Here is a 114,353-nt window from a genome sequence, read left to right as displayed (position 1 = left end):
TACTTACATCATTTATCAATGATTATCATATAAGCATGTATTTATACTATTTTTCATTTCTACTGTAAACAAATAAACCCCCTTATCTCATAAGAGATAAGGGGGTTTATTTTTAATGCTTAAAACCTATACGCTAAAACGGAATATCATCATCCATATCCGAGAAATTCGGTGCCGGGCGTGAGGCTGGGGCCTGGCGTTGCTGCTGTGGGGCTGCCTGCTGGCGTGGGGCTGGTGCTCCGCCGCCACCTCCACCACCGTAGCCGCCATCATCCATGCCTGCGCCGCCGCCCATGCCCTGGCGGCTGCCCAGCATTTGCATGCTGTCGGCCTTGATGTCGGTTGCGTATTTCTCTACGCCGTCTTTGTCGGTGTACTTGCGGGTGCGCAGGCTGCCTTCAACGTAGACTTGCGAACCTTTCTTCAGGTATTGACCGGCGATTTCTGCCAGTTTGCCGAAGAAGGTAATACGATGCCATTCTGTCTGTTCTTTCTTTTCACCGCTGGATTTGTCTTTCCAGCTATCGGTGGTTGCCACGGTGATGCTGGTCATTGCATCGCCTGATGGCATGTAACGGGTTTCCGGGTCTCTCCCAAGGTTGCCGACGATAATGACCTTGTTCACTGATGCCATGTAATTCTCCTCATTTTCCTGATACAAATTAATTTATGCCTTGACCACAACCGCAGTTTTGCTGCGCTTGGGGATGTTGGGCATATTGATAGCGATTATAAGCCACGCTGCTGTAAGCACAGAACTAACAACAAAAACTGATGATGGATTGAAACTTTGTTTGAGCCATCCCCCCAGCAAACCGCCGCAGAACAGGCCCAGGGCCTGCAAGGTGTTGTACACACCCAGTGCCGCACCTTTGGCGGCTGGCGGGGCGATGCGCGATACCAGGGATGGCTGGCATGCCTCAAGGATATTGAAGGCAATAAAAAATGCAAACAGCAAGCCTACCAGCATGGCTGGGGATTGCAAGTATTGCCACAGACCAAGCTCAACCACCAGCAAGAGGGCGATTGCGGCAACAAAGACCTGTTTCATCTTGCCAAATTTTTCACCGATGAAAATTGCTGGCAACATGGCGATGAAAGAGGCGAACATCACTGGCAAATAGACTTTCCAGTGTGCAGCAACTGGCAGGTCAGCATATTGCACCAGTGCCGCAGGCACGACGACAAACATGGCCATCTGCGTCAGGTGCAGGGCAAATACGCCGTAATTGAGGCGCATGAGTTCGGTATTTTTCAAGACCACGGACAGGGGTACGGGTTTATGGCGTATGGCGGGTGCTTCTGGCGTGATGAATAAGACAACCACGATACCCACCAGTGACAAGACGCCGGTCATGGCAAAGATGCCACTCATGCCTATGCTTTGATACAGCAAGGGTGCGGCCACCAGTGAAAACGCAAAGGTCAGGCCGATGGAGCCGCCTACCATGGCCATGGCCTTGGTGCGATGTTCTTCTCTGGTGGTATCGGCAATCAGGGCGGTGATGGCGGCTGAGATCGCGCCTGCACCCTGTATGCCACGACCGATGATGACACCAACCACTGTGGTTGCGGATGCGGCAACAAAAGCGCCAATCGCGAATAACAACAAACCGATGACGATAATGCGCTTGCGGCCAAATTTGTCAGAAGCGATGCCAAACGGGATTTGCCCGAACGCCTGACTCAGGCCATACATGCCCATGGCAAGACCAACCAGACTGGCATTATTACCATCAGGCAGGGTTTTGGCATGAATCGCAAATACCGGCAGGATGAGGAACAGACCCAGCATGCGCAAGGCAAAGATGGAAGCAAGGGAGGCGCTGGAGCTGATTTCCTCGCGGCTCATGCCAGCAGGCTCTTGCTCACTCAGGGCGGATGCGTCGGAAGATGTTGCAATAGTCATATTCAAAAAACTCGTCTGATGTGTTTAGTTTGCGCAAAGCAAAGACGAGCCCGCGGTAATTTTCAAAACCCGTTATAGTATCAGGTTGCACGCCTACTTCCTCCAATTCGGCCCAAATTCAGCACAGAGACTATGACGACACGCACAAAAGCAGCAAAAGCGCCCAAACCGGCAGAAATCGAATTTGATGCCAGTGATGTTCAATTGGCACAAAAACGTGAATTGATACGCGTACGCGGCGCCCGTACCCATAACCTGAAAAATATCAGCATAGACTTGCCGCGCAATAAGCTGGTGGTGATCACTGGCCTGTCTGGTTCGGGCAAGTCTTCGCTGGCGTTTGATACCCTGTATGCAGAAGGCCAGCGCCGCTATGTAGAGTCACTGTCAGCCTATGCGCGCCAGTTTTTGCAGTTGATGGAAAAACCGGATGTCGATCTGATCGAGGGTTTGTCACCGGCCATCTCCATAGAGCAAAAAGCCACTTCACATAATCCGCGCTCTACCGTTGGCACGGTCACCGAGATCCATGATTATCTGCGTCTGTTGTATGCACGCGTGGGTACGCCGTATTGCCCGGATCATCCTGAAAACCCGCTGGCTGCACAATCTGTATCGCAAATGGTGGATGCCGTGCTGGCCATGCCGGAAGATACCAAGCTCATGATACTCGCGCCTGTGGTCGCCAATCGCAAGGGTGAGCACATGGATTTGTTTGAACAGATGCAGGCGCAGGGCTTTATACGTTTTCGCGTACAGAGCGGCACGCATGAGGCAAAGATTTATGAAGTCGATAATCTGCCCAAGCTGAAGAAGACCGAGAAGCATACGATAGATGTGGTCATAGACCGCGTCAAGGTCAAGGCAGATATCAAACAGCGCCTGGCAGAATCATTTGAGACTTGCTTGCGCCTGGCGAATGGTCGCGCCCTGATTGTGGATATGGACAGCAATCATGAGCAATTATTCTCGAACAAATTTGCCTGCCCTATTTGCGGTTATTCATTGCAGGAGCTGGAACCGCGTCTGTTCTCTTTCAATAATCCCATGGGGGCCTGCCCTGAATGTGATGGTCTGGGGCATATAGAATTCTTTGATCCTAAACGTATCGTCGCCTTCCCTAATTTGTCATTGGCAAGTGGTGCGGTCAAGGGCTGGGACAGGCGTAATCAATTCTACTTCCAGATGTTGTCCAACCTGGCGGCTTACTATGAATTTGATATTGATACGCCTTACGAGCAATTACCAGAGTCAGCTCAGCAAATCATTTTGTATGGTTCAGGCAAACAGCAAATACCGTTTACCTATATCAATGAAAAAGGTCGTACCGTCATCAAGGAACATAGTTTTGAAGGCGTGGTCACGAACTTGCAACGCCGTTATCGCGAAACTGATTCCATGGCCGTCAAGGAAGAGCTGGCCAAGTTCATCAATGAAAAGCAATGCCCATCTTGCGATGGCGCACGCCTGCGTATAGAAGCGCGTTATGTCAAGGTCGGTACAGGCAAACAGGAGAAGGCGATTTACGATATCAGCGCCATGCCTTTGCGCGAAACCCTGCATTTCTTCGAACACCTGAAGCTGACCGGTTCCAAGCGCGATATCGCTGACCGCATCATCAAGGAAATCACAGCGCGCCTGACTTTCCTGAATAACGTCGGCCTCGATTATCTGTCGCTGGAACGCAGTGCCGATACCCTCTCTGGTGGCGAGGCCCAGCGTATACGCCTGGCATCGCAAATTGGTTCTGGCCTGACTGGCGTCATGTACGTACTCGATGAACCGTCTATCGGCCTCCATCAGCGTGACAATGACAGACTCATCGACACGCTCAAGCATTTGCGCGATATCGGTAATAGTGTGCTGGTGGTAGAACATGATGAAGATGCCATACGTTGCGCCGACTTTGTGGTCGATATGGGTATAGGTGCAGGTGTACATGGTGGTGAAATTATCGCCCAGGGTACGCTGGCAGATATCATGGGCAACAAGCGTTCGCTGACTGCGCAATACCTGAGTGGTGCGCTGGAAATTGCAGTCCCCAAAAAACGTACCAAGGCTGACCCTGCCAAGCAATTGCTGATTGCTGGTGCGCGTGGCAATAACCTGAAAAAAGTCTCGATGAAATTGCCGGTGGGCTTGCTGACTTGCGTGACGGGTGTATCCGGCTCAGGCAAATCCACGCTGGTGAATGACACGCTCTATCATGTCGCTGCGCGTCACCTGTATGGTTCACAAACCGAGCCAGCAACATTTGACCATGTCACTGGCCTTGAGCATTTTGACAAAGTGATTTCTGTCGACCAGGCACCGATAGGTCGTACCCCACGTTCCAACCCCGCGACGTACACTGGCTTGTTCACGCCTATACGTGACTTGTTTGCTACCGTGCCAACTGCAAAAGAACGGGGCTATAGCGCAGGCCGTTTCTCTTTCAACGTCAAGGGTGGCCGTTGTGAAGCTTGCCAGGGCGATGGCGTCATCAAGGTGGAGATGCATTTCTTGCCTGACGTGTATGTGCCTTGCGATGTCTGCCATGGCAAGCGTTATAACCGTGAAACCCTGGAAGTGCATTACAAGGGCAAGAACATCAATGAAGTGCTGGGCATGACGGTGGAAGATGCCCATGAATTCTTCAAGGTCGTGCCTATCATCGCGCGCAAACTGCAAACCCTGCTGGATGTGGGCCTGGGTTACATACGCCTGGGGCAAAGTGCGACTACCCTCTCGGGTGGTGAAGCGCAACGCGTCAAGCTGTCGCTGGAATTATCCAAGCGTGATACTGGCCGCACCCTGTACATCCTCGATGAACCGACCACTGGCCTGCACTTCCATGATATCGCTTTGTTGTTGAAGGTGATACACAGGCTGCGTGACCAAGGTAATACCGTGGTCATCATTGAGCATAATCTGGATGTCATCAAGACGGCTGACTGGCTCATTGATCTTGGCCCTGAAGGTGGTGCTGGCGGCGGCAAGATTATCGCGACAGGTACGCCGGAAGAAGTGGCGGATAATCCTGAGAGTGTGACGGGTAAATATTTGTTGCCGTTGTTGAAAAAATCCAAATAAGTTTTTGACATGCATTTGTAGCGCTGTTCCTGTGATGGGGACAGCGCTTTTTTATTTGGCCAGCCGTGTCCGCAAATGAACAATTGAACTTGTCCATTTTCGGACAATGTCACAAAAAATATACTGTAGATACTGGTTTTCAGGGGCACAAACATGACATCTCTCCCTGGCATGGGCTTTGCAATAGGCATGGCGAGACAGCAAAAAAATCCAGAGATGAACAAGCCAAATGTACGCCCTGCCATCACCGGTGTGGCGATGGACAAAGTGATACCCAGAAAGTGCGGCCAGCGCTGGCTACAGGCTTGCTTTGCACTATTACTGCTAGTCGGTTTAGCCACTCTGGCCTGGTATATGCTGCCGCAAGGCTTGCTGGTGTCAGCAACTGAGCTGCGTATTGCCAGTGTAGAGCAAGGGATATATCTGGATGACCTGATGTTGCGTGCTACCGCAGAACCGCTCAATTCTGTGGTGCTCGATACTGTTGAATCTGGTCGTGTGGAAGAAGTGTTTGCCCAGGATGGCAGCATGGTCAAACAGGGGCAATTATTGTTCCGCCTGTCCAATCCCCAGCGCAACCTGGAATTGCTGGCACGCCAGGCAGAACATACGCAACAGATATCCAATCTCGCGAATTTGCGTGTGAACTTCCAGTTGGGTAATACCGATCACCAGCGCCGTTTGTCAGCACTGGAATTTGAACTGGCGCAAACAAAAAAGCAACATGCCAGAAATGAAAAACTGGCAGAACAAAGTTTTATCTCTTTGGTGGCACTAGAAGAATCAGCAGATAAACTGGCACGTGCGCAATTTGCTGTCGATGAAGAAAAGACCAGTCGCGATGCAGAACTGAAAGTGAAGCATGATGCGCAATTGCAGATGGAAAATGGCATCCGGGGCTTGCAGTCAGGCTTGCAACTGGTGAATGCGACGGTGGCAGCACTGGCAGTGCGCGCGCCAGTGGCAGGCAGGTTGACAGACTTTCATTTGCAAGTCGGCGAAACCATGATAGCGGGAAAACGCATAGGCCGCATTGATGACCCCAGGTTGGTAAAACTGGGGGCGCAGATCGATGAATATTATTTGAACCGCATTGCCAGTGGACGAAGTGGAGTCGCACATCTGGGTGATAAAACCCTGACCATCGTGGTAGGCAAGGTCTTTCCGCAAATCAAGGACGGTCGCTTCAAGGTAGAACTGGAGTTTGCGCAAGGACAGGATTATGCGATCAGCCCTGGGCAAAGCCTGGAAGCCAATATCACTTTGGGTGAGCCGGGGCAAGCCATGTTGCTTCCCAATACCAGCTTTATCACTGACACCGGCGGCAACTGGGTATTTGTTCTCAAACCCGATGGGACACAAGCCCTAAGGCGTGAAATAAAAATCGGCAGACGCAATAATCGCCAGATAGAAGTCTTGTCAGGTCTGGCAAAAGGAGACAAAGTGATCGTATCGGGCTATGCCAATTTTCTTAACGCAAAACGCTTACAGATTAATAATTAAAACGGGAGACATAAGATGATAAAACTCAAAGCTGTCAGCAAAATCCATATCACAGGCGAAGTGCAAACCACGGCACTGGACCAGATAGACCTGGATATTGATGCGGGTGAATATGTGGCCATCACCGGGCCATCTGGCTGCGGCAAATCCACCTTGCTGGGCTTGCTGGGCCTGTTGGATATACCTACCCATGGAAGCTATGTATTTGAAGGCCAGGACATCTCCAACTGGAGTGAAAACAAACTCAATCAATTGCGTCGTGGCCGTATAGGTTTCATCTTCCAGAGCTTTAATCTGATAGAAGAATTGACTGTGGCCGAGAACGTGGAACTGGCACTGGAATATACCGCCACCCCGACAAAAGAAAGACGCGCGCGTGTTGCTGCCATGCTGGAAAAACTGGGCATCAGCCACAGGGCCAATCACCGGCCCTCACAACTGTCTGGCGGCCAGCAGCAACGCGTTGCCATTGCCCGCGCCCTGATCGCCAATCCTGCAGTCTTGCTGGCTGACGAACCTACTGGCAACCTGGACAGTGCCCATGGTGATGAAGTCATGCGTTTGCTGCGCACCATCAATGCAGAAGGTACGACCGTGGTCATGGTCACGCATTCGCCTTCGCATGCGGCACAGGCTTCACGCACCCTGCACTTGCTTGATGGCCGCATCGTGGTCGATGCCCTGCAAGCTGCCTGAGCGGGAGATCAAGATGAAAATAAGAGATTTCCGCATAGGCTGGCGCGTGCTGGCGCAAGAACCAGGATATTCAGCTACCAGCATTGTGATACTGGGCATAGGTATGGCTTTTTGCCTGCTGATGCTGGGCTTTGTGCGTTATGCCTATGAATATGATAGCCAGATCCCGCATGCCGACGAAGTATATGTCATCAAGCACAAATACAATGTCGATCCGGCAGAAGCCAGGTTTGACCAGGCCCCCGCCCTGTTGCGCCTGCCTGGCAAGAAGATCCCTGGTGTCATTGATATCAGCGGTTATTTTCAAAAACCGGAAGCCACTATTCGCATAGCTGACAATCTCAGCAAGCTCAAGATTCTTCCCACCTTGCCAGGCTTTGCAGAAATGCTGGGCTTGCAGGCAATTGACGGAGATCTCAAGTTAGCACTGGAACGCCCTGAAAATCTGGCAATGACCGAAAGTGCTGCCAGAAAAATATTTGGACTATCTCCCGCGCTTGGTCAATCCATAAAAATTGCGGAAAAAAGTCTGCGCGTAGCTGCCATCTTGCGTGACCCGGCAGACAATACCACGATACCCTTTGCCGCCCTGGTTGGCATCAATTCTGTACTGATACCTGATGATGCACGCGCCGAGGCATTGACGGGTGCCGATGGCGCAAATGCCAAACTGTTCATACGCATACAGCGAGGCAGTTCACTGACTGCGATCACTGCCGCCCTGCAAGATATCGTCGATCATGCTGGCAGCGTGCAAAACAATATGCTGCCCGATGCCAAGGCGCGCCTGGGTACACGCAAGGCCATGGATCTCAGTCTCCTGCCTTTGCGGGATGCCTATTTTGACCAGGAAATCGCAAAGAATCCCATTACCATGCCTGGCGATCGTGGCGATCCAGCCATCATCAAAGGCTTGACTGCCATCGCCATCCTGATCCTGGTGCTGGCTGCCATCAATTATGTCAATCTGGCGACCGTGCGTACTCTGCGCAGGCAACGCGAGATAGGCATGCGCAAGGTGCTCGGTGCCAGCATTCCCCAAATCATCCTGCAATTCCTGGCTGAATCTTTATTGGTCTCCATGCTGGCAACCGGGCTGGGTTTATTGCTGGCTTACCTGGCCTTGCCACTGTTTGCAGAATTAATGAACCGCAAGCTTGATAGCATAGTCTCCTGTGCCAATATTGCTGCCGCCATAGGCTTAGGCATGTTTCTGGCTGTGTTGACAGCCATCTACCCCGCCTGGATTGCCATTCGCACCCGCCCTACCCAGGTATTGGCAGGCCGCCCGGATAGCGAATCGACGCAAGGCAGGCAATTGCGCAGGCTGATGACAGTCTTGCAGATCGCTACTGCCATGGGTCTGGCCAGTGTCACCCTGGCGATTGCCTGGCAAGCTGAATTTGCGATTAAAGCTTCACCTGGTTTTGACGCAGCGCCACTACTGGTCGTCGATTTGCCCGAGCCTGCCAGTGAAAGCAAGAATGCCCTGGGCCTGATGGCTGCGCTATCAAAAAATCCAGGGGTTGCCAGCATGGCGATTTCCACCGATGCAATAGGGCGCTATATCAATCCCTGGCTGATGGATGTCAAACTACCGGGTGGCGCATCTATCGCCCCCGACATGAAATCTGTCAGTGTCAATTTTTTTAATACCTACCAGATCAAGCCTGTCGCAGGACGTTTGTTCGATGCCAAACTGGACAAGGAAGGCGATGCCGAACCCATGGTATTGAATGCAGTGGCAGCACGCCAGTTGGGCTTTGCCTCTCCAGAAGCAGCGCTAGGAAAAGTCCTGGTGTATACGCAATTCGACGGCAAGCAGGCCAGCAAGCGCATCATAGGCATAGCCCCGGAATTGCGCTTCCATTCCCTGCATGAAGCACCACGTGCCATTGCTTATGAACTCTGGGTCGCAGGCACAGCACTCAGCATACGCAGCCGTGATTCAGTTGCAGCAACGGCCAGCACCCTGCAAAGCCTGTGGCCGGTCTACTTCCCTGGCAAACTGCTGGAAATGCATAGCGCCCAGCAAATTCTCGATGCCAATTATGAAGAGGACCAAAGACTGAGTCGTTTACTCTCCATCTCCACCCTCATCGCTCTCGCCATCGCTGCATTTGGCACTTATGCCTTGTCAGCTTATACCGTACAAAGAAGAGAAAAAGAAATCGCCCTGCGCAAGCTCTATGGCGCCGAAAAACGCCATATCGCTACACTGGTGATGCGAGAGATAGGCTTACTGACTTTACTGTCTGCCGCCATCGCCCTGCCGGTCGCTGGCATCACCATAGAACGCTACCTGGCCAGCTATATAGAACGCGCACCCATCGCCTGGTGGACCCTGGCATTCTCCCTGCTCTGGTCCGGTCTCATCGCCTTCATCGCCGTCGCCCTGCAAGCAAGAAAGGCAAGCCGCCAGCGGCTTGCGCTGTCCTTGCATGCCTGATTAAAGTCCGTGCCTTTCGGATCTAAGTTCGTGAGACATGGAAAAAACAGACCTACCCAACCCTCTTTGTCCCGTGCACCCAAAACTGCGTGTTCTTTGAATATGCAGGCACGGGAGTTTTTTTGAACAGGCCGTTCAATTATTCGCTGATAAAAATATGAATAAAGGTCGTGTTGCCTTTGCCTTTGCCTTTGCCTTTGCCTTTGCTTTTGCTTTTGCTTTTGCTTTTCCGCAGTCCCCATGTGTCGACGCCGTTTGTGCAGTACAGAAAATGGAAAAAGAAGGACCGCTGTCTGAGCCGCAGGCGAGTTTCGGGCCTTCCCATTTTTTGTACTGCACAAACGGGAACCCCCTTTAGGGGGCGACGATGCCTGGGTCGCCTTTTTGGCACAACTTTTTGGCGAAGCAAAAAGGTGTGTAGCCGCCGGTCTACCACCGGCCAGCGATCGGAAATTATGTGCACAGGTTCTTAAAAACAGATACGCAAAATAATAAAAATCTGAAATTAATGCACTTCACGATATGCCACGACCGCCGCTGGAGCGCCAGCCCGGTGGATTCCTGCCAAAAACACGCAGGAATGACATTAATAAGATTGCTCGGGATTGAGCGCCGAGCATATACGTGAAATGACAGGCAAGCAACAGCCCCCAATGCTCTTCTCACGACCCCGCTTTCGCTTTAATACCTTAGCGCATTGAGCTTAGTTATAATACCCCTCATTCCCACAGGACAGCAGTCCTGCAATAACAAGATACCAACTTAGCAATGACCATACGCCTGATCGTCGGCCTGGGTAACCCCGGCCCTGAATATGAACAAACCCGCCACAATGCCGGCTTCTGGCTGGTGGACCAATTGCCAGCCAGCCTGCAAAGAGACAAGAACTTCAATGCCCTGGTGGGCAAGACTCGCATTGCCAATCAAGAGGTATGGCTGCTGGAGCCGCAAACTTTCATGAACCGTTCCGGGCAGTCGGTAGGTGCTATCTGCCGCTTCTACAAGATCACGCCTGACCAGGTGCTGGTGGTGCATGATGAACTGGATATCATGCCTGGTATTGCCAAGCTCAAACTGGGTGGCTCATCTGGCGGGCATAATGGCCTGAAAGATATTACGGCAGCCCTGGGCACCCAGGATTACTGGCGTTTGCGCATAGGCATAGGCCACCCGCGTAGCCTGAATTTGACGCAGGGTGTGGCCGACTTTGTCTTGCACAGGCCACGCAAGGAAGAACAGGGGCCGATAGATGAAGCCATCGCCAATAGCCTGGCCGTGTTACCCTTGCTGGTTGAAGGTAAATTTCCTGAAGCGATGATGCAGCTCCATACGACAAAATGAGTTCAGCCATACAAATCCATGCCGGTCGCAAAGCCTACGCGCATCTGCGTGAGCATGGCTTGCGTGCGCAGGACGTTGCCATTATTCCGGCAGCGGCTGGCGGCCCCAAGGGTTTGATATTGCAGGCTTTGGATCAATGGCTATTTGGTACATGGTTACCAACAGCACCGCGTGAACGCACGCTGATCGGTGCGTCTATCGGTGCCTGGCGCATGGCAGCAGCCAGCCATGCTGATCCGGTGGCGGCTTTCCAGCGCCTGGGTGATTTGTATTGCGAACAGCGTTATCCTGAAAAACCTTCTGCTCAGTATGTAACGCGGGAAATCCAGAATCTCTTGCATGACTTCATCGGTGGACATGAAGCAGAAATCGTCAACCAGCCTTTGCACAGGTTGCATTTACTGGCCGTGCGTGGCCGCGGTTTGTTGAGCGCACCCAGATCGGTGAACAAAGCCAAGGCTGGCTTTGTGGCGGCGACCTTTGCCAACCTGGCTTCGCGCTCACAACTGGCCAGGCATATGGACCGCGTGATTGTAGGCGATACGCGCGACCCGCTATTCTGGCTGAAAGCCAAGTTCGATGGTTTTGATACGCATTTCTGCCCGCTGAAAACAGATAACCTGGGCTGGTCGCTACTGGCATCCGGCACCTTGCCGCTGATCATGGAGCCAGTCGCGCATATCCCGCATGCGCCAGCTGGCACTTACTGGGATGGTGGCATCATCGATTATCACCTGGCCCTGCCTTATTCCCGCGTGGCAGGCAGCAAGGATGGCGACCTGGTGCTCTACCCGCATTTTACCGATCACATCGTGCCCGGCTGGCTGGATAAACCCTTGCCCTGGCGCAGGGCTGGCATGGGTGCCAATCGCCAATGGCTGGATAATGTGATCATGGTGTCACCGTCGCCGTCTTTCCTGAAGAGGCTGACGCGTAGCAAGCTGCCAGACCGCAAGGACTTTTTCTATTACGGCACGAACCATGATTTCCGCATCCAGAACTGGAAACTGGCGATCAGCGAAAGCGCACGCATGCGGGATGACTTTGCAGCCTTTGTCGATAAGCCAAATCTGGACCTGGTACAGGCCTTGAATTTCTAATTTGACTGAGATTGCATTTGCCCGCGCTGCGCAGTGACATACTGTCTAAGCTCGGGGAAAAATTCCTGAAAACCTTTGCTTAATGCATCGTAGTTGCTTTGCAAATCATCCAGACCTGCACGCAACAAATCACCATTCTTTGACAGTCTTTGCGAAGTGCGTTCTACCGCGATTCTGACACCGTCAAATTCATGATAAGACCCCAGCCAGTCCTGACTCAGCATACGCGGCAAGGCGGCCTGCAGGTTGTCGGGCAAGATTATTTTTGACTGCGCTTGCAAGGCGGCATAAAAGCCTTGTATCAGTTCCTGGCGTGGAGCAGGGCTGTCTTGTGGCCAATGCTGGCTCAGCACATGGTCATAAAAAATATCAAGCAAAATGCCGGAATAGCGGCGGTGCTGATCCTGGAATAAGGCTTTGGCCTGCAAGACGATGGGGTGGCTGTCGGTATAGCTATCGACCAGCCTGTGCATCTGGATATCGGCCTGGATCTCAGGGTGATAAAGCACGGTGTCTTTCAGTTTGACAAAGTCACCGAGCAAGGCACCCAGCATGGCGTGATCGCTATGCTGGGCCAGGTAAATGTGGGCGAGATAATTCATAGATGAGGCCAGTATAACGGGCTTTGTGCTTACCTGCTGCCAGCCTTAATCTCTTCAGCTTTGCTCGTCTGGCAGATTGTCATCTTTACCTTCGGCATCTGTCACTGCCTTTGCCGAAGGTATATGTCGTCCTTGCTGTTTCAAGGCCTGCCTGAGCAGGTATTCAACCTGGGCATTGGCACTGCGCAGCTCTTGTGCCGCCATGCGCTCGATCTCGTTCCACAACAGGGGATCGATGCGCAGGGGGAAGGATTTTTTTCCTGGGCTAGCCATTATCTGGCAGTCAAACGAGGTGTCAGATAACTGAGCAGGCGCTGTGGATCCTGGGTGCCGAGGCGTATGCTTCTGCCATTGCGCAAAACCACCAGTATCGCTGCCTTGCCAGCGGCGTTATAGAGCATGCCCTTGCTGGTGAAGCGGATACCGTAACCATCCATCATGCTGGTCGTGGTGGCTTCTACCGAGGCAATATCTGACAAGGCAATTTTCCAGGAAGGAAAACCAACGAGGCCAAAATACCAGCGTAAGTGGCTGGCATCCACCACGGTCGTCAGGCACCCTAAAAATACCAAGGTCAACACACTGACCAGGGGCAATGCCAGTTTGATCGCTATCAGGCCCTGGCCCAGATATTTCATTTGCACCGCGAATAAGAGCACGGTGCTGACAGGCAAAATAATCCACAATAACTTCAGCCATTGCTTTTCTATGTAGACAGGATTAGACATGATGCGTCTCCGTTTTTAATTGTATAAAGTGCCAGTATTGATGACGGGCTGGGTCTCTTTATCCGAGCACAGCACTACCAGCAAATTGCTGACCATGGCAGCTTTTCTTTCATCATCGAGTTCGCATATCTTGCGTTCGGACAAACCCTGCAAGGCAGCTTCGACCATGCTGACCGCACCATGCACGATTTTCTTGCGGGCGCTGATGATGGCTTCTGCCTGCTGACGGCGCAACATGACCTGGGCAATTTCTGGCGCATAAGCCAGGTGGGTGAGTTTGGCGTCTTCTACATCTATACCGGCTGCCGTGAAGCGATTATGCAATTCATCACGCATGGCACTGGCAACTACATCCATGCCTGCACGCAGCGTAGTCTCGCCTTCAGCCAGGTCTTCACCATCGTCATAGGCATACTGGGTGGCCAGGTGGCGTATGGCAGCTTCTGCCTGTATGTGAACGAAGCGTTCAAAGTCATCGACATTGTAAATCGCCAGCGCGGTATCTTGCACACGCCAGACTATGGCAGCGCCAATTTCCACGGGATTGCCACGCTTGTCATTGACTTTCAAAGCTGCAGTATTGAGGGTGCGGGCACGCAGGCTGAGTTTGCGTTTGGCATAAAAAGGATTGACCCAGCGCAGGCCTTCACTGCGGTCCGTACCCTTGTATTGTCCAAACAATGACAATAAAGCCGCTTCATTCGGTTGCAGCATGTACAGGCCAGTGAGGGTAAAAATACCCACCACCACCACAGCCAGGCGCGCCAATACTCCTGGAATATAAGGGTCGCCACTGTGACTGAGCAGGTCGATAAAGCTATACACACCACCTGCCACCAGCAGCAGGCCAACAATAATCATGAAATAACCGTCTAGCGATGGGCGGGAACGCTCTTGTATTAATTTTTTTGCATTCGCTGACACTGAGGTAGTACTCATACTTTCTCCTGATAGATGGCACTTTGAAATCAAAGTGATATCACTTTAGGGCGCAAATATGGAAATGTCAAGGAAATTGCATATGCACGGAATATGCAAAAACCGAAAAGGAAAAAGGCTGCCCTTTAGGGGCAGCCTAATAAAGACACTAGAGACACAAGAAAGAAATGGAACTCAGGACAAGGGAAACAATTTCTTGATGCGATTCCCGGCGAGCTGCTGACTAGCCGTCAGAACAGGAGAACTGGCCTGCGGCTTGCTGGCTTCTGGCAGCACTTCCGGCATGGCTGCTATTGTGGACATAGGCTCTTCCACAATTTGAGCAGGTTTGCCTGCTTTGCCAGCTTGACTATGAGTTCCGGCAAAATACATCAATACCCCCAGCAAGGCTGCTGAGATCAACACCCAGAACATCACGTCGCTGTGAAAATGCGCCAGCAAGAAACCGCAGACGACGGGATTCAGAGCAGCACCAAACATGGCCAGGCTTTGTGCTCCATAGTAACTGCCACGCTTGTCGGCAGGCGCTATCATGTCTATGAACATGTATTCACAGGGGATGACTATCACTTCCCCCACCGTGAAAACCAGGGTAGCCACTACCCAGCTCATTGCTGTGCTGGCATGCATGAAACCGAACAGGCCCACGGCATATAAAGTGGCACCCAGGCTCACCCAGCGAAACAGGTATTTTTGCTGCATGAGTTTGCCCACGGGATACTGCAAGAGCACCACTGTCACCGCATTGCTAATGAGGATAAAGGGCAGCAATTGTGCTGCGGCCTGCGCGCCCTGGCTGACGATCAGGTATTGCGATAAATAGCCCGAGACAAAGCGGCCAAAAACAAACGACGTGAGCACACTGCCCATGCTGAACAAGACCAGGCGGCGGTCACTTCGCAATACCCGCATGGTCGCTTTAAAACCTGCTGGGCTGGATTTAATTTCTGCACTGACCTTGTTGGTCACGGCTGGCTTGCCGAGTACCTGCGATGCCAGCAGCGAGAAGCCTGCCGCCAGCCACAAGGGGCCAGTCAGCTTGATGGCAAACAACCATGCTCCCAGCAATGGTCCCAATGAAAATGCCACATTGATGAGCATGTAATTAAACGAAAATGCCTTCGCCCTTTGTTCTGGCGGCAACAGGTCGGCCAAGGTGGCTTTCAGCGAAATGCCGCGCAAGGTCAGTGCTGACTCTATACACATCAGGGCCAGCAAGACTGTCCAGGCATTCGGTGCGACTGTCAATGAAACCGTGCAAATGGCAACCACGACACCCGCTGTTTTCATCAGAAAATTTTTACTGAGCCGGTCTGCCAGATAGCCAGCATACAAACTGAACAAGGTAGAAAAGAAAATACTGCCGCCCAGGATCCAGCCTATGACTTGCTGGTTCAATGCCAGATGCTCGGTCAGGTACAAGGCCATGAAAGGCAATGCCACCGCACGCCCCATGACAAACACAAATGAGCTGCATAAAAGCCGTATCACGGCATTGGGAAAGCGGACCATCATCTTCCTTTTTCGAGCATTCAATAACAGGGCTTACTGATGTTGGACAGTATGTTTAAAAAAGCAGAAAGGAAAAATGGATATAATAAAAAAAGTTTTTTCCCCTTTTATGAAGCTGATGTTCACCTGGTCTAAGCCTGCATGAAATTACTGGATCAATATCGCAAGCTGCACATTTTTTTGCAGCAGCATGAGCAACAACCCGGCCTGCCCGCTCTGGCATTGGCCATGCATTGCAGTGAGCGCAATATGCGTAACCTACTGGCGAAGATGCAAGCACAAGGCTGGCTGAGCTGGCAAGCCGGACGTGGACGTGGCCATCACTCGCAACTGCAGCTTTTGCAAAGTCCGGATAGTCTGGCGCTGGATCATTTGTCGCACTTGCTGGCCCGCGGCGACCTTGAGCAAGCCTTTGCCAGCCTGGACGGCAACCAGCGTCAGCAACTGGCCAGCCGCCTGCCTGATTACCTGGGCATGCCGGACAGCGCCAGTCGCAGTTTGCGCATGCCCTTATTTCGCAGCGTAGAAAGCCTGGATCCTCTGAAAGTTCATGGCCGCCTCGAGGCCCACCTGGCACGGCAAATTTTTTCGCGGCTAATGACTTTTGATCACCAGCAAAATGCCTTGCGCCCTGCGATTGCCCATCATTGGGAAAGCGAGAAAAACGCAACGGTCTGGCATTTCTGGTTACGTCCCGGTCTGAGTTTTCATGATGGCCGCGAACTGGGCGTAGAAGATGTCAAGGCCAGTATTTTGCGCCTGCGCGACGAGCCCGCAATTTACCAACGCCTGTATCACCATTTGCTGCATATAGAAACCGGGCCCAGCCTGCGTGTCAGTTTTTACCTGGCACATGCGGATCATTTATGGCCACATTGCCTGGCCACGGCCAATTCCTCCATCGTGCCACGCCAGCGCGCGGCAGATTTTGACCGCTTCCCGGTAGGCAGCGGTGCTTTTCGCATCATACGCAATAATCCCTACCAGCTGACCCTGCAGGCTTTCAAGGACTATTATCGCGAACGCCCTCTGCTTGATGAAATTGATTTATGGATGCTGCCTCCGCCATCCGGCCCATCGGGATTTGATTTGCAGTTTGGTCATGCCCATCAAGACAGTACAAAGAAACACAGCATAGTCGGTGCAGAATCTGGCTGCACTTATATCATCTGCAATTCTGCCCGCAGTCTTTTCAAGACTGCAGAACAAAGACTGGCCCTGGCAGACTGGCTGGCACCGGAGACCCTGTTTGACCCGGAGGAGCGCAGTAGAAAACCGGCATCGGGCTTGCTCGCAATCTGGAAACATCGCGTCGCCAAAAAACCCAGGTGCAGCAGCTTCAAGGCTGGCCACAAATTACGCATGGTCAGTGGCCAGACCCAGGAAATACTGAGCCTGGCGCAAGCCGTCAAGCAAAGACTGGAAGCCGCTGGCTTCATCGTCAATTGGACCAGCCTGCCCTTTGACCAATTAATGGCCCGCGAATGGGTGAAGGACGCCGATCTGGTGGTGGCCCGTGAAGTTATGCATGATGACCAGGATTTTGGTTGCTTTGAATGGTTTTCTGCCGACAGCGTCTTTCGCCGCTGGATGCCTGCAGCCGCATTGAAATCCCTGAATGCTGATTTAATGAAAATCAAGGCACAGGCGGATAGTAAACGCCGCATGACAGCCTATGCCCGCATAGGAAAACGCCTGGTACAAGAAGCTTGGATGATCCCGATTTCGCATGAAAACCAATTGGTCAGCATCGCCCCCCATGTGGCGGGTGTCAGGATGACGCCATTTGGTTTTGTGTCATTCAACGAGCTATGGCTAAGACATTAAAATAAGGCGCTGGAATCCACCTAGGGAAATCCTGAAGAAAGTAAGGAATTTGCTTTCTACGGTAAGATGCTGGTCCCATTCCTCTTTGTTTGCCCTGCATGAAAACCCGCATCCGTACTGAAGCCGCCGCCCTCTGGACCATCGCCTGGCCTGTCTTGATAGGACAACTTGCCACGGTAGGCATGAGTGTGGCCGACGTGGCCATGACCGGCCATCTCAGTGCAAATGACCTTGCCGCAGTGTCACTGGGTGCGAATGTCTGGGTAATCATCCTGGTCAGCGTGATGGGCATCATGATGGCGGTAAATACTGTCATCGCCCATGAAGTCGGTGCAGAAAACCATGAGCGTGTGCCACACATGGTGCGCCAGGCCTTGTGGCTGGGCCTGGGTGTAGGCCTGATCGGTTGTGTACTTTTGAATATCGCCACCCTGGTCTTCAATTATCTGCAACTCGACCCCGCCATCAATGCCAAGGCTTCGCAATTCGTGCATGTCATCAGCCTGGGCATGCCCGCCTTTGCCATGTACCGTGCCCTGTATGGCTACACCACCAGTCTGAACCAGACCAAGCCTGTCATGATGATCGCGCTGGGTGGCCTGACTTTTAATATCGTCATGAACTGGTTATTTATTTATGGCCATCTGGGGTTCCCCAAACTGGGTTCCACTGGCTGCGCGCTGGCAACCGGCACAGGCCTGTGGTTGATGCTGGCTGCCATGATATTCTGGATGCGTCGTGCCGCTGCCTATAAAGAGACCTTCCCCTTCAGCCATTATGAAGCGCCGAACTGGGCAGAAATCCGTTCTACCCTGCGCCTGGGCTTGCCTATAGGCGTCACTTATTTTGCTGAAGTCTCAGCCTTTGGCGCGGTCGGCTTGCTGATCGCCCGCTTTGGTGTGGTGCCGGTATCGGCCAACCAGATTGCCCTGAATTTCTCATCCCTGGTATTCATGGTGCCACTGAGCCTGGGCATCGCCCTGACCACCCGGGTAGGGCAAACCCTGGGTGAGGGCGACCCGGAACGGGCGCGCTTTATCTCCTGGACAGGTTATGCACTGTCAACCAGCTTTGCCGTCATATCGGCGCTGGGCATCATGCTCTTCCGCGACCTGGTCGCGGCTGCCTATACCTCTGACCCGGCGGTGCAGGCCCTGGCATCTGAGCTGCTGTTGTATGCAGCGATCTTCCAGTTATCAGATGCTGCCCAGGTCACGGCATCCTGCGCCATACGCGGCTACAAAGTTACACGCACACCCATGCTGATACACCTGATGGCCTTTTATGGCTTTGCCCTGCCTATAGGCTGCCTGCTGGGTCTGGCACCGGCATGGCTGCCCTGGCATCCCGAACAGCCGATGGCAGCACGCGGCTTCTGGATAGGACTGGTATTGGGCCTGACCATCGCCGGTATTATGCTGACATCCTTGCTGCACCAACTCAGCAAACGCAGGATCAGGCAAGCTACAGGCTTGAGCAATGCCCTTGCCTGAGTCAGGCAAGTCTTAAAAAATCTCATAAACTGAAGATGGCAATATCAAATTTGCTACTGAATATCTATTATTTTGTGATTACCTGCTGCATTTATCAGCAAGATTTACTGCAATTCAGGCCAGAATCAGTCTGGAGGGCAGGCTTTCCGGTAAAATAGCGGGTTAATCAAATCCAACTGGCAAAACATCATGAGTCTCAAATGCGGCATCGTCGGCCTGCCTAACGTCGGCAAATCCACACTGTTCAATGCACTGACCAAGGCAGGCATACCGGCAGAAAACTATCCTTTCTGCACTATCGAGCCTAACGTCGGTGTGGTTGAGGTACCGGATCCACGCCTGAAACAATTGTCTGACATCGTCAAGCCTGAGCGCATTCAGAATGCCATTGTTGAATTTGTCGATATCGCCGGCCTGGTGGCTGGTGCCTCCAAAGGTGAAGGCCTGGGTAACCAGTTCCTCGCCCACATCCGCGAAACTGATGCTATCGTCAACGTCGTGCGTTGTTTTGAAGATGACAATGTCATCCACGTCGCTGGCAAGGTCAGCCCGCTGGACGATATCGAAGTCATCCAGACCGAGTTGGCCCTGGCCGACATGGGCACAGTAGAAAAAGCCATCCACCGCGAAAACAAAAAAGCCCGTTCAGGCGATAAAGATGCGTTGAAGCTGGTGACTGTGCTGGAACGCATCATGCCTGCGCTGAACGATGCCAAGCCTGTACGCGCCCTGGGTCTGGATGCAGAAGAAATGCTGCTCATCAAGCCACTGTGCCTGATTACTGCCAAACCTGCCATGTATGTTGCCAATGTCTCTGACAGCGGCTTCACCAATAACCCATTGCTGGATCAATTGACGGCCTATGCAAATTCACAAAATGCCCCTATCGTGGCAATTTGTGCTTCCATAGAATCTGAAATCGCTGACCTCGACGATGCCGACAAAGCCGAGTTCCTGGCCGACATGGGCATGGAAGAACCCGGCCTCGACCGCCTGATACGCGCTGGTTTCAAACTGCTGGGCCTGCAAACTTACTTCACCGCCGGCGTCAAGGAAGTACGCGCCTGGACTATCCACGTAGGCGACACCGCCCCGCAAGCAGCCGGCGTCATCCACACCGACTTCGAACGCGGCTTCATCCGCGCCCAGACCATAGCATTTGATGACTATATCAACTTCAAGGGTGAATCCGGTGCCAAGGAAGCAGGCAAGATGCGCGCCGAGGGTAAGGAATACGTAGTCAAGGATGGCGATGTGTTGAATTTCTTATTTAACGTTTAAATTGCTATTTTTGTTTCAGCGGATTTCTTAGCGTTACAAAAAATCCTTCAGAGCATGAATTCTCTCTATGAAAGCCGCGAAATATCGCGGCTTTTTTGTTTTTGCAATTAATGTGAAATGTTGTGATAATTTGCATAAGTCCCAAATTGGGACTACACTTAAGTACATGAGAATATTTTCTAAAAATCAGCTTATCACCTTCTGGACGACTCACCCCGATGTCGAACAGCCATTGAAGGCATGGCACGCAGAAGCTGAAAAAGCCTCTTGGAAAACACCACAAGATATCAAGAATCAATATGCGAGTGCTAGTTTTTTGAGTAATGATCGCGTCGTATTTAATATCAAGGGGAATTCCTATCGATTGATTACTGCCGTCGCGTATCAATTTGGTGCCGTCTACATTAAGTTCATTGGCACACATGCGGAATACGATAAAGTCAATGCCGCTAATATAGAAATGAAGGTGTGATATGGAACTTAAAATAATCAGAACCGTTGCAGAATACAATACTGCGCTAAGCGAAGTTTCCGCATATTTTGATGAGCAGCCAGTTCCAGGTACTCCTGATGGCGATCGCTTCGAAATTCTCATGATGCTTGTTGAGCGTTATGAACAGGAACACTATCCAATTCCACCACCGGATCCTATTGAAGCCATTAAATTCAGAATGGAGCAACAGGGGAAAACCCCAAAAGATTTAGCTCCTATGATTGGCAATACAAGTCGGGTTTATGAAGTCATGTCGCGTAGTAGAGCATTAACTTTACGCATGATTCGAAACTTGAACGTTGGTATGAATATCCCTGCGGATGTATTGATTCGAGATACAGGTGTAAAAGCGAAAGCTTCACTTCATCCAGCAAGGCCTAAAAAAAGCACCGCTACCAAGAAAGAAACTCTGTTATGAAAATGAAATAAGTATTCCGGAATTGGATCAGGCAAGCAACAAAAGCATAGCGATATGCTGATCTACAGTTGGATAAAGTTGTGAAAAGCATTAGCTTGCAAAAGCTCCCGCCCGCAGCAATGTAGTAAAAAAACCGACGCATAGAGCGCTAAGTAGTAGCGCCAATGGTCAAGGCCTTTGCCTACGCTATAATCATTTGCACTTCAGCAGCATTCCATCCCGCCTCACCCGCACCTACTTCGTGGAGAGCATTTGCCTGACCTACCTCCTTCCCTTGTCACCCATGCGAGCCAGACATGAAACTTGATGTCCGCACGATTATGCTGATGCTGAGCGGGATTAATCTGCTGGGTGCGGGCATGATGGCGCTTATCAGTTTTCATGCTGACAACATCAGAGGGGCGCGCCAGTGGGCGCTGGGGCATTGCTGTATGTGCCTGGGTATTTTTACCAGTACCCAGATGTCTCCTGAATGGCCGGTATGGATCATCAGCGCCGTTCCTTTTGTCATGGGTTGTGGCATAGGCTTTATCTACAATGGTATTGAAGCTTTCCAGGGCAAGCGCTGTCATTACTGGGTGACGGCATGGCTAGGTGTGCAAATGATGCTGCAAAGCCTGTGGCTGGGCATGCTGCGTGATGACATACGCATGCTGGTGATTGCCAACTCCCTGTTATTCACGCTTGTTTTTGGTGCCTGTGCCGTGAGGCTGATGGTCAAAGCTGCGCAGCCATTGAAAACTGCCTACAACCTGGCTGCGGCTTCTTTTTCTTTCATTGCGTTGATGAGTTTGTTGCGGGCCTTGAATATGCTGTCAAAGCCTGCGGAGGGTGTCACGCTGTTTGCGCAAGGCGATATCAATCCTGTGTTTCTGGTTCTTGGCGGCCTGTCGCAATTGTCCATTTCCTTGTCGCTGGTGCTGTTGATCACTTTTCGCCTGGTCAGCGATTTGCGTGAACAAGCTACGCATGACAGTTTGACTGGTGCATTGAATCGCCGCAGCTTTGAAGACGAATCACGGCGCTTGCTGGCGCGTGCCATCCGCACAGGGGACGCCATGTCCGTCATCATGATAGACGTGGATTTCTTTAAACGTATCAATGACATGCATGGTCACCAGGCTGGTGATGAAGTACTGCGTCGTCTCGCAGTATTATTACAGGCCGTCATCCGTAGCGAAGATTGCCTGGCGCGCTATGGTGGTGAAGAGTTTTGTATTTTGCTGGCAGGTATCAATGAGCAAGGTGCGGCCCTGCTGGCCGAGAGGGTGCGCCTGCTATATGCAGACCTGCGTGTGCCCTGGAAAGGCGATAGCCTGCAATGCACACTCAGTGCTGGCGTGGCAGATTCATTGCTGGTGGGGACGGACTTATCGACCCTGGTCGACGCAGCTGACCAGGCACTCTACCGCGCAAAAAATGCAGGGCGCAATTGCATAGCCCTGCATTCTGATCCAATCTGATCAGGCAGCCTTGCGCTGGCGCCCTGCCAGATGTGATTCCAATACATTGCTGACTGGCAGTGCCACGCCATCCCTGACTGCGGCCAACCAGTTATCGGTGGTAGCAACAGCGGCGAAATTGGAATGAAAGACCACGCTATAGGCACGATGAATTTCTTCTGCGCTGACATAGCCAGCGGCATTGGCATACGGCAGTGAGCCTGTGGCGTCACTCAGGGTTTCTACCTGATAGCCATTATGCGCAGCTTCATAGATAGTGCTGGCATTGCAGTTATGCGTCATATAACCAACGATGCTGAGGGTATTGATTTCATTTTTTTGCAACCAGGCAGCAGCATCCGTGCCTGTGAAGACGCTGGCCATGTTTTTTTCTATATGGTGATCGGCATGGCGGCTGGCGACCACATCATGCAATTCCCAGGTTTTGGAACCACGGGCGAAGATGGGTGAGCTTTCTGATGCTGAATGCTGGACCACCAACACAGGTATGCCTGCGGCTTTTGCCGCATCCATGGCGCGACCTATATTGTGCAGGGATACTTTTGGGTCAGGGTATTCAATCAGCATATTGCCGGTGAAGTATTCGTTTTGTACATCGATGACGATCAGGGCGCGTTTGACATTGTCGTTGGTAGTGTTGCTCATGGTAGCTTCCTTTTGTGTGGATGATTGAATCAATAGTTTGAATCAGCTTTTGCTCTGTTCATGGACTGTATGATGGGCCATAGAGCGTTGAAATATAAGTGACCCGATTGCCAATATTCGATACAATCAGGCCATGCAGATATCCCTACCTGAAAAGACTGTAAATATTGCGGTGCTGGCCTTTGATGGCATCAGCCCCTTCCATTTGTCCGTACCTTGCATGGTGTTTGGTGAGCACCATGGCGGGATGGCCATGCCAGCCTTCGATCTCAAGGTTTGCCTTGATAGCACTGGGCGCACGCAGCATGAGGTGCAGACCAATGCGGGTTTTGCCATACGTGTGCGACATGGTTTGGCTACGCTTGCCAAGGCTGATATGGTGGTGGTGCCATCCTGGCATGATGACTTGCGCCCTGCCCCGCCTGCCTTACTGAAAGCCTTGCGCCAGGCGCACCAGCGTGGCGCGCGCCTGATAGGTTTATGCCTGGGTGCCTTTGTACTGGCAGAGGCTGGTTTGCTGGATGGGCGCAGTGCCACTACCCACTGGGCATTGGCCAAGGCATTTTCTGAGCGTTATCCGCACATAAGCCTGGACCCGAATGTCTTGTATGTCGACCATGGCGACGTGATTACCTCGGCGGGTACGGCTGCAGGCATAGATTGCTGCCTGCATGTCTTGCGCACCAGTTATGGCGCAGATATCGCCGCCCATGTTGCCCGTCGTCTGGTGGTAGCACCACACAGACAGGGTGGGCAGGCGCAATATATACAACAGCCGTTGCCTGTGCTGGCAACCGATGACAGGCTGGCCAAGGTGCTGGAATGGATGCTGGCACACCTGGCCCAGCCGCAGCAACTGGATCAACTGGCGCAAAGAGCACTGATGAGCAGGCGCAGCTTTACCCGCCATTTCCAGCAGCAAACCGGCACCACGGTTGGTAAATGGCTCTTGAACCAGCGCCTGGCGCTGGCCCAGCGGCAACTGGAAACCAGCAAGCGTGGCATTGATGATATTGCTGCCGATACCGGTTTTGGCACGGGTTTATTGCTGCGGCGTTACTTCGCCCGTGAATTTGGCATTTCACCATCCGCCTATCGCCGCGAATTCCAGGGAAATGCCTGAAAGCCCAGCGTGAATGCCTATTAGCCATTAAAATAGCCGATACTGAATTTGCTCACTCACTTCGCACTATGCCCAGCATACTCTCTCTCACTATTTACCCCATCAAGTCCTGTGCCGGTATCGCTCTGGATGCGGCTACCCTGAATGAAACTGGCCTGAGTTTTGAAGGCATACATGACAGGGAGTGGATGCTGGTAGATCAGCAGGGTCTGTTCCTGACGCAAAGAGAGTTTCCCAGGATGGCGCTGATACGCCCCGAGATACGCAGCGATGGCCTGTACATCCACGCCCCCGGCATGCCTGTACTGTCCTTGAATCCGCAAGAAGATAGCAGCACCGCCAGTGTTACCATCTGGGAAGAAAGTTTCAGTGCCATGGATTGTGGGCAAGCCATGGCAGACTGGTTCAGCAAAGCGCTGGACACCCCTTGCCGACTGGTGCGCAGCACAGCGCAGACTCAACGTTATGCCAGCCAGAAATGGACAGGTGACAAACTGGTGGCTACGCGTTTTTCTGATGGCTACCCGATATTGCTGACAGCATCTGCCTCGCTCGATGACCTCAACCAGCGTCTGGAAAAACAGGGCCGCGCTGCCTTGCCCATGAACCGCTTCCGGCCGAATATCGTGCTGGATGGCATAGAAGCTTTTGAAGAAGACTATGCCGAGAATTTTGAGATGGGCAGCAAAATACAATTGCGCCCTGTAAAGCCTTGTCCGCGCTGCCCCATGCCTTCAATAGATCAGAGTACTGGCGAGTTTGGCCCCGACCCTATGGATATCTTGCAAACCTATCGCGCCAATCCCCTGGTGGATGGTGGCATTACCTTTGGCATGAATGTCATCGTTGAACAAGGTGCAGGGCAGTTATTGCGCGTAGGTGATGTCATGAATATGAATATTGCTTTTTAATGCAGAAACCAACTTAGACAGATATCAATAAAATGGAAAGCATGATGCCAGCACCATTGGATGAAGAGCCAGACCAGGCTCAATCTGCGTTGCTGGCATTGCAAAGCGAAAACCAGGCTTTACGAGCCAGGCTCGATAGCTTGCTGGAACTGGCTCACCGCAATCAAAATATCATGGCGCGTCACCAGAGTTTTGATTTGAAGATTATTGGTGCCAATAGTTTTCGCGAACTGATCACGAATATCTTCAGCGCCCTGGCGGTCACTTCTGAGCTGGATGTAGTGTCACTCGTACTATTCGACAAGCTGGGTGACTTGCAACAAATGCTGACTGACCTGAAGATAGATTTGCAAGAATTCCCGCACCTGATTTTCTTGCGACACGAAGTTGAACTCAGCCAGCCTGAGACTGCCTTGCGCAAACCCCAGCTGGGTTTATATCAAAGCCTGGCGTATGCATCTTACTTCAGCAGTTTCAATAAAAAACCAGCCAGCATAGCCATCATCCCCATGCGCAGGCAAGGCCGCCTGATCGGTTGCCTGAACCTGGGGAGCTTCAAGGCAGACCGTTTTCAGCCCAATATGGCGACGGATTTTATTGAACGCCTGGGTTCCATCATTGCGATCTGCCTGGAAAACGTCATCAATAATGAGCGCCTGACCTATATAGGCCTGACTGACCCTTTGACCAATGTCAGCAACCGCCGCTATGTAGAACAACGCATGCTGGAAGAAATCGCCCGTGCACGCAGGCAGAGATACAGCATTGCCTGCATGTATCTGGATATCGATTTTTTCAAGCAAATCAATGACCGTTATGGTCATCAGGGTGGCGACGATGTACTCAAGGAAGTAGCAAAAAGGATCAAGGATGAGTTGCGTCTCAGTGATACCCTGGGCCGTTTTGGTGGAGAAGAATTTGTGGTGGTGCTGGTCAACACCAATTTGCATGATGCAATACAGGTGGCTGAACGCATACGCAAAAGCATCGCAGGCCGGGAATTTGTCTTGAGTGAGTCAGGCACTTGCCAGGCAACGATATCAATAGGTCTGACGACCATAGACGAGAATACCAATTATGACGATGCCAGCAGCCTGGCACGTGACCTGGTGTTGCGCGCCGACCGGGCTTTGTACCAGGCCAAAAATGGTGGGCGTAACCAGGTACGCTGTTTTTAGACGTGGCTTATTGTTGCACAGGCTTTTTGTCTGCCTGCAATTGCTCATACTTGGCGTTTAACTGTTCTTGCGTTTCGCGCCATTCAGGATTAAAAGGAATGCAACTGACAGGGCAAACCTGCTGGCATTGCGGCTCCTTGTAATGACCCACGCACTCCGTACATTTATGCGGGTCTATCTCATAAATTTCCGGCCCCATGTAAATCGCATCATTGGGGCATTCAGGTTCGCAGACATCGCAATTGATGCAATCGTCTGTAATCATCAGGGCCATGTTGTCACTTCGCTTTCATGTACTACTTGATTCAGTACTTACTTTAAGACTTGCTCTCGGCCAGCAATGCGACCTTTTTCTTCAGCCAGCGGTCGACTGAAGGGAATACAAATTTTGATACATCGCCACCAAACATGGCGATCTCACGCACTATTGTGCCCGAAATGAATTGATATTGGTCAGATGGTGTCAGGAACAGGGTTTCTACATCTGGCAACAGATAACGGTTCATGCCCGCCATCTGGAATTCATATTCAAAGTCAGACACGGCACGCAAACCACGCACGATGACGCGCGCATCATTTTTACGCACAAAATCCTTCAGCAAACCTGAAAAGCTTTCTACTTTGACATTCGGATAATGTCCCAGCACTTCATTGGCAATTTCCAGGCGTTCATCCAGGGAGAAAAATGGATTCTTGCTTTTGCTATCCGCCACACCCACCACCAAAGTATCAAAAAGACCGGATGCGCGACGCACCAGATCTTCATGACCGCGTGTCAGCGGATCAAATGTTCCCGGATAAACGGCTGTGACCATCTTCACTCCCTTTTTTCGCAATCTGCATAAGGATATGCACCAAGTTGAGCAGGCATTATGCCTGATTTTCGTGCGCCTCATGCGGCAAAATGTTGCGTTGCAGTATATGGAAGTAGACGCTGCCTGCTTTATCAGCGCGGATAAGATGCCAGCCGCTTAATAATTTAGCTAGTTTTTCATCTGTCGCTTCATCTCCCGTTGCTTCAGCCAGGGGAAACTCGGATTCGACGTAGATACAGCCTTTAGGACTGAGCAAGCTCGCGCATGCCGGCAAGATACGATCCAGCCAATCTTGCTCAAAAGGAGGGTCCAGGAAGATCACATCCATTTTTTGTGGCTGCCTTGCCATGCTCTCCACTGCCTTGAGTGCATCTGCCCTGATTAGTTTGCATTGGCTGGCTTGCAATTTATCGCGGACTTGTTCCAGTTGTTTGTATGCAGGCGTGTGCGCCTCGACCATGATGACTTGCGCCGCACCGCGGCTGGCGGCTTCAAAGCCCAGGGCACCACTACCGGCGAACAGGTCCAGGCAATGTACGCCAGTCCAATTACTGTGCAGCAAATGATTCAGCCAGTTGAACAGGGTTTCGCGTACGCGGTCTGGCGTAGGGCGCAAACCCTCGGCATCGACCACGCTGAGCAGGCTGCGTTTCCAGACGCCGCCTATGATGCGAACCTGGTGGTTTTGACGTTTTACCGGCGCGGCTTTTGTGGTCGCGTTTTTTGTTTTTTTGTTACTATTTGTTTTCATTGCATGCTTGCTGCGGCTAAATCAGTTTATCTTGCGCTGTCTGTTAAAATGGCAGCATTCTAATATCAGGGCTGGCTTTTTTTGCCGCCCGCACTCCAAAATATCCCGATGTTTAGTTTTTTCAAAAAGAAGCCCAAAGAAGAGGCACCAGTTGTTGTGGCTGATCCGGCACCAGTTATTACTGCGCCAGCCAGCCCTGCACCTGTTACTTCTGCCAGTGACTCAGCTACTGTTGTAGCCACAGCCGCCACCTCTCCTGTCACAGAAATAGCCCCCCCCAAGCCAGCGGAGCCCGAGCAAAAACGCTCATGGTTGAGCCGCCTGAAGGCAGGATTGGCTAAAACTTCCTCGAATCTTACCACCCTCTTCATCGGTGCCCGCATAGATGATGATTTGTATGAAGAACTCGAAGCCGCCCTGCTGACTTCGGATGCCGGTGTGGAAGCCACCCAGTTCCTGCTCGATGGCTTGAAGAAAAAGGTCAAGGAAGAGAAGCTGACAGAGGCCGAGCAGGTCAAGGCCGCCCTGAAGGTCTTGCTGCTGGAATTGTTGACACCTTTGCAAAAACCGCTGGAACTGGGCCGCTATCAACCCCTGGTCATGATGATCACCGGCGTGAATGGTGCGGGCAAGACCACCACCATAGGCAAGCTGGCCAAGCATATGCAAAGTCACCAGCAATCGGTGTTGCTGGCAGCGGGCGACACCTTCCGTGCTGCGGCACGCGAGCAATTGACGATCTGGGGTGAGCGTAATAATGTCACCGTTATCTCCCAGGAATCCGGCGACCCTGCAGCAGTGGCCTTTGATGCAGTCGCCTCGGCCCGCGCCCGTGGTACCGATGTGGTCATGGTAGATACGGCTGGCCGCCTGCCTACCCAATTGCATCTGATGGAAGAATTGAAGAAGATCAAGCGTGTCATCGCCAAAGGCATGGATGGCGCACCACAAGAAGTCTTGCTCATTATTGATGGCAATACCGGCCAGAATGCGCTGGCCCAGGTCAAGGCCTTTGATGATGCCCTGCAGTTGACGGGGTTGGTCATCACTAAGCTCGATGGTACAGCCAAGGGTGGCGTGCTGGCAGCGATAGCCAAGAACCGTCCTGTGCCTGTGTATTTCATAGGCATAGGCGAACAGATAGAAGACTTGCAACCATTTAATGCCCAGGAATTTGTTGACGCCCTGCTCAGCTAAATGCGGCTGAGGGCGGCGCATATTAGCCCACAAAGAAGCTCAAGAAGACCATACGCGACCATGATTGAATTTGAACACGTCAGCAAACAATATTCGCAAGATGCCTATGCGCTTAAAGATGTTTCCTTGTCGATTGCCGATGGCGAACTGATCTTCCTGGCCGGGCCCTCGGGCGCAGGCAAGTCTACCCTGTTGAAAATGATCGCCGGCATAGAAAAACCGACTTCCGGCATGGTCAGGGTAAATGGCCAGGATATCAGTAAACTGAAAGCCAGCAGCCTGCCCTATCTGCGCCGCAGATTAGGGCTTATCTTGCAGGATCAAAAACTATTGACTGACCGCCATGTGCTGGCCAATGTCATGCTCCCCATCATCGTCACTGGTGCCTCCCATGGCGAGGCTGAAACACGTGCCCGCATCGCCCTGGAGAAAGTGGGCTTGCCGGACAAGGCTTACTCCATGCCACTGGCTCTATCAGGTGGTGAACAACAAAGGGTGGCGATCGCCCGTGCCATCGTCAACCGGCCACAGATCATCCTGGCGGATGAACCTACCGCCTTCCTCGACCGTGACAATGCCAACAAGGTATTAAATGCGCTGAAAGCTTTCCAGAGTGCTGGTGTGACTTGCATTATTTCCAGCCACGATGAGCAGTTTCTGGATCAGGCCAGCCGCGTGATTTATTTGAGCCAGGGCCGGGTAGTCGATACCTGGAAATCCTCGCTGGCCGCTTGATATTGCATGACAGAATAATAAGGATGAATTCATGACCAACTGGTTACGCCAACACTGGTTTGCCATCAAGAGTGCTTTTGCCCATTTGCGCGGCAGCCCTGGCAATTTCCTGTTCAATGTTCTGGTGGTGGTGATTGCCCTGGCCTTGCCCATCGCAGGCCTGACGTTAATAGAAAATATACGGCCAATTTCTTCGCAATTGTCGATAGAACCGGAAATCAGTATCTTTGTCAGCCCGGATACACCGAGGGCAACGGCCACCGCCTTGTCGATACCGCTGAAGAAATTGCTGAAAGAGAAAAACATCACGGCAAATCTGAACTTCATCCCCAAGGACAAGGCGCTCGCCAGCCTTGAGCAGTCATCCAATCTGGCAGAAGTCCTGTCCACCCTGGGTGGCAACCCCTTGCCGGATGCCTATGTCTTGTCCATGTCAAATAATGAGGCAGGCAAGATAGAAGCGCTGGTGGAAGAAATCAAGCAAATGCCGGATGTCGATGTAGTGCAACTCGATTCTGCCTGGGTCAAGCGTCTGGCTGCCTTGGTGCAAATCATGCAACTGGGCTTATTATTCCTGGCCGCCACGCTGGGTGTGGTTGTCGTGGTTGTGGTATTTAATGCTACCCGCCTGCAAGTGATTTCACACAGGGCAGAAATTGCCGTGACCCGCTTGCTGGGCGCCACCAATAGTTTCATTCACAAACCCTATTACTATACCGGTGCCTTGCTGGGTCTATTGGCGGGGTCGCTGGCGCTGGGCATGATTGCGGCATCTTTACAACCCTTGAACAAGGCAATTGCCGAATTCGCCAAATTATATGCCTCAGAATTCCACCTGGCTCCGTTAGGTATCGTACAGAGTGCCATACTCCTGGCTGTTAGCATGTTGCTTGGACTGGTAGGGGTTTTTCTGTCTGTCAGAAGGCAGTTGGCGCGCACAAGTTAAATTCTTCGCACTTGTTGCACAATAAATCTGCTCCTGTTTCGTCTTCATGCATAGCGCTGACACGGCTGCTTGCCACTCTTAGATCGTGGTACAGCCTGAGCATCCTGATTTTGCAACAGCCTCTTACAATTTACGTCGAATTGATTGCAACTTTCAGCCTCAGCCTATATCTAAGAATTATAAATGCTACAAATGAATGCTCGTTTTCTAATAGATTTATTTGATGAAGTTCATAGAATCTGAGTATTAGCACTCTTCTCAAGAGAGTGCTAATATAGGAACTTGAAAGTGCCGAAAGGAGTAATTGATACTCTTAAGGCTGCAATAAGGAGGAAAAATGGCAACTACATCGACACAATTGATCCCTGCAACTGACAGTACTGCACTGGCCTTAGGCTTTAGTGGCACGCTGGGTAATATTGATGCCTATATCTCTGCAGTCAATCGTCTCCCCATGCTCACGCATCAGGAAGAGATAGACTATGCAAACAAATTGCGTAATGACAATGACCTGGCTGCTGCGCAGCAACTGGTTATGTCGCATCTGCGCCTGGTAGTGTCTATCGCCCGCGGTTATCTCGGTTATGGCTTGCCCCACGCTGACTTGATCCAGGAAGGCAATATCGGCCTGATGAAAGCCGTCAAACGTTTTGATCCTGACCAGGGTGTGCGCCTGGTGTCCTATGCCATGCACTGGATCAAGGCTGAAATGCATGAGTACATTTTGAAAAACTGGCGCCTGGTCAAAGTAGCAACGACCAAGGCACAGCGCAAACTGTTCTTTAACCTGCGCAGCCACAAAGAAGGCCTGGACGCGATGACACCCAAGCAAATTGATGCCCTGGCCTCAACGCTGGATGTCAAACGCGAAGAAGTCATAGAAATGGAAATGCGTTTGTCCGGCCACGATATCGCCCTGGATGCACCGACGGATGATGACGATGAGAAGTTTGCTCCTATCGCTTATCTGAAAACCGAGTCCGACGAGCCTACCCGTGTGTTGGAAACTCGTCAGTATGATCGTCTGCAAAGCGAAGGACTGGAATCTGCCCTGTCCAAACTGGATGCACGCTCACGCCACATCATAGAATCACGCTGGTTGAAAAATGATGACGGTACAGGCGCTACCCTGCATGAATTGGCGGACGAATATGGCGTTTCTGCAGAACGCATACGCCAGATCGAAAGTGCAGCCCTGAAGAAAATGAAGGGCAGCCTAAGCAGTTTTGCCTGATCAAAACATGCTGTAGCAATCACAAAGGCACTCGCAAGAGTGCCTTTTGTTTTATGTACTTATTTATGTACTCACTTATGCAATTAGTCAGCCCCTGATAATCCAAAGCATGTTGCCAACTAGAAAGATACAAATCGCATTTACTTTACCAATTAAATTGCCGTAAATAAATAGTGTCACTTAACTAATTTCTTTGGCGATGCTACATTCACTCTTAAGCAGCTAGACATGCTATTTCCGGCTGAAACTGGAAATATCATCACACTGCGCCTCTCCCCGACCAAGCAAGACTCATACAAGCCTAACTTAGCAGCTGATTTTGCAAAAATTGAGAACCTGGTCACTGAATGGATTACCTATACTCACCAAAGAGAAAATTTATGCTGACAATCAAACAATTTTTAACACCAGCAAAAGTGTTGAACAAGAAAACATCCGCTTTGCTTATCACTGCACTCGTGTCGCTTAACTGCAACGCCCAAGTAAAGCCACTTCCTGCCAATGTGAGCTTTATAGGTGACTGGAATGCCAAGACGGAACGACCCGGTCCCGGGGTATGGCGTGATTTACAAACTTGGGAAAAAGATCGCATTGCACCACGTGATAATGAACGTTTTTCACCCAATATTGCGGTTGCAGAAATTCTGGTCAAACCTGGTGATCAAGTGGGTGGATGGTCAGGTGAGCGGGCTGAAGTGTCAACCATGCAGTCGCTCAATTCCACGCCACTATCAGTTAACACTGGTTCCGGACATGAGTTCTATGGAATCTCCGTCAAATTGCCAGCCGACTGGAAACCTCCTGTTGCCACCTCGCTGGATCCCTATCCCTGGGGCATTATTTTTCAATTGCATGGCCCGGACGCATTGGGGACCAACCCTGCATTTGCTCTCTGTGCGGAAGAAGACTTTCATGTTAACTTGCAAACAGGAGACGTTCTCGAAGGTGGCACTCGCACAAAACCAAAAAATGCAACGCGTGTCCAATTGAGCGATGGACAACTGAGCAAGGGTAAATGGGTCAAGTTCATGATAGAAGTCACTTGGGCAACAGATACCAATGGTTATCTGGCGATATCCAGACTTGATGAGGGGCCATCTGCACAGTGGACTAGAGTCTACGAAGGCAAGAATATGCCTACGCTACAATATTCCAATGTCCAACCAGTGAGTGATCACTATTGGAAAAGTGGCTACTATCGCAACCGTGGCCTGCCATTTACCAGCAGCCTCTTGTTAGGCCCAGTGGTGCGTGGAACAACTTTTACCGATGTGGCGAAAGCAGCTTTCGGCAGTTAACACCGGTTCAGGCCAGAAGTCTCGGTATTCATTATCTGGTCTGGGTATGCTACTCAGACCAGAGTCTGTATTTACTTCAATAAAATCTTCAGGTCATGCGCAACCGGCTCAGGGCCCTGACCATGACGTAGAAATAGGCGTATGCGTCCCTGAGGATCATAGACATAGCTGCCAGCCGTATGGTCCATGGTATAGCTGCCTGGGGTTTTGCCTTCTACCTTTTGATAAAACACCTTGAATTCCTTGGCGACTTTGGCAGTCGCAGCGGCATCACCATACAGGCCCAGGAAGCGCTGGTCGAAGTTGGGGACATAGCTGGCTAATAAGGCCTGGGTATCACGCTCAGGGTCCAGGGTCACGAACAGGACTTGCACCTTGTCGGCATCCGGGCCCAGCAATTTCATGACCCCCGCCATCTCAGCCATAGTGGTCGGGCAAACGTCGGGGCACTGGGTATAGCCGAAAAAGATGACCACGGCCTTGCCTTTGAAATCTGCCAGGGTACGAGCCTTGCCATTGTGATCTGTCAGCGCAAAGTCCCTGGCGTAATCCAGGCCAGTCAGATCAGTATTATTAAATTTTTCCGGTGCTTCAGTACAAGCCAGCAAGGCCAGTGCCATCAGCATACTGACCAGATGCTTGAGAATTTTCATAGCTTGATATAGTGATCAATCAACAAGGCTGCAAACAGCAGGGACAGGTAGATGATGGAATAGGTAAAGGTCTTGCGTGCCAGTACATCATCATAATGCTTGTAAATACGCCATGCATACCAAAGGAAGATCAGACCCAGAATAATCGCGCTGACCAGGTAAATCAGGCCGCTCATGTGCACCGCATAGGGCAGCATGGTGGTGGCAAACAGGGCGATGGTGTACAACCAGATATGGAAACGGGTAAATTCCATGCCATGGGTAATCGGCAACATGGGCAGGCCGGAGCGGGCATAGTCATCACGCCGGTACATGGCCAGCGCCCAGAAATGCGGTGGCGTCCAGACAAAGATGATCAACACCAGCAACCATGCCTGCATAGGCACATCATTGGCCACAGCAGCCCAGCCCAGGGCGGGCGGCATGGCACCAGACAAACCACCGATGACGATGTTTTGCGGTGTCGCTGGTTTCAGTATGATGGTGTAAATAACAGCATAACCGACAAAGGTGATAAAAGTCAGCCACATGGTCAGGGGATTGACCATGGTGTACAAAACCCACATGCCCATGCCTCCAATAACGCCAGAGAATACCAGGGTCTGCGGCACGGTGATTTCGCCCTGGGCTGTGGCGCGACGCGCGGTCCTTGCCATGCGGGAATCAATTTCTTTTTCTACCAGGCAATTCACGGCAAAAGCCGCTCCTGCCAGCAACCAGATGCCTATAGTGGCAGCCACTACGACACGCCAGTCAGGCAAGTCCGGGGTTGCCAGGAACATGCCTATCACAGCACAAAATACGGCGAGCTGGGTCACACGGGGCTTGGTCAAAGCCCAGTACTGAGCCAGTCGGTTGGAAGGCAAACTTAAAGTGGTCATGATCTATCTTTGGCAGCGGCAAGGCTCACATGCCTTATGCGGTAGTTTAACATGGTCAGCAAAAGCACGAGCATGGCGGCCATCCCATTATGCAAAACTGCCAGTAACAAAGGCCAGGAAAAAAAGACGGTAGAGATGCCTATGATGAATTGGGCAAGAATCGCCAGCAAGAGATTGCTGCCCAGCTTTTCCAACCCGGCTATCTTACGTGCCCTCAGCGCAGCCCACAGGCAGACAGCAGCTACCAGCAAAGCAAAATTCCTATGTACCCAGTGTATGGCAACCAGGGCATTGAAGGGCAGGTAATCGCCACCCATGGTTAGCCCTAGCTGACGCCAGAGGCTGAAACCGTGCTCAAAGTCCATCGCAGGTAGCGCCTGACCATTGCACATGGGATAATCATGACAAGCCAGGGCAGCATAGTTAGTACTCACCCAGCCACCCAGTGCGATTTGTACAAAGACCAGTATTAGGGCCAGGCTGGCAGGCCATAGCATACGCCTGCCATCTGCGGCAGCGATGCTGGCACTGCTCAGGGAAGAGCTTTGCTGCTCTAGGCTGGCACTGAGCAGCGCCAGCAAACCCATACCCAATATCAAGTGAGTGGTCACTATAATGGGTTGCAGCTTCAAGGTGACAGTCCAGGCACCAAAAGCACCTTGCAGGCAAACAAAAAACAGCAGGAAGGTCGATAACCAGGGACTGGAATCGAGTTGGCGGCGGCGTGCCCAGGCAATGGCCATCTGAGCCATGATCAGGATACCCACACTCATGGCCAGATAGCGATGCACCATTTCTATCCAGGCTTTTTGCAAAGTTACAGGGCCGGTAGGCATGGCAATTTCCGCTGCCTTGATGGCTGCATGGGATTGCAGAGGATTCGCCTGGCCATAGCAGCCCGGCCAGTCCGGACACCCCAGGCCGGAATCCGTCAGACGCGTAAATGCCCCGAACATGATGAGTTCAAAAGTAAGGGTGACGGTTACCGCGATGAGTTTGCGGTATTTATTCTTTTCTTTGGACAAGAAAATCATGGTCGCTGGTATCACGGCTACCATGAGTGCTGTCAATGCGATCTGCAACCACATGATTGTTGTTTACCCTATCGTTTAACCTATCGCCGACGCACGCAATAATTTGCTGAGGTCTTTTTTAATCTTGTTGGCATCGGCATTTTTTGGATAACGCATCATCAGATTGCCGCGCGGATCTATCAGGTAAATATGGTCACTGATTTGAGTATCGCTCTCAGTCGGCAGCCAGGCTTTAAGAGCTGCAGCATCGACCTTCAACATGCGTGCGCCATCATGCTGGCGTATCAACATGGTGTCGATGGGAGCATCGTCGGTGATCAGCCAGACGCGTTCTATCCTGTCCATTTCCTTGCCCTGGGCCGTGCGCAACTGGCGGATGTCATACATTCTCTTTTGACAAGCTTCAGCACAGGCGCCGCTATCCACCTGCAGCATCAGCCACTTGCCTTGATAGGTCTCCAGGCCTATCGCTGCATCTGACGCCGCTGCTCCCAGCAAATGCCCGGCCAGTTTGGGCATGGGATAATTGCGTGGGTCGAGTATGGCGCCGTAATTGGTGCGGCCTTCAGGCTTGATGACATAGTAGGTCAGATAAGAAAAAATCATGGGGGCAGCACAGACTGCCAGTACCAGGATTAATTTCCAGCGACCATGCGAAACTTGCTTTTCAGTTTTTTCCACGACGAAATCCAGTAACAACAAAAAATAAGAAGGCCATCAAAGCCAATGCATACCATTGAAAGGCATAAGCCCTATGCTTGTCAGCGCCAGCCGAGGGCATGGGCCAGTCACGCGACAAGCCATCATTCACTAGCGTAGTCTGTTCCAGCACAAAGGGATAAAAATCCCAGCCTGTCTGTTTTTCCAGGACATCGACATCGATGTTTTGCAAGAGGCTGCCAGGTTTGACTACTTCGGCCTGACCGAGTTGCATGACCCTATCCAGCTTTTCCCTGAGCATGCCTTCCAGGACGACAGGGCCGCTGGCGACAGGAATATCCGGCACATGCATCCTGTCACGCGCATCACGCGGGTGCCAGCCACGGGCGACTAATACATATTTGTTGCTGCCTGCCAGCTTGAAAGGCGACAGCACATATAAACCCGCCTTGCCCTGCAAGGGGCGGTTATCCAGGTAGAGCGGCCATTCGCGTATGAATTGCCCGTTGACTTGCAGCTTGCGAAAAGCCTGCAATTGCCCAGGCGGTGTTTGCGCATTCAATACCAGGGCTGGCAGATGCTGGCGTTCTGTCATCTGTGTCGCCAGGTTTTCTTTTTCCTGCGCCCTGTGCGTTTGCCATTGTGCCAAAGCGATACCCATGCTGGCCAGCAGCAGGCAGGCGATGAATGGGATCAGGCGGAAGCGGAAGGAAATAGGCATTCAGGTAGTAAGGTATTACAATGCAGGAGTCGATCAATTAAAGCACCAACAATAACCCAGTATGAAAATTCTTGTCGCCATCGCTTTTTTCCTTATTCTGTTCAGCCTGGGGTCTGCCCTGGTTTATCTGATGAAAGACAAGGGGAAAAGCAATCGCACGGTCAAGGCACTGGCCTTCAGGGTGGGATTTTCCATTACCCTGTTTTTGCTGATCTTGCTGGCAAATCATTTTGGCTTGATACAGCCGACTGGCATCAGGTAAGCACTGCTTCAGCGTCAGCAGTACCTACTATTCCCATAATTTTGGCGATCCCATCTATGTAAAAAAGCCGCACTAACTGTGCGGCTTTTTTGTGCGACTATAACTTGTATTACAGCCAGTAGACTACAACGTAGAGACCCAGCCAAACCACGTCAACAAAATGCCAGTACCAGGCAGCACCTTCAAATGCGAAGTGGTGCTCAGGTGTGAAATGGCCTTTCATGACACGGTACAAAACCACCGACAACATGATCGCACCCATGGTCACGTGGAAACCGTGGAAACCGGTCAGCATGAAGAAGGTGGAACCATAGATACCGGAAGTCAGTTTCAGGTTCAGCTCGCTGTACGCATGCATGTATTCGTAAGCCTGGAAGCCCATGAAAACTGCACCCAGCAAGACTGTAGCAAACAACCAGATGGCTGTCTTGGCACGATGACCTTCACGCAAGGCGTGATGCGCAATAGTCAGCGTCACGCCTGAAGTCAGCAGCAAGGCCGTATTGATGGTAGGGATAGGGAAAGGCCCCATGGTCTTGAAGGCTTCGACTGTACCAGCCGGGCCTACATTACCCCAGTTGGCAGCAAAATCAGGCCACAGGACTTTGTGATCCAGATCCGCCAGCCAGGGCATGGAGATAGTACGTGCATAGAACAGGGCGCCAAAGAAAGCAGCAAAGAACATCACTTCAGAAAAGATGAACCAGCTCATGCTCCAGCGGAAAGAGACGTCGATACGGGCGCTGTATTTACCGCCTTCGGATTCAGCAATCGCTTCGCCAAACCAGTTATACAAGACCACCAGTGTCAGGATGATGCCGGCGAAGTTCAGGTAAGAACCCCAGGCCAGGCCATTGACCCAGGCCGAAGCACCTATCATGGTCAGCAATAAGGTCGTGCCACCCAATACCGGCCATTTGGATGGGCCAGGTACAAAATAATAGGGCGCATTAGCGTGTTGAGAACTCATTTCCATCTCCCGATGCAATTTAATGTACTACTTGAATTGTTATTTTGCGACTACATGTTTGACTATTGCGATCAGCACTGAAATAAAGATCAGTGCGCCTATGATACCGGCAATAATCACGTGAACAGGATTCAACTGCGCTGCATCCTGCTCATAATCAGTTTTCTTGCGTATTCCCAGAAATGACCAGAATACGGCTTTCATTGTTGCCAAAAACGAAGCCTTACGCTTGCTTGCTTCTTTTAACTCTGTCATGTCTTGCCCTGACCTTCGCTAGCGGCAGCTTGTGGCTTGCCACCAACTTCAAAAAAAGTATATGACAAGGTAATTGTCTTTACTTCTTTCGGCAAGGCTGGGTCTATATAAAACACCACAGGCATTTGCCGCGCTTCATTCGGACCCAGGGTTTGCTGCTTGAAACAAAAACATTCCATCTTCTTGAAGTAGTTAGCAGCCTGTTGTGGAGCGTAGCTGGGTATTGCCTGCGCATCCATCTTGTAAGACTGCTTGTTGACTACCTCATAAACAATTTGCGTCATTTCACCCGGGTGCACTTTCATGCTAGCCACGGTAGGACGGAAACGCCACGGGCCCTGCGTATTTGCATCAAACTCCACCGTCACTTCACGGCTTCTGTCAATCTGGGAGTTGGATATCTCTTTGACCGAAATATCCTTGGGAGTCAATATATTCACTCCCGTCAATTCACAAATCTGCTTGTAGATGGGCACCAGGGCATAACCAAATCCAAACATCAGCCCCGCAATCACCAGCAACTTGCCGAGCATTTTTGCATTCAGCTTATTCTTGCCTGCAACGCCGGATTCTTCTTGTGACATGAAGCTATCCTATCAGCGTAGCCAGGTTTGTTTAATGAAGACCGCAACAAAAAACATCAGCGCCACAGAAAACAAAAGAATGGCTGTACGCAAATTATTCGGTTTTTTTCGATTACTCATTTTTTGTCTTGCTCCGGCAGAACCGGAGCAAGCCTAAGCCGTATGACGATTATTTGAATTCTGGCGGTTCTTCAAAAGTATGGAAAGGTGCAGGGCTAGGCACTGTCCATTCCAGACCTTCAGCACCATCCCATGGCTTTGCTGCCGCTGGAATGCCACCCTTGATGGATGGGATCACCACAGCCAGGATGAAATACACCTGCATCAAACCAAAACCAAAGGCACCAATCGTAGCAATCTGGTTGAAATCAGTGAACTGCGCAGGGTAGTCAGCATAGCGACGTGGCATACCGGCCAGACCCAGGAAGTGCATAGGGAAGAAGGTCACGTTAAACAAAATCAACGAACCCCAGAAGTGGATCTTGCCGCGTGTTTCGTTGTACATGAAACCTGTCCACTTTGGACCCCAGTAGTAATAACCAGCGAACAGGGCAAACAAAGAACCCGCTACCAATACATAGTGGAAGTGGGCAACCACGTAGTAAGTATCTTGCAACTGGATATCAATCGGTGTCACCGCCAGGATCAGGCCTGTGAAACCACCCATGGTGAACACGAAGATAAAGCCGACTGCAAACAACATAGGCGTCTCGAAAGTCATCGAGCCTTTCCACATAGTCGCAACCCAGTTAAATACTTTCACGCCGGTAGGTACCGAGATCAGCATGGTGGCATACATGAAGAACAACTGTGCCGTGACTGGCATACCGGTTGTAAACATGTGATGCGCCCAGACGATGAAGGACAAGATCGCGATGGATGCTGTTGCATACACCATCGATGCATAACCAAACAAAGGCTTACGGGCAAATGCAGGAACGATCTGGGAGACGATACCGAAGGCTGGCAAAATCATGATGTACACCTCTGGATGTCCGAAGAACCAGAAGATGTGCTGATACATGACAGGGTCACCACCGCCGGCAGCATTAAAGAAGGATGTACCGAAATGACGGTCAGTCAGCGTCATGGTGATCGCACCGGCCAGAACTGGCATCACAGCGATCAGCAGGTAGGCAGTAATCAGCCAGGTCCAGCAAAACATCGGCATCTTCATCAATGTCATGCCAGGAGCGCGCATGTTCAGGATGGTGGTGATAATGTTGATGGAACCCATGATGGAAGACGCACCCATGATGTGGACAGCGAAAATCGCCATGTCCATACCAGGGCCCATTTGTGTGGACAATGGTGCATACAGCGTCCAGCCAGCAGCAGTTGCGCCGCCAGGTACCAGGAAAGAACCCATCAGCAACAAGGCTGCAGGAGGCATGAGCCAGAACGAGAAGTTGTTCATACGGGCAAATGCCATATCGGACGCACCGATTTGCAGAGGGATCATCCAGTTAGCAAAACCAACGAAAGCTGGCATGATCGCGCCGAACACCATGACCAGGCCGTGCATGGTGGTCAACTGGTTGAAAAACTCCGGTTGCATGAGTTGCAAGCCAGGTTGGAACAACTCACTGCGTATGCCCAGGGCCATGACGCCACCAGCCAGTAACATGGTGAAAGCGAACCACAGATACAGGCTACCGATATCTTTATGGTTGGTGGCAAACAACCAGCGCTGCCAACCATGAGGATGGTCATGCGCGTGGTCGTGAGAGTGATCGTGAGCGTGATCAACTGTAGTAGTGCTCATCTTTTCTCCTGTTCTTCCTGTTTATTACTTACGCGCAGCCAAAACTTCAGCTGGTTGGACGATGTTTTCTGCAGCCTTGTTAGACCAGTTATTACGTGTGTAAGTGATTACAGCAGCAATTTCTGTATCCGACAAAGTGGATTTCCAGGCTGGCATGGCAGCCTTACCACCCATGACTATTGCCAATTGGGCTGCTTTGGGGCCAGCCACAACAGCAGAGCCATCCAGTGCAGGGAATGCACCTGGCACACCTTTACCTGTGGCTTGGTGGCAAACTACACAGTTAGCTGCATAGACTTTTTCGCCGCGCTGCTTCAGCTCATCAACAGTCCAGACTTTGCTTGGATCATCTGCCTTGGCAGCCATTTCTTTTTTCTTGCCATCTACCCATTTTTTATAGTCATCTTCAGAGACCACATTAACGACGATGGGCATGAAGGCGTGTTCTTTACCGCACAGCTCTACGCACTGACCACGGTAAGTACCGATTTTCTCAGCCTTGAACCAGGTATCACGGACAAAACCAGGAATCGCATCTTGCTTGACGCCAAAAGCGGGGATAGTCCAGGAGTGAATAACATCATTCGCCGTGGTGATGATGCGTACCTTCTTGTTGACCGGTACCACGACTTCATTATCAACTTCGATGAGGTAGTTATCACCACGTTTTTCAGTTGGTTCTACGCCAGGCGCGCCAACCTGGGTACGTGGAGTAGACAGGGTAGACAGGAAAGCAATGCCTTCGCCTTCGCCCTTGAGATAGTCATAGCCCCATTTCCATTGCATGCCCGTGGCTTTAATGGTGATGTCGGCATTCGAGGTGTCTTTCATTGCCACAACCGTTTTTGTTGCAGGCAAAGCCATGACGATAACAATGATGAAAGGCACGACAGTCCAGGCGATTTCAACTGCGGTACTTTCATGGAAAGTCGCAGCCTTATGACCCACAGATTTACGATGCTTCAGTATAGAGTAAAACATCACCCCAAACACTGCCACAAATATAACCAGGCAAATAACCAGCATCAGGTTATGGATGTTGTAAATTTGCTCCGCAATTTGCGTAACAGGTGGCTGCAGATTTAACTGCTTGACTGCCGGACCGCCCTTCATATCTACCGCCGGACCATTGACTACCGCCCAAGTTGGCAAGCTTGCAGCCAAGAGCGAAGCACCCAGCATGAACGACTTTAATCGCTTAGCATGTTTCATGAATATCCCCAAAACCCAATTAGAATTCTTTTTAACAGAGCGCCAGGGACACCGATACAAAAAATGTCAAATACGTACTGGCAACTTCCACAACTGCAAGAGTATAAGGTGTAAAGCTGACTGATATCAAGCAGAATACATGCGCGCCATCTATGATATCGCTCAAATGTCACAAAGGTTTATGACGAAATTTTACGGTTTTTGAGTATTTCTTGATTTGGATTAAATTGGTTTTTTAGGCAAGTCAAAACGGACTATGGCTTCCCCTGCCGCTGTTTTGCGATTTACCGGGCGAAAGGCATGACCGTATACCACTTCCAACGTCAATGTGATGCGGCCATCGGCATTTTTTTGCCTGTCCAGTGCGGCCAGTAAACGTGCATAGGCCTTGCGTCCCAACAAGCCCTGTCTGCGCGTCATCAGGGGATTGCCGCCCAGTGCACGCACATCTTCCAGTAATTTTTCCGCATTGCCATAGGTCAGGGTAATTTTTTCCATATCCATGACAGGCGTGGAAAATCCTGCATTCACCAGCATGTCACCAAAATCATGCATATCAACAAAGGGCAAGACATGCGGTACTTCATCGACTTCAGCAAAGGCCTGGCGTAATTCTGTCAGGGTATCCGGGCCAAAACAGGAAAACATCAGCAAACCCTCGGTACGCAAGACGCGTCTCCACTCAGCAAATACCAGGTCGGGCTGAGGATGCCAGTGCAAGGCCAGATTGGACCAGATCAGGTCTACGCTGGCATTGGCGATGGGTAAGCGGGCAAAATCAGCACACAACAAGTGCTGACCAGCATCCTGGCGCAAGGCAGCTGGTGTCCATTTTGCCAATAGACGACCCATGGCACTTTTAGCCGCCAGTTGCCTGAGCTTGCCCGACGCCAGCATAGGCAGAGAGGCATCGACACCATAGGCTAATGCCGCAGGATAAACTTTTTGCAACTCCGCAATATCATCAGCCTCACCACAACCTGCATCCAAAAAGGCTGAAGGCGTGATTTTGACCAACTCCAGTTTTTCGCGCATACGTGTGGCAATTTCGCGACGCAAAAAGTCGGAAGCATGGATTTTTTCTGCATCGGCAAACAGGCGACGTACCAGTTGCAGATTGATGGGAGCGCTTAGCATAGGTAAAATTGCAAGAAACTGCGTTTTTAAGTTAAGCTGGCAGTTTACACGTTTGTAACCATGCTTGTACCCACGCTTTTATTCATGTTCACAGACAAACTCAAGCTGGCCTGGCAAAATGGCATTGCCGCCTTGATCCCCAATTCTTGCGCGCTATGCCGCCTTGATAGTGCCGAGGTAGTTTGTTCATCTTGTCACGCGGCTTATTTCCAGCCTGGACCTCAGCGCTGCGTCCAATGCGCCCTGCCCTTGCCACCTGGTAGTGCCAGCCCGCGCTGTGGCGATTGCCTCAGCAATCCTCCAGCGTTTGACAAGACCTTGACTGTCTGCGACTACGCCGCCCCGCAAGATCAATTACTCCTGTCGCTGAAATTCGCCCATCAATTGGCGCTGGCTCCCTGGTTTGCCCGTATGCTGAGAGATAGTATCCTGCGACAAGCAGGCAATGAGTTACCGGATGTGCTCTGTGCCGTCCCTTTGGGAAAAGCCAGACTGGCAGAGCGCGGCTTTAATCAGGCCTGGGAAATCACCCGTCCCCTGTCTAAACACCTGGGAATACCCGCCGATGCGCATCTCCTGCAACGCAGTCGGGAAACCGCCATGCAAAGCGGCCTGCCAACCGCGGATCGGGCCAGCAATGTTAAACATGCATTTTGTCTTGATGAAAATCATCTGGACAATGTCAGGGGTTTACATCTGGGCATTATTGACGATGTCATGACTACTGGCATGACCCTGCATGAAATCGCTACAATGCTGAAGCGCCATGGTGCGGCCAAAATCACAGCCTATGTCTTTGCCCGTACCCTCCCTCATATTCATTGAATCACTACGTCATTAAGGAATCACCTTGTTTCATGTCGTCCTGGTAGAACCAGAAATACCGCCAAATACTGGCAATATCATCCGTCTGTGTGCCAACACGGGTGTACAACTGCATTTGATAGAACCGCTGGGCTTCCCTCTGGATGACAGCAAGATGAAGCGCGCCGGTCTGGATTATCATGATTATGCGACCATGAAAGTACATAAAGACTGGGCAGCATTTTGTGCCAGCGAACAACCCGACACCAGAAGGATGTTTGCCATGACCACGCATGGCTCCACGCCTTTCGCAAATATGGCTTTCCAGCCTGGTGACTATTTTGTATTTGGCGCAGAAACCCGCGGCCTGGCACCTGAATTGCGTGAATCCTTCCCCACCAGCCAGCGCATACGCCTGCCCATGCGACCAGATAACCGTAGTCTGAATTTGTCGAATACAGTGGCCGTTGTAGTTTATGAAGCCTGGCGGCAGAACGGTTTTGCTGGTGGTAGTTGAGCTTTACTGGAAGGCAATTTAATTTCCACACATCAATTATCTAAATTACCACACAGTATTTGAAAATTTACTGCATTTCCTGAAAAATCCTTTAGCATGCTTGCAGGAGCTTAGATTTCAAGGCCAGGGCGAGATAGTGCAAAATCCGGTAAGCGAGCAATTTGAAGACAACCTTCAGCAACTGCGGCATCTGATCGATGCCCTGCCTATCTGCATTTCTTATGTGGATGCAAATTATCGCTATCAATTCATCAACCAGGTGTATATAGACTGGTTTGACATACCCCGCTCGGCAGTCATCAATAAACACATGGCCGAAGTCATCGGTGAAAATGCCTTTGCCCATGTGCGGCCTTATGTAGAACAGGCCCTGGCAGGTAACTATATTGCGTATGAAACCACAGTGCCTTACTTGCATGGCGGCACCCGCACTATTTCTGCCCAGATTCTTCCTGTGTTTGAGCATGATGGCAAGGTCAGGGGTTGTTATGCCATGATTACTGATATCAGTCAGCGCAAGCAAAGTGAAGAGCAATTACATCTGCATGAAGAACGCTGGCAACTGGCCCTGGAGGGATCTGGTGACGGCGTCTGGGACTGGTATCCACAAACCGGCATAGAAATACTGTCTGATCGCCTGCGTGAAATCTATGGCTATGAAAAAGATGAGATAGATGACCTGTCCGAAGAACTGGACAAACGCACTCATCCTGACGACCTGAAGCAGATGTATCAGGACAGGCAAGATCACTTTGATGGCAAGACGCCGATTTATATCAACGAACATCGTGTCCAGTGCAAGGATGGCAGCTGGAAATGGATACTGACACGCGGCACGGTGATACAACGCGACGTTCAGGGCAGGCCCACCCGTATGGTGGGTACCCATACTGATATTTCAGAAAGAAAACAGGCTGAAGTTGCTTTACGCGAAAGTGAAGAGCGCCTGCGTATGGCGCTGTCCGCCACGCATCAGGGTTTATATGATTTGAATGTACGCACTGGCGACGCCATCGTCAGCCCCGAATATGCACTCATGCTGGGTTATGCGCATGCCAGTTTTCAAGAAAATAAAAAGAACTGGGCAGCCAGAGTACATCCAGAAGATTTTTCTGTTGCTGCCCGTGCCTTTCGGGAGCATCTGGAAGGCAAGACCGAGGAATACCGCGTTGAATTCCGGCAAAAGAAAGCCAGTGGAGAATGGGGCTGGATACTCTCGGTCGGTGCCGTGGTGGAATGGGACAGGGAGGGACGCCCGCAACGCATGCTGGGCACAGTTCTCGACATCACAGAAAAGAAGAAAACCGAGGCCCTGGTCTGGCAGCAGGCAAACATCGATACACTGACCGGCCTGCCTAACCGTCGCATGTTTTACGACAGGCTGGATCACGATATCAAACTCAGCAAACGCCATAAGCTGAGTCTGGCGGTCTTGTTCATTGACCTGGATTTTTTCAAGGAAGTGAATGACACCCTGGGCCATGCCACTGGCGACGCCCTGCTGATAGAAGCCGCCCACCGTCTGCGTACCTGCGTCAGGGAGAGTGATACCGTGGCGCGCCTGGGTGGGGATGAATTCACCGTTTCACTGCCCGAGATGCATGAACCCAACCGGGCAGAAACAATAGCGCAAAACATCATACGCTGCATGTCCACGCCCTTCTTGCTCGCCGGTGAGGAAATCTATCTGTCTGCCAGTGTGGGCATTACCATGTACCCGCGCGACGCCGATAATCTCGATGATCTCATCAAGCATGCAGATCAGGCCATGTATGCTGCCAAGGCCCAGGGCCGTAACCGCTTCAGCTATTTCACCCCCAGCCTGCAAACTGCGGCACTGGCACGCCTGCGCATGACGACGGATTTGCGGGCAGCGATCGCCGACCGTGGCCTGTGTGTGTATTTCCAGCCCATCATCGATATCCATACTGGTCTGATACAAAAAGCCGAAGCCCTGGTGCGCTGGCCCCATGCGCAACTGGGCTTTATCAGCCCCATGGAATTCATCCCCATTGCCGAGACAAGTGGCTTGATCGTCGCTATTGGTGACCTGGTGTTTTATGAAGCCCTGCGCTGGGTGAAGAAGTGGCGTGAACTATATCAGCCAGACTTCCAGATCAGTATCAATCAATCGCCCATGGAGTTCCAGGGTGACCAGGAACGCTATGTCAACTGGATACACGATCTGGCTGCGCAAAACTTGCCTGGCCAGGCGATTTCCGTGGAAATCACCGAAGGCCTGTTGCTTGATGCCAGCCAGAAAATTACCAGCAAACTCTTGCAATTTCGCGATGCCGGCATACAAGTCGCGCTGGATGATTTTGGGACTGGCTATTCATCACTGTCCTACCTGAAGAAATTTGACATCGACTATCTCAAGATAGATCAATCCTTCATCCGCAACCTGGCAGCAGATACCAGTGATATTGCCTTGTCAGAAGCTATCATCATGATGGCCCACAAGCTGGATTTGAAAGTGGTGGCCGAAGGCGTGGAAACACAGCAGCAACATGACTTGCTGAAGCAGGCCGGTTGCGACTTTGCCCAGGGTTATCTATTCTCAAAACCGCTGCCGCCAGAAGAATTTGAAATCCTGCTACAACGACAAAAAACCTTAAATGCCTGAGCGCACCCTGGCCAGTAATTTGCTGGTCGAACGGTCATGTTCAAAATCGATGGCCGCCACTGCGCCGCCATAAGCCAGCACTGCCTGGCCTTCCGGTATGGCCGTCATGTCATAGTCGCCACCCTTGACATACATATCCGGGTGCGCCGCCAGCACCGCTTGCAAAGCAGTATCTTCATCAAATTCCACCACTAGGCTGACTGCCTCCAGCGCCGCCAATACCGCCATGCGGTCTTCACAGGAATTGACAGGCCGGTCATCCCCCTTGCCCAGACGCTTGACCGAGGCATCCGTGTTCACGGCAACCACCAACGAAGCACCCAAGGCGCGTGCATCGGCAAGATAGCTGACATGGCCACGATGCAGGATGTCGAACACGCCATTGGTCATGACGACGGGTTTGGGTAAAGCACGCACACGCTCGCTCAGTTCGTCGCGTGTAGAGAGTTTTTTTTCGAATTCGGGCATAGGAAACTTTGTGGGATTTTTACGAAAACCGCTCACCACAGAGGCACGGAGACACAGAGAAAAGCATAGAGAAAACCGAAATCGTATTTTATTGTAGGTTGGGCTACGGTTTACCAGCCCAACACTGTGCCCTTGATAAACTTATACGTTATTTATATGCCGAGTGTTGGGCTGATGAAGCGTAGCCCAACCTACGAGTCGCAATCGTTCGCTTGCACTTTCTCTCTTTTACTTCTCTGTGCCCCTCTGTGCCACCTCTGTGTCTCTGTGTTGAACGGTCTTGAATTTATAAACAAAAACGCCGCTAATGATTAGCGGCGATTGTACAGGCTCACACCAGGTTTATGCAGCGCTAGGCAAGCTGCCAGGCAAAATAAGCAGTCTTTGCGCGACTTCCTTGCGATAGCGGTTCAAGTCTTGCACGGTTTCAAAAGTACGCTCGAACAGCAGCGACATATTGTGCAAAATACGGTCGACGACTTTCTTTTCCCAGACGCCATCGAACTTGATCTGGCCATCCAGCCAGCGTTCCAGCCAGTCTGGGTCTGGCAGGCGTGATTGTATGGTGTCGTTCGGGAACAGTGCCTGATTGACATGCAAGTTAGTAGGATGCAAAGGCTTTTCCGTGCGTCTGGCCGATGCCATCAGGACGCCGATCTTGGAAAACGCAGCACGTGCCACATCACCCGCTTCTGCCAGGGATTTTTTCATATAGCGCAAATAGGCACCACCATGGCGAGCCTCATCCTGGCTGATGATTTTGTAGATATGCTTGATGACAGGTTCGGTATGCCAGTCAGACGCACAGCGATACCAATGGTTCAAACGGATTTCACCGCAGAAATGCAGCATCAGAGTTTCCAGCGGTGGTGCTGGATCAAACTCGAAACGTACATTGTCGAGTTCTTTCTCTGTCGGCACCAGCTCAGGGTGGAAACGACGCAGGTATTCCATCAAGACCAGGGAATGCTTTTGTTCTTCAAAAAACCAGACCGACATGAAGGCACAAAAATCACTGTCACCCCGGTTGTCACGCAAGAACATTTCTGTCGCTGGCAAGGCAGACCATTCAGTGATGGCATTCATCTTGATGGTTTGTGCCTGCTCAGGCGTCAGCTTGCTGGCGTCATACTTATCCCAGGGGATGTCTGACTCCATATTCCAGCGCACTTGCTCCAAAGACTTAAACAATTCAGGGTAAAGCATGGTCAACCTCTGATAAAAATTGCGGAAATTAGAATAATTTGCCTAATTTTACCAGAGAGATGTGACGCCTTCACGACAGCGCCTGATTTGCCTAAAATTAAGGCAAATTCAGGTAATAAAGCAACAAGCCGCGGATATCTGGGTTAACACCACAGGCTTTACAGGGTTTCTGCATCGCTAATGGCTTGTCTGACTTCATCCCTGTCCAGATTGGGCGCGAATTGTTGTATGAATTCATAGGTATAGGCGCGCAGATAGGCACCGCGACGCACGGCCAGGCGGGTAACATTGGAAGCAAACAAGTGGCTGGCAGAAATCGTCCTCAGGCCATGCGCTCGCTGTACTTCTATCGCCATCGATGCTACCAGGCCCACACCCAGGCCCAAAGCCACATATTGCTGGATAACGTCAGAATCCATGGCTGTCAGGACGATATCGGTACGCAAACCCGCCAGGCGGAAAGCATCATCAATATGGCCGCGGCCGGTAAAACCAACATCATAAGTAATCAATGGATAATTCGACAAATCTTCCAGCGTCAGTTCTTCTTTGTTCAAGAGTGGATGGCCTTCTGGTACGACGACGACGTGATTCCATTCATAGCAGGCGAAAGAAGCCAGGTCCTTGAACTGCGACAGGCCTTCGGTAGCAATACCAATATCCGCCTTGCCAGACAATACCCATTCAGCAATATGCTCAGGCGAACTTTGTTGCAAGGCGATGCGCACATCCGGGAAAGCCTGGCGGAAACCTTGTACTACCTTGGGCAAGACATAACGGGCCTGGGTATGGGTAGTGGCTATCGTCAGCGTACCCTTGGACTGGTCAGAATAGTCCTCGCCAGCCTGGCGCAGGTTTTCTGCTTCCAGTAACAGTCTTTCTATGATGGGTAAAATATCCTTGCCTGGCTCAGTCAGGCCAGTCAGGCGTTTGCCATTGCGTTCGAAAATATCGACGCCCAGTTCTTCTTCAAGTTCACGGATCTGGCGGCTGACACCAGGCTGGGAAGTGAACAAGACATTTGCCACTTCAGTCAGGTTATAACCGCGGCGAGAAGCTTCACGGATGGAGCGTAATTGCTGGAAATTCATAGGGCACCTTATTTTTTAATTATTGAGTATCGACGAAGACATGGAGACGCTTAGGGCGTACCACTAAAGCTTCACCGACTTTGAGTTTCAGTTGTTCATAGCGTTCTGTCGAAATCATGGCTTCGACCAGTGCGCCGTTATCGTCCCTTTCCAGTTCCAGCTGGGCCAGCGGGCCTATGCTGTGGACACGCCGTAATTGCACATTCAGACCTGCTGCACCTGGAGAATAACGGTCTATCTCCAGTTCATGGGGACGTACATATCCAGTGCCAAATGCATCGCGGGTATCGGCATGGCCTGGGGCTTCAAAAGGCACACCATCGGCGTCGAGTATGCCTTCATGGATGCGGCCACGAAACAGATTCACATTCCCCAAAAAGCCATACACAAAAGGCGTAGCTGGATGATGGTAGACCTCAGCCGGCGCACCGACTTGTTCAACCTTGCCGTGATTCATGAGCACGATCTTGTCAGCCACTTCCAGCGCTTCTTCCTGATCATGCGTGACAAAGATACTGGTGACATGCAATTCATCATGCAGGCGGCGCAACCAGCGGCGCAATTCCTTGCGCACCTTGGCATCGAGCGCACCGAAAGGTTCGTCCAGCAAGAGTACGCGCGGCTCCACTGCCAAAGCACGGGCAAGGGCGATACGCTGACGCTGGCCACCTGACAATTGCGGTGGATAACGATCCGCCAGCCAGTCCAGTTGCACCAGTTCCAGTAACTTGGTGACCTTCTCCTTGATTTCGCTTTCTGAAGGACGCAGATGGCGCGGTTTGACGCGCAAGCCAAAAGCGATGTTTTCAAATATCGTCATATGCTTGAACAAGGCATAGTGCTGGAACACAAAGCCAACCTGGCGTTCACGTACATGCTGGGCCGAGGCATCCTGGCCATCCAGCAAAACCTGGCCGCTGTCGGCATATTCCAGGCCAGCGATGATGCGCAGCAAGGTGGTCTTGCCACAGCCTGATGGTCCCAGCAATGCCGTCAACTCCCCGTTAGGGAAATCCAGCGAGACATTGTCCAGAGCAGTGAAACTACCAAAGCGTTTTTGTAATTGATTGACAGCGATACTCACGGTGAACCCCTTCTCTTTTATTCCTGAGGCAATTGGCGGTTTTCATTGGTGCGCCATTCGACTAATGTTTTCAGTGCGAGTGTCAGCAAGGCCAGCAGGGTCAGCAATGAAGCGACAGCAAAGGCAGCAGTGAAGTTGTACTCGTTATATAAAATCTCGACTTGCAGGGGCATGGTATTGGTCTCGCCGCGGATATGGCCAGAGACCACCGATACCGCACCAAACTCACCCATGGCACGCGCATTACAGAGGATCACGCCATACAACAAACCCCATTTGATATTCGGCAAAGTCACGTACCAGAAGGTCTTCCAGCCGGATGCACCCAGTACCAGAGCAGCCTCTTCTTCTTCACTGCCCTGCGCCTGCATCAGTGGTATCAGTTCACGCGCGACAAAAGGAAAGGTGACAAAGATGGTGGCCAGCACAATACCTGGCACGGCAAACAGGATCTTGATTTCATGCTCGCGCAACCACTCGCCAAACCAGCCTTGCGCGCCGAACAACAAGACATAGATCAGGCCAGAAATCACGGGCGATACCGAGAATGGTAAATCGATCAGGGTCAGCAAAACATTCTTGCCGCGGAATTCAAACTTGGCGATAGTCCAGGCTGCAGCCACGCCAAAAACCAGGTTCAAAGGCACGGCTATGCCCGCTGCGATCAGCGTCAGTTTAATGGCTGACAAGGCATCGGCTTCGACGATGGCAGCCAGATAAACTTCCCAGCCTTTTTTCAGTGCCTCGGCAAAAACCGCTGCCAGCGGGATGAATAAAAACAGGGTCAGGAAAGCCAGTGCCAGCACAGATAAAACGATACGTACCCACAGCGGTTCCATGGTTGCTGCTGGTGTAATCACAGGCTCATGTCGGCGCACAGCCAGTGGTGGGGTGAGAGTTGCAGCAGTCATTAATCTCTCCCTGCATTTTGACGGCTGCGTGTCCAGGCTTGCAGGGCATTAATCGCCAGCAAGAGACTGAATGACAGCAAGAGCATGACTACGGCAATCGCGGTTGCCCCGGCATAATCGTATTGTTCGAGTTTGGTAATCATGAATAGCGGTGTAATTTCAGAAATCATGGGCATGTTGCCAGCGATAAAAATCACCGAGCCATATTCACCAGTGGCGCGCGCAAAAGCCAGCGCAAAACCAGTCAGCAAGGCTGGCAAAATACTCGGCAAGATCACGCGCAAGAAAGTTTGCAAATGGTTGGCACCCAGGCTGGCTGCGGCTTCTTCCAGTTCTTTTTCTGCTTCTTCAAGCACGGGCTGTACGGTACGTACAACAAAAGGCAAGCCTATGAAAGTCAGGGCCACCAGGATGCCCAGTGGCGTATAGGCAACCTTGATACCCAGTGGTGTCAGCAGTTTTCCTATCCAGCCATTTGGCGCATACAGGGTCGCCAGGGTGATGCCTGCCACTGCTGTAGGCAGGGCAAAGGGTAAATCCACCAGCGCATCGATGAGGCGCTTGCCAGGAAACTTGTAGCGCACCAGCACCCAGGCAACGATGCCACCAAAGAAAACATTGATCAGCGCCCCCAGCAAAGAAGCACCAAAAGTCAGGCGGTAAGATGCCATGACACGATCAGAAGTGACCGTGTTCCAAAATGCTTCCCAGCTCATGGTGAAAGTTTTCAGGAAGACAGCAGAAAGAGGTATCAGGACGATCAAGCCCAGATAAAACAGGGTAAAACCCAGGGAAAGATGAAAACCGGGTATCACCCGTCTCGCCCTTTTATTTGATCCTAGAAACTGCGCCATGCTCAGCCTTTATTACGGATTTGACTATCGATGAGCAATCTTCTCAGCATTTTGTTATATAGAAAACGAATTTTTTATCATTCCTAAATGCATTTTTCATATATAGATCGCTATCCTGGAGGAAAATATAGGTAAAAATTATTGAAGCAACAATGCATTTGTGATTAATTTGCTCATTTTTATCAAACTTTGTAAGTAAACAGCATCTAGCCCCTTATGCAGAATCAGCATAAGGGGCCAAATACATAAATCGTTTTTTTTCAGTCTGGCCAGGCCAGCCAAAAACTCAGGCCAGCTTAAATTCTTCCTGATAGTCGAATACCAGGTAAGCTTCATCGCGGCTCAACAAGGCGGCCTTGGGTAAATCAAACAAAAAACCCTGCAACAGATACGGGCTGGCCGTCTGGTTCCCTGCACGTAGCGCTTGCAGGCGTTTCTGGTTTTCTATACGCCTGAAGATGATATGGCATTGACCACGATCGGCCTGTTCCAGCAAGCGCACCTGGGCTTGCTCATCATTAGCCAGACTGATGTCGACCTTGATGGAAGCCGGACGTATGCGCTCCAGCAAGTCTGTCGCCTGCTCCAGGCTGCTGGCATGCAAGCCTATGCGAAAACCATTGCGCCTGTAATTCTCTGCCACATGGGTCAGGACCCAGCGCTGGCTAGGCGTGATCAAGGGTAATTGCAAGACGATGTCCTGGTGAGGCAATTCCAGCACATCGAGGATGCGGCGAAATGCCATGCCATGATTGCCTTCCACCGCCGCCAGCAGGCGACTGTGCACACTGAGGTATAAATCCAGCTTGGCACTTTCTGGCTGCCGGTAAAAATTCAGGGTATGCAAGAGCCGGCACAAGCGGTCCAGTTCCACTGATTCATCATCATTGGCGGCATTTTCCAGCAACTTCCAGATATTCAAGCCCTGGTCATCACTGGCATAACTGCGGGCATACGCCTCATAGGCAACAATACGCCCATCATCACCAGCGCGTATGGCCTGGAAGGCGCTGGTCAGAGTGGAATTAAAATAACGTCCGCGTGCCCGCCCTTGTTCATCCAGCCATAAATTGGTGGTAGCCAGCGTACTTTGCAGACGACTCAGGTAGTTTTGCAATGCAAGAGAATGCATGTCTGCCTCAGTTTAAAAATTCTATCTATAACTTGGCGATAGAAACTTCTGTCGCTTTCACCAGCGCCACAACTTCTGAACCTATGACCAGGTTCAAGTCCTTGATGGAACGTGTAGTGATGACAGAAGTCACTATGCCTGCGGGTGTCTCGACATCGACTTCAGACACCACAGATCCTTCGATGATGGCCTTGATTTTGCCGCGAAATTGATTTCGGACGTTGATAGCTTGTATGCTCATGATAATTCCTTAAATTAGTTAAACAATCAGATTGCCCATGCAACCTGGCTGACAGTCCTCAGCAGCGACTGTTCGGTGTCTGGTGCTGCTGAAGGTTTTTGTAAAACACGCTGCAAGATACGCTCTTCCAGCTCGGCAAATCTTGGATTGCCACGCGCCCGTGGTCGCGGCAAGGCTATACGTGTGTCCAGTGTGATCTGGCCATCCTCTATCAGGATCACTCTATCCGCCAGGGCAATGGCTTCCTGCACATCGTGGGTCACCAGTACGGCAGTGAAACCACGCTGCTGCCACAGGTTTTCGATCAGGTTTTGCATTTCTATGCGGGTCAGTGCATCGAGTGCGCCCAAAGGTTCATCGAGTAATAACAAGGCTGGCTCGTGCACCAGTGCCCTTGCCAGCGCAACACGCTGGCGCTGGCCACCAGACAATACCGATGGCCACTCGTCAGCGCGCTCTGCCAGCGCGACTTTTTCCAGGGCCTGACGGGCCGGGGCTTGCCCCCCCGTCAAACCCAGGGCCACATTGGCGATGACGGTTTTCCAGGGCAGTAAACGTGAGTCTTGAAACATCACCCGTGTATCCGGTTTTTGCCTGGAATTTCCTGTACCAAATTCCAGCTTGCCCCTGTCTGCCTGCTCGAGACCGGCAATCAATCTGAGCAAAGTACTTTTACCGCAACCACTGCGACCAATGACAGCCACAAACTCACCTGCCGCCACTTGCAGATTCAAGGACTTGAGTACCTGGCGGCCCTGATAGGATTTTTGTATGCCACGCAAATTCAGAGCCGTGCCACGACTCTCCTGTTTCTCAGCTATACCCCAGCCATCTATGGACGTCTGCGCCCAGTCGCCATCTAGCTCTTCACGCAAGGCAATGATGTCTTGCACAGCACTGATGGGAAATTCTGGAAATTGACGCATCATGCAGCCCTCCCCTGGTAAGCAGGATGCCAGCGCAGGAAATACTGTTCCACCAGCTTGGACAAGACATCCGCCAGCTTGCCCAGCAAGGCATATAAGAGTATGCCTACCAGCACCACATCCGTTTGCAGAAATTCACGCGCATTCATGGTCATATAACCTATGCCAGCCTGGGCAGAAATGGTCTCAGCTACGATCAGCAAGACCCACACCAGACCCAGGGAAAAACGCACACCTACCAGTATCGAAGGCAGGGCACCCGGCAAGATCACATCGCGATACAAGGCCCAGCCAGACAGGCCATAGCTTTGCGCCATTTCTATCAAGCCTTTATCGACGGTGCGTATGCCATGAAAAGTATTCAGATAAACCGGGAAGAACACGCCTACCGATACCAGAAATAATTTTGCTGCCTCATCAATGCCAAACCATAAGATCACCAGCGGTATCAGGGCCAGGGCAGGAATATTCCTGATCATTTGCAGGGTAGTATCCAGCAAGGTTTCAGCAAAACGGAAACTGCCAGTCAGCAAACCCAGCAAAAGACCCAGCCCACAACCCACAGCAAAACCCGAAATCGCGCGCCATAAACTGGTCTTCGCATGCACCCAGATTTCACCTGAGACCGTCAGTGTCCAGAACGCTTTCAATACCGCCAGTGGTTCGGGCAAAATGCGGCTGGATAACCAGCCTGACTGTGCTGCCACTTGCCAGATCATTATCAAGGTGACCGGCACCAGCCAGGGCAGACCACGCTTCAGCAGGCGCACACTGGCCTGGCGAAAGACATCTGGTTTGCCAGCGGCAAACTGTGCCTCATAGGCAGAACCGCCCTGCGCATAAGTGGCGGCGAATTCGCTGACTTCTGTAATCATGGGTCCCATACTGCCTCCCTAGCTTTGCGATACCTTGGGGACGATGCCATTGGCCATGACTTCACCAAACGGGCCGGTCAGGCTGCTGGCAACACCGGGCACTTCCTTGCCTATCAGGGGGAAGACCAATTCAGAAAAACGGTAAGACTCTTCCAGATGCGGATAACCAGAAAAGATAAAGGTATCTATGCCCAGTGCCTGGTATTCCTTGATGCGTGCCGCCACAGTTTCAGGGTCACCCACCAGGGCCGTACCAGCACCACCACGCACCAGGCCGACACCAGCCCACAAATTGGGAGACACTTCCAGCTTGTCGCGTTTGCCACCATGCAGGGCGATCATGCGTTGCTGGCCGACTGAATCCATTTTCGCAAAGGCTTTTTGCGCGCGGGCGATGACTTCATCATCGACATAGCGGATCAGGTCTTCTGCCGCTTTCCAGGCTTCCTCATTGGTTTCGCGCACGATGACATGCAGGCGTATGCCAAAGCGCAAAGTCCGGCCATGTTTGGCTGCACGTTCGCGCATGTCAGCGATCTTGGCGGCCACGGCTGCTGGTGGCTCACCCCAGGTCAGGTAGACATCCACCTGCTCTGCCGCCAGCTCATGTGCGGGTTCAGAAGATCCACCAAAATACAAGGGCGGATAGGGTTTTTGTATAGCTGGATACAGGGTCTTGGCACCCTTGACGCTGATATGCTTGCCTTCAAAATCATAACCGGCGTCGCCACCTTCGCCTGCCAGCGAAGCGCGCCAGACACGTAAGAATTCATCGGTGATTTCATAGCGTTTTTCATGATCGGCAAATACACCGTCGGCTTCCAGTTCACCCTGGTCACCACCGGTAACGATATTGATCAGCAAACGTCCCTTGGACAGACGGTCAAATGTCGCGGCCATGCGCACTGCCAGACCTGGGCTGCTCAAGCCAGGTCGTATCGCCACCAGGAATTTTAACTTGCTGGTGGCACCGATGAGACTGGAGGCAACCACCCAGGCATCTTCGCATGAGCGACCTGTAGGCAAGAGCACACCGTCATAGCCCTGGGTATCGGCAGCAACTGCAATCTGCTTCAGGTAATCGTAATTGACCTGGCGTGCACCTTGTGTAGTCCCGAGGTAGCGGCTGTCACCATGGGTAGGGATGAACCAGAATATATTCAAACTCATTTTTTGCTCCTGTGTTTTTTGCAGTGTCACACTTACAATTTCGTGCCTGGTGGTAGCCATACTGCGTCACGTACTTTAACCGCCTTGGGTATCAGTTTCTGCTGATAAAAATTATCAGCGACTCTTTGCTGTTCATCGACAATGTTCTGGGTCAGATAAACCACGGGTGAACGCGGCCTGCGTTCCAGGAAACTGGCGATAGTTGGCTTATCCAGGCCTGTACTGGCAGCAATGATGGCTACCGCTTCATCACGGTTCTTTTGTACGAAGGTATCGCTGCGCGTCAATTCTTCAAACAGCACTTGTATGACTTTGGGGTATTTGTCAGCAAAGCTGCGTGCTGACAAATAGTGCGAAAGATTGTTGACCAAGCCTTTGCCTGTTACCAGTATTCTTGGTGCTGCGCTTTGTTCAATCGCCGCCCAGTATGGGTCCCAGATGGCCCAGACATCGACACTGCCGCGCTCGAATGCAGCGCGAGCATCGGCCGGTGCCAGATACACGGGCGTGATGTCCGACCATTGCAGGCCAGCTTGTTGTACTGCGCGCAAGACATGGTAATGGGCGCTAGAGCCTTTTTGTATGGCGATCTTCTTGCCCTTCAAATCTGCCAGCGTGCGTATAGGCGAGTCCTGCTTGACCAGGATCGCGCTGACACCAGGCTTGGCCGGTTCGGCACCGACATACACCAGGTTGCTACCGGCAGCCTGGGCAAATATCGGTGGCGGTTCACCGGTAGTGGCGAAGTCTATGCTGCCTACTGACAAGGCTTCCAGCATTTGCGGGCCTGCAGTAAATTCAAACCAGGTAACTTTGACGCCTTTCAATTGCTGTTCCAGCGCCTGCCTGTGTTTCAGCAAAGTCAGGTTGACTGAACTTTTTTGGAAACCTATGCGTAATTCCTTAGGCAAGTCTTTGGACAAGTCAGCGCTTGCAGCAAGGCTGGCTACAGACAATATGCTCAAAGAAAATGCCAGTAACAGGCGGCGTATGGAAAACAATCTCATCATGCGCCTCAGGTCTTGGCCGCAAATACGGCATCACGGATATTGATACGCTTGGGTATCAGTTTCAAATCAGCAAAGGTGTCGGCGATGCTTTGCTGTTCCTTGATGACTTGTTCTGTCAGTGGCTTGACGCCAAAGCCAAAACGGGAAGTCGACAATTCCACGATGCTGGTTTCCAGCCCGGTTTGCGTTGCCAGTATGCTGGCGACTTCCTTGTGATTTTTTGCACCCCATTCATCAAGCTTGGCTAGTTCTTCCAGAACGATGCGCAAGACTTCCGGGCTTTTTTGCGCATAGGGCCGTGCTGCCAGATAGAACTGATGATTGCTGACGGCACCTTTACCATCCACCAGTATCCTGGCACCCAATTGCTTTTCAGCCGCCGCCAGGAAAGGGTCCCAGATCGCCCAGGCATCCACGCTGCCACGCTCAAATGCCGCACGGGCATCAGCAGGCGGCAAGAAAATAACTTCGACATCCTTGTAATTCAGGCCTGCTTTTTCCAGCACTTTGACTAAGAGATAATGGACGTTGGAACCCTTGTTCAAAACGATTTTTTTGCCCTTGAGGTCTGCTGCTGATTTCAAGGGAGAATTCTTGGGTACGATGACGGCTTCACCGCCGGGGGCTGGTGGCTCATTGCCTACATACAGCAAATCTGCACCGGCAGCCTGGGCAAAGATAGGAGGCGCTTCACCCGTTGTACCAAAATCGATACTGCCTACATTCAAGCCTTCCAGCAATTGCGGGCCAGCAGGAAACTCTGTCCATTTAACATCCACACCCAAGCCTGCCAAACGCTTATCCAGCGCCCCTGTCCCCTTGAGCACGGTCAGGGTTCCATATTTCTGATAGCCTATGCGCAAACTGCTCTTGTTCTGCGCAAAGGCTTTCGGCAAGACCACGCTCAGTGCGGCGGCTGTCAATGCCGACAAGCGGCTCAGAGTAAGACGTTTTTCCTTGCTGGAGATCTGAAATTTGCGGCTCATCTTTTGCTTTCATATTTTGGACAAGACTTCCCCCTGCCAGGCTTGGTCTGCCAGCACAAGAAAAATGCAAGTAAGGTTTATATATCTGTTTAGTGTGTCAGCAAGGCAGCACTAGCTCGGGTATGGCATGCAAGGGATTACGTAAAATACTTAAGCTATCGAGCAAGAGTTGTACGCCATCTTCAACCCGTTCTTGTATCGTCGCATCGAGTTGCAAACCTTGCAAATCAGACCAGGTGACTTGCGCATCCGTAGCATAAATACTGGGCAGGATATGACGAGCCGACAAGGATGCCAGCACCGGGCGCAAGCCATAATCAAGTGCCAGCATGTGTGACTGACTGCCACCGGTTGCCAGCGGCAACACCAGCTTGCCAGCAAGACCATCTTGCGGCAGGATATCCAGAAAGCTTTTCAGCAAACCACTGTAAGCTGCTTTGTAGATGGGCGTTGCAATCACGATGGCTTCGGCTTTCGCCAGCAGGCTTTTGGCAGCCGCCAGTTCAGGATCAGAAAAATCGGCATGCATCAAAGCCTGGGCAGGCAAGTCTCTGACATGCAGGCTGCTGGTACGCTGCCCCAGGGCATTGAGCTGATTACCCACGTGGTGCAGCAGGCGGGCTGAGCGTGAAGGGGAAGACGGGCTTCCCGACAGCAGTAAGATGCGCATATTCTTGCCTCCGGTTTTCCTGAATACTGAAAATTACTTTTTACCTGGTTGATAAATTTGGTCGAAAATCCCGCCGTCTGCAAAATGCTCTTTTTGCGCCTTGGTCCAGCCACCGAAAGTGTCATCGATGGTGAACAGTTTCACTTTAGGGAATTGCGCTGCATATTTTTTTGAAGCTTTTTCTGTGGTCGGACGATAGTAGTGCTTGGCGATGGTGTCCTGGCCTTCGTCGGTGTACAGATAGTTCAGATAGGCTTCCGCCACTTTGCGGGTACCACGACGGTCAACCACTTTATCAACCACAGCAATTGAAGGTTCAGCCAAAATGCTAGTGGATGGGGCGACAATTTCCACCTTGTCCGGGCCCAGTTCCTTGATGGCCAGCAGGGCTTCATTTTCCCAGGCCAGCAAAACATCGCCTATGCCGCGTTCAACAAAGGTCGTGGTGGCACCGCGCGCGCCAGAGTCGAGTACCGGTACGTTTTTATACAGCTTGGACAAAAACTCTTTTGCTGTGGCTTCGCTACCGCCTGGCAATTTCAGGGCATAGCCCCAGGCTGCCAAGTGGTTCCAGCGTGCGCCACCCGAAGTCTTTGGATTCGGTGTAATGACTGCCACACCAGGCTTGACGATGTCAGCCCAGTCCTTGATACCCTTGGGGTTACCCTTGCGCACCAGGAAGACGATGGTAGAAGAATAAGGCGAAGCATTGTGAGGCAAGCGTTTTTGCCAGGCTTTGTCGAGCAAGCCTTTTTCGGCCAGGGCATCAGTGTCATAGGCCAGCGCCAGGGTGACTACATCAGCATCGAGGCCATCAATCACGGCACGCGCCTGCTTGCCAGAACCACCGTGGGATTGCTTGATGGTGACATTGTCACCGGTCTTGGCTTTCCATTGTTTGGCAAACGCCTGGTTCACATCCTGGTATAACTCACGGGTAGGGTCATAGGACACATTGAGCAGATTGATATCTGCCGCCAATGCAGCAGTGGTAAATACAGTGGCAAAGCTGACTGCCAGGCTAGCTGTAAGGCTTATCTTTTTAATCGTCATCTCTAGGTCCGGGTAATAATAATTTTTATGAGGAGTACAGGATAAAACGGCTCTATATAAATTAAAACGAAGTGTTTCGATGTTTTATATGCGATTTAGTCATATACGAAATTGAATGACTTAAAGTCAAAATCTCACCACAGAGGCGCAGAAATGTTCGATGTCAATATCGTACGATTTTCGTTGTGCTGTCTGTTTAAGAGAGATGCTGGCTGTTAGCACCTCAACTTAAACACTTGGTCTTCAATCTACATATTTGCCTAATACTGCGCTAAGATGACATTCTCTTCTTCAGGAGTTAACCATGTTGCGACGCACACCAATTCAAGTTGCTGTTTTTCTGGGTTTGATCAGTGGCTCTATGGGGGCATGGGCAGATACCGCAGATGCTTGCCCGGCTGTGCTGGACCACAAATTCAAGCGCCTGCAAGACGAAGCACCACAGGATCTTTGCCAATATAAAGGCAAGGTAGCGCTGGTCGTGAATACAGCCAGTTATTGTGGTTTTACCAAGCAATATGTAGGTCTGGAAGCCATGTATGCCAAATATGCGGAGAAAGGCTTGGTAGTGCTGGGTTTTCCATCGAATGATTTTGGCAAGCAGGAACCTGGCAATGACAAGCAAATTGCCGATTTTTGCTTCAACACTTATGGCGTGAAATTCCCCATGTTCACCAAGTCTGCCGTCATGGGCAAAGATGTCAATCCCATGTATGCCCAGATGATCAAGGCAACAGGCACAACGCCGAAGTGGAATTTTTACAAATACCTGATAGACCGCAAAGGCAATGTGCTTGCCGCCTATTCCAGCGTGACGACACCGGATGACAAAAAACTGGTGGCTGATGTAGAAAAGGCGCTGGCAGAGCAATAAACCTGACTGGCTATTTGGGCATATAGCCCAGTTGATGCGACAAGTAACTGGCGCTGGCACGCAAAGCCATTGCCAGCTCACCATCCCATGTGGTATCAAAACTACCCTTGGGGCCAGTGGCGGTAATCACCAGACTCAGAGCCTGGGCATGATTGAATACCGGCGCACTGAGGGCGTTGATCCCGGGTATGGGCAAACCCTGCGCCCTGGCCAAGCCTTGCGTCCTCACCTCTGTCAGTACGCTGGCGATATCCTGAGTTGTCATTTGCACCCCGGCTTGCCCTATCACCAATTCATCTTTGAGCTCCCTGGCAATCACCTTCTCAACCAGGGCTTGCGGCAAAAAAGCAGAAAACACCAGCCCTGTGGCAGTACCCAGCATGGACATGACCGAGCCCGCATGCATATTCACATGGATAGGGCGACTCGATTCTGCAATATACACCACGGTAGGACCATGGCTACCCCACACTGCCAGTGCCAGGGTTTGATCTGTCATGGTGGCCAGACGGGTAATCTCAGGTATTGCCAGCTTTACCGGTGACATTTGCTGCAGGCTAACCAGCCCCATTTGCAAGGCAAAGGGGCCAAGCTGATAGGCTCCAGTTGCCGCATCCTGCTCCACCAGCCCCAGCTTGCCAAAGCTGACCAGATAGGCATGCGCCTTGGAAGCAGGCATGCCACTCTCACGCGCCAAGTCACCCAGGGACATGGCGCGGCCAGAAGCGACCAGAGCATTCAGGATCAGGCCACCGACTTCTATCGCGCCTATGCCGCGTCTTTGCTTGTTTTTCTCTGTCATACCGGTCTCTCGTTTAAGCTGAATTCATTTTACTATTAACAAATGCATTTACAAATAACGAATTAATGCTTATTCTTGTTTTCTGTCGCATGCTTCATTTTTAAGCATGCCCGCAACGATCAAAGGATGTAGTCATGAGCACCAAGCAATTTGCCTCCCACGCTGACCTGGAAGAAAAGAAAGTCAGCTTCCAGCAATTATCCGAACATGCTTATGCCTATACGGCTGAAGGTGACCCAAATACCGGCATCATCATCGGTGATGATGCCGTCATGGTCATTGATACCCAGGCCACGCCCATCATGGCGCAGGATGTGGTGCGCCGCATCCGTGAAGTCACTGACAAGCCCATCAAATATGTCGTGATGTCGCATTACCATGCGGTGCGCGTACTTGGTGCCAGCGGCTATGTCGCCGAGGGACTGGAGCATATCATCGCCAGTCGCGATACTTATGACCTCATCGTCGAACGTGGTGATGCTGACATGAAGAGCGAAATAGGTCGCTTCCCGCGCCTGTTCCGCAATGTTGAAAGCGTACCCGGCCTGACCTGGCCTACGATTACCTTCAAAGGTGAAATGTCGATCTGGCTGGGCAAGCTAGAAGTGAAGCTCATGCAGGTAGGCCGTGGCCATACCAAGGGCGACACCATCGTCTGGCTGCCGCAAGAAAAAGTCTTGTTCTCTGGTGACCTGGTGGAGTTTGGTGCGACACCCTATGCGGGAGATGCCTATTATTCAGACTGGCCGCAAACCCTCTCCAATCTGGAAGCGATGAAAGCCGAGAAACTAGTGCCTGGCCGCGGTGCTGCCCTGACTACCCCAGAACTGGTGGCAGCGGGGCTCAGCGAAACCCGCTCCTTTATCAGCGATTTATTCACTAGCGTGAAGGCCGGGCAACAGCAGCAACATGACCTCAATACCATCTACAAAAATACTTATGCCGCTTTGAAACCCAAGTATGGCCACTGGGTGATTTTTGATCATTGCCTGCCATTTGATGTGACGCGGGCTTTTGATGAAGCATCGGGACATGTTGATCCGCGAGTGTGGACGGCGGAGCGGGATGTGGAGATGTGGAAGAGTTTGGAGGGATAAGCTTAAGATCTGTCTGTACAGAGAAACTTTCGAATCAGCGCTTCCTGAATTTTGTAGGAGCGGCTTTAGCCGCGAAAATTTTGCCATACCGGTCATTCGCGGCTAAAGCCGCTCCTACGGTGTATAGGTGATCGAAGTTTCCTTAGCTTTAATGTCGTCACTGGAGCCGCATTTTGCTTAGCACCTATCAATATCAAAAATTCCCTTTTGTAACTCCAGCGGAGTTGCGGATAAGGGAAGTCACGCGCCGCAAAGTTGTCATCGTCGGTGCTGGTCCTGTGGGTCTGGCGGCGGCGATAGATTGCCAATTGCAGGGCCTGGATGTGCTGGTGCTGGATGATGACGATACGGTGTCAGTAGGTTCCCGCGGGCTATGCTATGCCAAGCGTACGCTGGAGATACTTGACAGGCTGGGTGTGGCAGCGGCAGTGCGTGACAAGGGTGTGGAGTGGAATGTAGGGCGCACTTTTTTTCGCAAGCATGAAGTATTCAATTTCAATCTCTTGCCTGCGCCTGACCACAAGCACCCTGGCATGGTGAATTTGCAGCAATATTATCTGGAAGATTTTCTGGTCCAGCGAGCTATGGAGCTGGGCGTAGAATTGCGCTGGAAAAGCCGTGTCACTGCCATTGAACAGGGCGAAGCATTTTCCACCTTGCAGATAGCCACACCAGAAGGTGATTACAGCCTGCAAGCAGAATGGCTGATCGCCTGCGATGGTGCGCGCAGCCCTCTGCGCCAGATGCTGGGTCTGGAAGTCGAAGGCAAGGTGTTCATGGATAGATTCCTGATTGCCGATGTCGTCATGAAAGCGGACTTTCCGGCAGAGCGCTGGTTCTGGTTTGACCCGCCTTTTCATCCCAATCAATCGGTGCTGCTGCACCGCGAAGCCGACAATGTCTGGCGCATCGATTTTCAACTGGGCTGGGATGCCGACCCGGTGGAAGAACGCAAACCCGAAAACGTCATCCCGCGCATCAAGGCCATGCTGGGCGATGACAGGGAATTTGAACTCGAATGGGTCAGCGTGTATACCTTCCAGTGTCGTCGCATGGAAAAATTCCGCCATGCCCGTGTACTGTTTGCTGGCGATGCCGCGCATCAGGTGTCACCCTTTGGTGCACGCGGTGCGAATTCCGGAATACAGGATTCGGATAACCTTGTGTGGAAACTCAAGCTGGTCGTTGATGGAAAAGCACCAGACAGCTTGCTCGATACGTATTCCAATGAACGCGTATTTGCAGCAGATGAAAACTTGTTGAATTCCACGCGCTCTACTGATTTCATCACACCCAAGAGTGCCATCAGCAAATGCTTTCGCAACGCCGTATTGAGCCTGGCACAGGAACATGTGTTTGCGCGCAAGCTAGTCAATTCTGGTCGTTTGTCAGTACCGAGTATTTTGTCTGATTCCACTTTGAATACACTGGACGATGGCAGCTTTGATACGGCTTTGCAAATTGGCGCGCCGTTTGAAGATGGACCTGTTTGTTGTCATGGTAAAGCGGGATTCCTGATTGATTATTTGCAGCCAGTTTTTTATGGCCTGTATTTCTGCGATGCTGTAGCAGACATTCCTGATGCTCATCTGGCGGCGATGAAAGCTTTGGAACAGGATGCAATTCAGGTAATCACGCTCATCATCAACAAACAGGAAGACTTACTTGATGGCTATCTGGTCCTGACTGACATCAAGGGCCTGCTACACCAACGTTATTGTGCAGGCAATGGCAGCTATCACTTGCTCAGGCCTGATCAACACCTGACTGCACGCTGGCAACAATTTGAACTTAATCGGGTACGCCACGCAGTACAAACTGCCTGCGGCAATTCATCAGGAGCGGCATGATGCCTTTGAACCTGCAAGCCAATTTCCATTACCCAGACAAATCAACACAACGTGATTACAGTGCGGGCGATGATTTTTATCAGCTATTGATAGACAGTCACCGCGACCTCAGCGATGACGTCAGCGCTGCACTGAATGCCAGGCTGATCTTGCTGCTGGCAAATCACATCGGTGATATCAGCATCTTGCAGCAAGCCCTTCACCTGGCTGGTGGAAATAAAGATACAGCCTAAGTCTCTCAAGAAACCAAGGGCATTGATTTTGCAGGAACGGCTTTAGCCGCGAACAGCTGGCCGTGTCAATCAGTCCAGTTGTTTTGGCATTCGCGGCTGAAGCCGCTCCTACAAGGCAAGCACAGACTCATTTGGTACTTGCTTCAACTTTCCTCGCCTCATTTGACAAAAACCCACCTATGGTCGCATGCACCATGGCGTCGACTATCTGCTCATGCGTCAAACGTTTATCACGCAATAAAAATTCCATGGTCGGATCGCAGGCGCGTGAATACAGGGTGTAGACCAGCACATCATCCGGCACCAGCGGTGTCAAAGCGCCCTGCTCTCTGGCTTGCGCCACCAGCGCATAGAAACGCTTGTTGACGCGCAAGGCCACCATCACATAATCGAGATTCAACATCAAACTGCGCTGCAAGGCCAGGCTGGTCGATGGCAGATGCGGCACGCCGCCCTGCAGGCGCAAGCGCAAAGACCAGGCCAGGATATGCCTGATCCTATCTATGGCTGGCATGTCCGCTGCCTGGGTATCGAGTTCAGCCTGGGTCGCCTTCAAGAGCCGCGTCATGGCTGCGCCTGCCAGTTTTTCCTTGGAAGAGAAATGCTTGTACAAGCTGCCCTTGGCGATGCCCACCGCTTCGGCGACATCATCCATTGTCATTAAGTCATAACCTTTTTCTGATAAAAGACGGTTGACGGCATCAATGATGGCAACTTCACGCGCATCAAACTGTTGTTTTTTAAAAGGAATCCGGATTTCCATTATTTTTCTGCAGAAGTAAAAACTTTGTAGTATATTTTGTGACCAACCAGTCACAAAATGAAATTAATGGTCATATTTTAACTCAAAGCAGCTTTTTTTATCAGAGTAATTATCGATCATGCCTGTATCCAAGACTTCTGAATCCAAAAGCCTGCAGCCTGCGTAAGTAGAGATATGAAGACCTTCTCCCTGGCAATTTTCAGACTGGATCAAGGTTGTGCCTTAAAAATGCATTTTTCACCATTTCCTGAGAAAAATCAGACTATGAAAATCGCTGTCATCGGTTCCGGCATCTCCGGCTTGTCTTGCGCCTATGAGCTTTCTAAAGCAGGCTATGAAATCAGCCTGTTTGAAGCCAATAACTATTTTGGTGGGCATACACATACGGTAGATGTCAGTCTGGAGGGCCAGACCTATGGCGTTGACACAGGTTTCCTGGTGTTTAACCACAAGACTTATCCTCATCTGGTCAGGCTGCTTCAAGAGCTGGATATCGCCACCGTTGCGACCGATATGTCTTTCTCCGTCAAAATACCGAGAGATAAAGCCAGTGGACGCATGCTGGAATGGGCAGGTGCCAATCTGGACACGGTTTTCGCCCAGCGCCGCAATATCCTGAACCCGGCTTTCCTGCGCATGTTGCGCGATATCTTGCGCTTCAATAAACAGACCACGGCGCTGGCAACCACACGAGAGCATAAAGATTTCCAGCAGCCCTTGGGCGACTTCCTGGCCCAACATGCTTATAGCAAGGAATTCCGTCAGTGGTATTTGCTACCCATGGCAGCCTGCATCTGGTCTTGTCCAACTGAGACCATGCTGGCTTTTCCCTTATCTTCCTTCGTGAATTTTTGCCATAACCATGGCTTGCTACAAGTCAATGACAGACCGCAATGGCAAACCGTTAAAGGTGGCGCCAGGCAATATGTAGAAAAAATCCTGCCACTGATTGCCCATCAGCATCTGCAGACCCCAGTCTTGAGCGTGCGCGAAAAAGCGCCAGGTGCCATAGCTGTACAAACTAAGCATGGCACACAAATATTTGACCATGTAGTTATCGCCAGTCATAGCGATCAAAGCCTGAAACTGCTGGCAGATGCTGACTTGGCAGAGCGCCAGATCTTGTCATCGGTTAAATACCAGGCAAATCGCGCAGTGCTACATACGGATGCCAGTGTCTTGCCACAAAATAAAAAAGCCTGGTCGGCCTGGAATTACCAAAGCGAAAGCGGCAGCGAGCCGCGTGTCTGTGTGCACTACCTGATTAATCAATTACAGCCTCTGCCTTTCCAGACACCGGTCATCGTCACGTTGAATCCTGTCGAGGAGCCAGCCGCGGCCAGTATCATCAATAGCTTTGATTATTCCCATCCAGTATTTGATGCAACGGCAATCAGGGCGCAAAGTCAGTTGGGAAATATTCAGGGCAGGAGAAATATCTGGTTTGCCGGTGCCTGGACAGGCTATGGTTTTCATGAAGATGGCTTGAAATCTGGCCTGCGCGTCGCGGAAACCATACTGGCCCGCGCAGAAGCAGCCCACGAACACCTGATACGTGCAGCCTGAAGCGATGAATACCCCCCTCCTGAAAACTGCTGTCGTCTTATGCACTGGCGAAGTCATGCATAAGCGCCTGCGTCCTGTTAAAAATGCCTTTCGCTATGGCGTGTTTTTTATACGTGTGCCTGTACGCGACATCCATCGCGTAAGCATGCCAGCCTTGTTTTCAGTAAATCGCTTTAATGCGCTGTCTTTCCATGAGAGAGACCATGGCGATAGCAAGCAGCCGCTGGCTCACTGGATAGATGGCGTGTTGAAAAGCCAGGGCATTGCAGATGCTGATGGCGAGGTCTGGTTGCAGTGCTTTCCGCGCGTGTTTGGCTATGTCTTTAATCCTGTGTCTTTCTGGTTTTGCCATCGCCAGGACGGCAGCTTGCGCGCCATTATTTGCGAAGTACGTAATACCTTTGGCGAGAAGCACTTATACCTGCTGGAAAAAAGCGGCAAGCTGGCCAATGGCGAAGAATTGCAAGCCAGGAAAATCTTCCACGTCTCGCCCTTCTGCAAGGTTGAAGGTAGCTATCGCTTCCGCTTCATACAAGCACAGCAAGAGATGCCCGGACAAACCACAGAGCACACGCAAAAAAAATACCTGGCCCGCATTGACTATGCAGATGCAGAAGGCCCACTACTGCTGACCAGTGTTTCTGGCCGTGAACAAACGATGAGCAATATGCGCATAGCCAGCGTGATGCTGCGCTACCCCTTCATGACTGTGGGTGTGGTACTACGCATCCATATACAAGCCCTGCGCCTGTGGATCAAGCGCGTACCTTTTATTTCCAAACCTATTCCTCCTACTGAAGAGTTAAGCCGATGAGCAGCCTACATCCCACCTTTGCCTCTGGCACTGCAAGCACTGATAAGAATGTCGCAGCAAGTACCCAACTGAATAGCACGCATTTCCCAGCGCAAGCCAGATTTGTATTGAGTCTGCTCAATAAACTTGAACATGGTTGCCTGACTATACAATTTCCGGATGGACAAACAGCCAGCTTTGGCCGCGCCTATGAAGGCTGGCAACATGTCAGCCTTCATTTAAAGGACTGGGAGTTATGTCGCGCCGTCCTCAAGTCTGGTGATATAGGTTTTGCCGAAAGTTATATAGCGGGCCACTGGACCACCAGCAGCCTGACCGGTTTGATAGAACTGATTTCTCATAATCGCCGACAACTGGAAAGTGTGATTTATGGCAGTTGGTGGGGTAATCTCATCTACAGACTCAGGCACCTGCTGAACCGCAATTCCCGCACAGGCAGCAAAAAAAATATTCATGCCCACTATGATATAGGCAATGAATTTTACAAGCTGTGGCTGGACCCATCAATGACTTATTCCAGCGCGATTTATTCCAGTGAACAAGAACAGTCACTGGAAGAAGCCCAGCAAGAAAAATACCGCCGCATATTGTATCAACTGGCATTGCCGGAAAACGCCAAGGTGCTGGAAATAGGTTGTGGCTGGGGCGGCTTTGCCGAGATGGCGATACGGGATGCAGGAGCACACGTGACTGGCTTGACGCTATCTACCGAGCAATTGCAATACGCCCTTGAACGTCTGCACCATGCAGGTTTGCAAGCACGCAGTGATTTGAAGATTGAAGATTATCGCGATGCAACGGGCAGCTATGATGCTATCGCTTCCATAGAAATGTTTGAGGCCGTAGGTGAAGCTTACTGGCCGGGCTATTTTGAATGCCTGCAACGCAATCTGAAGCAGGGTGGCCGCGCCTGCGTGCAAAGCATAGTCATTGCAGATGAATTATTTGAGCGCTATCGCAAGGGGACCGACTTTATTCAGCAATACATTTTCCCTGGCGGCATGCTGCCATCGATAGAAAAATTCCATGCCATGGCTGCTAGCTACGGCATGGAAATATTGGATACCTATAACTTTGGCCTGGACTATGCACGCACCCTGCTGCATTGGCGCCATGCTTTCATGGAAAAACTGGCACAGGTCAAAACCCAGGGTTTTGATGATGAATTCTTGCGTACCTGGGAATTTTACCTGGCTTATTGCGAGGCGGGTTTCCGCGCTGGCAGCATCAATGTCACGCAATTCACATTAAGGAAAATATGACAATTTCATTCTCCAGGCGTGCGCTATGCACATCACTGCTGATTGCAGTGACTGCGATGACTGCCCATGCGGACGACAAAGTCGCAAACTCAGTACCCGCACATATCAGCGAAGAAATCCCGCAAGCCAGCCTGCAGGGTACAGGTAGTTTTCGCTGGTTTGGCCTGCATATTTATGATGCGAGCTTATGGTCTGCGCCTGAGGGATATCAGCCCAGTAGTGACAAGCCACAAAAGTTTGCGCTGGATCTGGCTTATGCGCGCACCTTATATGGCAGCAAGATCGCCGATGCCAGCATAGAAGAAATTGAAAAACTCAAACTGGGTACAGTAGAAAAACGTGAACACTGGCTGGCGCAGATGAAGCATCTCTTTCCCGATGTGAAGCAAGGCATGCACATCACCGGCATCCATATACCGAATGAAGCAGCCAGGTTTTACCTGAATGGAAAATTGCTGGGCGAGATCCGTGACGCAGAATTTGCCCATGCCTTCTTTGCAATATGGCTGGACAAGAAAACCACAGCCCAAAGTTTGCGCACCAGGCTGCTGGGTAGCAAAGCCGCCGGCGGCTGAGCTCACCATCAAAAGAGCACTCTCACCAGGAAAGCACATGTACAAGCACACCTACCGATTATTTTTTTGCAGCCTGATCTTCATGCTGACCTCCTGTGCCAGCCAATATGAGCCTGGCCGCTACCGGAATGAAAATCCCAGACTGAATATGCAAAGCTACTTCAATGGCAAGCTCGATGCCTGGGGCATGTTCCAGGACAGATCTGGTGCGATTGTCAAACGCTTTACCGTGGTCATGGATTGCCAGTGGTCAGGTGATACAGGCACATTCAATGAAGATTTCAGCTATTCAGATGGCAGCAAGCAAAAACGTATCTGGACCTTGAAAAAAACAGGCGATGATCAATTTACCGGTACTGCAGCTGATGTCATAGGCGAAGCCAGAGGACAGGTATCTGGCAATACCCTGCACTGGAATTATGTACTGGCCCTGCCCGTCGATGGCAGTGTCTACAATGTAGACTTTGACGACACCATGGTCTTGATGGACGACAAGATCATGCTCAATCGCGCCATCATGCGCAAGTTTGGTGTTGAGCTGGGCAGCGTCACTTTATCCTTCACCAAACGCAGTAACACCACATCATGAATCCCACCATTCGTGACTGGCGGGGAAAACGCATCTGGATCATAGGAGCATCCAGTGGCATAGGTGAAGAAACTGCCAGGTTATTGTTGAAGCTGGGGGCCAGGGTGGCACTGTCCGCCCGCAAACTGGCGCAACTGGAAAAAATCGCCGCCGGCTATCCCATGGCCGAGGCGATGGTTGTTGATATCTGCGATCATGCCAGCATCATCGCCTGCCATGCCAGTCTCATACAAAAATGGGGAGCCATAGATCTGGTGCTGATTGTGGCAGGTAGCTACAATGAAATGCGGGCAGACAGTATTGATATGGTGGCGATCAACCGCTTGATCGATATTAATTTGCGTGGCGTCTATCAATGCCTGGATGTGATCTCGCCTGCACTGCTGCAACAAGGTAGCGGTGGCATAGGCATTGTTGGCTCAGTTGCCGGTCTGTCTGGTTTACCCAAGGCCCTGATTTATGGCCCGACCAAGGCCGCGCTCATCAATTTATGTGAATCCCTGTACCTGGATGTGCGTCCTAAAAACATTGCGGTGTATATGATCAATCCCGGTTTTGTAGAAACACCGATGACGCATGGGAATAGTTTCAAGATGCCCGCTCTGATCAGTGCACCTGAAGCAGCACAGTCCATCGTCAAGGGCATGCAAAGGGGGGATTTTCATATTCACTTCCCCCATCGTTTTACGAACTGGCTAAGGCTGGCGCGCCTGCTGCCTTACCGTAGTTATTTTTATCTGGTTCATAAAGTCACAGGTTTATAAATGTCCGACATTCAAATGCCAGCAACGATTGATCACCAGACCAGCCTGGACAGGCTTATCGCCTTCTTTGAAAGCATTTCACTTGGAGCCTGTCAGGACATGTCCGGCATCTATACCGAAGATGCTTATTTCAAAGACCCGTTCAATGAGCTGCGTGGCCTGCCTGCAATTAATCAGGTATTCCAGCACATGTTTGTGCAAGTCCATGAACCGCGCTTTCGCATTACTTCATCAGTCTTGCAAGGCGACACGGCTTTTCTGGTCTGGGATTTTTTATTTTCCATGAAAAACTTCAATGCAGCGCCGCAGTGCATACGCGGTACCACGCATATACGCTTTGCTGAAGATGGCAGGGTGAATTTTCACAGAGACTACTGGGATGCGGCTGAGGAATTGTATGAAAAGCTGCCCGTGCTGGGCAGCTTCATGCGCTTTTTGAAAAATCAGGCGCGTAAGTAATATTATTTGGTCGCTTTATAGGCTGGCAGGTACTGCGCCAGCCTTGTCCCCATTTCCTGCCCCAGCGCCTGCAAGCCACTCATGGGTCTGACCATGACTTCAAAATCGACTATCTTGCCATCGGCGTCGAAGCGTATCATGTCTATGCCCTTGAGTTGCTTGTCGCCGACATTGGCACTGAATTCCAGCACGACGTTGAGACCATCATCCGACGACAACTCGCGGTGATAAGTGAAATTCTCGAACACCTGGACCACCGTACTCAGTATCAGCACGACCGCCTGGGCACTGGCATAGGGCTGATGCGCCATGGGTGAACGAAATACGGCATCGGCGTGCACGATGGAAGGCAAGGCACTCAAGTCTTTATTGGCAATCATGGCATGCCAGGTTTGCAGGGAGGTGGCGACTGCTGTTGGTACATTATTCATCATCATCCTTTCAGGGGCGGTTTTGCTGATTCCGTTCAAAACTTTTTGGTGTAAGCCAGGGTGTAGTGATCTTTGTGTTCGCGTGTCATTTCATCTTTTTCCAGACGTATGGTGACAAACATATAGACGTTCAGTGTGCGGTCATCCAGCTCTACGATGATGGTAGGTGCGCTTCCATACACTGGCTCGGGTTTGTAGAAACGCGCCTGGTCTTCGGTATGCAAGACTTTGCGGTCTTTGAATACTTCATCCAGGTCCAGGGCATAGCTCAGCTCAGTGCCATCCTGCGACTTCCAGGCGATGTCGACTGGCCCGGCAAATGTGATATAGGTGCCAGAACCAGAGCCGGGGAAGCGCTTTTCATCTGCTGCAGTTTTAGCACGCATGAGCTTGCCAGCACTGAGTCTATGCGGTGAGCCCGCATACACAATATTGACATCACTGACGCTGAAAATATTGATGCTGAGTGTATGCTTGTTGAACGTCAAGCCTTGCGTATCTGCCATCGCGCTCTACCTTGTCTGCAATTGCAACATGCCTGCAATGAATTATCCAGAATAGTGTCGCCTGGAGTGTTCATTGCTGGCACATGGTGAATCAAAAGCTTGGCTTTATATAGTCGCTGCCAGACGAGTACCCTGATTGATAGCACGTTTGGCATCCAGCTCAGCCGCCACATCTGCACCACCGATCAGATGCACAGGCTTGCCTGCGGCTTCCAGCATGGCTTGCAAGTCACGCCTTGGTTCCTGGCCAGCGCACAGGATGACATTATCGACAGGCAGCAGTTTTTGCTCGCCACCTATGGTGACATGCAAACCTGCATCATCAATCTTGTCATAGCTGACGCCAGCTATCATTTGCACTTCACGGTTTTTGAGACCTGTGCGGTGTATCCAGCCTGTAGTTTTACCGAGGCCATCACCTACCTTGGAAGTCTTGCGCTGTAACAGGAAAATTTGACGTGCTGGTTTTTCCACCTCAGCGGCGCGCAAGCCACCGACGTTTTTATAGTCAGTATCGATACCCCATTCTGCATAGAATTTTTCTGGGTCCAGACTGGGGCTGGTGCCGCTATGGCTCAGGTATTCGGCAACGTCAAATCCTATGCCACCGGCGCCTATGATGGCGACAGATTTTCCAACAGCTTTCTTGTCACGCAAAACATCCAGATAACTGAGGACTTTGGCATGCTCTATACCATCAATAGGAGGAACACGTGGAGTGATGCCAGTCGCCAGCACCACTTCATCAAAATCTGCCAGGTCTGTTGCATCGACCTTGGTATTGAGTTTGAGTGTGACGCCAGTCAGTTCGATTTGCTTACCGAAATAGCGCAAGGTTTCATAAAACTCTTCCTTGCCTGGCACTTGCTTGGCGATGTTGAACTGACCGCCAATTTCAGAACCAGCATCAAACAGGGTGACAGCATGCCCGCGATTGGCTGCTGTCGTGGCAAAGCTCAGACCGGCTGGGCCAGCGCCAACTACCGCAATGCGTTTGGCTTTTGCCAGCGGTGCATCAAGCAGTTCAGTTTCGTGGCAGGCACGTGGATTGACGAGGCAGGAGGTGACCTTGCCGCCAAAAGTGTGATCTAGGCAAGCCTGGTTGCAACCTATGCAGGTATTGATTTCATCTGCCCTGCCCTGTTCTGCCTTGCGCATGAATAGTGGATCTGCCAGTAGCGGGCGTGCCATCGAGACCATGTCGCAATAGTCTTCTGCCAGCAATTGCTCGGCAATCTCAGGAGTATTGATACGGTTAGTCGCAATCAGGGGGATATTCACCTGACCTTTGAGTTTCTTGGTAACCCAGGCAAACGCAGCGCGTGGCACCTTGGTGGCAATGGTAGGGATACGTGCCTCATGCCAGCCTATGCCGGTATTGATAATTGTCGCACCAGCCGCTTCTATGGCTTTTGCCAGTTGCGTGACTTCTTCCAGGGTAGAACCACCGTCAACCAGATCCAGCATGGAGAGGCGGTAAATGATGATGAAATTGCTGCCTACCTTTTCGCGTATGCGGCGCACGATTTCTATAGGGAAGCGTATGCGGTTTTCATAAGCGCCACCCCATTCATCATCGCGCTGATTGGTGCAGGCGGCGATGAATTCATTGAGCAGATAACCTTCCGAACCCATGACTTCGACACCATCATAACCAGCTGATTGCGCCAGCGAAGCACAGCGGACGAAATCGGAAATTGTTTCTTCCACTTCTTCAGTCGTCAATGCATGCGGTTTGAAAGGGTTGATCGGTGCCTTGATGGCACTCGGTGCAACCAGGGTAGGCTGGTAAGAATAACGGCCAAAATGCAAAATCTGCATGGCGATCTTGCCACCGGCATCATGCACGGCCTTGGTGACTATCTTATGGTGTTCTGCTTCTGCTTCTGTGGTGAGCATGGCACCGCCATGCATGGGGCGTGCTCTTTCATTCGGGGCGATGCCGCCGGTCACGATGAGGCCTACACCGCCACGGGCGCGCTCTGCATAAAATGCCGCCATGCGCTCAAAGCCATGATCGACTTCTTCCAGCCCCACGTGCATGGACCCCATCAAGAGGCGATTTGGCAAGGTAGTGAAACCCAGATCGAGTGGCTTTGTCAGGTGAGGATAAAAAGACATGGCGTATTCCTAAATATAAAGGGTTCAATCAAGCCGCAGATGCCTAAAATACATACTATGCAACTGAGTGCATAAGAATATAACGAAACTGCTTTATTTATGCAACCAGTTGCATATAAAATGTCTGAAAACCACATCGACTAATCACTCTAAAACATGTCTCTGCCTCACGCCCTGCTGACCTCAATCGCTGAAAAACCGAGTTCCGGTTATGAGCTGGCACGACGTTTTGACAAATCCATAGGCTATTTCTGGCATGCAACTCACCAGCAGATTTACAGGGAGCTGGCGCGTATGGAAGAGCAAGGCTGGGTAGAGTCAAGCGAAGTGGAAGGAGGTCGGGCAGGTAAGAAGCAGTTCAAGGTACTCCCCAACGGCACGGAAGAATTGCGTCGCTGGGCCAGGGAAAGTAGCGAACCCAATCGACAGCGTGACGAGATGATGGTCAAATTGCGCGCCGATGCTGCCATAGGTCCATTGGGCCTGGTAGCAGAATTCGAGCGCCGCCTGCAATTGCATGAGCAAGAACTACAGACCTATCGTGATATAGAAAAACGCGACTTCAGTTCATCCTTGTTATCGCGTGAAGACAAATTGCGCTACCTGATACTGAAGGCAGGCATCACCTTCGAAGAAAGCAAGATACAGTGGACCAGGGAGGCCCTGCAAATTTTGCGTGAGTGAATGGGCCTGGGATGACAGCCAGTTTCCCTGAAAATGCCGGACTACGATAATCGTCGGGATGATTTTGCAGCAAATCTAGCGCTTACTGGTAAGCAAGGCCTGACATGGCTTAGCCACTCAAAAGTCAACATGCGCAACATGACCAGCATCCGGCCCGTGATCACGCATGCCTACCCAGGTCCAACTGGTACACCCTGGGTCACCATCCAGACTTTGCCCCTCGCTAGCCGGAATAAGACGAAACAAACTGTCTTTCCAGAAAAAACTGAAATTCTTGTGCGAAGGCTGTTCGCGTTCATACCTCATATAACGCAAGTAAATAGGCGTTCGCGATCTATTGCCCACCTGGCAGCCACTGCCATTGGGAATTGCTGGTCAATTTCGCGCAGTCCCTAGCTGGCAATATCGTACTCAGGAATTCTTTCATATACAAAAACCAAAGCTGTCACTCCTGAATATCCATACTGTCAGCAATCATTTTATCAATGCAATGCACTACCAAAGTCTGATCCCCAGCACAAGCCTGCTTACACATTGTTGCCCATTCATATAAAACACACAATTACTTGATTGACATGCTTAGCCTCCTCATGCAAGATCGAATGACATTAATGCATCATCTTTCATTGTCGTCGCTGGAGATACGTCTTGCTTTCGGCAGGCCCCACTCACTTTCACCATAGCATCCATGAAAAAATCAACACTTCTTACCTTCCCCAGCCTGTTACCCTTGTGTCTGGCCATGTCCAGCCTGATTGCCAGCGCCCATGCTGCTGACTACAGCCCCTACCCTTTACCAGGCGTGTATGAAGCCAGTGACAGCAAGTTCGAGCGTTTGCTGACGATCAAGGCAAATGGCAAATTTCTGCTTGAAGTCGAAGAAAAAGGCAAACCAGGCAATCTGCATACCGGTGCTGGCGAAGGCCAGTTCAGCGATGCGCCTGGTGGCTGGACGTATACAGAAGGCCGCTGCACCGTCAGTCTGAAACGCGCAGTTGCTGGCATGAAATTGCAGGCAGAAACCTGCGCCAGCGCCTGGGGCGATGTCCCCTTCGACGGTGTCTACAAAAAATCCAGCGAACCGGTAGCAGCGATGCCAGCTGCCAAGCCTGCAGTACCAACAGCGGCAGCACCGGCGGCTCAGGCAATGCAAGCGGCAAAAGCCGCAACACCAACAGCGGCCATGCCTGTACCGGTTGCTCCACAGGCAGGTCTGCCATCGCGTAAGGAATTACGGCAAGGCTGGGGCACAGTGTCAACCGGCAAGGCCGGTGGCAAACTGATGGCGGTGATGACCAAATTCACAGGCAGAGAAGCGCAAGAGATGACGGAGAGCCGTCCAGCAGCGGCAGCATTTATCATCGACAGCAACCTCTATTACAACGAGATGTCACCTGCCGAACTGGCCAAATCGCCATTGAAAATGGTGGACATACCTTTGCCGCCGCCCGTCCCCAAGCAAGGTATATCATTGGATGGTAACTGTATTTTTGGTAAACAAAACAATCTGGCGGTCGTGAATGCCGTCACGCTAGGTAAAGGCAACCGCATAATAGAAAAGCCAGTCAGCGCCTGGGCACTGGATGCCAATATGCAGGCAGTAGAGATCAAGCCGGCAAACAAGGTCAAATGTTCGAAAGAAGATACCGGGATTTGATTGCTGAGTAAAATCCAGCAAAATTCAACGAAGTAAAACATGACACCCTGGGGTACCATGTTTTTTATTACTGCCTGGGTTTGGCTATTTTGTCGTCTTACCTGGTTTGCTAGTGGTTTTCGTCACCGGCTTGGCTGGTGATTTGCTGGCTGGCTTGCCGGTAGTTTTTGTGGTGACTTTAGGCACGACCTTGTTAGCCGCTGTAGCACCCGCTTTAGTGCCGGTTTTTATGCCTGTTTTAGTAGTGCTGGCGACCTTGGGTTTGGTAGCGCTCTTGTTTGTCACCGCCGATTTTTTCTCAGCAGTCTTTTTCACCTCTGTCTCTGCGCTTGTACTGACAGCCTGTTCAGTTTCCATGGCCCTGCTGACCGCCTGCTTGAACTGTTCCTGCAGCAAACCCCACCAGGCAGCCGGGTTGGCAAACGGGGCATTGGCATCGCTGGTCCGTGCCTGTTCCGGCGCATCGGCAGGTGCATCGCGGTTATTGGAATGGACTTCGGATTTTGTTTCCGCCTTGACTTCACTGGCATCTGGCGGCATATCCTCGTCTTCATCAACTTCGGTATCCGGGTCTGGCTCAGGTATCTTGCCAGCAGCGGATTCCGGCTTGTCAGTCGATGGATGCATAGGCCAGTTGGCATTGCTATGCGCTTCTTCCGTTGCCGCAGGTCTGGCAGAGAATGGTGTAGCTGCCTGCTCGGCCATGGCACTGGCCTGTTGCGCATGCTGGGCAAAACTTTCACCTAGCGATTGCAAGGCAGCCAGAGTAGCACGCTGCACTTCGAGGGCCTGTATGGTACCGCGCAACATGTTCATGTTGACGGTCAGCCAGGACTCCACTGTCTTCAAATCCTGAATTTTCTTGTCCAGCTCATCGACCGACATGGGTGGTGCCACCATGCCAGGCACTTGCATATTGCCCCAGAGTTTCTTGACGAAAGACAGGGTGTCGCCCATGGCATTCATGCCGGGGATGTCGGAACCAGAAAATGGATTACTCATACGATGCTTCCTTTATATTTTCAGGATTACAGATACTAGGGCTTACGCAGCTGGAGTAGTTTTGCATAAGACTATTATTTCAATTTAAGCATCTTGCATGAGCTGGGCAGAGCCGTCAATCCAGCATCGAAATAACGTTCGGTTTTAAAACCATAGCCACTACCCTCATTATCAAAACGCACCCCGTTCTCGCCCTTTTTTTGCATGACCGAGACATACAATGGTTGTATCAATTGATGGTCTTCTGCACGCATGACAGCATCGTGAAAAGTATTCTTGAAATGTGCACCTTCCAGGGCACGGGCCACTGCTGCTGCTTCCGTGGTTTTTGCTTTTTCTATCGCCGTCGCCAGCATCTCTATCATGACTTGCATGCGCAAGTGCACATAGTCATCGCGGGGATCGGGATAGCGCTGGCGGAATTGCTGGTAAAACCCATCACTATCGGCACCACCGGCATTGGGATGCCATTCAGCCACGGCGCGTACTCTGCCCAGACCAGCGTCGCCCAGTGCTGCCGGTGCGCCCAGGCCATTGCCATAGAAGGTGTAGAACTTGGTCGTCATGCCCGCATCCCTGGCCGCCTTGACCAGCAGGCTCAGGTCATTACCCCAGTTGCCAGTAATGACAGCGTCGGCACCACTGGCCTTGATCTTGGCGGCATAAGGAGCGAAGTCCTTGATCTTGCCTATGGGGTGCAGGTCTTCACCGACGATGCTGATATCTGGCCGTTTGCTGGCCAGCATGGTGCGTGCTGACTGATTGACCTGGCGGCCAAAACTATAGTCCTGTCCTATCAGGTAAATCTTTTTGGCGCGGTTGTCGGCCTTGATGACTTCGGTCAGGGCATGCATGCGCATGTCGGCATGGGCATCAAAACGGAAATGCCAGTAACTGCACTTTTCATTGGTCAGCGTGGTATCCACTGCAGAATAATTCAGAAACAGCACGCGATGATCGGGCGTACGCTGATTATGCTTGTTGATAGCATCCACCAGTGCCAGGGCGACTGCAGAGCTATTGCCCTGTACGACGAAGGGTATCTGCTGGTCAGTCAGGTGCTTGAGCGCTGTCAGTGACTCCTCCACTCCCTGTTTATTATCAAAACTAGTCAGTAGCAGGGGATGCTGGCCATCTGGCAGGCGCACGCCACCACGGGCATTGATACGCTCTATGGCGATTTGCAGATTTCTTTGCACTGCCTCGCCAGCATTGCTGAAAGCCCCGCTCAAGCCATCTATCATGCCTATGCGTATGGGAGTAGCAGGAATAGAGGAACTGGCAGCCTGGCTGTTATGCAGCAGGCATAACAGCAGCAAGCAACTACCAGCCTGAGTCCAGCATTTTTTTATTGTCGTTAACATCAAATGATTTCCAACTTGCCTGCAAGGCCAGATTTGCTATGAAAATGCTATTTTACCCCCTCACAACATTGCTCTAGTCATCCAAAAAACTGCCGACTGCGTTTACACTAGCAAGATGAACACGATTGCCCCTACATTTGAACTACGCTTGCTCACGCGTCAGAATCTGCTGTTTTTGACACTGGCAGTATTGCTGCATCTGTTAGCCCTGCATGGGTTGGACCCGGACTCTGCGCCGACTCAAGCCAGGGCGCAGGAAAACCCCATCGTTGTGCAGTTCAGGGATATTCCTGAACCGAGTGAGCAAAAAGCGGCCAGTAATCAGCCCAAGCCCGGGCCCCTGGCTATCCCCAAGACCAAAACGGTGACGCCACCAGCCCCGCCTGCCAGGCGGGCAGAAGCCATTCCGCCTGAACCTGTCATAGACAAAAGCACTACTCCTGTAGAAACGCAGGAAAACCTTCCTGTCGCGCCGGTGGAGAACAAACCAGAAATCAAGGCAGAAGAAGTAACTGGTCCAGTCAACAAAGACAACAGCAATAGTGAGGGTCCTCAGACTTATTCCATACATGTGCCACAGACTGGTAAAATCAGCATGCGCATTGTACGTACTGAACCCAATCGTAATCCAGTTTATGGGGATGGTGAAATCAATTGGTTATTCAAAGATGGACGTTACAAGATGAGCATAGAAGCTTCGCTGGACTTGCTGCTGACTTCCATCAATCTTTATCAGATACGCAGTGAAGGCGCGATTGATACTTATGGCATCACCCCCCTCATTAGTGAAGAAAAAAGACGCAGCCGCAGCGAAACTGCAACCCATTTTGATCATGCAAAAAGAACCGTCAGTTTTTCATCTTCCAACAAAGTCGAACAAATACAGGATGGGGCACAGGACAAAGCCAGTGTGCTCATGCAACTGGCAGGCATAGGATATGCTGATCCAGAGAGATTTCAGCCTGGACGGGAAATCCGTGTACAGGTTGCCGAAGAACGCGACGTCAGCACCTTTGTGTTTGTCGTGATCGCCCTGGAAGAACTCGATACCAAGGCTGGCAAGATCATGGCCTGGCATGTGGTCAGACCACCGCGTCCTGGTTCATACAATTCCAAACTCGAAGTCTGGCTGGCACCGGCAATTGAGTGGTATCCAGTACAAATACGCAATACCGAAAGTAATGGTGCCGTCACAACCCAGACTGCCGCCAAGATCATCAGCATTCCAAATACGGACAAATGAACATGCGCAATTCCTTGAATTTATATGCGGCTCTCACACTGGCATTCAGTTTGTCCGGCCCGTCCCTGGCATTGGCCAATGAAGCCAGCCCCAAACCTGCCACCAAACTGCCACCATCCGCAGAACTGCAATACAGCATCAAGGCCAAACAAAGCGGCTTGCCCTTGAGTGGCTCGGCCTCGGTCAAATGGCAAAACAGCGAACAAAAATACAGCATAGTCACCGAGACCCGTGCCATGCTGGTTGGCAAAATCCTCGATGCCAGCAGCCATGGCAGCATCGATGACTATGGCCTGGCACCAGACAAATTTATTGAAAAGCGGTTTGGCAAACCCGCCACCACCACCAGTTTTGAGCGTGACAGCAAAACCTTGCGCTTCAGTGCTTCTGCTGAAACCTATACCCTGAAAGGCGGCGAACAGGACAGAACCAGCGCCAGCTGGCAATTGATTGCAATTGCCCGCGCCGCTGGCGAGAGCTTCAAGGCCGGTTCGGAGTGGAAAATGCTGGTGGCAGGCCGCAGGGACGCCGACCCCTGGACTTTCAAAGTGCTGGGGCTGGAAAATATCAAGACCTCCATGGGAGACATGCAGGCCATCCACGTCAGCAAGGCACCACCTGCCGACTCCAAGGACCAGCAACTGGATTTATGGCTGGCCCCAAGCCTGGAATGGTATCCGGTACGCCTGAAGTTCAGCGATGCTGATGGCGATTTTGTCGACCAGGTATTGGAAAGTGTGAAGAAGTAGACTTACTTGTCGCTGGCTTTCACGACTGTCACCGTACATTCTGCCTCGGCCACAACTTGTGCCGAGACACTGCCCAGATAGCGACGCAAGGCCGAGCTACCACGTGAACCTATGATGATGTGGTCGACCCGGTTGCTATGGGCATAATCGATGATGGCAGCTGCCGCATCTGGTGCTTCCAGCACATGAAAGGTGATTTTATCGGGATTGACTTGCAAGGGTCTGGCCCAGTGTTTCAGGTCCACCAGGTGTTTGACATGGATATTTTCACCCTGCTGTATCAGGCTTTCATCCATGCCCAGGCGGCTGACCTTGCGTATGGTCAGGCAGGCCAGGCGCGCGCCTGGTTCAGTCTGCAACATACGTCGTGTGATAGTGCGTAAGCTTTCTGCCAGGGCTATGGAACTGGCACTCAAGTCCAGTGCAGCGACGATGATAGGGGCTTTGGATAATTGACCCGAGGCACTCTGCGTCATGACAGGTTCAGCCCCAGCTGCCTGAAAGCGCCGCTTGAGTACCGCCATATACCCATCCTGCCCCTGTTTTTCCGCTCTCGCCGTCAATTGCAACTGATCTGGATGCTGCAATAAAAAAGCCAGTTGCGCCGCCGTATCAAAACGTGCGCACGGTTCGACTTCCAGACAGCGTAAAATGATTTCCTGTAACCAGGCTGGCATGTCGCTACGGTGCTTGCGTGGTGGAATTGGGTCCCGATACAGGCGCTTCTTCAAACCAGAGATGGAAGTCGGATGACCAAAGGGCCGCTGCCCGGTTGCCAGATAATAGAGCAAGACCCCAAGCGAGAACAGGTCGCTGCGCGGCTCATTGCGCACACCCATGACCTGTTCCGGTGAAATATAGGGACCTGTGCCCATGGGCAGGCGGAATTCTTCATCCAGCAAGTCCGGCAAGCGGTCATGCCGCGACAAACCAAAGTCTATGAGTACCGCAGTGCCATCCGGGCGGAACATGATATTGCTGGGCTTGATATCAAGATGGATGACATGTTGCTTGTGCAGGTCTTGCAAGGCATGCGCGACCTTGATACCGATCTCTACCACTTCAGCAATGGGTAAAGGCGCCTCCTCAAAACGGCTGCGCAGGGAAGCGCCAGCAATTTGTTCCATGACGATATAAGGCTGGGCATCAAAATCACCTGCCCCAAAATACCGCGGCACATGGTCACCCTTGAGTTTGGGCATGATCATTTGCTCGACTTCAAAGGCGACGATGGCAGTCGGGTCGTCGGTAGAATACAGCAGGGGGACTTTCATGATCAGGGAGGCTGGCTGCTGTGGATGCCGCTCACGCAAATCGGTGACCCGCCACAAGGCCGCCATACCACCGGTATGCAGTTTCTCTTCAAGGCGGTAGCCATCGAATTCCATACCGCTTTGCAGCTTGTGATGTGCAGGGTGGCTCATGTCTACCCTGGGTTAATTACCGTGCAACAGTCTTTGCCCCAGACTGGCAGGCAAACCGGCCGCGATGATTTTCTGGCAGGCGCTTTCAGCATCATAGGGAACCCGGTAATAAGTCAAGACCTGGCTTTCGGTATCAAAAGTTGCATAACAGGCCGCCGGGTTGCCGTCACGCGGCTGCCCCGCAGAACCGGGGATGACCAGCCAGCGCCTTTGCCTGCTGAGTGGTATGCCTTCTTCAGGCATGGGAGTAAATTCCCCGGTCTTGCCAGTCATGCTGATATGGTAGAGGCCAGGCATATGCACATGGCCGCAAAACGTGATGCTGGCCTTGGTGGCATGCATGCTGCGCGTGGCTTCCATGACGCCGTCTATATATTCCCAGTCCTCGGGGGCCCAGGCATTGGCATGCACAAACAGGATGTCTTGCCATTCTATGCGGTAAGGCAATTTGGTAATGAAACCGAGTTGTTCAGCGCTGAGTTGCGCACGTGTCCATTCCACCACTTTTCTGGCGACCGGGTTCATGCCCTGGCGCTCGCTCTGTAGCAAGCCAGCATCATGGTTACCCATCAGCGCCCAGGCTCCCTGCCTGACATATTCCATGACTTGATCCAGCACCCAGCCTGGGTCCGCACCATAACCAACCAGATCACCGAGGAAGGCGTACTGCGTGACCTTGTGCTGCTCTGCATGCGCCAGGCAAGCTTGCAGGGCTTCACGATTGGCGTGCAAGTCGGTGATGACAGCAATCAGCATGGGCTAGGTTTTATCATGATTTGTCATTCCAGTTTAGATGTCCAAGCTAACGCCATGCTTACAGTTCGAAATTACCTGCACGATAATGCGCATAGCCGCGAGCCCGTAAAGCGCAGGCCGGGCAGGTGCCGCAACCATGGCCCCAGGGATGCAGCTCACCACGCTGCCCCAGATAACAGGTATGGGTATCTTCACATATCAGGTCAACCAGTGCGGAACCACCCAGTTGCTCAGCCAGGAGCCAGGTTTCTGCCTTGTTGATCCACATCAGCGGGGTTTCCAGCTTGAGGCGGGTGTTCATGCCCAGATTGAGTGCTACTTGCAGGGCTTTCATGGTGTCGTCGCGGCAATCAGGGTAGCCGGAAAAATCGGTTTCGCACATGCCACCGACCAGCACATTCAAACCACGGCGATAAGCCAGGGTCGCGGCCGTCATCATGAACATCAGGTTGCGGCCAGGGACAAAGGTGTTCGGCAAGCCGTTTTCCTGCATCTCTATGGCGATGTCTTCTGTCATCGCCGTATGCGAAAGCTGGGAAATCAGTGACAAATCTATCATATGATCTTCACCCAGGCGGCTTTGCCATTCAGGTGAAAACTGACGCATTTTTTCTATCAGCGTCGGCCTGACACTGAGTTCTATGGCATGGCGCTGACCATAGGCAAAGCCTATGGTTTCTACATGGGTATAACGGGATAAGGCCCAGGCCAGGCAAGTGGCAGAATCCTGGCCGCCACTGAACAGCACCAGAGCCCGGTCTTTAGTGGTTAAATTATTCATAAATGATGAAAAATAAAGTTAAAGTCATAGTAAAAGAATGAAATACTTTGTGTATCAACCAGTCTTGATGTTATGTTTCTGTTGCAAAATATGCTGAGGCTAGCCGTCGCATTGCAATCCCGCATCATAAGCCAGGACCACCTCGTGCAAGCTCATGAGTTTTTATAAAAAATTTCTTTCTTCTTCCATCTTGTCGGTCATCGATCAGGGCATGCTCAGCGCCCTGAATTTTGTCATTGGCATTTTGCTCATGAATCTGGTGGCCAAAGAAAGTTATGGTCTGTATGGGCAATTGTACGCTGGTGGTTTGCTGGTCGGACTCATCGTTGATTCATGGATAGCCGGGCCACTGACCACGGTTGCCCCATCAGTGCAGGGAGATACCCGCAAATCGCTCTTGCGCCATTACTGGTATAAGCAAGTGGCCTGGACCCTGGCGATGGGTTCGCTGGCCTTCGTGATCGTAGAATTTGTACCGGCAGCGACGCATTACAGCAACAAAAGCTGGATACTGGCAGCGGTATTTGCCACCTATCTGTTTGGCAACGGCATACGCGAATATGGCCGCACCGTGGGCTTTATCCAGTCCGATATCATCTCTGTTCTGAGGCAAGATATATTATATGTGAGCCTGGTTGCCCTGGGGCTGGCATTCCTGTATTTCAGCAAGCATTTTGATCTGGTGACCGTATTTGTGCTGCTGGCCTTGTCGTCCTTCCTGTGTACCCTGGCCAGTCGTCAGCATTTTCTGGCACACACAACAGCAGATGTGGAAGCGCATGCCAAGGAAGAGATCGCGCTCGCCATCAATGCTCACCAGGAAACCATCGCCGGCCACGGGCGCTGGGCAGTGTCGGGCGTGATCGTTGGCTGGCTCTCGAACTACAGTTATGTGTATCTGTCCGGTGCCTGGCTGGGGGTAGCAGCGATTGCCGATTTGAATGCTTCACGCCTGATGCTCATGCCCATACCATTGGCCGTGGCAGCCTGGTCCAGAGTGGCGCGCCCCGAAGCCAGCCGCCTGATGGCAGACAAAGACTGGCGCGGCCTCAAGCGCCTGACCCTGTTTTCCATCGCTGGCATAGAACTGGTGGTGCTGGCCTATGTCGCCCTGTTGTTATTGGGCTTGCCCTGGCTGGAAAGCCATGTCATCAGCGCCAAGTACAGCGGGCTTGATCCCCTGGTCATGATGTGGGGTGCTTATTTCGCCATCAATGCGGCACGCTGGGTGGGCACGTCCTGGTTATCCAGTGGCGGTGCCTACAAACAAATGTTTTTCCTGGGCAGCGTGACGCTCAGCATGGTGTTACTGATTACCGCTTTCAGCATCCCGCGCATGGGCGCACCAGGCGCTATCCTGGCACTCATCGTAGTGGAAGTGTTTGAACTGATCGTGGTCTGGCGCTTTATTTTGCCACGTCTGCAGCGGCAGGCTTAGCTATATTCTTGGCGGCGTCAAAACGCTGGAGAGCAGCCATAGGCGCAGTCGTCGCCTGATCTTGCAGGCGATGACTGAAACGATGCAGCAAATGCTTGCTGATGAAATCCACCACGGCCAATTGTGACCAGCGCGGGGTAAAGGTATGATCTGCCCCTCTAAAAAATTTCAGGCAGATGCGTTCACTCTGTCCCAATAATTTGGCGTGCCTGCCAAATTGCTCGGTCATGACATCCACCGCAGTATCACTGGCTTCATAAATCATCAGTAATTCTGTCCCCCTGGCTTCCAGGTTTTTAAAATTGCGTGCTACCTGCCCCAGGAAAAGATTATTGTGCATCAGATAGGTAGTCAGTAGCTGCCACTGCGTGCGCAGGCGCTTGCCTATGCGGTGTAGCAAATTGCCACCTATCTGGCGAAAATCCACCTGGCCCTTGAGTACTCGCTTCCAGGTATCCCCTTTGGCCAGTGCATGTACATAAAAATGGGTGGATTTGATGGTGGCTTTTTTGCGTGCCTCGATAGTATCGCCTTCACGCCAGCGGTAAGTCAGTTGATTCATCAAGACCAGACCGCTGACGCGCTCATCCCTGAGCGCACTCAGATAAGCCATATAGGCACCTGAACATAAACCGGCCAGGACAAATGAAGGGCTATGGTATTTGCCCTGCATGAAATACATGGCACTGCTGAGATCATCGACACTGGAAGCCGCATGCACATCGTTTTCTTTATCGTCCGGCGTGGTCTTGCTATAGCCTATGCCTGACTTGTCAAAACGCAGTACATGAAAGCCGTGACTGGCCAGGTTGCGTGCCAAAGTCACATACAGGCGGTGATTACCTACCCTGTGATTAGCGCCTATATTGCACAAGATTACAGTAGGCAGAGCCTTGATATTTGCACCTGCTTGCCGGCTGACTATGCCGGACATACCTTCCAGCTCCACCAATTCTTCTTCCACCACGACATGGCCAAACACTATATTGGCCACCGGATTGGTGACGGGCAGATCACGGCTGCTCACTTCATTCAAGGGAAAATAACGTCCCAGCCAGGCCTGCATCTCTTGCCAGATCGCCGTCGGCACCACGGTGTCATGGGCATCCTCGCACATCATGGCGGCATAGCCGGGCAACTCTGACAAGTGCAGGGCGTGGTCATGATGATGCCAGGCTTGCACCAGCTTGCTTTCCTGGCCGCTGATGTCATCACGCGCCTGTAAAAAAACCGGCATGGCTGGCGCAGGCAGTTTGCTTAAATCCAGCTTCCCCAAACTGCTGCGGGTTGTTGCAGTAAACTCATAGCCAGTCAGCTCATCATCTGTCTGCACATGATTGGGGTCTATGGTGCGATCAGGGTCGACTTCTGCCTGCAGCGAACTCATGCTGCGCAAAACCAGCATTTCACGTGCATAGGCACGACCAGAGATAACCGGAGCCATCAAGAGCAAGGCCCTGGCATCAATCGTAGCTGCCATGCTAGCTGCCAGCAAACCGCCCAGACGCAAGCCAAACAGGGCAATATGTTCAATACCAGCCAGTTGACGTAATTGCATAGCTGCCTGGCTGATATTTTTTTGCCACAACGCGACTCTGTCACCCTCGGCATCAGCCGCATCACCACTATTGTTATAGTCAAAAAAGCAGACATCAAACCCGGCTTTTGCCAGATGCATGGCCAAATGTTTATAGGCCAGATAAGACACCATGTATTCATGACCAAAAGGTGGACAAAGCACTACCCCGCATTGGCGACTGCCGCCAGCATCCCTCACCCTGGCCGGGTGGTACCAACCCAGCATGGGACTGGCAACATCACCAAACCAGAAGGCTTGCGGTGTATACAGGATGTCTTTGCTAGGATACTGTTGTATTGCCAAATCTGCCCCGCTAAGTTGCCATACTAGTTGCCACAGCCACCCTGATACTACCCAGCGCGTTTTGCGCCTGTACATGTCCGGGCTTGATGGACTTGCCCTCCATGACCATCAGCCGAATTTTCCTGCTACTGCCGGGTGCCAGGTGAAAGTAATTATCGTCAGGCAACAGACCTGGAATTTGTACCGCAACCGCCTGCGCCAGTTTTTGTGTACTCAGATGCAGGAGATGATTGCCGTCAGCATCCATGCTGCAATGTGCGTGCAAACCCAGCTCTGCCTGCGGAGGAAATTGCTGCCCCGACGGAAAATAAAAATCTGTGGCGCATGCCTGCTCTTCGTCGGTTCGGTACAAGGCAACTTGCACCACATCATGCCCAGCTGACCCAAAACGATAGGCGTAACTGGTATCGACAAAATGCGGCAGGAGCGCATAGTCCGACACTTTGATTGCTGTATGCGCCGCCACTTGCACGGCAATACGGCCATGGGCTACACGGGTCTCAGCATGGCGATACAGGTTCAATTCCAGTTCACCTTCGAATACTTGCGGGCCGTCATTGACGATATGCAGTGCCAGGCCATTCAAACCTTCATCGGTGATGAACACCGTGAGCGCAGCCATGGCGCGCTTCAGATAATAATAGGTTGCCTTGGGTTTGCCATGGGCATCAATGATGCCCCAGCCCGCACCTGGTCTTAAATCGCGCCAGAACCAGATCAGGGCACCATGGCAAGTCGAACCTGCCCTGCGCCATTCCGCCATGGTGCTGCCCATGACTACACCAGTGGTCGTACGCGCCAGCGCCAGGTAGCGTTCACGTTCGGCATAACGCAGGCTGGCAGGGTTCACTTTATAGAGCTCAGCCATATAGTGATCGCGCACATCTTCAAAATCCCAGCCTGTGCCATTGTCACGCGGTATGCCCTGCTTCCATGCCGGATAGGGGCCTGGTGTTTCGCCGTTCTTCAACATGCCATCGATCAGATCGTCGTCAGGCATATTCGAGAAACCCAGGCATTCCGAAGTAAACCGCAGAGCGCTGCGGCGCGCATCATCGAGTGGCCGTAAATAAGCACCGACACCAAAATAATGGGCGACACCACTATCAAGCTGGAAAGGCATGACACCACCGCTCGGACTGGATGGCCAGTACTGCACATCGGGACTGTATTGCTTGCATAGCGCAGGTAGTGTCTCTGCAAAAAATGTATTGCGCCACAGTTCCACAGGCTGTCCCAGCATGGCTGCCTGTTGCTCCACTTCGCTATTGCCACAGACGACGGCGATGCAGGGTGAGGCTTGAATACGCTGCAGGAATTGCTGCACTTCTGTCGTGATGCTGGCAGTAAATGCAGCATCTGTGACGGGATAGTCCATATTGGCAAACATGCAGTCTTGCCAGACCAGGATACCGAGCTCATCGCATAAGTGATAAAACGCGTCAGTCTCATACACCATGGTGCCAATAACGCGCAGCATATTCATGCCTGCGTCGCGCGCCAGCAGCAGCATCTGGCGTAAATCCTTGCCCTCATTTTGCAATGAGATCATGTCCACCGGAGTCCAGCAGGCACCGCGGCAAAATACGGGCACATCATTCACATGCAAATTGAAATCGCCATCGCGCTGATCGACTTTTATTTGCCGGAAACCGGTATGACCAAGATTGATAATTTGTACGCCATCAGCATAGCTGGCCTTCAATTCCAGGGCATACAAGGCCGCATCACCATGCGTATGCGGCCACCATTTCCTGACGTCAGGCAGCTGACACAAGCCATGAATGCGATATTGCTGCTCGCCCAGGTCTTGCCAATCCAAGACAAATTCCTGTGCGCCGACTTTGACGACACAGGCAGTCAATGCCTGCGTACTTTGCACCAGCAATTCGACTTCGCACTGCCCATCTTCACCATCCAGTTTGCTGGTGATGTTCTTGCTGCGGATGCGCAGAGGGCTTTGTAATTCCAGCAGGATGGGCCTATATGGCCCCACCGGTGCTACTGGCGGTGACCAGCCTGGCATGCGACCCAGCAGGCTGGTGCGTACCCAGCGCAATTGCTGTTGTTCGACCAGACGGGTTTTCCAGCGTGGGCGGGGGCGGCGCTGTGCCAGTAGTGCATTCAATGCCATGAAGCGCAGGCTCAAACGCCCCTTGCCACTGATGGCATGTGCGAGTAGATCCAGGCTGTGAGCGATAAACATATTTTCGCTACGCAGGATGAGACTGTCATTCCAGTATACTTCTGCATGGGTAGCAAGGCCCTCAAAATGCAGGCGGGCCGCATCCGCAGGTATATCCAGATCGCAAAAATACCAGACATCAAGCGCATCGAAATTATCTTTGCCATATTCAAACTGCCCGGCAGCGCGTAAGGCGCTGGCAATGGTGCCAGGCACTTGTGCTGGCAATGTAGATAACAACGCAGATGACAATGTCGATGGTAACAAAGCGCTGTCACTGGCAACTTGAGTGACTTGCCAGTCAGTAGTCAGCGGGATGAGTATTTTTTCAGCCATGGATGCAATATCACCCGCCAGCCAGACTGGCATCCAGCGCATCCATGCCCTGTTGCCAATGTACAGCCAGTTGCTCCACTAAGGGGGCCAGATCGACGGCTTTTTTGCCCATGACGGCCCTGGCAGTTTTCAGTAGCAAGGTCTTGGTGATTTCAGAGATGCTGTCAAATTCTATCGCTGCCGCTTCAAACTGCAAGGGCTGGTGTTGCTGCAGCCAGCGCAGGTAATGCGCACCCAGGCTAAAGCCTGCACCGAGCTGACGCAGGCAGGCAAAAGCATAGGCATGATAGGCTGCCATGCCTTCTTCTTTCAATTGTTCTACATCGCGGATAAAGACTGGCAGGAACAGGCTGACAGGATTGCTGCGCGGGCGTCTGGCCAGGTATTTGCGCAAGAGGGCTAAAGAGATCGCTGCCAGCTCTGCCTCTGTTTTTTTCTGCACATGATCGAGGCGTACAAACTCGGCAAACAGCGGCATGAAGGTCGCATCATGTGGCTTGCCTATCCTGAAGGTTTCGATAAAGTCTTCGCCCCGCAATTCGTGATAGCTGCTGTTATGGAAGTAACCGAGCTTTTGCTGCTCAAGGTCAATTTCCTGTATGGCAATAGTGGTCTTGACATGGTTCGTGCGGTAATCCGTGCCCGCCGTATCCGGCAGATAGAATGAATCCGTCTCTGTCAGCACCAGACGGCCACGGCCTAGCTGTACTGTGGCATTACTGAGCAAGCCGCGCCAGACATTGAGCTCTTGTACATCGATGCCATACAGGGCAAACAAGTCTTCATGCGGTGGTTTGTAAAACGTCCATTGGTCACCATCAAAATTATTGGCAAATACCATCGGCAAACATGCCAGCGGGTTCAGTCCCTGGGCATGCAAGACTTCTATCCAGACATCGATATAGCAATTGGTTTCTGCCCAGGCCCTGTCAGCACCATGCAGGGCATGTGGCTGATAGTCACTCGCAGTCAGCTGGGGCAAGGCGTGCAAGCTCATGACCACAATAAGTCACGGGTAGCCTGGGGCCAATGTTCGGTTTGCATGCCATGGGTCTTGAACAAGGCCATGACGATGCGCTCCAGGCCAAAACCCAGGCATGCAGTATGCGCCAGCTCACCATTTTGCTGATAAATCTCAAACAGCTTGCCGAAATGATCCTGGTGATAATTGAAGGAACAAACTGCCGTCGGTTTGGCTTCGGAGATCACAGGTACCAGCACTTCAAATTTCAATTGCTGTTCACGCTGGTTGGCGGCCAGCATGCGGCCACCACGGCCAAAGAAGGGGTCGGATGCTACGTCAGAGTGTGCAGGCAAACCCAAAGACTTCAAAATATCCAGGCCGCGCTGCAACCAGGTGTCACGCCAGACCACCACCATGTCGGGCGTGCCGACACGGACAAATTCACGCACACGGAAAGATTGCATGCGGGTAGGTTCTGGTGAAGGCTCATTCCTGAATACCCAGTTTTGCATATCCACCAGACGGCCCTCAGCAGGAATAGTGCCAGTGAAGCTGGGGTAAACCGGATAGCAGGCAGCTGGTGTCAAACAGACTGCCGTCATGGTTTGCAGATGGGTCCAGGGACGGCCTTCATGGACGTTTTCTATGAGCTCCTTGTGCTGGGCTTCATTGCCGGTAAAACTGAAGATGGTGCCCGCCAGTTGCGGGAAGGAATCCAGGTATTCGCTGCGTTCCAGCACCTTGCGGTCCAGGCAGGGCGGAAAAGACATTTTGACCGCGCCATCATTGGCAGCGACGCGGCTGACATAGTCGTCAAAGCGGCGCAACACGTCTTCAAATACCGGACCACGACCAAAAATGCCTTGCACACCTACGGGGATGATGTGGCCAGCAGCGACCAGGTCATCAGTCAGGCCTTCAGGAGAAAAATCGATGGACATGTCAGCCTTTCCTAGTCGTCTTTGAGTACCAGCAGCAAATTGGCATTGGTGGCCAGAATGCGGTCATTGCCCACCATGATGGCTGCCGAATGCGCATCACGCAGATGGCGGCTCATGCTGAACTTGCTATCATTTTTATAGCCCAGTATGCCGCAAATGGACAAGGCCTTGGTCACAATTTGTGGCAGAGCCTGGGTTGCATCTATCTTGAGATTATTCATCTTCAGCGAATAGCCCATGGAAGTCAGGATACCGACTGCCGCATCATCGGCAACTGACAGGGCTTCGTATTCAGTCAGACAGGCTTGCACGGAAGTACGCAGGCTTTGCATCATGCTGACCAGCTCAGCCAGGCGCAAAGCTGTCGGTGGCACGGTGCCGGGATTGGCACGTGCCTGGCCACGCACAAAAGCCCTGGCCTTGTTGACTGCTGCAGCAGCGCAACCCATCCAGCACCCGCCCCACAGCAGATGCGAGACTGGCACCACGGTTTGCGCCGACATATCGCCAAAAGGCATAGCGATAATTTGAGCCACATCACCAGTGGCCGTCATGAGGAAGGGCGGGCTGCAAGTGCCGCGCATGCCCATGGTGTCCCAGCCGCCTTTTTGTTCCAGTGTGTAATCGGCCTTGCGTACCAGTACCAGTGACTGGTCGCTATGGGCTGAATCGGGATTCCGTCTGGCTGTCACCAGGAGATCATCAGCCTGGGCACCGTAGGAAATCGTGGTGGCATCCTTGACCAGTTTGAAGCGCTGCCCATCGACTTCGACTGCGCAATTGCTGCGACGCATTTCACCACCCACACCTACTTCAGATGTGACCGAGGCGATCAGGTATTGATGTTCTACCAGCTCGCGCAAATAATTCTGATACCAGGGCATATCCAGCGCATGTCTGACTATGCTGATGACTTGTATCTGGTGCATGGCATAGATCATCGCAGTGGCAGCACATTCGCGTGCCAGGATTTCCACGATATCCACCAGCTCAGTCAAACTCAGGCCCGCACCACCCAGCGCCACCGGCACATAGGCACTTAATAGTTTCTCTCGCTTGAGCGCCGTGACGGCTTCCAGCGGGAAGCGTGCCTCCTGGTCAACGGCATTGGCATGCGGTGCGGCAAATTCTTTGGCGACCAGTCTGGCCGCAATCATCATGGCGGAGGGGGCGGGGGTGTCCATAGTATCCATATCATGCCGTCAATTCTTGTATGGCTGCATGGATGGCATCTATGCTTTCAAATACGCTGCGTTTCAACATGCGGTCGGGGAATTCCAGGTCAAAAGCATCTTCCAGGGCCAGCATGACATTCACGCTGGCATGTGATGTCATGCCAGCTTCATACAGGTCGGCATCATCCGCCAGACTATCCATATTGGCAGAAAATTTGCCATGCTCTTTCAAAACCTGACGTATCTGTTCTTTGCTCATGATGACCTTTCTTATGTTTTTTTGAACGGACGAATGCTTATTCAAGAATGACGTACTAACACTGCATAAAAGCACAGTCTGCTAACGCAAGCTCAAAAAATGGGTGTGCGAGGTCGCAGCAATGCAGCCGCAAAGCGCATATGACTTCATGCCTTAAAATTAATAGGATAGCCGAATGCCAATATAACCGAAGTTAAATTTGGTTACGTTTTGATTGCCCAAAGGCAAGCAAAAATATGCGGAAATTGCGATCAGATATGCTGCACGTCAACCGCAGGTGACAGGCCGACGTGCAGAAAAAAGTGTGTTCGAAAAGGGGAAAGAAAAAGCAGCTTATTTTGTACGTACGATCAAGCCACTATTGGCATCTTCCTTATACGCATAGGCTACCTTGCCGCGCCGGATTTCTCCTATGAAAAGCATGTTCCTGGCGATGGCTTCATGGTCGTTTTTGGAGAAGGGTTTCTTATAGCGTGAGATGACGGTAGAGGTAGTGTCATACTTCATGTCTTCCAGCGCCAGTTTGATCTTGTCGCCATCCGTGGTGTTGGCCTGCATCAGGGCCAAAGTCAGTATCCTGAGGGCGTCATAGGTCTGCGCCGCAGCCACTGCCGAGGGGATGGATTTAACATTATTTATGCGGAAGTAATTGAGGACGAAATCATTGCTGCGGTTGCTGGCATCATTTTCTATGAAAGTCACAGGCATACGTACACCCTCGGCATTATTGCCAGCCAGTTCGGCAAAGCTGCGCTGCGACAAGGTCCAGGAACCTGCCATAGGCACATTGAGCTTGATCTTGCTCATGCCATTGGCCACCATGGCACCTTCTGAACCCAGGCAATACACCACCACCACCTGCGCCCCGCCCTGCTTGGCCTTGGCCAGTTGCGCAGTCATATCCTGATCGCCGACCTTGAAGCTTTCCAGCGCCACAGGCGTTATTTTGCGGCGCTGTAATTCTGCCATCAGGTTTTCCTTGCCATACATGCCGTATGGGCTGTCATCATGCAAGATGGCGATTTGCGTCAGTTTGCGTTTGTCGATGACATCACTCAGGATGACCGAAGGCTGCAGATTATCGCTGGCCGCCAGGCGAAACACATAGCTCTCAGGAATTGCCGGTGGCATATATTGCTTGGTGATGGCTGCCCCTGTGGCTGCTGTGATGATGAGTGGTTTTTTACTATCCTGGAATACCTTGGCGGCTTGCAGGGCCACACCAGTATTGGCAAAACCAATGACGGCCACGACTTTTTCCTTATCCACCAGTTCCTTGGCCATGGCCACGCCCAGCTCGGGTTTGGCCTGGTCATCACGTTCCACCAGTTCTATGCGCCGGCCCATGACACCACCGATCTGGTTAATATCTTGCAAGAACACCCTGGCCCCGCCACGTATGCTCTCGCCCATATCAATAGAAGATTTGCCAGTGAACGGCCCTATGATGCCTATACGTATCGTCCCCTCTTCTGCATGCGAAGAAAGGGGCAGCGTCAGCGCCAATAAGAGCCCGGTCAAGAGTCGGGGAATAGCTTGCATGAATTTGTCTCCAGAATATATTGTTAATAAGCAATAGTTTGCACCAGCTTTAGGTATTTGATATGAGATTTTCACGCTTACTTACACTTTATTTACACTTTACTTACACTTTTATTACATATTAATTGTATTTTTCATAGCAGACTTGCCTGAAATTAAGAGAAATGGCACAGTAATGCTGGCTGTGCGCTGTCTTGCCCTTTTTAAAAGGATGTTCTCGTGTTCCCTGCTCATCTCCTCCATCAGGCGGCAGAACTGATCACCCAGGCCGACAGCCTGGTGATAGCGGCTGGCGCTGGCATGGGCGTGGATTCGGGCTTGCCTGATTTTCGCGGCAGCGAGGGTTTCTGGCAGGCTTATCCGGCGCTGGGCCAGCAAGCCATCCCCTTTTATGAAATTGCCAATCCAGCCGCTTTTCGCCGTCGCCCGCAACAAGCCTGGGGCTTCTATGGACACAGGCTGGCGCTCTACCGCCAAATACGACCACACGCAGGTTTTGACATCCTCAGGCAATGGGGTGCCGCCAAGCGCCATGGCCAGAGTGTTTACACCAGCAATGTCGATGGGCATTTCCAGCAAGCCGGCATACAGGACACGCAAGTCTATGAATGCCATGGCTCCATCCATTATCTGCAATGCCTGTTACCCTGTCGTGACAGTATCTGGCAAGCAGATCAGTTTAGTCCGCAAGTCGATGAAGTCAATTGCCAGTTATTAAATGCAATGCCTACCTGCCCGCATTGCGGTGGCATGGCCAGGCCGAATATCCTGATGTTTGATGATGCAGACTGGAATGCCCACAGACAGCAGCAACAGGCGATACGTCAGAACAACTGGTTTGGCCAGATACGCCAGCCCCTGGTAATAGAACTGGGAGCTGGCACGGCCATACCCAGCGTACGTAATTTCAGCCAGCGCGTGATTGCACATTTTGGCGGACGCCTGCTGCGTATCAATTTGCGCGAGTCACAAGTACCGTATGCCCAGGATGTGGGCCTGGCCATGGGAGCACTGGAAGCACTGACAGCGATCCAGGCCCTGCTGGAGACTTAGCTTCAGGCGATCTGCCGGCCATCACGCCATGCGGCAACCACCACAGGCAACTGATCCAGCATGCGCACGCGTATGAAATCCGCTTTCAAACCCACCGCGATTTCACCCCTGTCGTCCAGCCCCAAGACCCTGGCCGGTGTGCGGCTGACCGTGGCAATCGCCTTGGGCAAGTCATAGCCATCCTCCTGCAGCATGAAGGCTGCCTGCAGCAGGCTGGCCGGTACATAGTCGGAAGACAGGATGTCGAGCAAATCATGTCTGGCCAGTTCACCAGCCGAAACATTGCCCGAGTGTGAGCCGCCGCGCACGCGATTGGGTGCGCCCATGACGATGGCCAGGCCTTGCTGTCTGGCGGTTTGCGCTGCCAGCAAGCTGGTCGGGAATTCTGAGATACTGACGCCCTCTGCCACGCCTTCATGCACATGTTCAGGCGTAGTATCGTCATGTGAAGCCAGGGGAATGGGGTGGGCATGCTGCTGGCAAGCCTGTATCACCAGCTGGCGGTTTTCAGCCACATGACGTTGCTGGCGTTCCAGCAAGAGGCCCAGCATCTTATCGACCTTTTGTTCACTCCAGCCACGCTTGCCCGTCACATACACGCGATAGTGGCTAAGATCGGTCCACTGGCGCTGGCCAGGCGTGTGGTCCATTAGGGAAACCAGTTTCAGTCTTTCATCCTGTAAGAAGGGGCTGAACATGGCCAGCAAATCCGGCTCGGCCAGCTCCAGACGCATATGCAGCAAGTGCTGGGCGCGCAATAAACCTGCCTGCTCTGCCTTGCGCAAACCAGCAACACAGGGCTGCAAGGTTTGCATGCGCACACTGTCTGGGTCGATGTCCCCAACAGCGATGGCATCGAGCACCGTGGTGATACCTGCCGCAACGATCTGCGCATCATGGGCCAAAATGGCTGGCATGACAGGCCAGTGCACCTTGGGACGTGGCATCAAGTGCTTTTCCAGGTTATCAGTATGTACTTCCACCAGGCCAGGTAGTAAATAATCGCCTTGCCAGTCCTCCCCGGCAATTCCAGCAGCACCCTCGCCCAATTCTGTGATCCTGCCCTGGCTGACCTGCATGGAACCCGTCAACACCTCATCAGCACGGACTATGCGGGCGTTGCGTATTGTTAACAAGCTATCTGGAATAGTGGATGCGTCAGATGAAAAATTCATGATGATGAAAAAACGGTAGGGATGTCGTCACCTTAGCATGTTTTGTCCATGAACTAGCAAGCTCCAAGACCCTGCCGGGCTATCCAGCAAACATGACAAGAAAACAGCTGGCTATCTTAAATAATGTTATTGAGCAATATAATTTTACATTTTTTACTAAATCTTGTTCTGTCAGGCAGCTTGAATTTCATACTTTGTCTTGTACCATGACTGTTAGAGTCGATTGGCAACAGGCGCAAGCTCAGGATGTTAATCACATAATAACGGGTGAAAAATATGATGCGAAAAGCAATTGGTGGCATGGCTGCCGCAATGTGTCTGGCCCTGCCCCTGCTGGCAGAAGCAGGCGATACTTTAGGCAAGATACGCAAAACCCAGACCCTGGTGATAGGCATACGCGAAACAGCGCCTTTTTCTTATACCGATGAAAACAAGCAGCCTCTCGGTTACTCGGTAGACCTGTGTCTGAAAGTGGCAGAGGCCATTAAAAAAGAACTCAAAATGCCCGCCATGAAAGTACAGTTCTTTCCTGTTGATTCCGCCACGCGCTTCAGCGCCTTGCTGGACGACAAGATAGACCTGGAATGCGGCAGTACCACCAATAATGCAGAGAGACGCAAGAAGGTAGCGTTCACGATACCGCATTTCTTTTCCAGCGTGCGCGCTCTGGTCAAGGCAGACAGCGGCATCAAGAACTGGCCACAATTGCGCAATCGCACTGTCGTGACAACCAAGAGCACTACCACCGTCAAACTGCTGACCGACAGGAATGACACCAGCTCACTGAACATCAAACTGACAGAAGGCAATAGCGATCAGGATTCATTCAGGATGGTGGAAGAAGGTAAGGCCGATGCCTTCCCCATGGACGATGTCTTGCTGTACAGCTTGCGCGCTGAAGCCAAGTCACCGGCAGCCTTTGCCATCGTCGGCGACCCTTTGTCGATAGAACCCTATTCCATCATGATGCGCAAGGATGATCCTGGCTTCAAGAAAGTCGTCGATACTGAAATGCTGAGGATGATACATGAGGGTGAAATCTATCGTATTTATGAAAAATGGTTCACCAAACCAATACCGCCCAAGAACATCAATATGAATATGTCCATGGGTTTCTTGCTCAGGGACTCCTTGCGCTTCCCTACGGATCAGGTTGCTGACTGATCTACGGTAAAAATAGGCATGACAAGATATGCCCTGTATTTTTCCCCGGAAGCCAGATGGTGGCAGCATGGCAGTAACTGGCTGGGGCGCGATGCCGCCAGCGGCCAGTTACTAGCCCAGCCCACTATTGTCGGTCTGGATGCAGGCTTGCAGCGACAACTGAGCAGCGACGCACGTCGCTATGGTTTTCATGCCACGCTGAAAGCCCCCTTCCAGCTTGCTGATGGCCTGCGCGAAACGGACTTGCATCAGGCCCTGCAAGAATTTTGCGCACAGAAAAACATCATCCCGATAGATGCACCACAGGTGCAATGGATGGGTAAATTCCTTGCCTTGCGAGTTACTGGCGACCAGACTGTGCTGAACGATTTTGCCTTTGCCTGCGTCCGCCACTTCGATCATTTTCGTAGGCCCATGAGTGAGGCTGAACTGGCGCGCCGCCAGAAGATGCCATTGACCACCCGACAAAATGATTTGCTGCTGGAATGGGGCTATCCGTATACGGCTGAAGAATTCCGCTTCCATATGACACTGACTGACAGGCTGGAGGCAGGGGCAATTGCAGACAGCCTGCATGCTGCCGCCATCCAGCATTTCAGTCTGTCAGAACCCTTGAGCATTGATGGCATTGCACTGTTTATAGAGCCTGAAGCTGGCGCAAATTTTGAGTTACTGATGCGCTTTCCATTTGGCTGAAGCACACACATCTAGTGGACTGTAACAGTGGAATCGAGAGTGAAAGACATGTGCCCGGCGCATCAGGACAAGGCAAGGGTGAACAAATGAACGCAGCGATAGCGGGGCTATCGCGAGTATTTGCAACGCAGTCATGATCGGCGCGCACATGGCAGGCACTCCGATTTTCACTGTTACAGTTCACTAGTCCTTCACATTGCGTATCTGGCGACATGCTCAGCCAATAAGGTCAGCGCATGGCGCACCTTGGCAGGCTGCTCATCACGACGCGGCGTAATCGCATGCATCACCAGGTCAGGCAATTTCCAGTCCGGCAAAACCGCCACCAGGCTGCCATTCGCCAAAGCCTGGTGGTCATCTTCACTGACCGCAATGCTGATCCCCCAACCAGCAATGCATAGCGCATGCAGGGCCGTCACCTGAGTGGCCCTGATCCTGACTGGCAACTTCATTTCAATGCTGACTTTGTCTGGGCCTGACAGCTGCAAATGACGGGTAGATGCGCCACCCAGCCAGATATGCTGCTCCAAATCATGAGGATGCTGCGGCCAACCATGCTCATTCAAATAAGCAGGCGCTGCGCATAACTGGGCAGGCATGCTGCCTAGCTTGCGCGCGACCAGACTGGAATCAGGCAAATTACCTACCCGCAACGCGATGTCTATACGTTCATCAATCAGGTCAACCACGGCGTCATCCACTAGCAGGCATAAACTCAGTTTGGGATATTTTTGCAGCGGTGCCAGCGCTTGCGCCAGCATGCCACCAAAGCCTATCGGTGCGGCGATACGCAATTCTCCCTGCGGCTCATCCCTGTGGCGGGCCAGCGCCTGCTCTGCAGAACGGGCAGCCGCCACCATGGCGGCGCAGCCCTCAAAGTAGCGCGCCCCTGCTTCTGTCAGCGTCAGTTTGCGGGTTGAACGATGCAATAGCGATAAACCGAGCTCAGCCTCCAGCGCCCGCAAATGCTGGCTGACTGCAGACGGCGTCATGCCCAGCTTGCGGGCGGCACTGGTCAGCGAACCTGCGGTAACGACCTCGGCAAACAGGGCCATGCGTTTGTACTGTTCCATCTTTACTCCCAGAAGCCATTATTAAGCCATCAATTTGTTAGCACAACTTCACAGTGTTAGTGATTTCTGCCATCTATTCAAGAAATCATGAAGCATTCAGACTATAAACTATACACACTAAGGAGTTTCAAATGAAAATCGCATTAATTGGCGGCACCGGTTTTGTAGGCACACCCGTTTTGGCAGAATTGCTAAGCCGCGGTCATGCAGTCACCCTGCTGGCACGTACCCCATCCAAAGTAGCAGCGCAAGCCGGTCTGACCGTGGTAAAGGCAGATGTACTCGATGCAGCACAGGTCGCACAGGCGGTAGTGGAACAAGATGCCGTGGTCAGCGCCTACAACCCTGGCTGGGGTGAAGCGCAAATCCACGATCTGTTCTTGCAGGGCACGCAAGCCATCTTTACCGGCATTAAACAGGCAGGCGTCAAGCGTTTGCTGGTGGTGGGTGGCGCAGGCAGTTTGTTCGTGGCACCTGGCGTGCAACTAGTAGATACACCAGGATTCCCGGCGGAATACAAACAAGGCGCTCTGGCCGCACGAGAAGCTCTGAACCTCATCAAGAAAGAAGATTCACTGGAATGGAGTTTCCTGTCGCCACCGATAGGCCTGGCACCTGGTGAGCGTAGCGGGCAATACCGGGTAGGTGCGGACAATCTGCTGCCGGGTGTTGCCGATGCACATGCAGGCATTTCTGTACAAGACCTGGCTGTCGCTATCGTGGATGAATTGGAAACGCCCAAGCATGTCCAGAAGCGTTTTACTGTCGCCAATTAATTCTTCTCTGATTGCCCATCATGCCTATCATACCCAACGCCATGCCCACCACCACAACATCAGTGAGTGTCAAAGCTGCTGACAACACTCAGCGCAAATTTTTATATGCCATCACTGCATTGGGTCTCGGTGCATTTGCGATAGGTACAGGCGAATTCGCCATGATGGGTTTGCTGCCAGAAGTAGCTAAAGACCTGGCAGTATCCATACCAGAGGCTGGCCATGTCGTCAGTGCCTATGCCTTTGGTGTGGTCATCGGTGCCCCCATGTTTGCCGTGCTGACAGCCAGCTGGCCACGCCGGACTTTGCTGATCGCCCTCATATTACTGTTCGCAGCGGGAAATTTTGCCGGGACGCTGACTAGCGACTTCCTCTCGCTGAATATCCTGCGCTTTATCGCTGGCCTGCCGCACGGTGCCTACTTTGGTGTCGCTACGCTAGTTGCCGCCAATATGGTAGCGCCGCAAAAACGTGCGACAGCAGTAGGACTAGTCATCCTCGGCCTGACCAGCTCTACCCTGCTTGGTGTACCTGCCGCAACCTGGCTGGGTCAGGCATGGGGCTGGCAGGCTGCTTACGTTTTTGTCGCCTCGCTGGCGGTAATCAGCAGTGTTGCCGTGTACTTCGCCGTCCCGGCCATGGCCGCAGCAAAAAACGCAAATCCCGGGAGTGAGCTTGCTGCGCTGGCCAACAAGCAGGTCTGGTTAACACTGGGCATAGGCGCGGTCGGATTTGGTGGCATGTTTGCCGTGTTCAGCTATATCAAACCCATACTCACCGAAGTCACCCACATGTCTGCTGGCGTCATTCCTTTGATACTGTCATTGTTTGGTGTAGGCATGGTGGTGGGCAGCATGCTGGGAGCACGTCTGGCAGACAAAAATCTGCTGCGTTCCATCGTTGTCCTGTTGTTATGGAATGCTGTGGTTTTAGGGGGTGTTTCTTTCGCGATGGCCTACACAATATCAGCAATCATCTGGGTATTTTTGCTCGGTACCCTGGTCGCCATCGGACCTGCCTTGCAGATACGATTGATGGACGTGGCAGGTGAAGCGCAAACCCTGGCTGCTGCTTTGAATCACTCTGCGTTCAATATTGCCAATGCACTCGGCGCGTGGCTCGGTGGCGTGGTCATCACGATGGGATATGGCTGGACCTCAACCGGCTGGCTGGGTGCATTGCTGGCACTGGGTGGATTGGCTGTCTTTGGACTGTCGATCAAAAAATAAGATGAGAAATAAGCGCAGTATTCAGCCGCCTCAAAAGCAGTCTACAATGAGAACAGAGAAATGGAATAAAGTCCGGCTCGCTATTTTCAAGGAGAGTGCACATGTCCATCACACCAGAGCAACTGCAAGAACTGATGAAAGAAGTGGAGCAGGAAGACCCTATCGATTTTGCTGACCTGCCCTTTGAAGAAGATGAGCTGCGGGCCATCACTGCCCAGCATTTATGCGATATGGCGGACGCCATGCAGAATTTCAATAATGAAGACCGGCAAGTCACCTTGCTGGCCGTCGCTGCCAAACTGGTGCTGGAAAACCTGGTCTTGCATGTACAGTTATTGCGCCAGCATGAAATACCGCTGAGTCAACAAGTGAACAGCCTTTTGCAAAACATTAAAAAGAAGTAAGTGCTACCAATGTCCACACCTCAGTTTCTGCTCATCCCAGGTTTCATGTGTGATGCCAGTTTATGGAAATTCATGCTGCCTGGTTTGCAGCAACTCGGCCAGGTCCATTTCGCTGATCTGAATCAGGGTGACAGCATAGAAAACATGGCGATGCGCCTGCTGACTGACCTACCAGTTAATGGCGTCATCGTGGGATTTTCTTTGGGTGGCTATGTCGCCCGTCATCTGGCCTGGCTGGCGCATCAACAAGGTATTTCCGTGCGCGGCCTGGTCTTGCTGAACACCTCTGCGCGCGCCAGCACGCTTGATGAAGACAATAAAAATCGCCAGCAAATCAAGCTGCTAACGCATTATCCCTACAAGGGCCAGACCCTGACCGCCCTGCGCCGTGCCTTGCACCCGCAGCGTCAGGATGATGACATCATGCTAGCCCATTTACAGGCCATGTCACTGAGCCTGGGCAAGCAAGTCTTTTTGCAGCAACTGGCCATAGTCCGTGCCGATGGCCATCATGAACTGCCAGACATCTGTTGTCCCAGCATGATCGTCGCCAGCAGGAAGGACCAGATGCGCCGCCTGGATGAAGCAGAAAAACTGGCAAGAGGCTTGCCGCATGCAGAGCTGCATATCATTGAAGATTGCGGCCATATGTCACCACTGGAAAAAGCACCTGAGCTTTTGCAGTTGCTGCGAACCTGGCTGGAAAACCAGACTTTCAATGATGGTTTTGACGTAAGTAATCAAATTCTTCGCGCAAATAGCGTATGACCAATTCCACTTTTGGCAAATTGCGGTGACGCTTATGACAGACCAGAAATAACTGTCCTGAGACTTCCGTCCCCAAGTCCATATCCAGCTCATGTAGCTCGTGCAGTTGTGAATAACGATGCAAAGCTTTCGCCAATACCATGACACCGACACCGGCCCGGCAGGCTGCCACTTGCACATTGAAATCGTCAGAAGTAAAAGCGGGTGTAAAATCAGGAATCAGGCGCGCCAATTCCTGATTGACGTAGAGATGATCATAAGAACTGGCCCAACATATCCAGTCCAGCTCAGCCAGCTTGGGTTGGGCTGGCAAACGCACCGCATACGATGCCGAGCAATAGGCGCGTACAGGGCTGAAAACTTCATCTATGCACACCAGGTCTTCATCGTCAGGCTTGCTGGTGCGCAAAGACAAGTCTGCTTCCCCACGCCCCAGGTTGAGGATGGAAAGGCCAGACAAGGCTTCAATTTGCATTGCCGGATAATCTAGCCGTATCCTTGCTGCCATGGGGGCCAGCAATTCATAGGCAATGCCAGGTGGAGCCGCTATCCTGACCTTGCCATGAGGCTTGGTCAGCTCAGGGGCTATACTCAGTTCCGCCTGATTGGCCCATTCTGCCATGCGCTGGGCTGCGGGCAAGAGTTTCAGGCCAGCCTGGCTAAGTTTTATGCCCACGCTATGACGAATAAACAGCGCCTCACCTACCACTTCTTCAAGTTCACCAATGCGACGACTCAAGGTAGGCTGGCCCAGTTTAAGCTGTCTGGCTGCCGCACTCAGGCTACCTAGCTCAGCCACAGCCAGGAACAGGCGTAAATCGTCCCAACGTAACTTCATGTTTCCCTCTCTTTCAACCCCATCCAAATATGGATAGCAATATCGAAATTTAAGCAATTGTCGCATTTTTTTAGATATGTAACCATGACGCCAATTTCAAAAGACGTGATGACTATATGAAAATCGACTTCAAACCTGGCTACTCTCTCTTTCTGAGCCTGCTGCTGTGTGCATGCGCCCAGACTTCCCATCCTGAAATGCCAGCACAAATGGGAAGACCCACTAGCAGTATTGCCATGGAAGCGCTGATAGATGCCCCAGGCCCGATACAATTGGAAACCATTAATAGTGCTGAATGGAAGGTTCCATTGGCAGGCTTGGTTAATTTAAAAAGTCCCGCCGCCATCGCCGCCAAACTGGAGGACAGAGATGAAGCCATACAAGTCTATGTGCATGTCATCAAGCATCCGCAATTCGGCAATTTCCTGGTCGATACCGGGGTTTCAGCGCAACTGTTGAAAAACCCGGATGAAGTCGGCCTGAGCTGGATGGTGCGCAAATTCATGCATCTGGAAAAAATGCAATTAAAGACGAACACCGCCGAAGTAGTGCAAGGCTTGCATAGCAAGTTATCTGGCGTATTTTTTACCCATTTGCATCTCGATCATGTCAGCGGCATGCCGGATATTCCGGCAGATGTGCCCTTGTACATAGGGCAAGATGAGGCCAGCCACAAGGATGCCATTAATCTATTTGTTCATGGCAGTACCAATGCCTTGTTGAAGGGAAAGCATAGCTTGCAAGTATGGTCCTTTGCGGACGATCCGCAAAATCAGTTTGAAGGCATCTTCGACATTTTTTCTGATGGCTCAGTGTTTGCCATCAGTGTCCCTGGCCATACTGCAGGCAGCGTGGCCTATCTGATCAGGACCACGAGTGGGCCGGTGCTACTGACAGGCGACACTTGCCATACCCGTTGGGGTTGGGAAAACACGGTGGAACCTGGTGACTTCACCCGCGACAATAAACACAATCTGGAGAACCTGAAAAAGTTGAAACAACTGGTGGCCAGACACCCGCTTATCCAGGTGCGCTTCGGTCATCAGCTATGATGTTATCCAGGCTCGCGCTCTTGCCACTATTACCTCTCCGGTTCGGAAAGTGTTTTACAGCCATACCGGTGCATGCTCACCCAATACTGGCGCGGGCGATGCAAAACCAGCAGGAGTGAGACTCATTTTTTCTACCGGCGCAATTGCCTGCATCTCACCAAAACCTGAGCTTGTTGTCTGTAAAAAACTGGCAATTTCATCGGGTCGCAATTCTGCGGCATTTTCATGCAAGCCACGTCTGGACATGGCTTGCAGCCAGCGCCCGGTCTGCGCCAGCGAAACCCTGACTTGCCAGCTACCACCTTCGACAGCCCGTTTTTGCAAGGCCAGCATAGTTGCATAAGCCAGCAAATAACCAGTCGCATGATCGAGTGCCTGGAAGGGCAGCTTGCCTGGCGCAGCGCTGCCCGCAGCCCGCCCTTCTGCATCGGCAATACCGCTGGCAGATTGCATCAGGCTGTCAAAGCCACGCCGGTTTGCCCAGGGTCCAACATGACCATAGGCAGACAGGCTGACGTGGATCAGGCCAGGCTTGAGTGCACACAGTTCTTCAACAGAATAGCCTAGCTGTGACAAGGACCCAGGACGATAGGCCTGCATGAAGACATCGGCATCACGTATCAGCTCATACAATTTTTGTCGCCCCTCAACATTACGCAAATCCAGTTGCGCCGAGCGTTTGCCACGGCCTGTGTCCATCACCAGGGGCATGATATTGGGCAGGTGTGCCGCGCTGATGGCAAGCACATCCGCTCCATGTTGTGCCAGCGTGCGCGCCCCTACAGGCGCTGCAATGACTCGAGATAAATCCAGCACACGCACACCGCTTAGTGGACGCTGTAAAGAGTGCGGCTCATCACTTTGATTCAATGGTATGACAGGGCCATCTGCTATCCTGCTGACTTCAAACAGCGGCAATTCAGCAATGGCCTTGGCCTGTGGATGCGCCTGCCACTCTTGTTCAGTACGTATCATGGCGGCACACATACCGGTATCGGCCAGCACCTGTTCCAGCTCTGCCGCCTGCCAGCCAGCAATGGCCTTGGCAACTGCGGCGCGCTCTTCTGTGCATTGCAGGATGGCTAGTACGCCATCGCGGTGATGCAGGAAGTTGGTATGCAATTGTATCCAGCGCCCATCGCCCGCCTGATAGTAACCGGCTATCTTGCTCCAGGGGTCATCAGCAGGTTTGCCATTGATGCGGAGGTAACGGTCGCTCTTGAACATGGCCAGGGCATGTCGCCTGTCCACAGTGATTTCTTGCGTAGTACCTCCACGTGCCTGCCATAGTTGCGCGGCCATCAGGGCTTGCACGGCTATGCTGGCCGAAGCGACATCACCGACCGCAAAAGTAGATGGTAATTGTGCGTCGTCGCCACTGAATCTCAATTGCTGTAAAGCCTCAGGCTCGCCACCTCCTGCATGCCATAAAGACGCCAATAAAGTTTCTGCCGACATCATGCTCTCCCCAAAGTAGGTAAACTGGCGCACAATGCGCTGATTCTGCTTGCAGTCTAGAATCTGCATAAGCCTGTGGTCAATCTTGATTCTGCCTATCAATATAAATTAATCGTGAATGACACTCTCACTGCCAGAGAAGCTGCCAGCTTGCTCAGCATCAGCCTGCCAACCTTGTATTCCTATGTCAGCCGTGGTTTGCTGCAATCGCAGCAGTATCAGGGGCAAAAGGCGAAGCGTTATGCAAAGGAAGAAGTCTTGCGCCTGCTGGCGCGCACTAGCGACAACAAGCGGGCCGGTAGTGCTGCCGAATCGGCGATAGACTGGGGCTTGCCTGTACTGGAATCAGAAATCACTCAGGTCGCAAATGGCAAGCTGTATTACCGGGCTCATGCCGTCGATGAACTTGCAGGCACACATACGCTGGAACAGACTGCATGCATTTTATGGGATAGCACTAGTCCTGATCTGCCCCTGCCCAGCCTGACTGCTCTAACTACGCTATGGCCAAAACTGCTGGACTTGACTGCCCATCTGTCGCCCTACGAAAGAGCCATCAGCATATTGCCTTTGCTAGCCAAAACTGTGGAAGAAATACCGGATATCCATGCTCATCAAAGAGCCATGCTGTGGATGCACCTGACAGCTGCAGCCTTACTGGGTGTCACACCTGACTATCAGGCATTTCACCAAAAGCTTGCTGCAGCATGGCAGTTGGATGAGGAACAAACAGAACTGGTACGCGCAGCCCTGGTCGTCTGCGCGGATCATGAATTGAATGTATCGACGTTTACCGTACGCTGTGTCGCCTCTGCGGGTGCGAACATGGGCATGGCATTGGTGGCAGGGCTGGCGGCGCTCTCCGGCCCCAGGCATGGCGGAGAAAGCCTGCGCGTCGGCCGCATGTTGCGTGCTGCTTTGACCATGCCGCCAAGCGATATCTCCAGCTTCCTGGCAAAGCATTTACGCAGTCATGATGCCAGCCATCATTTTTCACCACGGCTGCCGGGCTTTGCTCATCCGCTCTACCCTGACGGTGACCCACGTGGTGTACTGTTGATGACGATGCTGGACAGGAAGAAGCATGCGCCCTTGTTTGCCATAGCCGAGATGGCAGAAGACCTGACCGGGCAAAAACTGAACATAGACTATGGCCTGGTCGCCGTGGAGCTCGCCTGTCAATTGCCAACAGGCGCAGCCCAGATACTGTTTGCACTAGGCCGCACGGCGGGCTGGATAGCGCATGCCATGGAGCAGCGGCAAACCGGCCAGCTGATACGCCCGCGTGCCAGGTATGTAGGCAAGTTTCCTGACAGCAATGCTGTGTAGATCAGATTTCCGTATCAGGCACATCTGGCGTATAAGCCAGGATATCGCCAGGCTGACATGCCAGCACTTCGCATATTTTTTCCAGGGTATCAAAGCGTATCGCCTTGGCTTTACCGGTTTTTAATACGGACAGGTTTTGTGGCGTGATATCAACGAGCTCAGCCAGGGTATTTAAACGCATCTTGCGCTGAGCCAGGACAACATCGAGATTAACAGTAATGGGCATAGCGTCCTCAGATGGTCAGTTCAGCTTCTTCATTGAGATCTACGCCGATTTCGAGTGACCAGAGCAAGAGCAGGAAAAAACCTATCCATGTCGCTTGATCCAAGGCGTTAGCAAGATAGTGGCCAATGTCGGCTGGAGTGCCAGCCTGTGGATACAGATGATTCAAGATCAGCGACAAAAAATCCACCGCCAATTTTGCGCCAACGAGTATCAGGTTCAAATTAAAGGCTCTTCTCGCATGAAAAATCGCCTGCTTGTTAAAAATTTCACCTTCGTAAAAACATGTCAGCAATTTGTTGAGGTGAATCAGAACAAATTCCAGCAATGCACAGGAAGAAATGGCTGTGATGGAAGCAATGATTTTCAGCTCAGTGGTAATCCCACTTTGCAATAAAGAGTAGAAACCATCATTCACTGTCACAGCTTTAGCGAGATAGCTCATCACTGTCAGATTCCCGGCTGGAGCCATCATCATAATGAGAGGAAAACCCAAACCACCAATCGCAACCATGACCATGGCAAGCACTGTGAGAAACAGGAAATATCTGCTGAGCTTGCGAATATTGGCAATCCTGGCATGTTTTTGCACTTGCATTTCTACCCCCTGTTGATTTGTGTGGATTGGATATTAAGGTCAAATATTTCGAAATGCAATATTTATTTATCGTTTATCGATAAATAAATACCGTTTCTAATTCTGTCCAAGATGCACTGCTGAAAAAAAAAGGGCTGCAAAAGCAGCCCCTAACAAAAAAATAAATTCAAATCACATGATTACCAGGCGTAAGCAGCCTTGGCATAGTAGTAACGGCCATTGAAGCCATAAGGCGAAAACGTGCTGTAAGGCAGAGTTCCGCCAGAATTCAAATTCCCTGCCGAGGTCACCTGATCCGGGTATTTGTCAGTCAGATTATCGACACCGGCACTGATGGTCCATTTACCGAGTTTGACGCTGGCTGCCAGGTCCAGTACCACATTGGCGCTATAAGTTTGATCCAGTGCCACGCTGTTTTGCGGCGAGACAAAACTGCCATAGCGGGTCGCCAGGCCATGGATATTCCAGTTACTGTAGGCATAGTCAGCCGCGATACTGAATTTGTCTTTGGGTGTTGCCTCGGTTGCGCGGTTGATGGTTTGCCTGTCTATCAGCAAGAGGTTGTTTTGCGTCAGAATTGCCGGATTGGCCGCTACATTTTTTACCGTCGTGTCATTGTGATTATAGGCCAGGGTAAAGCCCAGTTTGTCATTAGACGACAAGGGGATTTGATAAGAGCCAACCACGTCTACACCGCGGGTCTTGGTATCCAGCGCATTGGTGAAATAACGTGCCGCACCGACCAGCACACCTTGCTTGGCCAGCACGCTTTGCAATGCCGTCGGTAAGACCAGGTTGCCAGAATACAGGATACGATTATCGATATCGATTTGATAGGCATCAATACTCAGGGTGGCATTCTTGCTGGGTTGCAGGACTGCGCCCAGGCTGTAATTGCGTGATTTTTCTGCTTCCAGTGGTACTGCCCCCAGCGCCTTGGCCGCTGCCGTGGCAACGCCAAAAGTGCCGGTATCCACCAGTTGCGATGTGCCATTGATGGTCAGCAGATTTGTCGTGGAGATGGTGTAATTCTGTTGCGCCAGTGAAGGTGCGCGGAAACCATTCGATGCAGCGGCTCGCAAGGCAAATTCTTTAGTGAATTCAAAACGGCCAGATAATTTGCCAGAAGTGACACTGCCAAAGTCGCTATAGTTCTCATGACGCAGGGCCAGCGAAGCACTCAGTTGCTTGCTCAGTTCAGCTTCTATATTGGTATAGATAGATGCACTGTGACGGCTGAAATTACCTGCATTGCTGGGCTGAAAACCAGAGAAACCCTGGGCACCGCTACCAAAATAAGAATTCGCCTCACCCGCACCGATCTCGTACTGATCACGGCGGTATTCTGCACCAACGGCCAGCGTCAATGGATTCGCCAGGCCGGCAAATTCAAATTCTTTCGCCGCATCAAAATTTGCCAGGGTCTGTGTATTTTTCAACTTGCCCGCATAAAACTTCGTAGGGCTGGTGGCACCCAGGCTCAGGTTGACGGTATTGTTGACGTCGAGACTGAATTCGCTGTAACCATAATTGACACTGGCATCCCAGCGCCAGCCATCTGCGCGTCCCTTGACACCACCTACGACAGACACATCCGTATTCGTCGCAGCTTCATTCGGCAAGAAACCATTTGGGTATAGCGGGGTGCGCAAAGCCGTGCCCGTAGTGTAGGCCGTGCGCCAGGTCGCAGCAGCATCGGTACTGCGACGACTATAGTTGGCGAAGCCATACAATTCCATGTCTGTCGCCAGTGCCAGCGAGGCATTGGCCCCCAGGTTGGTCTGTTGCAGCTTGGGGTCACCCTGTACCTGATTAACCCTGCCATACAGAGGTTCTAGCGGATTACGGAAGTCAGCACCGGCGCGGTTGGTTTCATTCTGGTTGCGCTGTTCTGCGGTAAAGCGCGCCCAGCCCTTGTCACCCAAGCTCGTGCCAAAGTTGGCGCTCAGGCTGGCCTGTGTACCGTCACGTTTGCCGTATTGACCTGCACCGGCTTGCACTTCACCGCCGTCAGCGCCTTTTTTGAGGATGATGTTGATGACACCAGCAATCGCATCAGAACCATATTGCGCTGCTGCGCCATCACGCAAGACTTCTATTTTTTCTATGGAACTGATGGGGATGGTATTCAAGTCAGCCGGTGAAGAACCACGCCCTGCCGTGCCATTCACATTCACCACAGCCGAAGTATGCCAGCGCTTGCCATTGACCAGCACCAGGGTCTGGTCAGGTGAGAGGCCACGCAATTGTGCAGGGCGACTAGCAGAAGTGCCATCTGCTACGGCTGGACGTGGGAAATTCAAGGAAGGCAGCAAGCGGCTCAAGACCGCTGCCAGTTCACCAGAGCCTGTCGATTGCAAGTCTTTGGAAGTCAGGATATCAACCGGCGCTTCAGAGTCAGACACGGTACGCTTGATGCTGCGCGTACCCGTCACGATCACAGTATCAGACTGCGGCGGGATAATTTCCTGCGCCTGTGCAGACATGGCAGATAGGGTAGACAGCAAGGCTGTTACCAGTAAGGCATTTCGTCGCTGTGGCAAGTCTAAGGCTGAGTTTGAAGTTACTTTCATACAGGATCACTTTCTATGCTAATGAGCTTTAGGTTGAACCGATATTACTTCCTTGTGTATAGACGACAAACGATTGTTTTCAGCTAAAAGCATGAAAAAATCATATAAGACAAAACACTTTATCTCATTTTCCACTCATCCTGCAAAACGCACGGGTATTCTTTCCAGCAAGCCGCTGCCATATACTTCATGCGATTGCATGGCATCCAGATGGATGTAGCCTATGTGGCAGTGACAAGTCGCTTTATTGCACACTTCTTTCTTAAGCATGCTGGCCAGCGGGTCTGTAAAGATATTGCCTTTACGGGTTTTGATGAAATGGCAGCGGAACAGGTCGCCATTGCCTTCTATGGACACCACCTCACTGCCAGCCTTGCAGTCTTTACCCATGCTTTCATACCAGGGCAGGTTCAACCTGAACAGGTAATCGATGTCTTCCAGGAAAGCGATTTCTGCTTCCGAGTAATAATCTACTTCTCGCTTATAGGCATTGATCCACATATACACATCCTGTGGCAGGCGCTGGCGCAAAGAAGTAATTTGTGGGAAGTGTTGTTTTAGCCCCACTACACCTACGCTATGGCGTATCTGCAAGGCAGCCAGTTCATTACATTTACCGATGAATTTTTCTTCGGTCACAAAATCAGGGTGATAGGTAGTCCATAAAGCCGTGGTCTTGGTATTGCAGCGGGACAGCCATTGCGTATTCCATGCCAGATTGGTTTGTGCCGCCACTTTGCTCACATGCGCCAAATGCGACAAACGTATCACTGCTTCCTGATACCATTTACGCACCAGGGCTTCGCCATAGGGCGTAATAAACACTTCCATGGGCTGTGCTGCACTGCTGTTTTGTTCTACCCAGGTGACGAACCTGTCCAAGTCTTTTTTATCCAGTGCCTGCAATTCACGGCTGTTTTTTTCTTTGGCAAAGGGGCAGTATTCGCAACTGTAATTGCAATCTGTCAGGTGGCCGCGATAAATGACTTTCAGGCTCATTTGTTGACATACTCCTGCATCTTTTGTTTGACTGCCGGCGAAATAAACCAGTGGCCAATGAGGTCAGAATAAGCCATGCCTTCACCCTGCAACTGCATGCGCCCGCCACTCTCTTGCGCCAGATTCATTTCCAGCAGGATTTGCAGCTCAGGAAAATCAGCATACACATCCGTCCCATAAATGCTTTGATAATGCGCGCCATCCAGGCCTTGTGCTTTCAGTAAAGACTTGATGAGGTAACGCCTTTTCCTGTCATCTTCCAACAGGCGTATGCCATAACTGGCCGTCATGAAATCACCACGTTCTTTAGCCACATAATCATCGATGATTGCTGCCACATTGGCTTTGGATACTGCATATTCCGTAGAATAATGCACATCGGTGGTATAAGAGCGTGCATTCGTTCCCAGACCTATCATGCCATCTTCCTGGCATGAATA

The 114,353-nt window shown here is 51.7% G+C and carries 115 protein-coding genes (1 of these 115 running past the window's edge); 50 read left to right on the top strand and 65 right to left on the bottom strand.

The genetic code is table 11. The annotated features are described in order from the left end of the window. Window positions 1-133: 133 nt before the first annotated feature. Window positions 134-634 (bottom strand): single-stranded DNA-binding protein, encoded by a 501-nt coding sequence (ssb, locus tag ACO0LC_RS17045; protein WP_423005181.1) that lies wholly within the window; start codon window positions 632-634, stop codon window positions 134-136. A 33-nt stretch (window positions 635-667) separates the two neighbouring features. After that, window positions 668-1,852, bottom strand: a complete 1,185-nt coding sequence (locus tag ACO0LC_RS17040; protein WP_423005280.1) for an MFS transporter — start codon at window positions 1,850-1,852, stop codon at window positions 668-670. 189 nt (window positions 1,853-2,041) lie between these two features. Between ACO0LC_RS17040 and uvrA the strand changes: the two genes are divergently transcribed. The 7 genes from uvrA (at window position 2,042) to ACO0LC_RS17005 (ending at window position 12,070) form a co-directional block, all read left to right on the top strand. Further along, window positions 2,042-4,981 (top strand): excinuclease ABC subunit UvrA, encoded by a 2,940-nt coding sequence (gene uvrA / locus ACO0LC_RS17035; RefSeq protein ID WP_423005179.1) that lies wholly within the window; start codon window positions 2,042-2,044, stop codon window positions 4,979-4,981. A gap of 153 nt (window positions 4,982-5,134) precedes the next feature. Beyond that, window positions 5,135-6,484, top strand: coding sequence for an efflux RND transporter periplasmic adaptor subunit (locus tag ACO0LC_RS17030; RefSeq protein WP_423005177.1), 1,350 nt, complete (start codon window positions 5,135-5,137; stop codon window positions 6,482-6,484). 15 nt (window positions 6,485-6,499) lie between these two features. Beyond that, entirely contained in the window at window positions 6,500-7,180 is a 681-nt protein-coding gene (locus tag ACO0LC_RS17025) for an ABC transporter ATP-binding protein (RefSeq protein ID WP_423005175.1), read from the top strand. Between the two features lie 13 nt (window positions 7,181-7,193). Next, window positions 7,194-9,629 (top strand): FtsX-like permease family protein, encoded by a 2,436-nt coding sequence (locus ACO0LC_RS17020; protein WP_423005173.1) that lies wholly within the window; start codon window positions 7,194-7,196, stop codon window positions 9,627-9,629. 157 nt (window positions 9,630-9,786) lie between these two features. Further along, complete coding sequence (locus tag ACO0LC_RS17015) at window positions 9,787-9,987, top strand: hypothetical protein (RefSeq protein ID WP_423005171.1); 201 nt, start codon at window positions 9,787-9,789, stop codon at window positions 9,985-9,987. Window positions 9,988-10,397: 410 nt separating this feature from the next. Continuing rightward, window positions 10,398-10,970: an aminoacyl-tRNA hydrolase gene (gene pth, locus ACO0LC_RS17010; protein WP_162043524.1), complete on the top strand. Its 573-nt coding sequence runs from the start codon at window positions 10,398-10,400 to the stop codon at window positions 10,968-10,970. Continuing rightward, the gene (locus ACO0LC_RS17005; protein ID WP_423005169.1) at window positions 10,967-12,070 is read left to right on the top strand and encodes a patatin-like phospholipase family protein; all 1,104 of its coding nucleotides are present in this window, start codon (window positions 10,967-10,969) and stop codon (window positions 12,068-12,070) included. Before pth ends, ACO0LC_RS17005 begins: the two co-directional genes overlap by 4 nt. On the opposite strand, the gene ACO0LC_RS17000 is transcribed toward ACO0LC_RS17005, so the two are convergent. The 5 genes from ACO0LC_RS17000 to ACO0LC_RS16980 form a co-directional block, all read right to left on the bottom strand. Beyond that, window positions 12,067-12,672: an ACP phosphodiesterase gene (locus ACO0LC_RS17000; protein ID WP_423005167.1), complete on the bottom strand. Its 606-nt coding sequence runs from the start codon at window positions 12,670-12,672 to the stop codon at window positions 12,067-12,069. The genes ACO0LC_RS17005 and ACO0LC_RS17000 overlap by 4 nt on opposite strands. 54 nt (window positions 12,673-12,726) lie before the next feature. Next, a complete protein-coding gene (locus ACO0LC_RS16995; protein ID WP_423005165.1) occupies window positions 12,727-12,945 on the bottom strand; it encodes a hypothetical protein in 219 nt (72 codons plus the stop codon). After that, window positions 12,945-13,400: a hypothetical protein gene (locus ACO0LC_RS16990; protein WP_423005163.1), complete on the bottom strand. Its 456-nt coding sequence runs from the start codon at window positions 13,398-13,400 to the stop codon at window positions 12,945-12,947. The genes ACO0LC_RS16995 and ACO0LC_RS16990 overlap by 1 nt, the downstream gene beginning before the upstream one ends. Window positions 13,401-13,415: 15 nt before the next feature. Continuing rightward, a complete protein-coding gene (locus tag ACO0LC_RS16985) occupies window positions 13,416-14,339 on the bottom strand; it encodes an SPFH domain-containing protein (RefSeq protein ID WP_423005161.1) in 924 nt (307 codons plus the stop codon). Window positions 14,340-14,513: 174 nt separating this feature from the next. Further along, window positions 14,514-15,854: an MFS transporter gene (locus ACO0LC_RS16980; protein ID WP_423005159.1), complete on the bottom strand. Its 1,341-nt coding sequence runs from the start codon at window positions 15,852-15,854 to the stop codon at window positions 14,514-14,516. Window positions 15,855-15,992: 138 nt separating this feature from the next. Between ACO0LC_RS16980 and ACO0LC_RS16975 the strand changes: the two genes are divergently transcribed. From ACO0LC_RS16975 to ACO0LC_RS16950, 6 genes are all read left to right on the top strand, one after another. Then, complete coding sequence (locus ACO0LC_RS16975) at window positions 15,993-17,678, top strand: SgrR family transcriptional regulator (protein ID WP_423005157.1); 1,686 nt, start codon at window positions 15,993-15,995, stop codon at window positions 17,676-17,678. Window positions 17,679-17,776: 98 nt separating this feature from the next. After that, complete coding sequence (locus tag ACO0LC_RS16970; protein ID WP_423005155.1) at window positions 17,777-19,171, top strand: MATE family efflux transporter; 1,395 nt, start codon at window positions 17,777-17,779, stop codon at window positions 19,169-19,171. 189 nt (window positions 19,172-19,360) lie between these two features. After that, window positions 19,361-20,452, top strand: a complete 1,092-nt coding sequence (ychF, locus tag ACO0LC_RS16965; RefSeq protein WP_423005154.1) for a redox-regulated ATPase YchF — start codon at window positions 19,361-19,363, stop codon at window positions 20,450-20,452. A gap of 166 nt (window positions 20,453-20,618) precedes the next feature. Continuing rightward, complete coding sequence (locus ACO0LC_RS16960) at window positions 20,619-20,924, top strand: type II toxin-antitoxin system HigB family toxin (protein WP_423005278.1); 306 nt, start codon at window positions 20,619-20,621, stop codon at window positions 20,922-20,924. 1 nt (window position 20,925) lies between these two features. Beyond that, window positions 20,926-21,363, top strand: a complete 438-nt coding sequence (locus ACO0LC_RS16955; RefSeq protein WP_423005152.1) for a helix-turn-helix domain-containing protein — start codon at window positions 20,926-20,928, stop codon at window positions 21,361-21,363. A gap of 296 nt (window positions 21,364-21,659) precedes the next feature. Next, on the top strand, window positions 21,660-22,826 hold the full coding sequence (locus tag ACO0LC_RS16950; protein ID WP_423005150.1) for a GGDEF domain-containing protein: 1,167 nt from the start codon (window positions 21,660-21,662) through the stop codon (window positions 22,824-22,826). On the opposite strand, the gene ACO0LC_RS16945 is transcribed toward ACO0LC_RS16950, so the two are convergent. Continuing rightward, entirely contained in the window at window positions 22,827-23,471 is a 645-nt protein-coding gene (locus tag ACO0LC_RS16945; RefSeq protein WP_423005148.1) for a cysteine hydrolase family protein, read from the bottom strand. A 133-nt stretch (window positions 23,472-23,604) separates the two neighbouring features. Here ACO0LC_RS16945 and ACO0LC_RS16940 point away from each other — a divergent pair, with 133 nt between their 5' ends. From ACO0LC_RS16940 to ACO0LC_RS16930, 3 genes are all read left to right on the top strand, one after another. Beyond that, entirely contained in the window at window positions 23,605-24,594 is a 990-nt protein-coding gene (locus tag ACO0LC_RS16940; protein ID WP_423005146.1) for a GlxA family transcriptional regulator, read from the top strand. 68 nt (window positions 24,595-24,662) lie between these two features. After that, window positions 24,663-25,505, top strand: a complete 843-nt coding sequence (locus ACO0LC_RS16935; protein ID WP_423005144.1) for an MOSC domain-containing protein — start codon at window positions 24,663-24,665, stop codon at window positions 25,503-25,505. Window positions 25,506-25,549: 44 nt separating this feature from the next. Further along, on the top strand, window positions 25,550-26,683 hold the full coding sequence (locus ACO0LC_RS16930) for a DUF484 family protein (RefSeq protein ID WP_423005142.1): 1,134 nt from the start codon (window positions 25,550-25,552) through the stop codon (window positions 26,681-26,683). A 7-nt stretch (window positions 26,684-26,690) separates the two neighbouring features. On the opposite strand, the gene ACO0LC_RS16925 is transcribed toward ACO0LC_RS16930, so the two are convergent. Genes ACO0LC_RS16925 through rsmD form a run of 3 tightly spaced genes read right to left on the bottom strand, consistent with a single transcriptional unit; the run spans window position 26,691 to window position 28,249 of the window. Further along, on the bottom strand, window positions 26,691-26,957 hold the full coding sequence (locus ACO0LC_RS16925) for a YfhL family 4Fe-4S dicluster ferredoxin (RefSeq protein ID WP_423005140.1): 267 nt from the start codon (window positions 26,955-26,957) through the stop codon (window positions 26,691-26,693). A gap of 43 nt (window positions 26,958-27,000) precedes the next feature. After that, the gene (coaD, locus tag ACO0LC_RS16920) at window positions 27,001-27,498 is read right to left on the bottom strand and encodes a pantetheine-phosphate adenylyltransferase (protein ID WP_422950259.1); all 498 of its coding nucleotides are present in this window, start codon (window positions 27,496-27,498) and stop codon (window positions 27,001-27,003) included. A 55-nt stretch (window positions 27,499-27,553) separates the two neighbouring features. Continuing rightward, a complete protein-coding gene (rsmD, locus tag ACO0LC_RS16915; RefSeq protein WP_423005138.1) occupies window positions 27,554-28,249 on the bottom strand; it encodes a 16S rRNA (guanine(966)-N(2))-methyltransferase RsmD in 696 nt (231 codons plus the stop codon). 108 nt (window positions 28,250-28,357) lie between these two features. On the opposite strand from rsmD, the gene ftsY reads away from it, so the two are divergent. The 5 genes from ftsY to ACO0LC_RS16890 all read left to right on the top strand — a co-directional run bounded on the left by ftsY (window position 28,358) and on the right by ACO0LC_RS16890 (window position 33,659). After that, window positions 28,358-29,446 carry a signal recognition particle-docking protein FtsY gene (ftsY, locus tag ACO0LC_RS16910; protein WP_423005136.1) on the top strand — a complete coding sequence of 363 codons (1,089 nt, stop codon included), beginning with the start codon at window positions 28,358-28,360 and terminating at the stop codon, window positions 29,444-29,446. A gap of 60 nt (window positions 29,447-29,506) precedes the next feature. Further along, window positions 29,507-30,181 (top strand): cell division ATP-binding protein FtsE, encoded by a 675-nt coding sequence (locus ACO0LC_RS16905; RefSeq protein ID WP_423005134.1) that lies wholly within the window; start codon window positions 29,507-29,509, stop codon window positions 30,179-30,181. A 31-nt stretch (window positions 30,182-30,212) separates the two neighbouring features. Next, on the top strand, window positions 30,213-31,127 hold the full coding sequence (locus tag ACO0LC_RS16900) for a cell division protein FtsX (RefSeq protein ID WP_423005132.1): 915 nt from the start codon (window positions 30,213-30,215) through the stop codon (window positions 31,125-31,127). Between the two features lie 337 nt (window positions 31,128-31,464). Next, the gene (gene rpoH / locus ACO0LC_RS16895; protein ID WP_423005130.1) at window positions 31,465-32,361 is read left to right on the top strand and encodes an RNA polymerase sigma factor RpoH; all 897 of its coding nucleotides are present in this window, start codon (window positions 31,465-31,467) and stop codon (window positions 32,359-32,361) included. Between the two features lie 380 nt (window positions 32,362-32,741). Continuing rightward, complete coding sequence (locus ACO0LC_RS16890; RefSeq protein WP_423005128.1) at window positions 32,742-33,659, top strand: heparin lyase I family protein; 918 nt, start codon at window positions 32,742-32,744, stop codon at window positions 33,657-33,659. 71 nt (window positions 33,660-33,730) lie between these two features. Here ACO0LC_RS16890 and ACO0LC_RS16885 read toward each other — a convergent pair whose 3' ends face one another. From ACO0LC_RS16885 to ACO0LC_RS16865, 5 genes are read right to left on the bottom strand one after another with little or no spacing between them, the layout of a single operon-like run. Then, the gene (locus tag ACO0LC_RS16885) at window positions 33,731-34,312 is read right to left on the bottom strand and encodes an SCO family protein (protein WP_423005126.1); all 582 of its coding nucleotides are present in this window, start codon (window positions 34,310-34,312) and stop codon (window positions 33,731-33,733) included. Continuing rightward, window positions 34,309-35,193, bottom strand: coding sequence for a heme o synthase (cyoE, locus tag ACO0LC_RS16880; RefSeq protein ID WP_423005124.1), 885 nt, complete (start codon window positions 35,191-35,193; stop codon window positions 34,309-34,311). The genes ACO0LC_RS16885 and cyoE overlap by 4 nt, the downstream gene beginning before the upstream one ends. Continuing rightward, window positions 35,190-36,281 (bottom strand): COX15/CtaA family protein, encoded by a 1,092-nt coding sequence (locus ACO0LC_RS16875; protein WP_423005122.1) that lies wholly within the window; start codon window positions 36,279-36,281, stop codon window positions 35,190-35,192. Before ACO0LC_RS16875 ends, cyoE begins: the two co-directional genes overlap by 4 nt. A 21-nt stretch (window positions 36,282-36,302) precedes the next feature. After that, window positions 36,303-36,908, bottom strand: coding sequence for an SCO family protein (locus ACO0LC_RS16870; RefSeq protein WP_423005120.1), 606 nt, complete (start codon window positions 36,906-36,908; stop codon window positions 36,303-36,305). Further along, a complete protein-coding gene (locus ACO0LC_RS16865; RefSeq protein WP_423005118.1) occupies window positions 36,895-37,608 on the bottom strand; it encodes an SURF1 family protein in 714 nt (237 codons plus the stop codon). The genes ACO0LC_RS16870 and ACO0LC_RS16865 overlap by 14 nt, the downstream gene beginning before the upstream one ends. 61 nt (window positions 37,609-37,669) lie before the next feature. Here ACO0LC_RS16865 and ACO0LC_RS16860 point away from each other — a divergent pair, with 61 nt between their 5' ends. After that, on the top strand, window positions 37,670-37,870 hold the full coding sequence (locus tag ACO0LC_RS16860) for a twin transmembrane helix small protein (RefSeq protein ID WP_110256438.1): 201 nt from the start codon (window positions 37,670-37,672) through the stop codon (window positions 37,868-37,870). A gap of 109 nt (window positions 37,871-37,979) precedes the next feature. Here ACO0LC_RS16860 and ACO0LC_RS16855 read toward each other — a convergent pair whose 3' ends face one another. From ACO0LC_RS16855 to ACO0LC_RS16825, 7 genes are all read right to left on the bottom strand, one after another. Next, window positions 37,980-38,840, bottom strand: coding sequence for a cytochrome c oxidase subunit 3 (locus ACO0LC_RS16855; protein ID WP_423005116.1), 861 nt, complete (start codon window positions 38,838-38,840; stop codon window positions 37,980-37,982). Between the two features lie 39 nt (window positions 38,841-38,879). Beyond that, window positions 38,880-39,095 (bottom strand): DUF2970 domain-containing protein, encoded by a 216-nt coding sequence (locus ACO0LC_RS16850; RefSeq protein WP_423005114.1) that lies wholly within the window; start codon window positions 39,093-39,095, stop codon window positions 38,880-38,882. Continuing rightward, window positions 39,092-39,679 carry a cytochrome c oxidase assembly protein gene (locus ACO0LC_RS16845; RefSeq protein WP_423005112.1) on the bottom strand — a complete coding sequence of 196 codons (588 nt, stop codon included), beginning with the start codon at window positions 39,677-39,679 and terminating at the stop codon, window positions 39,092-39,094. Before ACO0LC_RS16845 ends, ACO0LC_RS16850 begins: the two co-directional genes overlap by 4 nt. A gap of 12 nt (window positions 39,680-39,691) precedes the next feature. After that, window positions 39,692-39,799: a cytochrome oxidase small assembly protein gene (locus tag ACO0LC_RS16840; protein ID WP_423005110.1), complete on the bottom strand. Its 108-nt coding sequence runs from the start codon at window positions 39,797-39,799 to the stop codon at window positions 39,692-39,694. 49 nt (window positions 39,800-39,848) lie between these two features. Next, entirely contained in the window at window positions 39,849-41,444 is a 1,596-nt protein-coding gene (gene ctaD, locus ACO0LC_RS16835) for a cytochrome c oxidase subunit I (RefSeq protein WP_423005108.1), read from the bottom strand. A gap of 24 nt (window positions 41,445-41,468) precedes the next feature. Next, on the bottom strand, window positions 41,469-42,656 hold the full coding sequence (gene coxB, locus ACO0LC_RS16830) for a cytochrome c oxidase subunit II (RefSeq protein ID WP_423005106.1): 1,188 nt from the start codon (window positions 42,654-42,656) through the stop codon (window positions 41,469-41,471). Window positions 42,657-42,878: 222 nt separating this feature from the next. Further along, the gene (locus ACO0LC_RS16825) at window positions 42,879-43,793 is read right to left on the bottom strand and encodes a methyltransferase domain-containing protein (RefSeq protein WP_423005104.1); all 915 of its coding nucleotides are present in this window, start codon (window positions 43,791-43,793) and stop codon (window positions 42,879-42,881) included. Window positions 43,794-43,877: 84 nt separating this feature from the next. Between ACO0LC_RS16825 and ACO0LC_RS16820 the strand changes: the two genes are divergently transcribed. From ACO0LC_RS16820 to ACO0LC_RS16810, 3 genes are all read left to right on the top strand, one after another. After that, complete coding sequence (locus ACO0LC_RS16820; RefSeq protein ID WP_423005102.1) at window positions 43,878-44,618, top strand: phosphoribosyltransferase family protein; 741 nt, start codon at window positions 43,878-43,880, stop codon at window positions 44,616-44,618. 25 nt (window positions 44,619-44,643) lie between these two features. Beyond that, a complete protein-coding gene (gene trmL, locus ACO0LC_RS16815; protein WP_423005100.1) occupies window positions 44,644-45,114 on the top strand; it encodes a tRNA (uridine(34)/cytosine(34)/5-carboxymethylaminomethyluridine(34)-2'-O)-methyltransferase TrmL in 471 nt (156 codons plus the stop codon). 136 nt (window positions 45,115-45,250) lie between these two features. Continuing rightward, on the top strand, window positions 45,251-47,740 hold the full coding sequence (locus ACO0LC_RS16810; RefSeq protein WP_423005098.1) for a sensor domain-containing protein: 2,490 nt from the start codon (window positions 45,251-45,253) through the stop codon (window positions 47,738-47,740). On the opposite strand, the gene rfaE2 is transcribed toward ACO0LC_RS16810, so the two are convergent. The 15 genes from rfaE2 to ACO0LC_RS16735 form a co-directional block, all read right to left on the bottom strand. Beyond that, window positions 47,729-48,208 (bottom strand): D-glycero-beta-D-manno-heptose 1-phosphate adenylyltransferase, encoded by a 480-nt coding sequence (rfaE2, locus tag ACO0LC_RS16805; protein WP_423005096.1) that lies wholly within the window; start codon window positions 48,206-48,208, stop codon window positions 47,729-47,731. The two genes, ACO0LC_RS16810 and rfaE2, sit on opposite strands and share 12 nt — an antisense overlap. A gap of 342 nt (window positions 48,209-48,550) precedes the next feature. After that, entirely contained in the window at window positions 48,551-49,414 is an 864-nt protein-coding gene (locus tag ACO0LC_RS16800) for a ferritin-like domain-containing protein (RefSeq protein WP_423005094.1), read from the bottom strand. A 158-nt stretch (window positions 49,415-49,572) separates the two neighbouring features. After that, window positions 49,573-50,505: a CysB family HTH-type transcriptional regulator gene (locus ACO0LC_RS16795; protein WP_423005092.1), complete on the bottom strand. Its 933-nt coding sequence runs from the start codon at window positions 50,503-50,505 to the stop codon at window positions 49,573-49,575. Window positions 50,506-50,524: 19 nt separating this feature from the next. Next, window positions 50,525-51,589, bottom strand: coding sequence for a sulfate/molybdate ABC transporter ATP-binding protein (locus ACO0LC_RS16790; protein ID WP_423005090.1), 1,065 nt, complete (start codon window positions 51,587-51,589; stop codon window positions 50,525-50,527). A gap of 17 nt (window positions 51,590-51,606) precedes the next feature. Beyond that, window positions 51,607-52,500, bottom strand: coding sequence for a sulfate ABC transporter permease subunit CysW (cysW, locus tag ACO0LC_RS16785; RefSeq protein WP_423005088.1), 894 nt, complete (start codon window positions 52,498-52,500; stop codon window positions 51,607-51,609). After that, the gene (cysT, locus tag ACO0LC_RS16780; RefSeq protein WP_423005086.1) at window positions 52,500-53,354 is read right to left on the bottom strand and encodes a sulfate ABC transporter permease subunit CysT; all 855 of its coding nucleotides are present in this window, start codon (window positions 53,352-53,354) and stop codon (window positions 52,500-52,502) included. Before cysT ends, cysW begins: the two co-directional genes overlap by 1 nt. Before the next feature lie 286 nt (window positions 53,355-53,640). After that, the gene (locus tag ACO0LC_RS16775; RefSeq protein WP_423005084.1) at window positions 53,641-54,486 is read right to left on the bottom strand and encodes an EAL domain-containing protein; all 846 of its coding nucleotides are present in this window, start codon (window positions 54,484-54,486) and stop codon (window positions 53,641-53,643) included. 25 nt (window positions 54,487-54,511) lie between these two features. Further along, the gene (locus tag ACO0LC_RS16770; RefSeq protein ID WP_110256421.1) at window positions 54,512-54,727 is read right to left on the bottom strand and encodes a TOBE domain-containing protein; all 216 of its coding nucleotides are present in this window, start codon (window positions 54,725-54,727) and stop codon (window positions 54,512-54,514) included. Between the two features lie 26 nt (window positions 54,728-54,753). Then, window positions 54,754-55,656 carry an ATP-binding cassette domain-containing protein gene (locus tag ACO0LC_RS16765; protein ID WP_423005082.1) on the bottom strand — a complete coding sequence of 301 codons (903 nt, stop codon included), beginning with the start codon at window positions 55,654-55,656 and terminating at the stop codon, window positions 54,754-54,756. Further along, window positions 55,653-56,537 (bottom strand): aliphatic sulfonate ABC transporter permease SsuC, encoded by an 885-nt coding sequence (gene ssuC, locus ACO0LC_RS16760; protein WP_423005080.1) that lies wholly within the window; start codon window positions 56,535-56,537, stop codon window positions 55,653-55,655. Before ssuC ends, ACO0LC_RS16765 begins: the two co-directional genes overlap by 4 nt. Window positions 56,538-56,546: 9 nt before the next feature. Further along, a complete protein-coding gene (ssuD, locus tag ACO0LC_RS16755; RefSeq protein ID WP_423005276.1) occupies window positions 56,547-57,692 on the bottom strand; it encodes an FMNH2-dependent alkanesulfonate monooxygenase in 1,146 nt (381 codons plus the stop codon). A 38-nt stretch (window positions 57,693-57,730) separates the two neighbouring features. Next, window positions 57,731-58,705, bottom strand: coding sequence for a sulfonate ABC transporter substrate-binding protein (locus tag ACO0LC_RS16750; protein ID WP_423005078.1), 975 nt, complete (start codon window positions 58,703-58,705; stop codon window positions 57,731-57,733). A gap of 8 nt (window positions 58,706-58,713) precedes the next feature. Then, window positions 58,714-59,694 carry a sulfonate ABC transporter substrate-binding protein gene (locus ACO0LC_RS16745; protein ID WP_423005076.1) on the bottom strand — a complete coding sequence of 327 codons (981 nt, stop codon included), beginning with the start codon at window positions 59,692-59,694 and terminating at the stop codon, window positions 58,714-58,716. A gap of 97 nt (window positions 59,695-59,791) precedes the next feature. Next, window positions 59,792-60,364 (bottom strand): NADPH-dependent FMN reductase, encoded by a 573-nt coding sequence (gene ssuE, locus ACO0LC_RS16740; protein WP_423005074.1) that lies wholly within the window; start codon window positions 60,362-60,364, stop codon window positions 59,792-59,794. 33 nt (window positions 60,365-60,397) lie between these two features. Beyond that, window positions 60,398-61,417 (bottom strand): sulfate ABC transporter substrate-binding protein, encoded by a 1,020-nt coding sequence (locus ACO0LC_RS16735; RefSeq protein WP_423005072.1) that lies wholly within the window; start codon window positions 61,415-61,417, stop codon window positions 60,398-60,400. A gap of 361 nt (window positions 61,418-61,778) precedes the next feature. Here ACO0LC_RS16735 and ACO0LC_RS16730 point away from each other — a divergent pair, with 361 nt between their 5' ends. Next, window positions 61,779-62,291 (top strand): glutathione peroxidase, encoded by a 513-nt coding sequence (locus ACO0LC_RS16730; RefSeq protein WP_423005274.1) that lies wholly within the window; start codon window positions 61,779-61,781, stop codon window positions 62,289-62,291. A gap of 10 nt (window positions 62,292-62,301) precedes the next feature. On the opposite strand, the gene ACO0LC_RS16725 is transcribed toward ACO0LC_RS16730, so the two are convergent. Further along, window positions 62,302-63,093 carry an IclR family transcriptional regulator gene (locus tag ACO0LC_RS16725; protein ID WP_423005070.1) on the bottom strand — a complete coding sequence of 264 codons (792 nt, stop codon included), beginning with the start codon at window positions 63,091-63,093 and terminating at the stop codon, window positions 62,302-62,304. Window positions 63,094-63,227: 134 nt separating this feature from the next. Here ACO0LC_RS16725 and ACO0LC_RS16720 point away from each other — a divergent pair, with 134 nt between their 5' ends. The 3 genes from ACO0LC_RS16720 to ACO0LC_RS16710 all read left to right on the top strand — a co-directional run bounded on the left by ACO0LC_RS16720 (window position 63,228) and on the right by ACO0LC_RS16710 (window position 66,273). Beyond that, on the top strand, window positions 63,228-64,190 hold the full coding sequence (locus ACO0LC_RS16720; RefSeq protein WP_110256412.1) for an MBL fold metallo-hydrolase: 963 nt from the start codon (window positions 63,228-63,230) through the stop codon (window positions 64,188-64,190). Between the two features lie 173 nt (window positions 64,191-64,363). Beyond that, a complete protein-coding gene (locus tag ACO0LC_RS16715) occupies window positions 64,364-66,040 on the top strand; it encodes an FAD-dependent oxidoreductase (protein ID WP_423005067.1) in 1,677 nt (558 codons plus the stop codon). Further along, a complete protein-coding gene (locus tag ACO0LC_RS16710; RefSeq protein ID WP_423005272.1) occupies window positions 66,040-66,273 on the top strand; it encodes a DUF2783 domain-containing protein in 234 nt (77 codons plus the stop codon). The genes ACO0LC_RS16715 and ACO0LC_RS16710 overlap by 1 nt, the downstream gene beginning before the upstream one ends. Window positions 66,274-66,400: 127 nt before the next feature. Here the strand turns inward: ACO0LC_RS16710 and ACO0LC_RS16705 are convergent, their stop codons facing one another. Next, window positions 66,401-67,036: a TetR/AcrR family transcriptional regulator gene (locus ACO0LC_RS16705; protein ID WP_423005065.1), complete on the bottom strand. Its 636-nt coding sequence runs from the start codon at window positions 67,034-67,036 to the stop codon at window positions 66,401-66,403. Between the two features lie 264 nt (window positions 67,037-67,300). On the opposite strand from ACO0LC_RS16705, the gene ACO0LC_RS16700 reads away from it, so the two are divergent. Genes ACO0LC_RS16700 through ACO0LC_RS16670 form a run of 7 tightly spaced genes read left to right on the top strand, consistent with a single transcriptional unit; the run spans window position 67,301 to window position 73,065 of the window. Then, window positions 67,301-68,602: an NAD(P)/FAD-dependent oxidoreductase gene (locus ACO0LC_RS16700; protein ID WP_423005063.1), complete on the top strand. Its 1,302-nt coding sequence runs from the start codon at window positions 67,301-67,303 to the stop codon at window positions 68,600-68,602. 4 nt (window positions 68,603-68,606) lie between these two features. Continuing rightward, complete coding sequence (locus ACO0LC_RS16695) at window positions 68,607-69,416, top strand: DUF1365 domain-containing protein (protein WP_423005061.1); 810 nt, start codon at window positions 68,607-68,609, stop codon at window positions 69,414-69,416. Next, window positions 69,413-70,678 carry a class I SAM-dependent methyltransferase gene (locus ACO0LC_RS16690; RefSeq protein ID WP_423005059.1) on the top strand — a complete coding sequence of 422 codons (1,266 nt, stop codon included), beginning with the start codon at window positions 69,413-69,415 and terminating at the stop codon, window positions 70,676-70,678. The genes ACO0LC_RS16695 and ACO0LC_RS16690 overlap by 4 nt, the downstream gene beginning before the upstream one ends. Beyond that, complete coding sequence (locus tag ACO0LC_RS16685; RefSeq protein ID WP_423005058.1) at window positions 70,675-71,253, top strand: chalcone isomerase family protein; 579 nt, start codon at window positions 70,675-70,677, stop codon at window positions 71,251-71,253. The genes ACO0LC_RS16690 and ACO0LC_RS16685 overlap by 4 nt, the downstream gene beginning before the upstream one ends. A gap of 37 nt (window positions 71,254-71,290) precedes the next feature. Then, on the top strand, window positions 71,291-71,842 hold the full coding sequence (locus ACO0LC_RS16680) for a DUF3833 domain-containing protein (RefSeq protein WP_423005057.1): 552 nt from the start codon (window positions 71,291-71,293) through the stop codon (window positions 71,840-71,842). After that, on the top strand, window positions 71,839-72,606 hold the full coding sequence (locus tag ACO0LC_RS16675; protein WP_423005056.1) for an SDR family NAD(P)-dependent oxidoreductase: 768 nt from the start codon (window positions 71,839-71,841) through the stop codon (window positions 72,604-72,606). Before ACO0LC_RS16680 ends, ACO0LC_RS16675 begins: the two co-directional genes overlap by 4 nt. Next, window positions 72,607-73,065 (top strand): nuclear transport factor 2 family protein, encoded by a 459-nt coding sequence (locus tag ACO0LC_RS16670; RefSeq protein ID WP_423005054.1) that lies wholly within the window; start codon window positions 72,607-72,609, stop codon window positions 73,063-73,065. 2 nt (window positions 73,066-73,067) lie between these two features. Here the strand turns inward: ACO0LC_RS16670 and ACO0LC_RS16665 are convergent, their stop codons facing one another. From ACO0LC_RS16665 to ACO0LC_RS16655, 3 genes are all read right to left on the bottom strand, one after another. Next, window positions 73,068-73,496, bottom strand: a complete 429-nt coding sequence (locus ACO0LC_RS16665; RefSeq protein WP_423005052.1) for a nuclear transport factor 2 family protein — start codon at window positions 73,494-73,496, stop codon at window positions 73,068-73,070. A 35-nt stretch (window positions 73,497-73,531) separates the two neighbouring features. Further along, on the bottom strand, window positions 73,532-74,002 hold the full coding sequence (locus ACO0LC_RS16660) for a hypothetical protein (protein ID WP_423005050.1): 471 nt from the start codon (window positions 74,000-74,002) through the stop codon (window positions 73,532-73,534). Between the two features lie 105 nt (window positions 74,003-74,107). After that, window positions 74,108-76,123 carry an FAD-dependent oxidoreductase gene (locus ACO0LC_RS16655; RefSeq protein WP_423005048.1) on the bottom strand — a complete coding sequence of 672 codons (2,016 nt, stop codon included), beginning with the start codon at window positions 76,121-76,123 and terminating at the stop codon, window positions 74,108-74,110. A gap of 156 nt (window positions 76,124-76,279) precedes the next feature. On the opposite strand from ACO0LC_RS16655, the gene ACO0LC_RS16650 reads away from it, so the two are divergent. Further along, window positions 76,280-76,807 (top strand): PadR family transcriptional regulator, encoded by a 528-nt coding sequence (locus ACO0LC_RS16650; RefSeq protein ID WP_423005046.1) that lies wholly within the window; start codon window positions 76,280-76,282, stop codon window positions 76,805-76,807. Window positions 76,808-76,924: 117 nt separating this feature from the next. Here ACO0LC_RS16650 and ACO0LC_RS16645 read toward each other — a convergent pair whose 3' ends face one another. Next, entirely contained in the window at window positions 76,925-77,053 is a 129-nt protein-coding gene (locus ACO0LC_RS16645) for a hypothetical protein (RefSeq protein WP_423005044.1), read from the bottom strand. A gap of 442 nt (window positions 77,054-77,495) precedes the next feature. Here ACO0LC_RS16645 and ACO0LC_RS16640 point away from each other — a divergent pair, with 442 nt between their 5' ends. Beyond that, a complete protein-coding gene (locus ACO0LC_RS16640) occupies window positions 77,496-78,464 on the top strand; it encodes a hypothetical protein (RefSeq protein ID WP_423005042.1) in 969 nt (322 codons plus the stop codon). An 84-nt stretch (window positions 78,465-78,548) separates the two neighbouring features. Here ACO0LC_RS16640 and ACO0LC_RS16635 read toward each other — a convergent pair whose 3' ends face one another. Continuing rightward, window positions 78,549-79,466 carry a PhaM family polyhydroxyalkanoate granule multifunctional regulatory protein gene (locus ACO0LC_RS16635; protein ID WP_423005040.1) on the bottom strand — a complete coding sequence of 306 codons (918 nt, stop codon included), beginning with the start codon at window positions 79,464-79,466 and terminating at the stop codon, window positions 78,549-78,551. A 74-nt stretch (window positions 79,467-79,540) separates the two neighbouring features. Then, window positions 79,541-80,830 (bottom strand): branched-chain amino acid ABC transporter substrate-binding protein, encoded by a 1,290-nt coding sequence (locus tag ACO0LC_RS16630; protein WP_423005038.1) that lies wholly within the window; start codon window positions 80,828-80,830, stop codon window positions 79,541-79,543. A gap of 115 nt (window positions 80,831-80,945) precedes the next feature. Here ACO0LC_RS16630 and ACO0LC_RS16625 point away from each other — a divergent pair, with 115 nt between their 5' ends. Continuing rightward, a complete protein-coding gene (locus tag ACO0LC_RS16625; protein WP_423005036.1) occupies window positions 80,946-82,073 on the top strand; it encodes a DUF3108 domain-containing protein in 1,128 nt (375 codons plus the stop codon). 2 nt (window positions 82,074-82,075) lie between these two features. Continuing rightward, window positions 82,076-82,822 carry a DUF3108 domain-containing protein gene (locus tag ACO0LC_RS16620; RefSeq protein WP_423005034.1) on the top strand — a complete coding sequence of 249 codons (747 nt, stop codon included), beginning with the start codon at window positions 82,076-82,078 and terminating at the stop codon, window positions 82,820-82,822. 2 nt (window positions 82,823-82,824) lie between these two features. On the opposite strand, the gene ACO0LC_RS16615 is transcribed toward ACO0LC_RS16620, so the two are convergent. Genes ACO0LC_RS16615 through queC form a run of 3 tightly spaced genes read right to left on the bottom strand, consistent with a single transcriptional unit; the run spans window position 82,825 to window position 85,783 of the window. Further along, window positions 82,825-84,246 carry a protein kinase domain-containing protein gene (locus ACO0LC_RS16615; protein ID WP_423005032.1) on the bottom strand — a complete coding sequence of 474 codons (1,422 nt, stop codon included), beginning with the start codon at window positions 84,244-84,246 and terminating at the stop codon, window positions 82,825-82,827. Window positions 84,247-84,258: 12 nt separating this feature from the next. After that, window positions 84,259-85,002 (bottom strand): metallophosphoesterase family protein, encoded by a 744-nt coding sequence (locus ACO0LC_RS16610; RefSeq protein WP_423005030.1) that lies wholly within the window; start codon window positions 85,000-85,002, stop codon window positions 84,259-84,261. A gap of 58 nt (window positions 85,003-85,060) precedes the next feature. After that, the gene (queC, locus tag ACO0LC_RS16605) at window positions 85,061-85,783 is read right to left on the bottom strand and encodes a 7-cyano-7-deazaguanine synthase QueC (protein ID WP_423005028.1); all 723 of its coding nucleotides are present in this window, start codon (window positions 85,781-85,783) and stop codon (window positions 85,061-85,063) included. 154 nt (window positions 85,784-85,937) lie between these two features. Between queC and ACO0LC_RS16600 the strand changes: the two genes are divergently transcribed. Beyond that, window positions 85,938-87,221, top strand: coding sequence for a lipopolysaccharide biosynthesis protein (locus ACO0LC_RS16600; RefSeq protein WP_423005026.1), 1,284 nt, complete (start codon window positions 85,938-85,940; stop codon window positions 87,219-87,221). Here the strand turns inward: ACO0LC_RS16600 and ACO0LC_RS16595 are convergent. The 7 genes from ACO0LC_RS16595 to ACO0LC_RS16565 all read right to left on the bottom strand — a co-directional run bounded on the left by ACO0LC_RS16595 (window position 87,190) and on the right by ACO0LC_RS16565 (window position 96,505). Next, window positions 87,190-89,103, bottom strand: coding sequence for an alpha/beta fold hydrolase (locus ACO0LC_RS16595; protein ID WP_423005024.1), 1,914 nt, complete (start codon window positions 89,101-89,103; stop codon window positions 87,190-87,192). The genes ACO0LC_RS16600 and ACO0LC_RS16595 overlap by 32 nt on opposite strands. 10 nt (window positions 89,104-89,113) lie before the next feature. Next, window positions 89,114-91,657, bottom strand: a complete 2,544-nt coding sequence (locus tag ACO0LC_RS16590; protein WP_423005022.1) for a glycoside hydrolase family 2 protein — start codon at window positions 91,655-91,657, stop codon at window positions 89,114-89,116. Continuing rightward, complete coding sequence (locus tag ACO0LC_RS16585) at window positions 91,635-92,621, bottom strand: DUF1839 family protein (protein WP_423005020.1); 987 nt, start codon at window positions 92,619-92,621, stop codon at window positions 91,635-91,637. The genes ACO0LC_RS16590 and ACO0LC_RS16585 overlap by 23 nt, the downstream gene beginning before the upstream one ends. Continuing rightward, a complete protein-coding gene (locus tag ACO0LC_RS16580; RefSeq protein WP_423005018.1) occupies window positions 92,618-93,529 on the bottom strand; it encodes an amino acid--[acyl-carrier-protein] ligase in 912 nt (303 codons plus the stop codon). The genes ACO0LC_RS16585 and ACO0LC_RS16580 overlap by 4 nt, the downstream gene beginning before the upstream one ends. 11 nt (window positions 93,530-93,540) lie before the next feature. Further along, window positions 93,541-94,713: an acyl-CoA dehydrogenase family protein gene (locus ACO0LC_RS16575; RefSeq protein WP_423005016.1), complete on the bottom strand. Its 1,173-nt coding sequence runs from the start codon at window positions 94,711-94,713 to the stop codon at window positions 93,541-93,543. A gap of 10 nt (window positions 94,714-94,723) precedes the next feature. Then, window positions 94,724-94,963, bottom strand: a complete 240-nt coding sequence (locus ACO0LC_RS16570; protein ID WP_423005014.1) for an acyl carrier protein — start codon at window positions 94,961-94,963, stop codon at window positions 94,724-94,726. 333 nt (window positions 94,964-95,296) lie between these two features. Next, entirely contained in the window at window positions 95,297-96,505 is a 1,209-nt protein-coding gene (locus ACO0LC_RS16565) for an ABC transporter substrate-binding protein (protein WP_423005012.1), read from the bottom strand. Window positions 96,506-96,724: 219 nt separating this feature from the next. Between ACO0LC_RS16565 and ACO0LC_RS16560 the strand changes: the two genes are divergently transcribed. Further along, complete coding sequence (locus tag ACO0LC_RS16560) at window positions 96,725-97,558, top strand: SIR2 family NAD-dependent protein deacylase (RefSeq protein WP_423005010.1); 834 nt, start codon at window positions 96,725-96,727, stop codon at window positions 97,556-97,558. 2 nt (window positions 97,559-97,560) lie between these two features. Here the strand turns inward: ACO0LC_RS16560 and ACO0LC_RS16555 are convergent, their stop codons facing one another. Then, window positions 97,561-98,733 carry an alpha-D-ribose 1-methylphosphonate 5-triphosphate diphosphatase gene (locus tag ACO0LC_RS16555; RefSeq protein ID WP_423005008.1) on the bottom strand — a complete coding sequence of 391 codons (1,173 nt, stop codon included), beginning with the start codon at window positions 98,731-98,733 and terminating at the stop codon, window positions 97,561-97,563. Between the two features lie 276 nt (window positions 98,734-99,009). Here ACO0LC_RS16555 and ACO0LC_RS16550 point away from each other — a divergent pair, with 276 nt between their 5' ends. Together ACO0LC_RS16550 and ACO0LC_RS16545 are read left to right on the top strand one after the other, a co-directional pair. Further along, a complete protein-coding gene (locus ACO0LC_RS16550) occupies window positions 99,010-99,897 on the top strand; it encodes an amino acid ABC transporter substrate-binding protein (protein WP_423005006.1) in 888 nt (295 codons plus the stop codon). Window positions 99,898-99,915: 18 nt separating this feature from the next. Further along, a complete protein-coding gene (locus tag ACO0LC_RS16545) occupies window positions 99,916-100,593 on the top strand; it encodes a DUF1045 domain-containing protein (RefSeq protein ID WP_423005004.1) in 678 nt (225 codons plus the stop codon). A gap of 191 nt (window positions 100,594-100,784) precedes the next feature. Here ACO0LC_RS16545 and ACO0LC_RS16540 read toward each other — a convergent pair whose 3' ends face one another. Next, entirely contained in the window at window positions 100,785-101,666 is an 882-nt protein-coding gene (locus tag ACO0LC_RS16540; RefSeq protein ID WP_423005002.1) for a LysR family transcriptional regulator, read from the bottom strand. A 131-nt stretch (window positions 101,667-101,797) separates the two neighbouring features. Between ACO0LC_RS16540 and ACO0LC_RS16535 the strand changes: the two genes are divergently transcribed. The 4 genes from ACO0LC_RS16535 to ACO0LC_RS16520 all read left to right on the top strand — a co-directional run bounded on the left by ACO0LC_RS16535 (window position 101,798) and on the right by ACO0LC_RS16520 (window position 104,843). Next, window positions 101,798-102,442 (top strand): NAD(P)-dependent oxidoreductase, encoded by a 645-nt coding sequence (locus ACO0LC_RS16535; protein ID WP_423005000.1) that lies wholly within the window; start codon window positions 101,798-101,800, stop codon window positions 102,440-102,442. 20 nt (window positions 102,443-102,462) lie between these two features. After that, a complete protein-coding gene (locus ACO0LC_RS16530) occupies window positions 102,463-103,671 on the top strand; it encodes an MFS transporter (protein ID WP_423004998.1) in 1,209 nt (402 codons plus the stop codon). A gap of 101 nt (window positions 103,672-103,772) precedes the next feature. Next, entirely contained in the window at window positions 103,773-104,075 is a 303-nt protein-coding gene (locus ACO0LC_RS16525) for a hypothetical protein (RefSeq protein ID WP_423004996.1), read from the top strand. Window positions 104,076-104,084: 9 nt separating this feature from the next. Continuing rightward, entirely contained in the window at window positions 104,085-104,843 is a 759-nt protein-coding gene (locus ACO0LC_RS16520) for an alpha/beta fold hydrolase (protein ID WP_423004994.1), read from the top strand. Here the strand turns inward: ACO0LC_RS16520 and ACO0LC_RS16515 are convergent. Next, the gene (locus ACO0LC_RS16515) at window positions 104,791-105,681 is read right to left on the bottom strand and encodes a LysR family transcriptional regulator (RefSeq protein ID WP_423004992.1); all 891 of its coding nucleotides are present in this window, start codon (window positions 105,679-105,681) and stop codon (window positions 104,791-104,793) included. The two genes, ACO0LC_RS16520 and ACO0LC_RS16515, sit on opposite strands and share 53 nt — an antisense overlap. 116 nt (window positions 105,682-105,797) lie before the next feature. Here ACO0LC_RS16515 and ACO0LC_RS16510 point away from each other — a divergent pair, with 116 nt between their 5' ends. Further along, complete coding sequence (locus tag ACO0LC_RS16510; protein WP_423004990.1) at window positions 105,798-106,733, top strand: MBL fold metallo-hydrolase; 936 nt, start codon at window positions 105,798-105,800, stop codon at window positions 106,731-106,733. Window positions 106,734-106,787: 54 nt separating this feature from the next. On the opposite strand, the gene ACO0LC_RS16505 is transcribed toward ACO0LC_RS16510, so the two are convergent. Then, window positions 106,788-108,191 (bottom strand): CoA transferase, encoded by a 1,404-nt coding sequence (locus ACO0LC_RS16505; protein WP_423004988.1) that lies wholly within the window; start codon window positions 108,189-108,191, stop codon window positions 106,788-106,790. Between the two features lie 114 nt (window positions 108,192-108,305). Here ACO0LC_RS16505 and ACO0LC_RS16500 point away from each other — a divergent pair, with 114 nt between their 5' ends. Continuing rightward, entirely contained in the window at window positions 108,306-109,520 is a 1,215-nt protein-coding gene (locus tag ACO0LC_RS16500) for a citrate synthase family protein (protein ID WP_423004986.1), read from the top strand. Window position 109,521: 1 nt separating this feature from the next. Here the strand turns inward: ACO0LC_RS16500 and ACO0LC_RS16495 are convergent, their stop codons facing one another. The 5 genes from ACO0LC_RS16495 to ACO0LC_RS16475 form a co-directional block, all read right to left on the bottom strand. Next, window positions 109,522-109,746 (bottom strand): helix-turn-helix domain-containing protein, encoded by a 225-nt coding sequence (locus ACO0LC_RS16495; protein ID WP_423004984.1) that lies wholly within the window; start codon window positions 109,744-109,746, stop codon window positions 109,522-109,524. Window positions 109,747-109,753: 7 nt separating this feature from the next. Further along, window positions 109,754-110,272 carry a hypothetical protein gene (locus ACO0LC_RS16490; RefSeq protein ID WP_423004982.1) on the bottom strand — a complete coding sequence of 173 codons (519 nt, stop codon included), beginning with the start codon at window positions 110,270-110,272 and terminating at the stop codon, window positions 109,754-109,756. Between the two features lie 248 nt (window positions 110,273-110,520). Beyond that, window positions 110,521-112,884 (bottom strand): TonB-dependent receptor plug domain-containing protein, encoded by a 2,364-nt coding sequence (locus tag ACO0LC_RS16485; protein ID WP_423004980.1) that lies wholly within the window; start codon window positions 112,882-112,884, stop codon window positions 110,521-110,523. A 165-nt stretch (window positions 112,885-113,049) separates the two neighbouring features. Then, on the bottom strand, window positions 113,050-113,913 hold the full coding sequence (locus ACO0LC_RS16480; protein ID WP_423004978.1) for an STM4011 family radical SAM protein: 864 nt from the start codon (window positions 113,911-113,913) through the stop codon (window positions 113,050-113,052). Further along, window positions 113,910-114,353 carry the 3' portion of an STM4012 family radical SAM protein gene (locus ACO0LC_RS16475; protein WP_423004976.1) on the bottom strand. It continues 906 nt past the right edge of the window, so only the last 444 of its 1,350 coding nucleotides appear in the window; its start codon lies off the right edge, out of view; its stop codon occupies window positions 113,910-113,912. Before ACO0LC_RS16475 ends, ACO0LC_RS16480 begins: the two co-directional genes overlap by 4 nt.

This window comes from Undibacterium sp. JH2W (genome assembly GCF_049340425.1).
Taxonomy (GTDB): Bacteria; Pseudomonadota; Gammaproteobacteria; order Burkholderiales; family Burkholderiaceae_D; genus Undibacterium.
The sequence above is the reverse complement of the archived record's forward strand: the minus strand, read 5'-3'. Positions and strand labels throughout refer to the sequence as shown.

Coding starts and splice junctions, on each gene's coding strand:
- ACO0LC_RS16585 (WP_423005020.1), bottom strand. CDS start 92,621: ATGAGCTTGCACGCCTTGCCCCAGCTGACTGCGAGTGACTATCAGCCA.
- ACO0LC_RS16700 (WP_423005063.1), top strand. CDS start 67,301: ATGAAAATCGCTGTCATCGGTTCCGGCATCTCCGGCTTGTCTTGCGCC.
- ACO0LC_RS16525 (WP_423004996.1), top strand. CDS start 103,773: ATGTCCATCACACCAGAGCAACTGCAAGAACTGATGAAAGAAGTGGAG.
- pth (WP_162043524.1), top strand. CDS start 10,398: ATGACCATACGCCTGATCGTCGGCCTGGGTAACCCCGGCCCTGAATAT.
- ACO0LC_RS16775 (WP_423005084.1), bottom strand. CDS start 54,486: ATGCATTCTCTTGCATTGCAAAACTACCTGAGTCGTCTGCAAAGTACG.
- ssuC (WP_423005080.1), bottom strand. CDS start 56,537: ATGGGACCCATGATTACAGAAGTCAGCGAATTCGCCGCCACTTATGCG.
- ACO0LC_RS16990 (WP_423005163.1), bottom strand. CDS start 13,400: ATGTCTAATCCTGTCTACATAGAAAAGCAATGGCTGAAGTTATTGTGG.
- ACO0LC_RS16695 (WP_423005061.1), top strand. CDS start 68,607: ATGAATACCCCCCTCCTGAAAACTGCTGTCGTCTTATGCACTGGCGAA.
- cysT (WP_423005086.1), bottom strand. CDS start 53,354: ATGGCGCAGTTTCTAGGATCAAATAAAAGGGCGAGACGGGTGATACCC.
- ACO0LC_RS16650 (WP_423005046.1), top strand. CDS start 76,280: ATGTCTCTGCCTCACGCCCTGCTGACCTCAATCGCTGAAAAACCGAGT.
- ACO0LC_RS16655 (WP_423005048.1), bottom strand. CDS start 76,123: ATGTCTTTTTATCCTCACCTGACAAAGCCACTCGATCTGGGTTTCACT.
- ACO0LC_RS17020 (WP_423005173.1), top strand. CDS start 7,194: ATGAAAATAAGAGATTTCCGCATAGGCTGGCGCGTGCTGGCGCAAGAA.
- ACO0LC_RS16750 (WP_423005078.1), bottom strand. CDS start 58,705: ATGAGATTGTTTTCCATACGCCGCCTGTTACTGGCATTTTCTTTGAGC.
- ACO0LC_RS16885 (WP_423005126.1), bottom strand. CDS start 34,312: ATGAAAATTCTCAAGCATCTGGTCAGTATGCTGATGGCACTGGCCTTG.
- ACO0LC_RS16515 (WP_423004992.1), bottom strand. CDS start 105,681: ATGAAGTTACGTTGGGACGATTTACGCCTGTTCCTGGCTGTGGCTGAG.
- ACO0LC_RS16640 (WP_423005042.1), top strand. CDS start 77,496: ATGAAAAAATCAACACTTCTTACCTTCCCCAGCCTGTTACCCTTGTGT.
- ACO0LC_RS16940 (WP_423005146.1), top strand. CDS start 23,605: ATGCAGATATCCCTACCTGAAAAGACTGTAAATATTGCGGTGCTGGCC.
- ACO0LC_RS16520 (WP_423004994.1), top strand. CDS start 104,085: ATGTCCACACCTCAGTTTCTGCTCATCCCAGGTTTCATGTGTGATGCC.
- ACO0LC_RS16680 (WP_423005057.1), top strand. CDS start 71,291: ATGTACAAGCACACCTACCGATTATTTTTTTGCAGCCTGATCTTCATG.
- ACO0LC_RS16970 (WP_423005155.1), top strand. CDS start 17,777: ATGAAAACCCGCATCCGTACTGAAGCCGCCGCCCTCTGGACCATCGCC.
- ACO0LC_RS16890 (WP_423005128.1), top strand. CDS start 32,742: ATGCTGACAATCAAACAATTTTTAACACCAGCAAAAGTGTTGAACAAG.
- ACO0LC_RS16590 (WP_423005022.1), bottom strand. CDS start 91,657: ATGCCAGTCTGGCTGGCGGGTGATATTGCATCCATGGCTGAAAAAATA.
- ACO0LC_RS16710 (WP_423005272.1), top strand. CDS start 66,040: ATGCCTTTGAACCTGCAAGCCAATTTCCATTACCCAGACAAATCAACA.
- ACO0LC_RS16660 (WP_423005050.1), bottom strand. CDS start 74,002: ATGGCAGATACGCAAGGCTTGACGTTCAACAAGCATACACTCAGCATC.
- ychF (WP_423005154.1), top strand. CDS start 19,361: ATGAGTCTCAAATGCGGCATCGTCGGCCTGCCTAACGTCGGCAAATCC.
- ACO0LC_RS16855 (WP_423005116.1), bottom strand. CDS start 38,840: ATGAGTTCTCAACACGCTAATGCGCCCTATTATTTTGTACCTGGCCCA.
- ACO0LC_RS16765 (WP_423005082.1), bottom strand. CDS start 55,656: ATGATGCGTCAATTTCCAGAATTTCCCATCAGTGCTGTGCAAGACATC.
- ACO0LC_RS16955 (WP_423005152.1), top strand. CDS start 20,926: ATGGAACTTAAAATAATCAGAACCGTTGCAGAATACAATACTGCGCTA.
- ACO0LC_RS16615 (WP_423005032.1), bottom strand. CDS start 84,246: ATGAGCCACCCTGCACATCACAAGCTGCAAAGCGGTATGGAATTCGAT.
- ACO0LC_RS16850 (WP_423005114.1), bottom strand. CDS start 39,095: ATGACAGAGTTAAAAGAAGCAAGCAAGCGTAAGGCTTCGTTTTTGGCA.
- ACO0LC_RS16930 (WP_423005142.1), top strand. CDS start 25,550: ATGCCAGCACCATTGGATGAAGAGCCAGACCAGGCTCAATCTGCGTTG.
- ACO0LC_RS16840 (WP_423005110.1), bottom strand. CDS start 39,799: ATGAGTAATCGAAAAAAACCGAATAATTTGCGTACAGCCATTCTTTTG.
- ACO0LC_RS16545 (WP_423005004.1), top strand. CDS start 99,916: ATGACAAGATATGCCCTGTATTTTTCCCCGGAAGCCAGATGGTGGCAG.
- ACO0LC_RS16935 (WP_423005144.1), top strand. CDS start 24,663: ATGCCCAGCATACTCTCTCTCACTATTTACCCCATCAAGTCCTGTGCC.
- coaD (WP_422950259.1), bottom strand. CDS start 27,498: ATGGTCACAGCCGTTTATCCGGGAACATTTGATCCGCTGACACGCGGT.
- ACO0LC_RS16995 (WP_423005165.1), bottom strand. CDS start 12,945: ATGGCTAGCCCAGGAAAAAAATCCTTCCCCCTGCGCATCGATCCCCTG.
- ACO0LC_RS16975 (WP_423005157.1), top strand. CDS start 15,993: ATGAAATTACTGGATCAATATCGCAAGCTGCACATTTTTTTGCAGCAG.
- ACO0LC_RS16745 (WP_423005076.1), bottom strand. CDS start 59,694: ATGAGCCGCAAATTTCAGATCTCCAGCAAGGAAAAACGTCTTACTCTG.
- ACO0LC_RS16565 (WP_423005012.1), bottom strand. CDS start 96,505: ATGCAAGCTATTCCCCGACTCTTGACCGGGCTCTTATTGGCGCTGACG.
- ACO0LC_RS17000 (WP_423005167.1), bottom strand. CDS start 12,672: ATGAATTATCTCGCCCACATTTACCTGGCCCAGCATAGCGATCACGCC.
- ACO0LC_RS16625 (WP_423005036.1), top strand. CDS start 80,946: ATGAACACGATTGCCCCTACATTTGAACTACGCTTGCTCACGCGTCAG.
- ACO0LC_RS16705 (WP_423005065.1), bottom strand. CDS start 67,036: ATGGAAATCCGGATTCCTTTTAAAAAACAACAGTTTGATGCGCGTGAA.
- ACO0LC_RS17025 (WP_423005175.1), top strand. CDS start 6,500: ATGATAAAACTCAAAGCTGTCAGCAAAATCCATATCACAGGCGAAGTG.
- ACO0LC_RS17005 (WP_423005169.1), top strand. CDS start 10,967: ATGAGTTCAGCCATACAAATCCATGCCGGTCGCAAAGCCTACGCGCAT.
- ACO0LC_RS17040 (WP_423005280.1), bottom strand. CDS start 1,852: ATGAGCCGCGAGGAAATCAGCTCCAGCGCCTCCCTTGCTTCCATCTTT.
- rpoH (WP_423005130.1), top strand. CDS start 31,465: ATGGCAACTACATCGACACAATTGATCCCTGCAACTGACAGTACTGCA.
- ssuE (WP_423005074.1), bottom strand. CDS start 60,364: ATGCGCATCTTACTGCTGTCGGGAAGCCCGTCTTCCCCTTCACGCTCA.
- ACO0LC_RS16610 (WP_423005030.1), bottom strand. CDS start 85,002: ATGCTGATTGCTGTCATCACCGACTTGCACGCCAATCGTGAAGCCCTG.
- ACO0LC_RS16570 (WP_423005014.1), bottom strand. CDS start 94,963: ATGAGCAAAGAACAGATACGTCAGGTTTTGAAAGAGCATGGCAAATTT.
- ACO0LC_RS16480 (WP_423004978.1), bottom strand. CDS start 113,913: ATGAGCCTGAAAGTCATTTATCGCGGCCACCTGACAGATTGCAATTAC.
- ACO0LC_RS16900 (WP_423005132.1), top strand. CDS start 30,213: ATGACCAACTGGTTACGCCAACACTGGTTTGCCATCAAGAGTGCTTTT.
- ACO0LC_RS17030 (WP_423005177.1), top strand. CDS start 5,135: ATGACATCTCTCCCTGGCATGGGCTTTGCAATAGGCATGGCGAGACAG.
- ACO0LC_RS16600 (WP_423005026.1), top strand. CDS start 85,938: ATGAGTTTTTATAAAAAATTTCTTTCTTCTTCCATCTTGTCGGTCATC.
- queC (WP_423005028.1), bottom strand. CDS start 85,783: ATGAATAATTTAACCACTAAAGACCGGGCTCTGGTGCTGTTCAGTGGC.
- ssb (WP_423005181.1), bottom strand. CDS start 634: ATGGCATCAGTGAACAAGGTCATTATCGTCGGCAACCTTGGGAGAGAC.
- ACO0LC_RS16865 (WP_423005118.1), bottom strand. CDS start 37,608: ATGCCTATTTCCTTCCGCTTCCGCCTGATCCCATTCATCGCCTGCCTG.
- rfaE2 (WP_423005096.1), bottom strand. CDS start 48,208: ATGCCCGAATTCGAAAAAAAACTCTCTACACGCGACGAACTGAGCGAG.
- ACO0LC_RS16675 (WP_423005056.1), top strand. CDS start 71,839: ATGAATCCCACCATTCGTGACTGGCGGGGAAAACGCATCTGGATCATA.
- ACO0LC_RS16495 (WP_423004984.1), bottom strand. CDS start 109,746: ATGCCCATTACTGTTAATCTCGATGTTGTCCTGGCTCAGCGCAAGATG.
- ACO0LC_RS16825 (WP_423005104.1), bottom strand. CDS start 43,793: ATGCTAAGCGCTCCCATCAATCTGCAACTGGTACGTCGCCTGTTTGCC.
- ACO0LC_RS16725 (WP_423005070.1), bottom strand. CDS start 63,093: ATGACAGAGAAAAACAAGCAAAGACGCGGCATAGGCGCGATAGAAGTC.
- ACO0LC_RS16540 (WP_423005002.1), bottom strand. CDS start 101,666: ATGGAACAGTACAAACGCATGGCCCTGTTTGCCGAGGTCGTTACCGCA.
- ACO0LC_RS16630 (WP_423005038.1), bottom strand. CDS start 80,830: ATGTTAACGACAATAAAAAAATGCTGGACTCAGGCTGGTAGTTGCTTG.
- ACO0LC_RS16685 (WP_423005058.1), top strand. CDS start 70,675: ATGACAATTTCATTCTCCAGGCGTGCGCTATGCACATCACTGCTGATT.
- ftsY (WP_423005136.1), top strand. CDS start 28,358: ATGTTTAGTTTTTTCAAAAAGAAGCCCAAAGAAGAGGCACCAGTTGTT.
- ACO0LC_RS16720 (WP_110256412.1), top strand. CDS start 63,228: ATGAGCACCAAGCAATTTGCCTCCCACGCTGACCTGGAAGAAAAGAAA.
- ACO0LC_RS16925 (WP_423005140.1), bottom strand. CDS start 26,957: ATGGCCCTGATGATTACAGACGATTGCATCAATTGCGATGTCTGCGAA.
- ACO0LC_RS16905 (WP_423005134.1), top strand. CDS start 29,507: ATGATTGAATTTGAACACGTCAGCAAACAATATTCGCAAGATGCCTAT.
- ACO0LC_RS16945 (WP_423005148.1), bottom strand. CDS start 23,471: ATGAGCAACACTACCAACGACAATGTCAAACGCGCCCTGATCGTCATC.
- ACO0LC_RS16550 (WP_423005006.1), top strand. CDS start 99,010: ATGATGCGAAAAGCAATTGGTGGCATGGCTGCCGCAATGTGTCTGGCC.
- ACO0LC_RS16770 (WP_110256421.1), bottom strand. CDS start 54,727: ATGAGCATACAAGCTATCAACGTCCGAAATCAATTTCGCGGCAAAATC.
- cyoE (WP_423005124.1), bottom strand. CDS start 35,193: ATGACCACTTTAAGTTTGCCTTCCAACCGACTGGCTCAGTACTGGGCT.
- ctaD (WP_423005108.1), bottom strand. CDS start 41,444: ATGAGCACTACTACAGTTGATCACGCTCACGATCACTCTCACGACCAC.
- ACO0LC_RS16845 (WP_423005112.1), bottom strand. CDS start 39,679: ATGTCACAAGAAGAATCCGGCGTTGCAGGCAAGAATAAGCTGAATGCA.
- ACO0LC_RS16620 (WP_423005034.1), top strand. CDS start 82,076: ATGCGCAATTCCTTGAATTTATATGCGGCTCTCACACTGGCATTCAGT.
- ACO0LC_RS16875 (WP_423005122.1), bottom strand. CDS start 36,281: ATGTGGTTGCAGATCGCATTGACAGCACTCATGGTAGCCGTGATACCA.
- coxB (WP_423005106.1), bottom strand. CDS start 42,656: ATGAAACATGCTAAGCGATTAAAGTCGTTCATGCTGGGTGCTTCGCTC.
- cysW (WP_423005088.1), bottom strand. CDS start 52,500: ATGACTGCTGCAACTCTCACCCCACCACTGGCTGTGCGCCGACATGAG.
- ACO0LC_RS17015 (WP_423005171.1), top strand. CDS start 9,787: ATGAATAAAGGTCGTGTTGCCTTTGCCTTTGCCTTTGCCTTTGCCTTT.
- ACO0LC_RS16690 (WP_423005059.1), top strand. CDS start 69,413: ATGAGCAGCCTACATCCCACCTTTGCCTCTGGCACTGCAAGCACTGAT.
- ACO0LC_RS16985 (WP_423005161.1), bottom strand. CDS start 14,339: ATGAGTACTACCTCAGTGTCAGCGAATGCAAAAAAATTAATACAAGAG.
- ACO0LC_RS16670 (WP_423005054.1), top strand. CDS start 72,607: ATGTCCGACATTCAAATGCCAGCAACGATTGATCACCAGACCAGCCTG.
- ACO0LC_RS16730 (WP_423005274.1), top strand. CDS start 61,779: ATGGGGGCATGGGCAGATACCGCAGATGCTTGCCCGGCTGTGCTGGAC.
- ACO0LC_RS16950 (WP_423005150.1), top strand. CDS start 21,660: ATGAAACTTGATGTCCGCACGATTATGCTGATGCTGAGCGGGATTAAT.
- ACO0LC_RS16795 (WP_423005092.1), bottom strand. CDS start 50,505: ATGAATTTCCAGCAATTACGCTCCATCCGTGAAGCTTCTCGCCGCGGT.
- ACO0LC_RS16960 (WP_423005278.1), top strand. CDS start 20,619: ATGAGAATATTTTCTAAAAATCAGCTTATCACCTTCTGGACGACTCAC.
- ACO0LC_RS16575 (WP_423005016.1), bottom strand. CDS start 94,713: ATGGACACCCCCGCCCCCTCCGCCATGATGATTGCGGCCAGACTGGTC.
- ACO0LC_RS16505 (WP_423004988.1), bottom strand. CDS start 108,191: ATGTCGGCAGAAACTTTATTGGCGTCTTTATGGCATGCAGGAGGTGGC.
- ACO0LC_RS16635 (WP_423005040.1), bottom strand. CDS start 79,466: ATGAGTAATCCATTTTCTGGTTCCGACATCCCCGGCATGAATGCCATG.
- ACO0LC_RS16665 (WP_423005052.1), bottom strand. CDS start 73,496: ATGAATAATGTACCAACAGCAGTCGCCACCTCCCTGCAAACCTGGCAT.
- ACO0LC_RS16535 (WP_423005000.1), top strand. CDS start 101,798: ATGAAAATCGCATTAATTGGCGGCACCGGTTTTGTAGGCACACCCGTT.
- ACO0LC_RS16510 (WP_423004990.1), top strand. CDS start 105,798: ATGAAAATCGACTTCAAACCTGGCTACTCTCTCTTTCTGAGCCTGCTG.
- ACO0LC_RS16800 (WP_423005094.1), bottom strand. CDS start 49,414: ATGCTTTACCCTGAATTGTTTAAGTCTTTGGAGCAAGTGCGCTGGAAT.
- rsmD (WP_423005138.1), bottom strand. CDS start 28,249: ATGAAAACAAATAGTAACAAAAAAACAAAAAACGCGACCACAAAAGCC.
- ACO0LC_RS16980 (WP_423005159.1), bottom strand. CDS start 15,854: ATGATGGTCCGCTTTCCCAATGCCGTGATACGGCTTTTATGCAGCTCA.
- ACO0LC_RS16580 (WP_423005018.1), bottom strand. CDS start 93,529: ATGTCCATCGATTTTTCTCCTGAAGGCCTGACTGATGACCTGGTCGCT.
- ACO0LC_RS16530 (WP_423004998.1), top strand. CDS start 102,463: ATGCCTATCATACCCAACGCCATGCCCACCACCACAACATCAGTGAGT.
- ACO0LC_RS16735 (WP_423005072.1), bottom strand. CDS start 61,417: ATGACGATTAAAAAGATAAGCCTTACAGCTAGCCTGGCAGTCAGCTTT.
- uvrA (WP_423005179.1), top strand. CDS start 2,042: ATGACGACACGCACAAAAGCAGCAAAAGCGCCCAAACCGGCAGAAATC.
- ACO0LC_RS16555 (WP_423005008.1), bottom strand. CDS start 98,733: ATGAATTTTTCATCTGACGCATCCACTATTCCAGATAGCTTGTTAACA.
- ACO0LC_RS16820 (WP_423005102.1), top strand. CDS start 43,878: ATGTTCACAGACAAACTCAAGCTGGCCTGGCAAAATGGCATTGCCGCC.
- ACO0LC_RS16860 (WP_110256438.1), top strand. CDS start 37,670: ATGAAAATTCTTGTCGCCATCGCTTTTTTCCTTATTCTGTTCAGCCTG.